Below are 115,343 nucleotides of genomic sequence, written 5' to 3'. Positions count from 1 at the left end.
TTGAACGTCCCGGATTTTTTTGAAAAGATCTGATGAATACACAAAATTGGTTACATCTTCATTATCGGTTTTAAAGATTTCTTGATTGGTGCCCTGCCAAACAAGTTTTCCGTGTTTCAGCAATACCACTTTTTCACCTATTTCCATAACAGAGTTCATATCGTGGGTTACAACCACGGTGGTTATATCGTATTCGTGGGTGATTTCCTGGATTAAGGTGTCAATTAATGTTGCCGTCTTTGGGTCAAGCCCAGAGTTTGGCTCATCGCAGAATAAAAACTTTGGTTTGTTTACAATAGCCCGTGCAATGGAAACCCTCTTTTGCATCCCTCCAGAGATTTCAGCAGGGAATTTCTTGTTTACGTTTTCAAGATTCACGCGTTTCAATACTTCATTTACCCTTTCAAGCATATCGGCTTTCTTTTGCTTGGTAAACATCCGCAGCGGAAACATTACATTTTCTTCAATATTCATGGAGTCAAATAGCGCCCCACCCTGAAAAAGCATCCCAATTTCTTCGCGAAGCTTGCGTTGTTCTTCGTCGTCCATATTTTGGATGGCCTTGTCTTCGTAATATATTCTCCCCTGTTCAGGTCTAAAGAGACCCAAAAGGCATTTAAGCAAAACGGTTTTTCCGCTACCGCTCTGTCCTATGATGAGGTTTGTTTTTCCCTTGTCAAACTCTGTGGTTATTCCTTTAAGGATTTCTTCGTCACCAAAACTCTTATGTACGTCTTCTACTTTTATCATGCGCTTAAAAGGAGTTGGGTTATAATATAGTTTGCGGCAATTATCAATACACTGGTCCACACAAAGGAGTTGGTACTTGCCTTGCCCACTTCCAGCGCACCACCTTTCATATAATACCCTTGCCACGAGGGCACTGTTGCCAGTATGAATGAAAAGACAAAGGTTTTGAAAAAAGCATAAAATAAGTGATAGGGTATAAAATCCTCCTGTAGCCCCGCGATAAAATCTGAAGAACTGGCGAACCCTCCATAGACCCCGGCTACCCATCCGCCCATTATCCCGAGAAACATTGAAAATACAATAACAAAAGGATAGAACATTAAGGCAACGATTTTTGGAAACACCAAATAATTAAGTGAATTGATACCCATAACCTCTAAAGCGTCAATCTGCTCTGTAACCCTCATCGAGCCAATACTTGAGGTGATAAACGAACCCACTTTTCCGGCCATAATTATTGAAATGAAGGTAGGTGCAAATTCCAAAACTACTGATTGGCGCGTTGCAAAACCTATCAGGCTTTTTGGAATCAAGGGATTATCCATATTCAACGCGGTTTGTATTGCAACTACACCGCCCACGAAAAAGGAAATAAAAGCAACAATCCCCAAAGAGCTAATTATTAAATCGTTTATTTCCTTAAAGATAAGATGCCGCAAAACCGATGTTTTGGTAAAACTGCCAAACACCCTTTTGAGCATTAAAAAATAGGAGCCAATATCTTGTAAGTACTTCATAAAAAAGATAGCTATGGCTAAAATACTAAAATTAGGGCACTGTAGATTGAAAAAGCTTTTTTTAGCTTTTATTTATCAAAAAGAGCCATCATTTTATGATAAATTTCGTTGCTCTCATATATTCCGTTGAATAAAGTAGCGCCGGGACCTTCAGCAAATACTGGAACCATTGTAGCGGAATGTCCGGGAGTAGAAAAACTAGGTTTAATTTTGTTGTAATCACTACCGTCAGAAGCAAGTGTAAATCCACCAGTTTCGTGGTCTGCGGTTACAATTATTAGTGTTTCGCCGTTTTGTTTGGCAAAATCCAAAGCAACACCTAAGGTTTTGTCAAAATCCAAAAGCTCACCAATTAAATAATCTGCATCGTTGTCGTGGCCGCCCCAATCTATCTGGCTTCCTTCAACTATTAAGAAAAAGCCTTTTTCGTTTTTTGAAAGTTTTTCCAAAGCCAGTTTTGTGGCGTTTGGTAAAAAATCGCCGCGGCCTTCGCTCATCTTCGGCATTCCATCTTCTGCTAGCAAAATGAGCTCTTTTTGTTCAACGGGTGCTTGCGGAAGTTGATCTGTTGTCACTTTATAACCGTTGGCTTTCATTTCGGCCAATAAATCCTTTCCGTCTTTTCTTTTGTTAAAGAATTTCAATCCCCCACCTGCAAAAAAGTTTACGCCGGAATTTGGAGCAAATTCGGTTATCTCCTCATACATTCTTCTGCTTTTTACGTGTGCATAAAAACTTGCAGGAGTAGCGTGCTGAATGGAAGATGTTGCAACAATGCCTGTAGATAGACCGCGTTTTGATAATTGTTCAACAATTGTGGGCATTGGTATTGTGTCTTTGTCAACACCAATTGCACCGTTATACGTTTTTACACCTGTAGAAAAAACCGTTGCGCCCGCTGCAGAGTCTGTTATCAAATCGCTAGCGGAAGAAGTTTTGCTTAAGCCAATTGTATGAAAACGTTCAAAGTTTGGATTGCCATCTTTGTAATAAATAGCGGTGGAAACTTCGCTTAGGCCCATGCCATCGCCTATCAAAAGGATAATATTTTTTGGTTTTTTTATTTCAGAAGAAATGGTTGATACCGTGTTATCCTTTACCTGAACGGAAACACAGGAGATAAAAAGTGTTGTGAAAATTAGAAAGGTTGTAAGGAAGAAAAATTTAAATTTCATCGGGGATTTTATTTGCAAAAATAGGAATTATAAAATGTTCGGATGTTAAAGAATGGTTGCTAAATGTAGAATTATCGCATTCCCAATTTTTCGAGAATTTTTTGCCAACGAAGTTTTCTAATAAATTCGCCTTCTTTTTCTGAGACAATAAAATTATGATTTGCTCTTTTCGCTTTGGAAAAGCCCTTCATCGTATTCACGAAAAACTGCAAACTATTTTTTTTGGAAGCCAGTTTTGCCGAAGCAATCAACGTAAGCCAAAAACCATAGCGCATTTTATAAAAAGCCTCGCCCTGTTTGTATTTTGAAGACTTTGAATAAACTTTCCCGGTGGGTTTTAAATGTTTTACGTGAAGCGAGGTATCTGTCTTTACTTTCCAACCGTGATATTGCGCCAGAAGTTCGTCCACAGTGTCCCAGCCTATGGATTTTTTTAAACCTCCAATATCTTCAAAGCATTTTTTGCGGTACAATTTTATGGGCCCGCGCACTTTTGTTTTTTCTGAAATGGCTTCAAACTCCCAACAGTTTTCTTTTTCTATGTAAAGGTTACCGCCGGCGATGCCGATTTTTTCATCGGAAGAAAAGAGCGCTAAAACATTTTCAAAATAATTTGGAGGCAAGACGATGTCTGCATCAAATTTTCCTATAAAATCAAAATCGACACCTAAAGTTTCAAAACCTTTGTAAAACGCATTAATAACTTTACTGCCAGGCTCATGAAATTTGTTAGAATGAAGGGAAACACTTTCAATAAACGAATAATTTTCTGAAAATTGATTGATTATTTTTTTTGTGCCGTCTGTAGAGGCATCGTTTACAACGATTACTTTTTTGGGAAGAACACTTTGATAAACAATAGATTGGAGCATCCCGCTAATAAAAGTTTCTTCGTTGTGGACAGGAATAATAATTACTATATTCATTATGTAAAAATATTATATATTTAGTGATATTATATAGATTAAAAATTTTCCTTATGCGTAGATTATTATTTATTACAGCTTTATTCTTCCTTAATTCAACTATCGCACAGATATATGATGTAGCAGTTTATGAAAAAATAGGTTTTGAAATAGGAGGTTTTGGTGAAGATTTAGATACAGAAGATTGGTTTGGTTATGCTGTGGAAGGAATTGGCGATTTAAATGGTGATGGGGTTAATGATGTAGCGGTATCTGCGATTAAAGATGATGATGGGGGTTTTAATCACGGAGCTGTTTATATATTGTTTTTGAATCTGGATGGTTCTGTTAATAGTTATCAAAAAATTAGTGATACTGAAGGTAATTTCGATGGACAGTTGGATGAATGGGATATATTTGGCACATCAATTTCATATTTAGGAGACTTAAATAATGATGGTTTAATAGAAATTGGAGTAGGTGCAGAATATGATGGAGATGGGGGCTATTGGCACGGAGCTGCTTGGATTTTATCCTTGAATGTTGATGGAGCAGTACATTCTTATACTAAAATTAGCGATACTGAAGGAAATTTTAATGCCCCGTTGGATGATGAAGATGTATTTGGGACAGATATTGAATCCATTGGAGATTTAGATGGTGATGGATTAAAAGATATTGCAGTTTCAGCCAGAAGAGATCCCGATGGGGGGTCAGATAGAGGTGCAGTTTATATTTTATTTTTGAATAGTGATTTATCCGTAAAAAATTATCAAAAAATAAGTGATACTCAAGGTGGTTTAAACGATGTTTTGGAGGCAGGTGATTATTTTGGAGGATCTGTTGCAAATATCGGAGATCTTAACGGTGATGGTATTATCGATTTAGCTGTTGGTGCTTATCGAGACGATGATGGAGGTGCAAACAGAGGGGCTGTCTACATTCTTTTTATGAATATAGATGGTACTGTTGGCAGCTTGCAAAAAATTAGTGATATTTCAGGAAATTTTGATACGGAATTTAATGATGAAATGTTTTTTGGAAAATCAATTGACTTGATGGGGGATTTAAATGGTGACGAACTTATAGAAATAGCAGTTGGTGCTCGAGGATATCAAAATGATGGCGCTTTTAATTTTGGCGCTTTTTATATCCTTAATTTAAATGTTGACGGTACAGTAAATAGCTATGTTAAATATACAGAAGGACTTCAACATTTTGATGGAGATATAGATGAGGAAGATTCATTTGGATTTAGTGTAAGTAATATTGGAAGATTAACTGAAAAAAATAGTATAGCTGTTGGAAGTTTTTCTGATGATGAAGGGGGCTTTGAAAAAGGAAGCGTATGGATTTTGCAGTTGGGTGAAATTCTATCCATTGAAGAGTTAGGGTCTGATTCAAACACTATTTTCCTATATCCCAATCCTTCAAGAAATTCCTTTAGCCTTAATGAAATTGAAGGTGTTTCCAACATTCAAATTTTTGACACGAATGGTCGAAAGATTGTAAGCTATAATAATTTGAGTGCAAATCTATTCGATGTTTCCTATTTACCAATCGGAGAATATATAGTAAGAATCTCTTGGGATGCTAAAAATTCAAGAAGCTTTAAGTTGATTAAACAATAGCTACAATTTCTCGGCATAAACCAAATAATATCTTGGTGTAATTCTACGAAGTATAGGGCGTATGCCAATTTTTTTTATGGGATTGGTGAATTTTTCACGCTTTATAATTCGCCAGCCAGCTTTTTCCAAAAGCCAGTCAAACTGCCAATCCTCAAACTCATGATAGTGGCGGTCCCACTCATCTGTTTTACTTTTGTAAGCCGAAGCAAACCAAAGTTTTAAAGGTACGGATGCTACCAGCTTTTTGGCTTGGATATCTTTTAAAACGTTAAAGGGTGATACCAAATGTTCAAAGATTTCAAAAGCTGTAACTACATCAAACTCTTCCGTTTTTACAACGCTCGTTTCCAAATCGAGATCTTCGCCTTTGGTGTTTGTAACGTCAAAACCTTCTTGTGTGAGAATTTCAGAGAAAGGGTTGGGCACGCCCAGATCGAGTATTTTTTCTTCTTTTGAAATAACATTCTTTAGAAAGCGAAGCGTGTGTTTGTATCTTTTCGTTGGAAATTTACCTTCGTACATTACACTTTATAAACTATCGCATTAATATTCATTCCCGCGCCAACACTTGCAAAAATAACCACATCTCCTTTTTGGATGGAGTGTCCTTCCAGCTCGCCATTCAATACCAGGTCATACAGTGTTGGTACAGTCGCCACACTACTGTTGCCCAGTTTATTGATACTCATGGGCATTATTTTTTCAGGAGCGGTCTTGTCGTAAAGTTTGTAAAAACGGTTTACGATGGCCTCGTCCATTTTTTCATTGGCTTGGTGGATGAAAATTTTTTTCACTTCGTCAATGTCAACCCCGCTTTGGTCCAAGCAGGTTTTCATGGCGTCGGGTACATTGTTCAGTGCAAATTCATAGATTTTTCTACCGTACATTTTAATATAGCGGCGGTTGTCTTTTTTCTCTAAATTGTTGCTTTCGCCAAAAAAGATAAAGTGTGCTTCCTCAAAAGCATAAGTGGCACTGAAATGCGAAAGAATTCCCCCGGATTCCTCACTAATTTCAACTATTGCGGCACCAGCACCATCACTATAAATCATAGAATCACGATCGTGTGGATCCACAACGCGCGAAAGTGCTTCTGCGCCAATAACCAAACATCTTTTAGCTATGCCAGCTTTTATAAAAGCATAAGCCTGTATCATGCCCTCTACCCAGCCGGGGCAGCCAAAAAGCACATCATACCCTACGCAGGTTGGGTTTTGTATTTTAAGGTTGTGCTTTACGCGGGTGGCAATACTAGGCACTGTATCACTCTGTACGGAGTCGTGCCTTACGTCACCATAATTATGGGCTACAATAATATAATCTAGTGTTTCCTTATCAATACCTGCATTTTTAATGGCGTTTTCTGCAGCAAAAGAGGCAATATCTGAAGTTGATAATGACTTCGGAATATAGCGTCTTTCGTGAATACCGGTAATGGCTTTGAACTTTTCAATGATTACTTCATTTTCATTGCCAAATCGGGTACCGTCCTCATTGTAAAAATGATGGTCGTCAAAATGTTCATTCTTCGCAATCTCGCTCGGAATGTAACTTCCTATGCCGGTTATCTTGACGCTCATATATTAAAAAAAGTTTTGTTAAAAATACGGAAAATTCAGTAATTCAGATTTCAGTCTTAATTTTCAGTAGCAGTATTCGGCCTCAATGTTACTAAACATATTTACTGAATACTGCAACTGCCAACCTCTTAAGCTTCCATATAGGCCTCAATTGGGTTACATGTACATATTAGGTTTCTATCACCATAAGCTTCATCTACTCTACGTATGGATGGCCAGAACTTATTGTCTGAAACATATTCCAGTGGAAATGCTGCTTCCTGTCTGCTATAAGGAAAATTCCAGTTATCGGCGGTCAACATTTCCAAGGTATGTGGTGAGTTTTTCAAAACATTGTTTGGTTCGTCTTTATCTGCGGCTTCAATTTCTTTTCTTATTGAAATCATTGCATCACAAAATTGATCCAAGGCCATTTTGCTCTCGCTTTCCGTAGGCTCAATCATCAATGTTCCCGCAATTGGGAAAGAAACGGTTGGCGCGTGGAAACCGTAGTCCATCAATCGTTTTGCGATATCTGTAACTTCTATTCCTTTTGCTTTGAACGGACGGCAATCCACAATCATTTCATGGGCAGCACGACCGCGTTCTCCTGCATAAAGAACTTCGTAATGGCCATTCAATCTCTCTTTGATGTAATTGGCATTCAAGATTGCATATTGTGTAGCTTTCTTTAATCCATTCACGCCAAGCATACAGATGTAAGCATAGCTAATCAAACATACCAACGAACTGCCATAGGGTGCCGCGGAAATTGCAGTAATGGCTCTATCTCCACCAGTTTTTATTACTGGGTTTGAAGGTAAAAATGGAACCAGTTGCGCCGCAACGCAAATAGGGCCAACACCAGGGCCGCCGCCACCGTGGGGAATAGCAAAGGTTTTATGGAGGTTTAAGTGGCAAACGTCTGCGCCAATAGCACCGGGATTTGTCAAGCCTACCTGTGCGTTCATGTTTGCACCGTCCATATAAACTTGTCCGCCGTTTTCGTGTATAATACTGGTTATTTCGCGAATTGCAGATTCATAAACTCCGTGTGTTGAAGGATACGTTACCATCAAACAGGAAAGATTGTCTTTATACTGTATTGCCTTTTCGCGAAGATCGTCCACGTCAATATTTCCTTCTTCCGTAGATTTTGTTACAACTACCTTCATTCCCGCCATAACTGCACTAGCGGGGTTTGTTCCGTGAGCTGAAGAAGGAATCAAGCAAATGTTTCTGTGGCTTTCCCCGCGCGATTCGTGATAGGCGCGAATTACCATCAAGCCTGCGTATTCGCCTTGTGCGCCACTGTTGGGTTGAAGCGAGGTTCCTGCAAAACCGGTTATTTCAGTAAGTTGTTTTTCTAGTTTTTTCAGAATAATTTGATAACCCTCAGCTTGTTCCACGGGAACGAATGGGTGCATATTGCCCCACATCGGGTCGCTCAACGGAAGCATTTCTGCGGCTGCATTTAATTTCATGGTGCAGGAACCCAACGAAATCATAGAGTGATTCAACGAAAGGTCTTTGCGTTCCAGTTTTTTGATGTAGCGCATCAAATCGGTTTCGCTGTGGTATTTGTTGAAAACTTCCTGCTGAAGAAACTCGGTTTTACGGGCAACTTCCTTTGGAATTTTATTGCCAGTTTCCAATTCAGTAATTTTTTGGAAATCTTTTTTAACCGCTTCTGAAAAGATTGAAACAATCTTGTTCAAATCCTTGACAGTGGTGGTTTCATTTATGGAAATGGAAACCGTTTCGTCATCGGGATAATAGAAATTCACCTCTTTTGCTTCGGCCAAAAACTTTATTTTGGTAGCATCGGTCTTTATGGTAATTGTGTCAAAATAAGTGTCGTTTACTTGCTCAAAACCTAACTTTTCCAATGCGTTTGCAAGCGTAGCAGCACCATTGTGAACTTTTCTCGCAATATATTTTAAACCTTCCGGGCCGTGGTAAACCGCGTACATTCCTGCCATAACCGCCAAAAGGACCTGTGCGGTACAAATATTTGAGGTTGCCTTGTCGCGCTTTATGTGCTGTTCTCTTGTTTGAAGCGCCATCCGTAAGGCACGGTTACCGTCGGTATCTTTTGTAACACCGATTATACGGCCCGGAATACTTCTTTTATATTCATCTTTTGTGGCAAAAAAAGCTGCGTGTGGGCCACCATAACCTAAAGGAATCCCGAATCGCTGGGTGGTTCCAACAACTACGTCAACACCGAAATGACCTGGAGATTCCAGCATCACCAAGCTTAAAATATCTGCAGCTACGGCAACTTTTATTTGGTTGTCATTCGCTTTTTGGATGAATTCTTTATAATTGTGAACCTTTCCAGTTTTGCTAGGATATTGAAGAATTACTCCAAAAAACTCTTCCGAAAAATCGAAATCTTCGTGATTGCCCACGACCAATTCAATTCCCAAAGGCTCCGAACGGGTTTGTAGCAAAGAAAGGGTTTGTGGCAATATCTCTTCAGAAACAAAAAACTTTGAGGCATTATTTTTTTTCTTTTCCTTTTCACGAACGTTGTACAAAAGCGCCATTGCTTCTGCAGCCGCCGTTGATTCGTCCAAAAGGGAGGCGTTAGCGAGTTCCATTCCTGTTAAATCACTAACCACGGTTTGGAAGTTCAGCAAGGCTTCAAGCCTGCCTTGGGCAATTTCGGCTTGGTAGGGCGTATAAGCCGTGTACCATCCCGGATTTTCCAAGATATTTCGTTGTATTACCGGAGGGGTGATGGATTGGTGATAACCCAACCCTATGTATGTTTTAAAAAGTTTATTTTTTGTGGAAAGTTCAGTAATATGCTCAAGATATTCCTGCTCGCTCATTGCCGTGTCCAGATCGAGTGCTTTTTTCAGCAAAATATCGTCTGGAACGGTTTCATAAATAAGTTGATCAATAGAGCTTACACCAATGGTTTTAAGCATTTCGGGAAGATCGTTTTCCCGGGGACCGATATGCCTTAAAGCAAAAGAATCTGTGTTCATTAATTTGCATTTGAAATTTAGGTGGCAAAATTACAATATTAAACGTGAAATAGCTCCCTTTTAAAGAGTTGAAAACTTAATTTTTTCAACTAATTAATAAGGTTATAAACACTTTGGTTACTTTTGATGGTATGAAGCTTTTCTCCCATATTTTTGCTTTTTATATTAACAGTAGCATTCACGTTGCTTTGGCAGTTGTGTCGCTTTTGGCAATCACCATTTTGGAATATGGCCTCACCATTTCTTGGGAACTGTGGAGCTTTGTTTTTTTAGGAAGTTTAACGGGTTATAACTTTGTGAAATATGCAAAAGTTGCTGGACTGCACCACCGAAGTTTAACAAACTCCCTAAAAACAATACAGGTTTTTTCCGCAATTAGCATTATTGCGCTTGCTTTTATTGCTTTTCGCCTGCCCATAAATGTTTTGTTGATAGCTGCTGCATTTGGGCTAGCCACTTTTTTTTATGCCGTTCCATTTGTTCGAAATAAAAACCTACGGAATTTTTCAGGAATTAAGATTTTTGTGGTGGCATTTGTATGGGCGGGAGTAACCGTGATTTTGCCTTTTGCAGCTTCTGAAGTGAAAATAGATTTGGATGTAGTGCTTACATTTTTTCAGCGCATTTTAATTGTAGTGGCGCTTATTCTTCCTTTTGAAATACGTGATATACCTTATGATGGGTTAAACCTTAAAACCCTTCCACAGCAAGTGGGGGTGAGAAATGCGAAATTATTGGGGCTGAGTGTACTTTTGATGTGCTTGGGATGTGAATTTTTTAAAAAGGACTTTGAGGTGGCCTACATTATAAGCCTCTTAATTTTCTGTGTAGTTTTAGGGTGGCTTTTGGTTATTTCAAAACCAGTGCAAAACCGATATTTTTCATCTTTTTGGGTGGAAGGGCTGCCAATTTTATGGTTACTCTTTTTTAAACTTTTTGAACAGCTTTAGGAGTTGTACCCATTTTCTATTTCGTCTTGAAGCCTTGTTTTTAGTCGCTCCTTTTCTTCTGGGGAAAGGGTTTTGATGTCTGCAGAGTGTATAGTCTTGGTAAGTTTGGTATTGCGTTTGGCGTATCCGCGGCACAATTTGCACATTAGCAAATGTATCTTCAGCATTAATTTATCAAATAGACCAGCTTCTTTGTACTGGGTTTTGTCGCAAACGTGTGCGGCATCGTCACATTTTAAAAAAAACTTCATATTTTTTAGTTAAACCAATTTTTTTCCAAGCACTCTGCCAACGACTTACGTGCTCGGTGTATTATTACCCAAAGGTTAGACGGCGTAATATTATATTCTTTACAAATGGCTTCGGTGTCAAAATTTTCAACAGTTTTCATCTTGAAAATACGTGCTTGTTTTTCAGGAAGCTGATCCAAGCATTCCAAAATTGCCAGTCCGAGTTCACGGTTTTCCATTTTGTCCTCAGCAGTTTTGTCAAAAGGATCGGCAGCATTTTCTTCCAGCCAGTCGCCTTCAGAGTCATCATCGCGGTATGAAATGTGTACCTCCGCCTTTCCTTTTTTGGAATTTAACTTTCGGTAATAATCAATGATTTTTCGTTTCAAAATAGAGATAAGCCAAGTGCGCTCCGAAGCTTCTCCCTTAAAATTGTTTTTTGATTTAAGTCCCGCCAAAAAAGTTTCTGAAATCAGATCCTGCGCCACAATATGGTCATTTACCCTTACAATTGTATAATTGTAAAGATAATCAGCATATTTATCAACCCAATGGTCTGGTTTCAGTAGTTCCAAAAAAATAATTTTTAGCCCATTTCAAAAATAGGGAAGTTTTACAAACATATACGAAATTACCTGCCTTTTAGTTTTTAGGTGGTTATGTGAAAATAGTTAAACTTTTATATTTCAAACCTAAGTCCCATAGATGTCTTATTTTTACAGAAATTAATTCTATATACTTCCCGATGAAAAAAATTACTACAGGAATTTTAATGTTCCTTTTATTTACGTTTACTGGCTTTGCTCAACATGGCAATGCTTTTTATGCCACAATGGATGCTGCCGATGCAATTACTTTTAAAACACTATATCCAGACGATATCGCCATTTTAGCAAGCAACGATAAGCAGGCAGCGGTGTTACTTTCTGAAGAAGTGGCGCATGCCATACACGATAATGTACGCACCCACGGTCCCGGTTATATATTCAGGGCTTCCGAAGAAAAAGCCGTTCAAGCCTTAAGCAAAGTTGCAAACCGTGGCCCGCAAATAGATTATAGCATTACCGAAGATACGTTTGTGAACGAATGCTTGGATCTTGTGAATGGTCAGAACATTGAAGATGATATTTTAGAGCTTCAAGCGTACGGAACCCGATACCATACTAAGTCACAAGCGGTACAAGCGGTTTTGGATCAACAGGCAAAATGGGACGCAATGATTCTGGCCGCAGGAAGAACCGATGTGCATACACGAATCTACAACCACGTAAATACCCAGATGCCTTCTGTAATTTTAACCTTTGATGGTGCGAATACGCCAGATGAATTTGTAATTATTGGTGGGCATATAGATTCCACGACCTTTGGCGATAAAAACAATGCACCGGGTGCAGATGATAATGCCTCGGGAATTGCTTCTCTAAATGAAATGGTGCGCGTGTTATTGGAAAAAAACTTTGTGCCTAATAGAAGTATAGAAGTAATGGCTTTTGCCGCCGAGGAAATTGGTCTTGTCGGTTCAGCTGAAATTGCAGAAGATTATGCTAATCAAGGGGTTAATGTCGCTGCATATGTACAGTTTGATATGACGGGCTACAATGGCTCCAATAGCGATATTTATATTACCACAGATTGGTATAACAGCAATTCGCTGAACACATATCTGACCGAATTGATGGACCATTACAACGCTTCGGGTGCACATAGTTTTACATACAACTATACTGAATGTGGTTACGGTTGTTCAGATCACGCCAGTTGGGCAGATAATGGTTATGATGCTGCCTTTCCTTTTGAAGCAGCTATGGGTGAAGATAATCCTAACATTCATAGCCCAGGAGATGTTTATTCGTTTTTTGGTGAACCAGACCACGCTGTAAAATTTACAAAATTGGGATTGGAGTTTTTGATTGAAGCTGCCAAACCTCAAATTCTATCCGTGGATGACTTCTCTGATAATGCTATCCGGGTTTTCGTGAAAGACAAAACATTAAACTATCGTTTGAACAATACAGTTTCAAACGTTAAGGAGGTAACTGTTTATAACGTAGCGGGACAAAGAATAATTTCTGAAGAAATGAACAATGAATCTGGAAATGTAACCCTTCAGCAATTTGCCAAAGGTTTTTATATTGCGCAGTTCACCTTGGAAAATGGCCATGCATTCACAAAGAAATTTATATTGAATTGATATCGCTGTAGGCAATAAGCTTTTATTGATATGCAAATTATGTAAGGCTTCAAAAGTTCTGAACTTTTGAAGCCTTAAATATTTATTGAAGCAATCCCGCCCGTTTTAAAAGTGCTTCGGGATCTGGCTTTTGCCCGCGAAATTTTATATAGAGCTCCATCGGGTCCATCGTGCCGCCCTGAGAAAGCACAAACCCTTTGAACCTGTCCGCCACTTTTTTGTTGAAGATACCTTCCTGCTTAAATAATGCGAAAGCATCGGCATCCAGCACCTCAGCCCATTTGTAGCTGTAATATCCAGCGGAATAACCGCCCTGAAATATATGCGAAAAGGAAGTGCTCATACAGTTTTCCTTCACATCGGGATACAATTGGGTGTCATCAAAAGCGGCGACTTCAAAGGCTTTTACGTCCTTGATTCCCGATGGGTCGCTGCCGTGCCAAGCCATGTCGAGCATTCCAAAACTCAATTGACGCAGCGTTGCCATTCCTTCTAAAAATGTAGCGGATTCCTTTATTTTTTCAACGTATTCCATCGGAATTACTTCACCCGTTTTGTAATGGGTGGCGAAAAGCTCCAACGTTTCTTTTTCATAACACCAATTTTCTAAAATCTGGCTGGGCAGTTCCACAAAATCCCAATAAACACTCGTTCCCGAAAGGCTGGGGTAGTGGGTGTTTGCGAGCATTCCGTGAAGCGCATGCCCAAACTCGTGGAACAAAGTTGTTACTTCATTAAAGGTAAGTAGCGAAGGTTTGCTCGCCGTAGGCTTCGTAAAATTGCAAACAATTGAAATATGCGGACGCTCATTTTTTCCGTCCCTTATTTGTTGTGGTTTATAGGAAGTCATCCAAGCTCCATTTCGCTTTCCTGCACGTGGATGAAAGTCTGCGTAAAAGATGGCGACCAACTCGCCTTCATCATCCTTTACTTCATAGGTTTTTACGTCTGCGTGATATTTGTCTATATTTTGTACTTCCTCAAAATGGAGCCCGTAAAGTTTTTCAGCCACTGTAAAAACGCCGTTGATAACGTTTTTCAATTCGAAATATGGCTTTAGCTTTTCATCATCGAGATTGAAGAGTTTCTGTTTCAATTTTTCGGAATAGTATGCGCCGTCCCATTTTTCCAAATGATCGATACCGTCAAGTTCTTTCGCGAAAGCCGTCAATTCATCAAACTCCTTTTGTGCGGCAGGTTTAGCTTTTTCAAGCAATTCATTCAAAAATGACTTTACTTTTTCGGGAGTTTCTGCCATTCGTTCTTCAAGTACGAAGTGGGCGTGGCTGTTATAGCCCAACAGATTTGCACGTTGATGACGAAGGTTTGCAATCTGCAAAACGTTTTGTTGGTTGTCCAATGCGTCATTGTGAAATCCTTTTGCACCAAAGGCAATCGCCAATTTTTTGCGAAGTTCTCGGTTGTCGGCATAGGTCATAAACGGCACATAGCTTGGGTAGTCCAAAGTGAAAACCCAACCTTCTTTTCCTTTTTCCTCGGCGGTTTGGGCAGCAGCTTCTATTACGCCTTCGGGCAGACCGGAGAGATCTTTTTCGTTTGTAATGTGAAGTTCAAACTTGTTTGTTTCCGCCAAAACATTTTCGCCAAAAGTCAATTTCAACTTTGAAAGATCGGTATCAATCTTTCGCAACTGTGTTTTTTTCTCTTCGGAAAGGTTGGCGCCGTTTCTGGAAAAAGCCTTGTATTTTTTGTCGAGCAGCATGTGTTGTTCTTCGGAAAGATTTAAGGAATACTTTTGGTTGTAAACCGTTTTGATTCTTTCAAACAAAGTCTCGTTCAGCAACATATCATTACTGAACCCCGTAAGCATAGGCGAAACTTCCTGTGCTATCTTTTGGATTTCGTCGTTGGTTTCGGCGCTATTTAGGTTGAAGAAAATGCTGGTTGCGCGATCTAATTGTTCGCCAGTATTTTCAAGGGCTTCGACTGTGTTTTTGAAAGTGGGCGCTTCAGAATTTGAAGTTATTTCATCAATTTCTGCTTTGGTTTCCGCAATCAATTTACTGATTGCCGGCAGGAAATGTTCGTTTTTTATTTTGGAAAATGGGGCAGTGTTGAAGGGTTGTAATAGCGGATTATTCATTGTATTTCGGGAAAATGTAGGCGCGGGATTAATCACGCGCCTACTGTATTATTGAAATTATTTTTTTAAATTTTCGGCGCCTTCCTCAACTTTGGCTTTAAGGCTTTCCTTATATGCGATAATTCTATCCAAAACAGCCTTATCGGAAGCGCCGATAATCTGTGCAGCCAGGATACCCGCATTTTTGGCACCATTCAACGCAACCGTGGCAACGGGAACGCCGCCTGGCATTTGGAGGATGGACAGGATGCTGTCCCAACCGTCAATGGAGTTGCTGGATTTTACGGGAACACCAATAACCGGCAATGGCGATAGCGAAGCAATCATCCCCGGAAGGTGTGCCGCCCCACCCGCGCCTGCGATTATCACTGAAATTCCGCGGGTGTGTGCGTTCTTTCCGTAATCAAAAAGTTTATCTGGGGTGCGGTGGGCGGAAACGATATCCACTTCCACTTCAATGTCGAATCCTTTTAAAATATCTAAAGCTTCCTGCATTACTGGCAGATCGCTGGTGCTTCCCATTATTATTGCTACTTTTTTCATAAAATTCCAAATTTTTTAAAATTTCCAAGCTCCTCATTCCAAACTTTGGAGTTTGGTCCCGATGGCTATCGGGATTGAGATTTAGTACTTATTCAGTAATAACCTCAATAGTCTTCTTTACCTCCTCCGCAATCTTGCGCGCTTGGTTTAGGTCTTTGTTTACTATGGTTACGTGCCCCATTTTTCTAAAGGGGCGGGTTTCCTTTTTGCCGTAAATATGGGGTGTTACGCCTTCCATTGCCAAAATGTTTTCTATGTTTTTATAGACTACTGGGCCCGTGTGGCCTTCGGCGCCCACTAAGTTAACCATAATGCCGCCAACTTTACTGTCGGTATTTCCCAAAGGTAAATCTAAAATAGCTCTTATTTGTTGCTCGAACTGGTTGGTGTAACTAGCTTCAATACTGTAATGCCCGCTGTTGTGGGGTCTTGGAGCTACTTCGTTTACCAATATTTCATCATCTTCGGTTTGGAACATTTCTACCGCCAAAAGACCTACATGTTTAAATGCTTCGGAAACTTTTGTTGCCATAGCCCTTGCTTTTTTTGCAACTGCTTCGTCTATACGAGCAGGGCAGATTACATATTCCACTTGGTTGGCTTCGGGGTGGAATTCCATTTCAACTACTGGATAGGTTTTTACTTCCCCGGAAGGATTTCTGGCTACAATTACTGCCAATTCATTTTTAAAGGGAATCAATTTTTCAGCAATGCAAGCGCCCTCAGAAAGCGGAATTACATCCTCCGCGCTATGAACAATACTAACGCCCTTCCCGTCATAACCGCCAGTACAGCTTTTCCAAACAAAAGGGAAATGTAGCTCTTTGCGAACAATTGCTTCGTTGAGCTTGTATTTGTCTTTAAAAACCTTAAAAGGCGAAGTGGAAATTTGATGTTCTTTATAAAATTGCTTTTGTATGCCTTTGTCTTGTATGTTTCTAAGTGTGGTGGCGCTGGGATACACTTTTACACCTTCGCCTTCCAGTTTTTCCAAGGCTTCCACATTTACACCTTCAATTTCGAATGTGAGCACATCTACCTTTTTTCCGAAGTTATAAACGGTTTCAAAATCCATCAAATCGCCTTGCTCAAAGTTATCAGCGGCTATGCGGCAAGGGGCTTCAGCACTTGGATCGAGGACGCTGGTGCGTATGTCCCATTTACGGGTTTCGTAGAGCATCATTTTGCCCAACTGTCCGCCGCCAAGGATGCCGAGGGTGAAGCTGGTGGAGAAGTAGTTCATAGCGGTTGTCTGTTTTCGGTTGTGGCTTTTCGCTTTTCGCGTTATAAGAATGCAAAGATAGTAAAATGGGGAGAGGTTAATATGTGAAAGAGAATCATAAAATGTTTTCTTTAGAATTATTCTTTTGTTAGATTGCAGTGTATAAAAAATAAGAAAATTCTTGTTAAAAAATGATTTTATACAGGACATGTACGGGGGAAGTACGGAGGAGATAGGGAAGAGGTACTGGGAAGGTATGGAAGAGGTTGAGGCTGGGTAGCGGCGTTTTAAAACTTTTCAAAACGATAATTTGATTTTGGGAGGGACGGGGATTAAAGTTTTGTGAGGGTGAAAAATCCTATTGAAAAAAATAAAAGTACCATAAACTAATTATTATAATAAACCTTGAATATAGAGGCTTTAAAAAAATTGATTACTCAGGAAACTGCCGTGGCGGTTTACTTTTCTTCACCCCATTGTGGGGTTTGTGAGGCGTTACGGCCCAAAGTGGAAGCGCTGTTTATAGAAAAATTTCCTGCTGTAAGATTTATTCACATTAAAATAGATAAATTGCTAGGAATATCTGGTGAGTTTGGAGTTTTTGCCGCCCCTACCTTGTTGGTGTTTTTTGAAGGAAAGGAGTTTTTGAGAAAAGTTAGGTTGATGGGGATTCAGGAACTTCAAGATAAAATTGAGCGTCCGTATAAAATGATTTTTTAAAATTTCCTTGGCATAAAATTTATTTAGAATAGCTTGGTCAAACTTTTTTATCAATTTACATTTAAACTTCTAAAAAAGGGCCTAAATGAAAAACCAAAAACAGGCATATATCTATGCGGGAATAGCGGTTCTATTATGGAGTACGGTGGCTACCAGTATGAAAATAGCATTGCAAAACTATAGCTTTTTGCAACTGTTGTTTTGGTCTTCGGCAACTGCTTTATTGACCTTGGGCATTTTGATGTTGGCGACCAAGAAGTATGTTAATCTGGCCAAACTCCCTGCGAGAGCTTTTCTGAAATCGGCTATTTACGGTGCCATTAATCCGTTTCTGTATTATATAGTTTTGTTTAAGGCCTATGAACTCTTGCCCGCCCAAGAAGCACAGGCACTGAATTATACTTGGCCCATAATGCTGAGTTTATTGGCTGTGCCTTTACTCAAACAAAAAATAGGTTTCAAAAATGTAGTAGCTATTGGCATTAGTTTTATAGGGGTGCTGATTATTGCCACTGGCGGGAACCTAATTAATTTATCATTTACCAATGCGCAGGGAGTGATTTTCGGGCTTGCTTCGGCCATTATCTGGGCTCTATTTTGGATTTTCAATATTAGGGATGAACGCGACGAACTCAGCAAACTTTTTCTTAACTTCTTTTTCGGTTTTATCTATATTCTCATAGCCTTGCTCTTCACTTCAGAAATTGTGTTTATTGACTTAAAATCTTGGGGAGGTGCAATATATGTAGGTTTCTTCGAGATGGGAATAACATTTGTTATTTGGTCCATAGCTCTCAAAAAATCAATCACCGCGGCCAAGGTGAGCAATCTTGTTTATTTAGTGCCTTTTTTATCATTGGTCGTAATTTATTTTGTGCTGGAAGAACCCATCGGGTTTCCAACAATTATTGGTCTTTTTCTAATAGTGGGTGGCCTGACTTTCGATAAGATAAGTTTTAGGCAATTGCGGTTCAGGAGTGGGGAGTAATTTTATTTTTTCTTGAAAAGAACTAAGCCCCATCGCTTACCATTCAATAAATAACAAGTTTTTTAGTCTTAAAATTTTAAAATTCTATAACGTCGCTTTCAGAGGGGTAGGTATTGTTTTCGGGTTCGGACATTGTGGGAACAAAGGGTGTCAATGGAGGTTCGTCCATATATCCCGGTGGAAGGGCGCCCAACTTCGTAAATTGTGAAAATTTGTACGGCAGGCTTTCAAAGTAAAGTCCATCAGCGTATTCCGTTATTTGTTTCCCTTCGGGGTTTGTGAGCACATGCATATGCAAATGCGGAGCGAAGGAGTTTCCTGAATTTCCCAAACGGCCCAGCTCTTGGCCTTTGGTTACCGTGTCTCCCGCTTCAACCAAAATGGAATTGGGAACCATATGGCAATAGGTGCCAATGGAGCCATCTTCATGCGCTATATAAACTACATTTCCGGTGACGTTTGAAGCGTCTATGGGGTAGTCAATTTCACCTGGGGTCATATTGTCTGGGATGTTGTTTTCCGTGAAAATGACCCTTCCACCTTCAGCGGCAAGAATGGGTAGATTATAGCAATACCAATCTTCCAATTGGCTGCCATCGTTTTGATAGGGAAGGCCATCTACCAGTTTTGCATAATCAATGGCGTAGCGTTGGGGGTTGTTTCCTATTAAATATCCTTGCTGGGTGGGATCAAAAACAGGTTCCGGATAGGGGAAAATGGCGCGGGTGTGGTAGGAGGTTGGGCCAGCCGCAGCTTCCGCCAACCAAATGCCTTGGGGTACAGGAAATGCAATGGTAATGGGGTCTGGGTATTCTTCTTCTATTTTTAGTGGGAAGGTATGTTGTTTTGCAATGCCTTCGGCATCTTCATACTGAAATAGATGCACCAACTCTTGCTTTTCCCAAGCCTGTGCGGGGTAGGGCAGCCAGATACTGGCTATATGCAAATCGTCCCTGGTGATGAAATTGGAATAGGATAATTGTAGATTGCCATTGTTAAAGATTTTTACCTTCTGAAGCGTGGGGACTTTTATATGCATTTCATATACTAACCAAGTGCCGCTAGTGTTTATTACTTTCACTGGTGGGGTGGGGAGGGCTACCAGCAGGTCGTATGGGTCATTTTGGGGATCGTTTTTGTTGCAGGCGGCGAGGAGGATTATGAATAGTGCTATTAATATGTTTTGGCTTTTGGGAAACATCTTGGTTGGTATTTTGTAATTGAAAATTTAAAGATAGGAATTTTTTTAAGGGGGGGGTAAATATCCCCTTAACCCTCCCTCGTCAAGCTCGGAGCAGGCTCTTCAAAAGAGGGCTGGATTGAGTGGTTATAGTTGTATAAGTGTGGTTTTGATAATTCCTTTGCTGGCGTCTAAAACAATAGTGGATAATTGTGTTTCTTCCTTAACCTTAAAATTAAAAGGCGGTGCCAATAGGTTTACGCCACTTTGTATTTTCAGTCTGTTGCCCTGGCCAGAGATGATGTCTTTGTTGGGAATAAAACTCCCTTGTGGGATGTGTTCCGTTAGGATTGCATATTTAAAAGCAGTGAGTTTGTTTACAATGCTTTGTATTTCGGCATTGGATAGATGCTGCAGCACTTGCCGAAGTATCGCGCAATCCGCAATGGGCAAATCAGCTTCTGCAATATCCAAACAATGGAATTCTAAATTGGGCGCTTTAAATTTTTCTGTATTACGCAGAATAAGGCTGGGCACTATATCTACGGCAATATATTTTTTAGCGTACTTAACCAATTCCTTCCCCACATTAAAATCGCCACAACCTAAATCGCATACTGTAAGCGGGTTTTTAAACGAACTTAAAAACGTGGTTACTGCGTCTAAATACGGATTTACTATTTCTGGATGGTGCGATCCCTCTCCTGAATAGAAATCTGCCTTGTTGCCTCCCCAAAGGTTCATTTCATAAATCTGTTCCATTGCGAGCTTTGTGGGCCAAGAGGTTTTTGGTTTTTTGGGATGGTTTTGTTTTTTGGGCATGGATTAAGAGAGTTTTAATGCTAACTATAGTATACTCAATGAACGCAAAATTATCCTTTAATTTCGGTAAAATTATTAGAGAACTTCGAAAAGAGAAAAACCTCCCGCTGGCGCGGGCATCCCGGTCGTGTCCTCCACGGGATAGAATAGAACACTCATACTACCTAGCCTTCAAATCAACAATTTCGTTTTTTGAGCTTTGGGCGCCTGCTTCTTAAAAATATATTATATTTAAAAATTGTCTGAAATATAAAATAAAACTATGCGCACACTTACCATAAAAGCATTTCTGCTTCTTGCTAGCCTTACTTTAGTTATTTCCTGCAAAACTGAAAAAACCAACAAAACATATACCGAAGCTGAGGTTGCGGCAGAATCCAAAAAATTAAATGATTTCTTCCAAAAAACCTTTGATGCCCGAGTAGATCTTTCACCAGAATTTCAAACCAGACTGGGAATTAAAAAAGACTATGGCAAGCTGGATGATATTTCGCCGGAAGCGAAAGCAAAAGAATTGGAAATGGACAAGGAACAACTGCAATGGATGACCGATTCTGTAAATGTTGCGGCACTCTCAAAAGAGGCCTTGTTAAGCTATAAACTATATAAGCAAAAACTTGAAAACGATATAGCCGATTATCAATACCGTTTACACAACTATCCCGTAAATCAGATGTTTGGCGCCCAATCTGGGTTGCCTTCCTTTTTGATAAATATGCACAGCATAGATGATGTAAAGGATGCCGAAGCCTATATCTCCAGATTAAATGCCTTCAACTCATACTTTGTGCAACTGGTCGAAAATTTAAAGGAACGGGAAGCCATAGGCGTAATGCCCCCAGTGTTTGTGTATGATAAAGTGATCCAGGATTCGGAAAACATATTGATAGGCCAGCCCTTTGATGCATCAGAAACCCAAAGCACTTTATTGGAAGACTTTATGAAAAAAGTAAGCAAGCTAGAGGTAGATGCCGAAACTAAATCCAATTTGGAAGCTGAGGCCAAAGAAGCCTTATTAACCTCTGTAAAACCTGCATACAATAGTTTGATTGCTTTTATGAAAGATCAAAAGGAAAGGGTAAATTCTGACCATGGTGCGTGGAAATTTCCCGACGGGGATTCGTTTTATAACAATGCCTTACAAAGAACCACTACAACCGAATTAACGGCCCAAGAAATCCACGATATCGGACTGCGTGAAGTTGCAAGAATCCACGGCGAAATGGACGCCATTCGCAAAGCCGTTGGTTTTGAAGGCAGTCTGCAGGACTTTTTTCAGTTTATGAAAACAGACCCACAATTTTATTACAGTGCAGACCAAGAAGGGAAAGAGGCTTATTTGGCAGAAGCCGTACACTTGATAGATAGTATGAAAACCAGACTGGACGAAATATTTATTTCGAAACCAAAAGCAGACCTTATCGTAAAAGCGGTGGAGCCTTTTAGGGAACAATCAGCTGGAAAGGCTTTTTATAATCGTCCCGCTGCAGACGGTTCCAGACCTGGAATTTACTACGCCAACCTATACGATATGGAATCCATGCCCACCTACCAAATGGAAGCTTTGGCCTATCACGAGGGTATTCCGGGCCATCATATGCAATTGGCAATTCAGCAGGAATTGGAAGAAATACCTATGTTCAGAAAGTTTGGGGGTTACACGGTCTATTCCGAAGGGTGGGGACTCTATTCTGAATTTATTCCAAAAGAGATGGGCTTTTACGCCGATCCGTATTCAGATTTCGGGCGTTTGGCAATGGAATTATGGAGAGCCTGTAGATTGGTGGTTGATACGGGAATTCACAATAAAAAATGGACGCGCGAAGAGGGTATTAAATATTACACCGATAATACACCCAATGCCGAGCTGGACGCCATCAAAATGGTTGAAAGGCATATAGTAATGCCAGGGCAGGCCACCGCGTATAAAATCGGGATGCTTAAGATTCTGGAATTGCGTAAAAAGGCAAAGGACGCTATGGGTGAAAAATTTGATATCCGTGAATTCCACGAAGTAGTACTTTCACATGGTGCCATTCCCTTGAATGTTTTGGAAGATTTTGTTGATGAGTATATTGCTTCTAAAAGTACCGAGATTTAAGTTGTATTAATAATGCTATTCCGGCCACTCTATAATTTCAGACTCTAAGATCTTGTAAGTAAACAAACTATAGCGTAGTTTTAAGTCTAATAAATCACGGAAAATTAACGCACCAACCTAAAACGCTTTGTTTATGCTATTCGTTAAAGAATTATCGAAACTTCAAAAAATCAACTATTACTATCTGTTAGCGGTAATGCTGCTATTGGCAACACAAGCCTGTAAGCAAAAAGCCGAGAAAACCTCTCAACAGACCGATTTGCCAGCGGAAGAATCATTTTCAGTAATTATTGGCGGCACAAATGTTGGCCATTTAAACGTTATCCGTTTGGGCGATACCGTTTTTACCGATTATGACTATAAAAACAACGGCCGTGGCCCAACGCTTAAGGAAACCGTAGTGCTCGATACCGATGGGTTTCCGGTGCAATGGGATATTGAAGGCAATACCACCTTTGGCAACGCCGTAAAGGAACAATTTAAACTGGATGGCCAAAATGCGACTTGGACCGATGCTACTGGAGACAACAGCGCCACGGTAACGGAGCCTTCGTTCTATGTAAATCAATCAGGCAGTCCGTATTCTATGCTTATAGCTGCGCGTTTGCTATTAAAGGCAAAAAACCAAAGCTTGTCAGCCCTACCGGCGGGACAGTTAAAACTGACGGAGCTAGAGACCATTGATTCAAATTCAGACGCTGGCCCGTTGAAACTGAAAACCTATGCTTTATCTGGGATTGGCCTTAATCCCAGATATTTTATTCTGGATGGAAAAGACCAGTTTTTCGCCATGATTTCGCCTAAGTTTATAATTATCCGCTCTGGTTATGAGAACGAGGAAAGAAGGATGCGCCTGCTTGCGGAAAAATATTCGGCACAGCGTTTTGAAGATTTACAAAAGCGTTTTGCGCATAGATATGATAAGAATATACGTATTCGCAACGTAAAAATATTCGATCCAAAAACTTTATCGCTTACCGATTTATCTTCCGTTTTAATTAGCGGCGATAAAATACAGAGCATTGATGCCGCAGATGCCACTGCCGGCGAAAATGAAGTGGAAATAGATGGCGCCGGAGGAACTTTGGTAGCTGGTCTCTACGATATGCATGGCCATATGGGCGAAAACGCCGCGCTACTGAATGTTGTTGCTGGGGTTACCTCGGTTCGCGATATGGGAAATAACAACGAGGTGCTTAATAGCCTGATGCAAAAAATAAAATCAGGCGTTTTAGCTGGGCCAAACATTACCCGCTTAGGATTTATTGAAGGGAAAAGCCCGTTTAGCAGTAACAATGGAATTCTGGTGGAAAGCGAAGCGGAAGCACTTGCCACTGTTCAAACCTATTCCGATATGGGATTTTACGGAATCAAATTATACAATAGTATGACCGGGGCGTGGGCGCCTGCCATAGTAAAGAAAGCCCACGAATTGAAGATGCCCGTAACCGGCCACGTGCCAGCCTTTTCCAATGCAAACGATATGCTGATGGCTGGTTTTGATGAAATGACCCACATCAACCAAATTATGTTGGGCTGGGTCCTGGAGCCAGGGGAAGATACCCGTAGCTTATTGCGATTAACAGCCTTGCAACGCTTGCCAGGTTTGGATTTAAACAGTGCACCAGTGCAGAAAACCTTGGATTTAATGGTGAAAAATAAAGTAGCTATGGACCCGACGCTTGCTATTCACGAGTTATTATTGCTTTCGCGCAACGGGGAAACGCAGATTGGTACTTTAGATTATATTGAAAATATGCCCGCCAGCGAACAACGCGATGCCAAAGAGGCCATGGTAAGTATTGCCAACGAAGCTGAGGACAAGGCTTACCGAGGGGCTTATGATAAAATCGTGAAAACCCTAAAACTTATGAAGGAACGTGGCATTTTAATTTTGCCAGGAACCGATCTGGGAGGCGCTTTCACTTTACACAGGGAACTGGAGCTATATCAACAATTGGGTTACACTCCAGCAGAATTGTTGAAATTGGGCAGCTACGATATGGCCCAATATCTTGGGCAAAAAGATAGGGGCGCCATTGAACCGGGAATGCTGGCCGATTTCTTTTTGATTCCAAATGACCCAACGAAAGACTTAAAGGCAATTAAAAAGATTGCAATGGTATCCAAGGGAGGCGTAATTTATTTTCCGAGTGAAATATATCCTGAGTTTGGGATAAAACCGTTTGTAGAGAAGCCTGAAGTTAAAAAGAATTAAAGAATATTATTATGAGAACTTTTAAAGAGAATTGGAAAACAAAAGTGCTGGTTTTTGCCTTGCTGATTGGACTTCCGCTACAGATGTGTACTCCGGGAGGTGGCGATGATTGCAATTGTGGCCCAATTACGGGAAAGTATTTCGATATAAATGGAATGGAACTGAAGAACTACAAAAAAGTAGGTGAGAATTCTTTAAGAATTATGCTGCCGAACGAGGCTGTGTCTTATGGTGACTATGCAGGCTTAACTGTTGATTACAGTGTTGACTTTATAAGCCAAAGACAATCAAGGTGGCCGAGTTTATCGTTTATTCCCAGTGCTTATGCCTGTTCGTGTATTTTTGATGGCGAGAGCGGTTCTAAGTTTGAGAAGCTTTCCAATCTTACTGTAATTACCCTTAATGATTTTGACGAAGCCCATAGGGCCAACGATACTATAAACGATTTGATTATAGTTAAAGGAATCTATTTTGAGGAAGATGCATATTTACAGGCCTATTTAGAAAATGATACCACGAATATTCGGGTTCCTGCCATTCAGCTATTGGTGGATAGAAAGCCAACGCTGAATGAAAACTATAAAGTAAAGATAAAGGTTGAACTCTCAACGGGAGAGGTTTATGAAAAAGTGAGCGAGACTATAAAGCTTCAATAAAAATACTAGGAAATTGGCTATGCCTCGGAAACCGCAATCGCCTGCGTGAATTATGGTTTTAAAAAAATAAATTTTGGAGAGATTGTTCGTATTGGTGAGGTGGCACATACAGAATCCAACAGGATTTCACGAAAAGTAGTGCTTATTAAAAGGAATTAATTTATCTATAGTGGAACGCTTCATAATTTTATTCGCTGCTCAGATCAGAGTGGGAAAATTCTAAAATGCCACAGTAATTAATTACAAATCATTAACTTAGTGCAGATTGAATAAATCAGTATTATGCAGTCTATCAAATTTCACTTTTCTTTTATAGCATTTTTCAGCATTGCTTTATTTGCGGGTTGCGAAGCCACATTGGCCCCTGCATACGATCAAGCCATAGTTGAAAAGGTAACCGAAAGCAGTGATTTGGCCATGCGCTTTTTCGCTGAGGTTGATGGAGGGACGGAGAGCGAAAGTTTTGCTCAGCGTGAAGCTGTGTACAATGTTTTAATCGGTGCTTTTGAATCGCTGAAATTGCAGGCCAAAGCCCGGCCCATTCCAGAAAATGTGGCGTTGGACAAAATAAACGAACTGCTTCAAGCAAAAGGAAGTAGCGCCATTTCGGGAGAATATCCCAGTGCCTTTGCTTTTGAAAAGATTGCCGAAACCTTCAAAAAAATGAAACAGACCGATCGGGAAAACGGTATAAAACCCTTGGCATTACAGGCTTTTAAAGGTCAGGTTGAAATTTTTTTGGATCAAGCAATAACGTATGAAAGTTTCTTAAAAAGATAAAGCTATGGCGGATAATGTTACTAATATAATCAATGAGATAAAGGATATTGCCTCGGGCATTTTGGAAAAGGACATTTCCACCGTGCGCGGGTTTAGTGAGCGACAGGTGGAGGCCATCGCCAAACAAACGGTAATTATCCAAAAGGGAGTGGCCAGCGGTGATATTGACGAAGACCTTCGGGAATTTTTCCTCGATGGGCTGGAGGCCATGGCACTCAATTTCGTAAACACCCTAAAGGGAATTTTGATGGTGACCTTGGAAAAACTTTGGAATGCCTTGGTAAATTTTCTTTATAAGGCGGTGGGGGTTGTTGTTTGAAATCCCAAATTCCAAATCCCAAATTCCAAATTCCAAACCCGCCTTTCGTGCCTCTGCCAGGCAGATCCCAAATCACCAAATTAACAATTCCCAAATCAACGAATCCCAAATCAACGAATCCCGAATTAACGAATCCCGAATTAACAAATCCCAAAGTAACGTTTCCCCAATTATAATTTCGTAAATTTGCACCTTCGTTTTTCATTTATAAAACCACACAGATGACTAATATAATTTTGTTCGGCCCTCCCGGCGCGGGAAAAGGAACGCAAGCCAATTTTTTAAAGGAAAAATACAATTTGGTTCACATCTCCACGGGCGACGTTTTTCGCTATAACATCAAGAATGAGACCGAGCTGGGCAATCTCGCCAAGTCTTTTATGGCAAAGGGGAAATTGGTTCCGGATGAAATTACCATCGATATGCTAAGCAATGAGGTTGATAAAAACCCAGATGCAAACGGGTTTATTTTTGACGGTTTCCCAAGAACCGAAGCACAGGCCGAAGCCCTTGAACATTTAATGGATGATAAGGACACCCAGATTGACGCCATGGTAGCTTTGGAAGTGGACGATGAAGTGTTGGTAAAACGCTTATTGGAGCGCGGCAAGACCAGCGGAAGAGCAGACGATGCCGATGAGAGCATCATCCGGAACCGCATCAAAGTTTACTACAATGAAACCGCCATCCTAAAGGATTATTACGAAAAGAGAGATAAATATTACGGTGTTGATGGTGTGGGAAGTATTGAAGAAATTACGGAACGTTTAAGTAAGGTTATAGACAGTTTATAGTTTATGGATTGGGGTTTCCAACAATAGACAATAAACAATAAACAATAAAAGGTGACTGAAGGCAATTTTGTAGATTACGTAAAAGTACATGTTACTTCCGGTAAGGGAGGGCAGGGCAGTAAGCACATGCGGCGGGAAAAATATATTCCCAAAGGTGGGCCCGATGGCGGCGATGGCGGCCGTGGAGGGCACGTAATCATTAAAGCCAACAAAAATCTTTGGACGCTTTACCATTTAAAATTCAAAAGACACTTTAAGGCCGAGCACGGCGAGCACGGCAGCAAGCAGACCAGTACCGGTGCCGATGGTGCCGATGTTTATATTGAAGTGCCGCTGGGGACAGTAGTGCGCGATAAGGAAACCGAGGAAATACTTTTTGAACTCACGGAAGACGGCGAAGAAAAAATAATAGCCAAAGGCGGTCGCGGTGGTTTGGGGAATGCCCATTTTAAAAGTGCGACCAACCAAACGCCCCGCTATTCGCAGCCCGGTGAGGAAGGCGAAGAAGTAGATATTATTCTTGAACTTAAGATTCTTGCCGATGTAGGTCTAGTAGGTTTCCCGAATGCAGGCAAATCAACGCTACTTTCTGTAATAACCGCAGCCAAACCGAAAATTGCCAATTACGAATTCACCACGCTAAAACCCAATTTGGGAATCGTGGAATACCGTGACTTCAAAACTTTTGTGGTTGCCGATATTCCAGGAATTATAGAAGGTGCCGCCGAAGGAAAGGGCATTGGGCATCGTTTTCTTCGCCATATAGAAAGAAACTCTACACTGCTGTTTTTGATTCCCGCCGATGCGCCGGATATTAAAGAACAATACGATATTCTAGTCGATGAATTGCGCCGTTACAACCCACAACTTCTGGACAAGGAACGTCTGGTAGCCATCAGCAAAAGTGATATGCTTGATGAGGAATTGAAGGCCGAGATGAAAAAGATTCTCGACAAACAGTTTAAAGGCATTCCGTATTTGTTTATTTCTTCCGTGGCGCAACAAGGGCTTACTGAGTTGAAAGATAAACTATGGGCGATGTTGAATTAAAACGGAATGTCTCCCTGAGCGCAGTGGAAGGCGTTTTCGTTTGTATGATTATTAAAAATAAAGCATTCTCAACTTTGCTAGACTATACATTAAATCTTTCTTGAAAATATCTTAAATAAATTTTCATACCTAGTTTTTTTCTTTTTTCTTGCCAAAAATATTTGGTATGAAAAAAGAATTATTCTACGTTTTGCTTTTGGTTTCTTTTATTGGGTTTGGGCAGTGTCCGAACGATGATATATATTTAACTACGCAAGCAGAAATTGATACTTTTTCTTCAAACTTTCCTAATTGTACACATCTAATTAAATCGTTGAACATTGAAGGAAGTGATATATCCAATCTTAACGGTTTATCACAAATTCAAGATGTTGATGAAGGAATTTTTATAGTCAATACAAATATTGAAAACTTTTCTGGTTTGGAGAATATCCAAAATTTAAGTAGCAGCCTTATTATTACGGAAAACAATTCCTTAGTCAATTTTGAAGGCCTTCAAAATCTTGAAACGATTACGGGTCAGTTTGCGATTGCATTAAATGGTCAAATAATAAATTTTACTGGATTAAACTCACTTTATTCCGTCGGAAATGGTTCTGATTTGGGAGTTCTAATCAATAGCAATGATAGCTTAGTTTCTTTAGATGGACTTGCAAATTTAACCCAGATATACGGAAGTTTTCGTGTTGAAAAAAATGATCTTTTAGAAAATTTTGGTGGATTGGTAAATCTGGAATCCATTTGTGGGTGGTTAGGTATCTTAGATAACGATATGCTTGAAACCTTGAACGGTTTGGAAAATTTATTATACTGTGAAGATTATATTTCAATTACAGGGAATGCTTCTCTTTCCTCAGTTTCCTCTTTAGTAAATTTAGATTCTTCCGCAATTATTGGTGTAATAGTTGAAGACAATCCACTCCTGTCATTTTGTTCCATAGCTCCAATTTGCGATGCCATTGTTAATCCAAATACAGATGTAATCATCAACTATAATCTCGCAGGCTGCAACTCCGTTCCCGAAGTAGAAGCCCAATGCAATCTATCAATAACCGAAGCAGATCCTTCAGAAAACCTTTCCTTCTTCCCAAACCCAGTGTCATCAATTCTTAATATTGAAACCCCAAAAAACATTTCCTTCAAAAAAGCCACCGTTTATTCCACATTGGGCAAACCAATTCTTGAAACCTCAGAAAACCGAATCAATTTTGAAACCCTTTCCGCAGGTATCTATTTCGTGGAAGTGATTTCCGATAAAGGAGTCGTAACGAAAAAGATTGTCAAGCAATAAGTAGCTGCCGCCTAAATAAAGTATCATTTCCCAGATGTCAATGCTGTGATTCTATTTCCCCAAAAAAGTAATTTGGCACAATAAGTTGCAAAATCCACTTTTCATAATCTGTTGATTATTAGCAAATTTACCTTCTTTTTCGGCTGTGAAAATTTATTTCACATCATAATCCAGTATTTCCCATAGTCAAATTTTGACGTTCACATCATTCCTGCCCATCGAGCGGCTTGTTCCTTTAATTTAGTGTCTGTAAAAATACCTGATCAGTGTTTACCAGTTTGAAGAACAAGTTATTAATCCTAAAAATTATCAGTTATGAAAACTTTTGTAATTTCCATTTTGTTAAGTTTGACCGCGGCGATACTCAGCGCCCAAGAGGTTACAGTGCTCGACGAGGCCAGACTTTTTTATGCACCGTTAAATGTAGCGGTAACCCAAGAGGGCGACAGTTATGTTTATAATATTAAAGAAAGCCAAGCGCGCCAGTTTGCGCGTGATCCCATCGGATTTATGAAAGCTAATTTTGACATTCAAAGCTTTATTGCCCATACCGCTAAAAAGAAATATCACGCCTATTTGGTAACGTTTAAAAGTACAAACGGTGCTTTGGAGGCAGATTTTGACAGCGAGGGCAATCTCCTCGAAACCCGTCAGCAATTCAAGAACGTGATTTTGCCGGCGCAGCTCAGAAACGAAGTGTACAACTCCTTCCAAGGCTACACCTTGACAAAGGCAAAATATACCGCCCGCACCAAAGGTGAAATTTTGGCCAATGCCACCTATAAAATCCGTCTTGAAAACGGAAAGGACAAACAGAACCTGAAAATAGATGCCAGAAGCAGTGGTGTTGGGCTTGCCGTTAATTGAAAGAAGTTGCTTTGCAATTTATGGGAAGACCGTCAGGGAACAACTCTACTGATGGTCTTTTTATAAGTTGATGGGTTTCTAAAATTTAATTTGGAACACAACCGAGCAATTTCATTTTGAATATCTTTACGTAACAGAACATCCTTTCACAACGATTATAAAAATAGCCTTCAATGATAAAAGTACTTGTAATTGACGACGAGGAGCTTGCCCGAAAAAGGGTGCTCTACCTGCTCCGGCAAGTACCGGATGTGGAAGTGCTGGGCGAATGTTCCAACGGAAAAAGCGCAATTGCAGAAATAGACCAAAAACGGCCCGACCTCATCTTTCTGGATATCAATATGAAGGATATGAACGGTTTTGAGGTTTTGCAAAAGATTAACCTCTCGCCAAAACCCATCGTCATCTTCGTTACGGCTTACGACAATTACGCCCTAAAGGCTTTTGATGTAGACGCCTTCGACTTTCTGCTGAAACCTTTTAAGGACGAACGTTTCTTTAGAACTATTGAAAAAGTACAGAAAATTTCAGCAAACGAAGCCGACCAAAACTTTGAGAAGCGCATAATTGAGCTGTTCAATCTGTACAAAACCAAATCGCAAAAAATGGAGGCTCTTGACAAGCTGCCGATAAAACAGGGAAACAAAACCATACTCCTTAACCCCGAAGATATAATGTACATCACTGCCTCGGGAAGTTATGCCGAAATTTTTGTTGAAAACAAAAAGTACGTGCTTCGGGAAAACTTGAGCAATCTCTGTGAGTCATTGGACAGCGGTAAATTTATTAGAATCCACAGATCCAGCATTGTCAATCTGCGACATATAAAGGAAATAGTACATTCAGAATTTTCGGAAATTGATGCCCGAATGAATGATAATACACTATTGCGCATCAGCAAGTCCTATAAAAAGGATTTTCTGGAAAAAGTAGGAATATGAATAAAAAATATATCATAAGCAGGAAATACATAGACCTGAAATTAGTACTTCTTTTGGCCGGCTTTTATGCGCTGTTTGATTTGATGCTGATTGCCAAAACCGCCTATATGCAGGTCTTCGGGATGGATAAGATGATGGTCTTTTCATGGTCCCAATTTTTAATAGACAACCTGCTTTTCGACTATATAATCGTGGTAAGTTTTATGACGTTGATCGCCATTAGCACCAAACGGTTTCTTCGAAAAAACTACTCGTGGACCAAAATCATTTCGACCCACATTTTATTTTCGCTATTGATAGGAATAGTGATTCGGCTGGTCGTTGACCTGTATTACATCCTTTTGGGCAGAACAACCTTTGCCGAATATGACTTTGAGCGCAGCATGTATAGGTTTATGTACGTAATAGATCTCAATTTTCTTATCTACTTTGCCATGGTCTTTATAATCTACACCTATTATTATGTGAAAGAGGTGAAAAAGGCTGAAAAAAAGCAGGGCAAATTGGAAGCCCAATTGGTAAATACGCGTATGAAAATGCTCTCCTCCCAATTGCAGCCGCATTTTCTTTTCAACACCTTAAACTCAATCGCCGTCCTTACCGATATTGACGCCGCCAAAGCAAAGGATACCATAGCCGATCTCAGCGATTTTTTAAGGGAAATACTTTATGACAATGACAGCAACCGCATTCCGTTGGAAAAGGAACTGCGCATTTTGGAATTCTATCTCAATATCATAAAAGTTAGGTTTTCCGATCATCTGAATATTTCGACAGAAATAGATGAATCCCTGCTTCCCAAATTGGTACCGGCACTTCTGCTGCAGCCCATTCTGGAAAACTCCATAAAACACGGCTATGATTTTAACCATACCGATTTGGAAATTCTCGTAAAAATTTACGCAGAAGGAAAAACCTTGATAATAAAGGTTGAAAATAATGGCGCTCCCGTTGAAGCGGGCCATAAATTATTGCTAAAACGGGGAATGGGTCTGGCCAATATCAATGACCGTTTAGAGAACCTTTATGGCAATAATTACTTTTTTGAGGTAAGGAATAAAAACACTGGTGCGGGGGTTGAAACCGTAATTCGAATTCCGTTAGAGAATTAACCGAAACCGTTTTAAAGTGCAAATCTGGGTTTTCTCTTAAAATGGTTTTTCAACTTTAACCTTTTCTAAAATCCAAGTCCTCGGTTTTTGCGTATTTTTATTGAAAAGAAAAATGCAATGAAGCTCCTTTCAATCTTAGTACTCTCCATATTCCTGGTTTCCTGCGGCGCAACCGTGGCAGTGGATTATGACAAACAGGTAGATTTTTCGAAATACACTTCCTATAATTATTTCCCGACTATAGACTCCGGTCTTAGCGAGCTCGACGATAACCGTATTATACAGATTACGGACAGCCTGCTGCAGCAACGTGGTTTTGTTAAAAATGAAACTCCCCAGCTGTTTATCAATTTTTATGCACACGAGAGCGTTTCCCGCTCGCGGAACACCATTGGTATTGGGGTTGGCGGTGGTGGCGGAAACGTGGGCGTTGGCGTTAGTGGCGGAATTCCCATTGGCGGAAATGTGGTAAACCAACAATTAACCATGGATTTTATAGATGTTGAAAAAGACGAGCTGGTTTGGCAGGCCGTAGCGGAAGGCGAAATGAGGGAACGTGCAACTCCGCAGCAGAAAGAGGCGTATTATGTTTCAGTTATACAGAAAATTTTAGCCAAATATCCACCGGGAAAAAAGTAAGCAGTGTTCAGTACACAGTAGTCAGTAGGCTCGCGATTTATCGCGTGCCCGAATGTTTAATTAATTAACGACCAATTTATTACCTAATAATATTTTTTTAAATTTTGAATCTTAAATTTTGAATTATATAAATTTCTTCAGAAAAGTAATAGTTCTTCTGTTATTGCTTCCCCTATTTGCAGTTGCCCAAACCAACTACCAACAGGCAGAGGAATACTTCAAACAGGAAAATTTCAGCAAGGCAAAACCTGTTTTTGAAAAGTATCTGAAGCAACATCCCGGCGATAAAAAAACCCGTGAATATCTGGGTGATATTGCGGGCTACCAAAAGGATTGGGACACGGCGATTTCCTATTATAAAAGCTTGGTAAACGAGGAGGAAAGTAACGCCAATTACCATTTTAAATACGGCGGCGCGTTGGGCTTCAAGGCATTGTCCGTTAGCCGAATTCGAGCGGTAAGCTATATTGGCGATATAAAACACCATTTGGAACGTGCCGCGGCACTCGACCCCAAGCATATTGAGACACGCTGGGCTTTGGTGGAATTCTACATTCAGTTGCCGGTAATTGTGGGCGGAAGTGAAAAAAAAGCAATTGCCTATGCCAATGAACTTGGAACCATTTCAAAAGTGGACGAATACCTCGCAAAAGGCTATATCGCCGAGTATTCCGGCAGACCGAAAGATGCGGAAAAGTATTACAAAAAAGCGATAGAAGTAGGCGGTTCGCCGCATACGTACGAAAAACTTGCGGGTCTTTATGAAAAGAACAACCAGCCGAAGGAAGCTTTGGAAACCACTTCAAAATCCTTAAAAATCCACAAGCGCAACCAACTCAATTACCAAATCGGCAAAATCTCGGCACAGTACAATCTGGAACCCGAATACGGCATAGAATGTCTCAGCGAATACTTGGCCAATTATTCCATAAAAGACGGCGTGCCCAAGGATTGGGCCTATTACCGATTGGCGCAGATTTATAAAAATCTCGGCAAAAAGCAAATCGCCCTTACGTGGATAAACAAGGCTTTAATTGACCGTAAAGATTTCAAAGAGGCTCAACAAGAAAAATCACTTATTCTTGCTCTTTAAAATTGAAAAAATTCCCCCTTTGAAGGGGGCAAGGGGGTTGTTTTAACTTTGTATCTTTACATCTAAACTCATAAACTCTTCAACTAAAAAATGAGAATCCACTTCATAGCCATAGGCGGCAGCGCGATGCACAATCTTGCATTGGCATTACATCAAAAAGGAGATACGGTAACCGGAAGCGACGACGAGGTTTTTGAGCCTTCAAAAAGTAGGTTGAAAAACAAAGGTCTGTTGCCCGAAAAAGAAGGATGGTTTCCCGAAAAATTATCTTCGGAAATTGATGCCGTTATCCTCGGAATGCACGCCAAAGCAGACAATCCCGAACTTTTAAGGGCGAAGGAATTAGGTTTAAAAATCTACAGCTATCCCGAATTTCTTTACGAACAGTCCAAAAACAAAACCCGCGTGGTTATTGGTGGTTCCCACGGAAAAACAACTATTACTTCCATGATTCTACACGTAATGAACTATCACGGAAAAGATGTGGATTATATGGTGGGCGCCCAATTGGAAGGTTTTGATACGATGGTGAAAATTACCGACGATAATGATTTTATGGTCATTGAAGGCGATGAATATCTTTCCTCGCCCATAGACCGTCGCCCAAAATTTCACCTTTACAAACCAAATATTGCCTTGCTGAGCGGCATTGCTTGGGACCACATCAACGTTTTTCCAACCTATGAAAACTATGTGGAACAGTTTGAAATTTTTCTGAAGGAAATAACCAACGGTGGCGCAATAATTTACAATGAAGAAGACGCCGAGGTAAAACGCGTTGTGGAAGCAGCGACAAATCCCATAAAAAAATATCCGTACCAAACTCCCGAATATTCCGTGGAAAACGGAACCACGGTTTTGGAAACTCCCGAAGGTCCGATGCCTGTTGAAATCTTCGGAAAACACAATTTAAACAATCTTGAGGGCGCCCGCTGGATTTGCCAATTGATGGGCGTGGATGCCGAGGATTTTTACGAAGCCATTGCAACCTTTAAAGGCGCCAGCAAACGTTTGGAAAAAATTGCCGAAACCAAAACCGCGGTGGCATATAAGGATTATGCACATTCGCCCAGTAAAGTAAAAGCAACTACCCAAGCCGTAAAAAACCAATACCCCGACAGAAAGCTAATAGCCTGTTTGGAACTGCACACCTACAGCAGCTTAAATCCCGAATTTTTAAAAGAATACAAAGGCACATTGGATGCTGCCGATAGTGCCGTGGTTTTTTATTCGCCACACGCAGTAATGATTAAACAGTTGGAAGAAATAAAAGGCGAACAAATTGATGAAGCTTTTGACCGACAGGATTTGGTGGTTTTTACAAATCCAGCAGATTTTAAAACCTATCTTTTTTCGCAGGAGTACGACGATACGTGTCTGCTTTTGATGAGCAGTGGGAATTATGGGGGATTGGATTTTGAGGAGGTAAAGGGATATGTTGAAAAGACTTAGGACCGCTGCGCTGTAAGACATAGGACTTAAGACGCTGTTAACAGGAATTTCGACTTACGCCCTTTGTCCTAAAGTCTTATGTCATTTTCTTGAAGTCTAATGTCATTTCTTATAAATTTCTTCAATAAATTTTGAAACGTCATTCTTTGAATTTCGCTTTAATTCCTCCTTCGCATTCTCAAAATCCTGCGGAATTTTATCCTGCGAAAGCTTAAATTTCCCTTCCCAATTAGTGATTTCGATTTCAAATGCTTGAATGTAATCTATCAAGCGCTCCATTCTCGGATCGTCTTTTTTAAGAATAAATCGTTGGGCCTCACCTTCCAGAAATTCAGTCATATCCACCATAGTTTGCTTTATTGCTTCTGGCTCATTTATAAGTTGAAGCCTTCCTGTAACGTGCACGATTATGTAATTCCACGTAGGCAATTGCGCGGTTTTGTAAATGCTTGGCGAAATATAAGTATCGGGACCTTTAAACACGACGGTAACTTCTGTGCAATCTTTTAAAGTTACCATTTGTGGATTGCTTCTGTCCAGGTGTGCTACCAGTTTTTTGGAAGTTTCATTGTAGATAAAAGGTATGTGCGTTACAAACGGTTCTCCATCCTTCGCAGTAACCAACATTCCCAACGGAAAATGTTTTAGTACCGAAATCATTTTTTCAATATCGTGGCTTTGGTGGTGCGGTGGGGGATACATTTTGATTTTAGATTGTCGATTTACGATTTTTGATTGCTGAAGTATTTTTATAATCGTAAATCTACAATCGTAAATCGTAAATATTGAATTATAGAAGGATTTTTTCCATTATGACCTAAGCTTTGGAAGTCAATGATTTAAAAAACACAAACCCAAACCCCAAAAAAAGCATCAAATGGAACGGGAATAGTCCGAAATCGCCACCTTGATCGCCCACAACGAAGGCGCTGTACATTCCGAAGGCAAAATAGAGCATCAAAACCCCTTCAATAATCACGTTTGGCGATATGTTTTTGGTGAGGTATTTATTGCCTTTCCAACCATCTTTCAGCGCTCCAATATTAAATTTCGGCGTACGGATAAATTCGCTTTTCTTCCCAAAATGGCCTTCCAAAACCGCAATGGAGTTGTGAAGCGAAAATCCCATCGCCACTGAGAAGAAGGTGAAAAACATAGCGGTATATTTCAGAAAATGCTTTAACCCGCCGCCATAAATACTTTTGTAGGTAAACCAATAGCAGATAAAAAAGATAAGCGTGCTTATCACGAAAAAGCTCATAACGTAGAAATAGAGCTTCAAATGCTCGTATTCGTTTTTGATATAAAGCATCGGGATACTCAAGATTGCCACTATCAAAATGTTCAAAAACATAGTGCTGTTCAGCAAATGCAGAAAACTGTGCAATTTGGTTTTAAGGGAAATATCCCTACTTTTAAAAACGCGCCAAGCCATTTTCTGAAAGTTTTCCGCACCGCCTTTGTTCCACCGGAATTGTTGCGAACGTGCCGCACTAATAACCACAGGAAGCTCCGCCGGCGTTTCTACTTCTTCCAAATATTTAAATTTCCAGTTTTTGAGTTGCGCGCGATAGCTGAGGTCGAGGTCTTCGGTTAGTGTGTCGCCTTCCCAATTGCCAGCATCGATGATGCATTCCTTTCGCCAAACCCCGGCCGTGCCGTTGAAATTTATAAAATGGCCCTTGCTGTTTCGGCCCACCTGTTCCAAAGTGAAATGCGCATCGAGTGCAAAAGCCTGTACGCGGGTGAGTATCGAATAATCTCGGTTTAAGTGCCCCCAACGGGTCTGTACTACGCCTATTTCGGGGTCTTTAAAATAAGGGATGGTATTTTTCAACCAGTTTTTCTTCGGTAGAAAATCGGCATCAAAAATCGCGATATATTCGCCTTTGGCAGTCTTTAAACCTTCCTTTAGGGCGCCAGCCTTAAAGCCTTCACGGGTTTTACGGGTTACGTGCTGAATGTCCAAACCCGTTTTTCGTAGTTGCTTTATGTGATTTGCGGTTTCTTCAAAAGACTCGTCGGTGCTGTCGTCCAGCACCTGTATTTCCAGTTTTTCCTTTGGGTAATCAATTTCAGAAATATTATCCAGCAGGCGCTGCATAACATACAGTTCATTATAAACGGGAAGTTGGATGGTTACGTAAGGAATTTCCGCATCATTTGAAAAATCGAAAGTCGGTGCGTTTTTGTGGTGCTTTCGGGCACTCAGGTAATTGAACAGCAAGTTGAGTTGCGCCAAAGCGTACATAAAAATGAGGAGCAGGGCAACGGAATAAACGGCAATGATTATTGATTCAAGAATCATTTTTTGAAACTGTATTTAAAGATCCAGCTTAGGATTTTTACGCCCGCAAAGATAGCACCTTTTACGGTACCCGAAACTTTTGAGGTGCCAATGCGGTTTTTGTATTTTACGGGTACTTCCACGTAGGTAAATTTCTTTTTTAACACTTTTAGCTGCATTTCCACGGTCCAGCCGTAGGTTTTGTCCTCCATATTTAGGGCGCGCAATTTTTCGTATTTAATGGCGCGAAAAGGCCCAAGATCCGTAAATTTTGAGTTGAAAAAAAGTTTCATCAACTTGGTTGCCAATGCGTTTCCGAAGCGTTGCGGAAAAGTCATCGAGCCAGCTTCACGCAATTCTTTTACACGTGCACCCACCACAAAATCTATGTCATCTTCTAAAATGGGGGCAACTATTTTTGTCAATTCCGAAGGGTAATCGCTGTAATCGCCATCGAGAAAAACAACTATATCCGGTCGTTGAGCGGAACCGAAATGTGAAATGTATTCCATCCCTTTCAAACAAGCATTGCCATAGCCAGCTTTGGGTTGAAAAAGTACTGTTGCACCTGCATTTTTGGCAATTTCCGAAGTATTGTCGGTAGAATTATTATTGACCACAATTATTTCTGAAACGATGTTTGGAATTTCAGCAATCACTTTCCCTATCGAGGCTTCTTCGTTAAAGGCGGGAATTATTACTTTAATAATTTTGATCATTAAAACGGGAAAATTTATGAATTGCGAATTTCAGAAAAATAAACTTTAAATTGTAGCTATTTAAGAATTCAAAAAATTAAAAATCTTGGAAAATTTCTGGCTCCATCTTGGCAATTGGGTTTTTATCGTTTTTCATACGGTGCTTATTGTATTTAATCTGTTTGGTTGGATTTTTCCGAAGACCCGAAAATTGCATCTTTTCACTTTGGCGCTTACCCTTTTTTCGTGGCTCGTACTGGGCATTTGGAAAGGTTTTGGGTATTGCTTTCTCACCGATTGGCATTACGACATCCTGCGCCAATTGGGAAAAACCAACCTTCCGAATAGTTATATAACCTTTTTGGTGGAAACCCCTTCGGGCTGGCGGCCGGATGCACAACTCGTGGAAATTTTGACCTTGGTTTTCACGTTGCTGGCCTTAATTTGTTCTCTTTGGGTAAATTTTTTTAAAAGAAAAAAGAACGATTTTTCCACTGACCTCTGAAACCGCGACTGCGACTGAAAACTAATTAATTATTCACATATTTCATCAAATCCACGTCATTTCCCAAAAGAATTTCGTTGGAATCAATTCGTTTTTCCAGTGGCCCGTTTTCAAGTTTCAAAACCCCGCGCGGACAAACTGCCGAGCAGATTCCGCAGCCCACACAGCTGGAACGCACAATATTTTCGCCCTTTTGGGCATAGGCGCGTACATCAATTCCCATTTCGCAATAGGTGGAACAATTGCCGCAACTGATACACTGGCCACCGTTTGTGGTAATTCTGAAACGCGAAAAAAGCCGTTGCTGAAAACCCAAAATGGCAGCCATCGGGCAACCGAAACGGCACCAAACACGACTTCCGAAGATTGGGTAAAATCCTACGCCAATCACCCCGCTAAAAACGGCGCCAATCAAGAAACCATAGCTTTGGCGAAGGGTTTCGGCTTCAAATAGAAACAAGGTTTTTCCTGAAAAATAGTGAAAACCGATCAACGAAATAATAATCACGAAGTAACCGATTGCCCCATAACGGGCGTCTTTTTGCAGTTCTTCCCTTTTAAAAATAAAGGTTCCCGCAAAAACGGCCGTTAGGATTACTGCCACGGAAATTAGGAATACGACTTTCGTCAACCAATATTTTGAACTGTCATCGCCCAAATAGCTGTGCACCACCGCCGTGGTCATTAAAACCACAAACACCAACACGCTGTGGATTACCCAGCGTTCCACCTTCCAGGCTATCTGCCGTTTGTCGCTCAAATGCCGAAACGGATCGCCGGCGGTTTCTGCCAATCCCCCGCAACCGCAAACCCAGGAGCAATACCAGCGTTTGCCATATTTATACGTTAAAATTGGCGTAATTATAAAAATGGAGGCGATTCCGAAAATCAATAATGCCAAGCCAATATCGCCGGCGGAAATAAATTGATCTACCCGGTATTGCTCAAAATTGTAGTAATTGAGCGGCCAAATATTTTTAAGGTCGTAATAGGGTAGGGAGAAGGAATCGCTGTTCAGCCTTTGCATCAGTTCCGGAATCAAGAACGCAAACCCCAACTGGAAGAACATTACGGAATAAGTTCGCAATTTTTCGTATTTATTGTGGCGGTATTTCAAAATGAATTTTATTCCGAAGGCCAAAATAGCGACGGTATAAAGTGTGCCGTACACAAACCACTGGCTAGCGGGGCCACCGTTCAAAAATTTGCTCAATGGGTCAAAAAGGGCTACCAACCCTTTGTTTTCGCCATCCTGAACCAGACCCAAATACTGCGGGAACCAATAGAGCACCACGTAATACAAAGTAAGGGTAATGCCCAAAACCCATGCCCAAAATCCTTTGGAAGTAAGCGACTTAAAATATACGCCGTCGTTTTTAATCCCTTCGTGTTTGTTGCCGTAAGCAGCAATGGAAAACCAAACCGTGCCGCCGCCAATGGCGATTAATGAGGCGGTAAGCCAAAGGGTTTTATTGGGAAAATTTATATTGAATAACGCCAAAAAAAGCACCGCCAAACCTATCAAACCGATGGCCGATGCAAGTTTTTGCTGGGTATTTATCGTTTTTGGCGGTTCGCCCGTAAGCGACATATTTCGTTGGACTGTACTCATAGATTATGCGTTTACGGGTTGGTTGAAAAATTTTGATTGAATCACCTTTTCATATTTTCTATAAAATTCAGGGTCGAAATTGGCTTGTTTTAAATTTTCAATTACATAATCAACGCTTCGCTTTTCATTTAGCCATTTGTCAAAAACCTCATGTTTCATCCGTATTCCGAAGGTGTTTATTCCCAGAAATTCATTTGAATTTTTATTGTATGAAATCGTTACGCAGCGAAGATCACTCGCACACTTCCAATGGAATTGGGCTTCGTAATCCTTTCGTTTACTTTCTGAAAAAACCCAACCATAGGCTTGGTATTCAATATCAAAAAACTTGGCGCTGTTAAACCAGTTACCTGGATTGTATTCAAAAGGTTTTCCGCAGATTGTCTGTGCCAAAGCCTCGCCCATCATCCGGCCAGTGTACCAAACCGCCTCTACTGGTGGGCGGTTGCCTATGGGTTCGCGTTGCTGTGCACAATCGCCAATGGCATATACGTCTTCAATGTTTGTTTCCAGTTTTCGGTTTACCAAAATACCTTTATCGGTTTCAATTTTTGAATGTTGAAGAAAGGAAATCTGTGGCTTTACACCCGTGGTAATTCCAACCACGCTACAGGGAATTTCCTCTCCATCCTTGGTTAAAACGGAGCGGACGTTGCCGCTACCATCGTCCAAAATTTTGTCGAGTTCTGAATTATGCCGAAGATCCACCCCGTGCGAAACAATATGCCGCGAAATCATTTCGGCATCCTGTTTTGGAAGGACGTTGCTCCAAAACCCATCTTCGCGCACGAGCATGGTTACTTCAATATCGCGGGTGCGGAGCATTTCGGCCATTTCAACGCCTATCAATCCGCCACCGACAATCACCGCCCGGGGACATTCTTTATTGTTTGGCGCATTTTTTTCAATTTTTTCCAAATCCTGTTTCGTAACCAATCCCTGTACGCCATTCAAATCCAAACCTTCCCAGCCAAAGGTATTTGTCACCGAACCTGAGGCAATAATGAGCTTGTCGTAGGTTAAGATGCCGCCGCCTTTAAAATAAAGCGTTTTGTTGTTGGTATCGACCGTTTCAACATAGGCTTTTTTAAGTTCCAGCCTGTTCTTTTCCCAAAACCAATGTTCATAGGGTTCAATATCGCGCCAGCGCATATGGCCCATATAAACGTACATCAAGGCAGTGCGGGAAAAAAAATGATTGGCTTCAGCGGAAATAATGGTTATTTTTTTATCGGAAAGTTTACGAATGTGTCGAGCGGCCGTTACACCTGCAATTCCGTTGCCTATAATGACGATGTGCTCCATACTTTTGGTGATTAGTTTCTTCAGTCGTTTATAAATTTACGCAATTACAATTGGGGCAGTTTCAAAACAGGTATTAATATTTCCCTAATTTCTGAAATAAAGCCTTAAATTCAACTTTTAATATTTCAAAATGATATTGCTTCATCGCTTAGTGCACGGTATTCTTCTTTTCGCTATTATAACTGGGTGCGCCCAAAAGAAGAATTCTTCCGAAGAAAAAATAATTCAAAATTCGACCATTTCCAAAATAAACGGTGTGAGCCTTGTGGCGGCTCCAGATTCACTTTCGCACAAAAATGTTGCTTCTTTAAAGGAAGTCAATGCCAATTATGTTACCGTAATGCCCTTCGGTTTTATAAGAAGTTTAAGCCATCCCGAAATAATCTACGACCAAGAACGCCAATGGTTTGGTGAAACGCGCCTAGGGGTAACACAATATGTTGAATTGCTTCACAATAACGAAATAGAGGTAATGATGAAACCCCAAATTTGGGTTTGGAATGGCGAATATACAGGCTATGTTGAAATGGCTTCGGAGGCAGATTGGCGCCAACTTGAGGAAACCTATAAAAATTTTATCCTCGATTTTGCGAAAATTGCCGAGGCAAAAAGTATTGAAATTTTCTGTATCGGTACCGAATTGGAAAAATTTATAGAGCACCGTCCCGATTATTGGCGCGAATTGATTGCGGAAGTAAAGAAGGTTTACAACGGAAAATTGACCTATGCCGCCAATTGGGACGAGTACAGTCGCGTACCGTTTTGGGATGCGCTGGATTATATTGGCGTGGATGCTTATTTCCCAGTTTCGGAGAGCGAAACTCCAACAGTGGAAGAGGCAATAGCAGGTTGGGGGCGATGGAAAAAAGAATTAAAAGATTTTTCAGAAAAGGAAAACAAAAAAATCCTCTTTGCGGAATACGGCTACCGAAGTGTCAATTTCAGCGGGAAAGAACCTTGGAAAAGCGATCGGGAAATGACCTCCGTGAATTTAGAGGCGCAAACAAATTTACTTGAAGGTCTCTACCAATCCATTTGGGATGAAAATTGGTTTGCGGGTGGTTTTCTGTGGAAATGGTTTGTTTTGAACGAAAAAGTGGGAGGGCCCGATGACAATCAGTTTACGCCACAAAACAAACCTGCCCTACGAGTGGTTTCAAAATTTTATTCAACCCAAAAAGAGTAACAATTTAGGCTATCTGTTCTTTTTCATTTCTTCCAAGTAATCCTTCGCGATGGACGTTTTTTGGGTTTCGGTAAAAACCTTTCCTGCCAATTGAAAGAAGCTGTGCTCCTCATCTTCCAAATGGTGCTCTACCTTTTCACATAGTTGTTTTGCGTACACAAGCCAGGCAGGAGAATCCATATCGGTTTCGTCCACTTTTTCCATGAGTTCGTCCATTTCGTGATGTTCGGCTATCCCGTGGCGGGCGTGCTCCTGCATCATATCGTTATGAATCAATGGCGAATAGAACGTGCGTTCCTCGGCGTCTGCGTGTATTTTTAATTCGTGCTTCAGTTTTTCCCACATTTCCTTTCTCCCTTTTGAATCGCCCGAAGTGGAGGTTACCAAACGGCAGAGTTCGCGTTGTTTGTCGTGGTCTTTTCTAATTGCTTCAAATATGTTCATAGCTTTGTTTTTGTTAGTTTTTCTTTACAATATCCTAAAAATTTTGGAAAGAAACCACTTTGAAAAATCGAAAGATTTTAAATCTGTTTAATTTTCAGCAACTTGATTGGAGAATTTTTCTTCTGAAATTTCTGTTGAATTCGCTTGCTTGATATGCTTCAAATAATACTGGTATAATTCATCGGCATCTGCGCCAAACCAGCGTTTCACATAAATTGCCCAAAAGTGGTACTGCAAGTTCCAAACGCCTTTTTGCCTGTAAAGACGCGCAGAGGTTGTGATGCATTTTTGGATTACCACAAACTTTTTCCGTTTATAAAGTTCGTTGATTAAAATATTGTCTTCGTAAATCGTGTAGGTTTCGTCGAAACCGCCAATTTCCTCAAAAAGTCTTTTGGTTATAAATTGGCTTTGGTCGCCGCCACGGCAGGCACGCCAATGGAATTGCGTAAGCCATCCGGCCAACTTTAGCCACCAATGGTCGCTGTCAAATTTCATTCGGAAACAGCCTGCGGGATTTCCTTTTTTTACTTCCGACAGAATGTATCTGTCAAAATTTTTCGGCGGAAAGGAATCGGCGTGCATAAAGTAAAACACCTCGCCGTTAGCCATTTGCGCACCTTTGTTCATTTGTTTGGCGCGGCCTTTGTCAGATTCTATAAATCTAACAGGTTTTAAAAACCTGTTGGGTTTAAAAGCAAGGATGATATTTTGGGTGCCATCGTTACTGCCGCCATCAACCACGATGATTTCAGCTTCATTTTCCCCAGAGAGATTTTCCGAAAGATAATTGAGTAATTCCGTAATGATTTCGGCCTCGTTTAAAACCGGTATGATGATGGAAAGCATTATTTGGTTTCAGGTTTCGGGTTTAGAAAAAATCGAACCGTTTCAAATATAATGTTATGATTAGACTCGCAATCTATTTGTCGCCTAAAAATTCTGTTTACTGCTACTGAAAACTGACTACTTATTTTTGTTCGTTCAATTCCCAGTTATAATTCTTGTAGCTCAAAGTCGCTCCGGGATTTATCTTTGTATTTGAATATTTATTGATAAACCCGATAACATCTTGTTTTCCATTCACTTTATAATCCTTTGCGTACCAGTCAAAAATGGAGGAAACCTTTGTGTTGCTTGCTGAAATATCGTTTTTGTTACTATTGATAAATTCTTTGGTAGCCCGTTCTAATTGTTCGTTGATTTTTGTAGCGGTGTAGGCCTCATCCAAGAGTTTTGGACACGAAATGGAAGCACAATTTATAGCGAAATGGATACGTGGCTCGTTCATTTTCCGAAGGATTCCGTTTTCAATTCCACCGAGGGATAGCATTTTATCGCCCACTGCCACACGGCCTTTGGTCCAAGCGCCATCAATATCTTTAATACTTTTTACGGGATAGTTTTCCACGATCAATTTTACGGTGGCTGCGTTGTAAAGATTGATGTAATACGCCAGCAATTCCTGCACGCTCCAATCATCAGTCGGGTTTTTTTCCGAAAGCATTTGCAGATATTCATCCAGCTTGGCCTCGTCCTTTTTAAAACCTTTGTAATTTACCATTCCTTGGCTGTTTACATATTTTTTCAGCAGTTTGTCCCATTGCGAATGGTCTATGTTTACGGCCGAATTGGCGGTGGTGGAAGTGAGTTCGTTTTTCACTTCTTTGGTAGGCTGGCCTTGGCTGCTAACGCCCGCGGCTGAAAGCAGATTGCAACTTTGCAAAAAGAAGGTGAGGAAGAATAGGGTGGCGAGATTTAATGCGGTTTTCATTTTTGTATGGCTTTATTTTAAAATAGTTACGAACTATTTCGACGTTTGGTTTTTATGGGATATAACTCCTGCGAGATAAATTTTGAAGGAAAATTTTCATCGCCATCAAAGCCTAACTCTATATCCCTGCCGTCGTGCGGAATATGATTTGTTTTGAAAAGATAGTCCCACACGCTTAAACTAATCCCGAAATTAACACCGTATTGCGCGTGTTTTGGCAAAACTTTAGCGTGATGCCAAATGTGCATTTTGGGATTGTTGAAAATATATTTTAAAAAACCATAATCCCAACCCAAATTGGCGTGGTTTAAATGCCCGATTGCGAGCGCCGAGAAATGGACAATTGCAACCGATTCCACATTAAAACCTCCAATGATGGCGAGCGGTATGTAAAGAATAGATTTGTAAACCACGGGTTCCATCCAGTGGTAGCGAAGATGCGCGGCAAACCCCATCTCTTTTACCGAATGGTGCAGCTTGTGAAAATTCCACAGAAAAGGGGAGTAGTGCAGCAGACGATGCGTGTTCCATTGCACAAAATCGGTAACGAGAAAGAATATTAAAAGCCCCAATCCGAAGGGAAGCGCATCCAAATCGAGAAGTTGGAAATCCAAAAGTTCCAATCCAACCATTCCCAAAAGATCGTTGAACAGTTCAGCCGTGGCATTTGAGAGAAAAATGAGCACGATTAAATTCAGCAGAAAAAAATTGAAAAACATATAAAAAGTGTCCAGCCAAAAGTCTTTTCGAAAAACTTTTTGGTTCTTCCGCCACGGAAAGAGCAACTCCAAAACCCAGACTATTAAAGAAACGAGTATCAATCCATAGAAATAGTTTTCCCAATGGAAATGCGTTATCTCGTTCCACAGATAGTTGAAGTAGCCGTGATACGAATCCTTGAATATCTTTAAGTATTTTTCCATTTATATTTCTGGGATAGACTTGTTGTCAGGGCTGGAATGCAATCTACAACCTTTTCATCAACTCCGTAAACAAAGTAATCATATCCGGTTCCGCTTTGGCGGCCATTGCGATTATTTCTTCAATATCCACGGGTTGTAGGTTGTCGGGATCGCATTCATCGGTTAGGATTGAAACGGCAGAAACGCGTAAGCCCAAATGATTGGCTACGATAACCTCAGGTACGGTGCTCATTCCCACGGCATCGGCACCTATTATTTTTAAATAGCGGTATTCCGCGCGGGTTTCCAATTGCGGCCCAACCACGCTGGCATAAACGCCTTTATGCAATTTTATATTTTTTTCGGAAGCTATCTGCTCCATTTTTTGGTTCATTTCAACATTGTAGGGCGCGCTCATATCCACAAAACGTTCGCCCATTTTCTCAACGCCGCGGAAGGCGAGGGGCGAGTCGCCTTGTAGATTGATATGGTCGTCAATCAACATTATTTCGCCTTTTTTGAAGTTGAGGTTTATAGCTCCCGAAGCGTTGCTCACCAGCAAATGTTTGATTCCCAAAAGGTGCATTACGCGCACAGGAAAGGTAACGTCGCGCAGCGAATAGCCTTCATAAACGTGAAATCGACCCTGCATCAACACTACTTTTTTTCCCTCCAAAGTGCCGTAAATCAATTTTCCTTTATGGAATTCCACGGTGGCAGTGGGAAAATTTGGAATGTGGTTGTAGCTTACCTCGGCTTCAATTACCACTTTTTCAATTAATTTTCCGAGGCCCGTGCCTAAAATAATTCCAACTTCGGGTGTATCGAAACCGCGCTGTTTTAGAAAATCTGCGGCTTCTTCAATGTATTTTAAAATGCTCATTTTATAAAAAGTTTTTGTCTAAGTAAGGAGGTAAAAATTGCTGAAAAGCATCAATCTCTTTAATGTCTTGATAATAATCCACATCATTCCGCTCTTCCAATAAAACGTATTTCTTTTGCCTTAAATCGGACAGCGTTTCTTCCAAAACCGTACTCGTGCCCCAATTTTTATTTTGAAATATTGTAGCGTTCAGCTCCTTCATTCCCAATAAATAATAGCCCCCATCGGTGGCAGGGCCTATTACCGTTTCAGTTGTCTGTAAAACTTCGAAGGCGTTTTCAATGTCACTTTGGCCCAGTTCGAAAATATCGCTTCCCACAATGAGAACTTTTTCGTAGCCCATTTCGAATAATTCTGAAAAAGCATTTTGCATCTTTTCGCCTAAATCGGTGCCGGTTTGCAGTTTTTTTCTGAAAATTTCAGGATCCCAAATATCATCGCGGTGGATATTTTCGGAATAAAACACGTATTTATCAACGTTTAAATTTTTGGTAATTGCTACGGTGTGCTTCAGCAGAAATTTATAGATTTCCAAAGCACTTTCATCGCCCACCGATTTCGCCAGCCGGGTCTTCACTTTACCAAGTTCTGGGTTTCGGGTGAAAATAATCAGTGCTTTTTTAGAGGTAGGAAAGTAGAAATCACGGGCCATTTCGTTATCGCTACTGGTTTCTTTGGAATTTAATAATGCCATTTTGTAGAGTTCTGCTGACGCGCCTTATGAAGCGCGTTAAAGTAAATTTGTTTCAATAAACAGGTTTTCCCGCGTTCAAATACTGGCTCCAATGCTTGGAAAAGGCGTGTACATTTTCAGTTTCCTTTCCCGCGGAATCGAAGACGGGGTAGCCCTTGTTTTTCCACTCAAAGATACCACCGTAGAGATTTTTAACCTTCGTAAATCCTGCTTTTTTTAATTTTTCGCCTATCTTTTCGGAACGGATTCCCACCGAACAATAAACAACTACGGGAATATTCTTGTTTAGATTTTGAAGTTGTTTTTCTTCAGAAGTAAAATCGTTGTAACCCACATTTATTGCAGATTTTATATGGCTTACCGCAAATTCTTCAGGTTCGCGGGCGTCCAGAATTGTTACGGCATCGTTCATTTGAAACATTCTCAATTCTTCCACTGAAATGTACGGTACGCTGCGGGTATTGTAGGCTTCGAGCAATTCGTCCACGTTTTTTTGGGCGAAACTGATTTTTGCCATTAGAAACAGCAGTATAAGAAGTGAAAATTGTTTCATGGAAGCATATTTACAATCGATCCTTTACTCCGCCACGGCGCCTTGGCAGCTGCTCCCGGCGCCCGCCGTACAACCATAGCAGTGCTGCGAAATAATTATTTTTCTATCGTTTAAAACATCCTCGTTGTATTCCGAAACATGTTGAATCTTGCTTGCCACCTTCAATTCCAGCATTTGGTTGAAATCGCAATCGTACAAATACCCATCCCAACTTATCGAAATGGTATTGCGGCACATCACGTTTTTTACCGCTGCGGGATTGTACGCTTCCACCAGGGAATACATATAATCCTCATAGTTTTCCGAAGCAATCAAATAATCCAAAAATCTGGAAATCGGCATGTTGGTAATAGCAAAAAGATTGTGGAAATGTATCCCGAAATCCTCAAGCAATGCTTTCTTAAAATCCTTTTCCATACTGGCCTGGTCGCCCGGAAGGAAGGCGCCGCTGGGGTTATACACCAAATCCAGCCGCAGGGTGCTGTCCGGCATTCCGTAACCTACCGCGTTCAATTCCTGCAAAGCCTTGATGGAAAGGTCGAAAACGCCTTCGCCTCTTTGTTTGTCGGTTTTGCCACGGGTCCAGTGCGGCATGCTGCTCACCACGTGCACGTTGTGTTTCTTAAAAAATTCGGGCAGGTCGTAATATTTTTTGTTGGCGCGAATGATTGTCAAATTACTTCTAACGATAAAATCCTGAATTCCGGCTTTGCTGGCTTCTTCTACAAACCAGCGAAAATTCGGGTTCATTTCCGGGGCGCCGCCAGTTAGGTCCAAGGTGTGGGCACCGGTGTTTTTAATTATTTCCAAGCATTGCAACATGGTTTCGCGCGTCATAATTTCCTTCCGGTCCGGCCCTGCATCTACGTGGCAGTGCTCGCAAACCTGATTGCACATATAGCCCACGTTAATTTGGAGAATCTCAAGCTTGTTGGGGCGCAATGGAAATTGGTCCGTCTGCTTTATTTTTTCCGAAAATGTAGGGAGCTCCCCGTTGGCAAAAATACCGTTGGAGAGTTTTTCGAGCTGTTTATTTGCAAGGGCATATTCGCTATCGCGTTTGTGAAGTGACTGTTGCTTTTTCTTTTTTTCTTTCAGCATAAATTTTTTCTGAATATTCGTATGTTTTTTCTGTGCGCGTGATGAATGGCGTGCCTACATTTCCAATTTATTTACCTTGTTCATCATCATCACCCCGTGTACCAAGCTGGCACCGCTTTTAATAGCTGCGCCTACGTGAACGGCCTCCATCATTTCTTCTTTGGTAATGCCGCGTTGCAAGCCATCCTTTGAATAGGCATCAATGCAATAGGGGCACATTTCGGTATGGGCCACTGCAAGTGCTATGAGTGATTTTTCACGGGCAGAGAGGGCGCCCTCTTCAAAAACTTTTCCATAATATTCAAAAAACTTTTCACCGAGCTCTTTGCTCCATTGTGTAATATTTCCGAATTTTTTTAAATCTGCAGGGTCATAATAATTCTGTGAGGCCATAGGAATGCTTTATTTATAAGTACGAAATTTTAGGGATTTTGGTTTTCAATAAAGGTAAATATAGGCAAGTAGTCTTTGATAAAGGAGCATGCTTACGAAAGTTTAACAATTTAATCGAAAGAATAAACAAAACCACTTTCCAGATTATACTGTGAGTTTGGGATACCATTCGCGGGGGTTTCATCATAAATAAATGTATAGGTAGTTTTAAAGGCAAAATTCTTGAATAAATCAATAAGCAATGAACTTTGGTTTGATAAGCGGTAATCACTAAAGTCTTTAAGTTTAGGTTGGTAGTAGGTAGTACTTACAAGGCTTATGGTTTCTGTTGGGTATAAACTAAAGGAAAGATAGGAGGTGCTCCGAAAATCACGTTGAAGTGGAGTTATACCATCGCTGAGCTCCTCTTGTTCATACATTATATGGGTTCCCAAATAGAACTTATACTTTTCTGAAGTTGTCAATTTAAAACGTGGTCCTATTCCAACCAAACCTCTAAAATCTATTTTTGAAACTTTGTTATACTGTGCTTGTGCAAAAACCTCCCAAGCTATTCGGGGATGAAATCTATAATTATATCGAAGATGGGTTATTCCCGCATTCTCAAATTTGTTGCCTTCAATATTTTTCAGTTCAATATCATTTTTTAATAGCACCAAATGTTTGTTCATTTTATACTGCAGATGGGTGCTGCTGCTAAAGGCGAAATAGTCATTCACATCGCGTTTCAGTGAAAAACCGAGACTTACCGAACCCGAAAAACCTGAAGTGTCTGTAACCTTTCGAAGCGATTCGGCATTTAGGATTTGCGATTGGGCGATAAATGAAAAACTGAGAAATAAAAGCGCAAGAAAATACTTCATTCTATTGTTCAATGATGGTTTACTGGTTTTAAAAATACTGAAAAGGTTTTATAATGAAGAATTTATTGGTCTTCCAAATATTCCTTTAAGACTACGGCCTGATTGTGTTTTTCATCTTTTGCGCCATAGAGGAGGGTGAGGCGTTTTTCTTTGGCTTTTTCCAACAGTTGTTCCACCAAATCGGAATGGTCTTTTAATTCTTTTTTATATTTTTTTGAAAACCCATCAAAACGTTCTTCTTTGTGGTCAAACCATTTCCGAAGTTCTTTTGAGGGAGCAATCTCCTTCATCCATTCGTCAAGTTTTGCGTCTTCCTTGCTTACACCCCGCGGCCAAACGCGGTCTACCAAAATCCTGGTACCGTCACGGTTTGCAGCTTTTTCGTATATGCGTTTTATTTGTATATCCATAGTGTTTTAAAATTCCAAATTCCAAAAAACAAATCCCATCCCGACAGCAATCGGGACCCAAATCCCGAATTAACGAATTAACGAATCCCGAATTAACGTCTCAAATTAACAAATCCCGATTTCCAAAAGAATCATTCCCCCCAATTTGCAATTTCTTCCGCAGACCAAAGTGCGGGGAAAAATTTGCGTTGTTGGTATTTTGGGTGCAAATATTTTTTCCATTCCGAGCCTCCCGTGGCGGTCTTGCTTTCACCCTTGCTGTTAAGGTAGTGCTGGGCAGTGTCCAAATGTACCATCGGCCAGGCCACATTATAAAAATGGTCAAACTGTTTTAGTCTATCCTTTAATTCTTCCGAAGGATTATCCATTTGGGCCACTCGTTCTTCCAAGGTTTTGCCCTTCACATTTTCTGCGAGCGCCTTAAAATCTGCTTCATATTTTTCAATGAAAAGCCTTAGCGTGAGTGTCATTTTACCCGTTTTGCGATCTAGGCCGGCGTCTTTCCAGTATATATGCTTAAAATAATCATCAAACGTCGGGTTTAGTGGCAACCTTTCCCTTCCTTCGGAATTGATTAAATTTTCAAGTCTTGTACTGTACAATTCCAAAATGCGGAATTGGGCACTCTGAAAGCCGCTGGCAGGGGTAAGGGTAGCGCGAAATGTGTTATAATCCTCGTAACTCATGCCATCTTTCATAATGTCGAAAGAAGTGATGAGCATTCGGGTATATCTTTTTAATCGGTCTAATTTTGTCAGCCAGATTTCTTCCGAAAGATTGTCGCCTTCAGAGAGTTGTTTTATTTCGTGGATCATCATTTTTAAGGTAAGTTCGGTCACCTGATGGTACATCACGAAGATTTCCTCATCCTTAAAATCGGTTCGTGTCTTTTGAAGAGAAAGCAAGGTGTCCACCTGAATATAGTCCCAATATGTTATGGGCTTTGCCTGCAGCAGCCCCTTGAGGTAGGTTTCGGGGTTTTCACCCAAACTTTTATATTTTTCTTCTATTGCTTTAATTAGTTCTGTATTGTCCATTTTGTGCATTTTGATAAAAATCCCTTAAAAATAAAGGTTATTTTCGGTTTTTCCGAAGTATTACAGATTCAGTTTTAAAGAAAAAGCCCTGCTGCAAAATGTGCAACAGGGCTTTTTAATTATTTATGTATTCTATTAATAGAAAGTAGCACGATTGTCCTCAATATCGGCTTTCTTTTTAAGTGCGTTATAAACTGCGCTTTGAGATGCTGGAGCGGCCTTAGAACTCAATTGATTTGCATAGTTTACATATGATTCCAATTTAGGCGCTGGGTTAAATGCAGTGGTTCTTATTTTATAAACACCATTTTTACCATCAATCAAACCTGTTGACTCACCTGGTTTAGTTCCAAAAGCCGTGCCCACAACTTTTGGTTCATTATTGGCGCCAACCATAGGATTAGCCATTGTAACGCCCGTACCATTCTGAACACTCAAGCCTTGGTTTTTGGCAATATCTTCAATTGTGTTTCCAGTGATGGACTCTCGTATTTTTTGAGCTTTTTTCTCGTTTAAAAGTATAGGCTTTACTGTGGCAGTAGCTTGAGCAACGCTCATTAAGCCTTTTTCATTTTTACGGGTAAGTTGGGCAATTATATATCCTTCAGGAACACTGAAACGTTTTATGTCTCCAACTTTAGTGTCTTCATCAAACGCCCAGTTGACAATAGGACGATTGGCGCCAATACCAGGAATGTTAGAATCCATTTTTCCAAGATTGTTTACTGGCTTCACTTCAAGATTCTGTGCTTGTGCCAATTCTGTAAAATCGCCATCTTTTAAAGCCACCTCAAACTTTGATGCTTTAAAAAACACATCGTCAGTTGTTTTTTTGGAAGGTTCAATGTTCTTTACAACAGTTGCAAGCTTAACAGCTTTTTTAGGTTCAGACTGTTTTCCTACTTCTACAATGTGAAAACCAAAATCAGTTTCTACCAAACCGATAGTTCCGGTTGAATTATTAAAAATAAATTTATCGAAGGGTGGTACCATTCTACCTGGTGTAGAGCTTCCAAGATCTCCCCCGTTTTGGCTAGAGCTGTCATCTGAAAATTCCGCTGCAAGCTCTGCAAACTTGGATTTGTCTTTTTTCACAACACTCAAAAGACTATCGGCCAATTTTTGAGCTTCTTCTTTTGTTCTTGTAATAGTTTCAGGTGCACGCATTGTGCCCACGTAGCGGATCAAAATATGTTTTGACTCTGCAGAATCAGGCATTTTCTTGGTTTCTAAAACTTTAGAAAGATAGAAAGAGTTTTCTACTTTGTAAGGGCCATAAATGTCGCCATCATTTAGGTTTATAAGCGTGTCTGCAACAGTAGCCGGTAATTGACTTTTGAACATCCAACTGTCGTAATAAGGTACATCAGAATTTGCATTTACATATTCTTCGTAATCTTTTGTATTTCTAAAACCAGGAATTGTATCGTTGATTTTTGTGTCTTGGTTGAATTCTACATTGTTATTCAACAAGGCAGCTGTTTCAGTTTTAGCTTCTGCAATATCAGCTTCCGATGGTTCTTCAGAAAAGAAAACATACTGAATGTCTGCCTGTGCATCAACTTCATAATCGCTTGGGTGCGCGGCAACGTATTTTTTTATTTCATCGTCTGAAACATTTACATCCTCATCGGCAATTTTGCTATATGGGATCATTACATAACTGAAATTCAAATTGTCATTCTGAAAATGGTATTCTTGCTCACCTTCAGCAACTGTGGTACGCAAACCTCCTTTTATCATATTGAAATAAGTACGCTGAAGTACACCTTCTGCCGTGTTTTGCTCAAAATCTAACCACTGTTGATACATTGCTGGTGATGAAGCTTTGATGCTTGCAATGTATTCCTGAATTTTACCATCATCGACCTGTCCAGCTTCGTTTAGAAAAGTGGGATTGTTTGCCAAAGAAGTTTTAAGAGCATCGTCTAACTGTGCTTTTTCAACAGAAAGGCCTGCTTTTTCATACTGTTCTTCCAAAATAACACGGCGAAGTTCTCTATCCCAAACCATATTCACAGCCTGTGAAGTGTTTGAGTTTGGGCCCATGTTGCGCTGGGTGGCATCTACCTCTTCCATAAAACTTTGTCTGGAAATGTCAGTGCCATTTATGGTGGCAATTGTATCCTGAACCTTTGTGCCGCCACCTTTGGTTAATACATCACTTAAGATAAAGGCGAAAAGCGCCAATGCAATAATAAGGATAAGAAATATCCCTCGTTTTCTAATACTGTTTAAGATTGCCATTTGATGTTCGTAATTTATATTGCTTCACTTTCGCATTTGCGAATAGGAAGGGTTTGGTTGTGATTTTCTTCTAGTTCCTAATAAATAACAAGGTTCTTAAAGAATTGTTTTTTTAATTATTTAGTGGGCGAAAATACCATTTTCCTACCATTAATAAAAAAGTATATTAAAAAAAGTGAGGATTAATTTAAAATCTAATCCTCGGAAAGGTTTTTTACTTCTACGAGTTCAATTTTGGTGCTCGAAACTTCAAGAATAGTGAATATATAATCTTCAATTTCAACAGTTTCGCCTTGCTCGGGGATTTCTTCTGTGAAGTTTACTATAAGGCCTCCCAGGGTTTCGTAATTTTCGCTCTCCTCTAGATTGAGCTTATAGGTTTCATTTAGGTAATCAACTTCCAAGCGTGCCGAGAATTTGTAATGTCCATCGCCCAGTTCTTCTTCAATAAGGGCAATGCTGTCGTGTTCGTCTTCAATATCGCCAAATAGTTCTTCAATAATATCTTCCACCGTGATAATACCGCTGGTTCCGCCATATTCGTCAATTACTACCGCAATGCTTTTTCTCTTTTTGCTAAGAATGCCCAATACGTCTTTAACCAGCATTGTTTCGGGAACAAAAACTACTGGCATCAATACCTTTTTTATACTGGCTGGTTTTTTGAAAAGCTCAAACGAATGCACATAGCCCAAAATATCATCGATATTTTCTTTGTAGACCAATATTTTTGAAAGCCCTGTTTCTGTGAAAATTTTAGCGAGTTCTTTAGGCGTAGTGTTGATATCTACGGCTACCACTTCCGTTCTCGGGATCATGGCCTCGCGCGATTTAACTTCGGAAAAGTCAAGCGCGTTTTGAAATATCTGTATTTCCGAATCCATTTCTTCTTTAGTTTCGGCAATCTCCATCTGTTCCGAAATATAATTTCCAAGTTCCAGTTTGCTAAAAGTCAACTGTACAGTATCGCCTTCAGATTTAAAAATTAATTTCAGTACCAAATCTGAAATCCATATAATGAATTCTGAAATAAGTGAAAAAAGGAAGTAGAAGAAATATGCGGGTACGGCAAAAATTTTAACTAAGCTGTTTGCGTAAATTTGAAAGAAAACCTTTGGCAGAAATTCTGCGGTAAGCAAAATGATAATTGTGGAAATTATGGTCTGAATAAGCAGTCCCGTGAACCCTGCAATGGGAATGTACTCCATTAAAAGATCACCCATAAAAAAACCGTAAACAACTAGGGCAATGTTGTTGCCCACAAGCATAGTTGCTATAAATTTTGAGGGGCGTTTAGTTATTTTTTTTAGAATGCCTGCCAGAAATGTGTTTTGTTTCTTTTCAATTTCAATATGAATTTTATTTGAAGAAACATATGCAATCTCCATACCCGAAAAGAAGGCGGATAGAAGTAGCATAGTTATTATAATTAGGATGCTGTAATCCATTTAGAAATTTAAATGTTCAATTGTTACGATTCAAAAGTGGATGGAATCCTGAAAGCTATTTGTTTCTTTCCTCCATTTTTTTTCGAAAATTTCTTTTGAAAAAAAACATGAATATTGCAAGAACTACAAAGAACAAAAACAGGTAGGCACGGTAAGGCTGGCTTTCCCAATTATTTATAGCTTCATAGGTAAAAAATGCTGCGATGATAAGATAGGCATATTCAAAAAAACGGTAAACTTTATTTAACATCTTCGGTTTTGGTTTTGTCCACTAATTGTACTCCTTGGTTTTTTCTGGATAGAAAGGTAGTGAAATCTTCACTGCTGTCAAACCCAACGGCTCCATCATTATAGGAACCGTCCTTAAATTTTATTTGATAGGGCTGGTCTGTAAAGACCCATTTATTTTTTTGATCCCAATAAAGCTGGTTGGCTTTTAAAACTACACTGTCTGAGGTAATAACCACTACATTGCTTCGTAGGTCGACCAATCCCGTTTCATCAAACTGAATTGCATAGTCTGCGGTTACAGTGTTTTTTTTACCGTCTTCATCCCAAAAATGGACTTCAATTCCGTTAGGAAATTCTTTATAGGGAAATTCAAGGTTTGAGTAATCCAGTAATTTTTTGGCTAACAGGTTGGTCACCAATTTCCCTGAGTCTGTGTATTTAAAATTGATGTTTTTACCTTCGGCAATGGGAGCCCCATCAGAAAGCCCCATTTTTTTTACATTTTGGTAATTGCTTTCACATGCAAAAAGCGTGATGGCCAATACCAGGACCATCACGCTTTTTAACATATTTATATAGGTGTGCATTCTTATAAGTTAGGAACTCTCACGCTTCCTCCAACCCAACAGTTGAACTTAACGGTTTTTCCAGCCATGCCTTCAGAAAAGATATCGCTAGCTTGTGGGGCACGAGCTCTATAAGAACTTGCTGCTGCTTTTGCATTACCTGCAATGGTTCCATCTACACGGGCTGCTTTATCCATCATATCTGCTGCAAGCCAGTACATAGCTCTTTTTTCAAATACCGTGGTACCACAGTTGTTTGCGCTATCGGCATACATAGTACCAATTTTGTAATAAGCCATACCAGCAGATGGTTTTACTTCCAGCATTTTGTTGTAGTAATTTCTTGCAGTTCCGTAGCTACCTTTTTTGCGGTAGTTTTCACCAATACTATAGTAAATAGATGCTTTCTTGCTTTTATCTGTTTGTAAATCGGCAGCTTGGTTAAAGTATTCCAGCGCAGTGCTAGCTTTGCCATCTTTTTCGGCAAGTTTTCCTAAATAATAGGCAGATTCTGCGGAAGGCTCCAAATTGTGCAATTCCTGGACGAGTTTAAAGAACAAAGGATCATCACAATCTTTAGCACTTAAACGGCCAGCTGCATTTTTAAGCCAGTTTACATCAGTCTTCTTATTTTCAAAATCTTTATTGTACAGTGGAATTAGGTTATCGCAATCTGCCAATTGGCCTAACTTTCCATTTACACTTCCTTCAACAGTTGCATATACCCCAAGATTGTTTTCATAAACATCTTTTGCGCGCTGCTCTTTATCGGTAAGTGCTGTTCCAGCTTCTTCTTTATCCATTAAAGGAGTAAGCTTAGACGCAAGACTGTTCTTTTCAGTATCAATTTTATCGATTACAACATCGTAAAGATTAAAAATATCCTGAAGATCTTTTTGACCCTCGTTGTGTAAATCTACAGCCAATGAGAAATAAGCGTATAGGCTTTTTCCACTTGTGAAATTTTCTGGGTCTTTTTTAAATGCTTCGTCAAATGCCTTAAACTGCTCAGCTTTTGAGCCTATGTTATTGTCATACTTAATTTGAGCAATTGTTGAAAGCACATCACCTTCTTTGGTTTGATCAGGAAAGTTTTGCAATCTCAGTTCCCAAGCTTGGATAAGATCGTTCACTTTGCTTTTGTCGCCTTTTTCTTCAACAAAATATTCAAACATTTTTACTCCATACTGATAGATGGCAATATGGTATCCTGGGCATTCCTTAATTAGTTTTTCGTAATGTGGAAGTGCGGCTTCGTAATTTTTTATTTTAGCGGGTTCTGTAAAATAAGAAAGGGATATTGCACAATCATCGGGAGCTTGAGCAAAAGAATTTCCAGAAAAGGAAAGCAGAAGGATGGTAAATAGTAAAATAAATTTTGTTTTCATGGTATTAGAATTATTGGTATTAATCATATAATCTTTTTTCGAACCAACGGTCATTTAGTGAGAAACTCAAGAATGTATTAAAAAAGTTTTCCTGTATCAATCCAAAGTCAGTGGTTCCGCGTCGGCCGATTTCAAAACCTACATTTGCGTTTGAGAATAGTCGGCCTACGGGCAAACCTAACCCAAAAGATATGCCAAACTCGTTTATGTCTTGTCCATTCACATTTAAGCCTGTTTGTTCATATCTAGCTCCCGCGCGGTAAACGACTCTTTTAAAGTAATTTCCAAAAGAATTATAATTTGGAATATAATATCCTCCCAATCGAAATTTAGAAGCATTTTCATAGGTAATGTTGTCAATGGTGAACGACCTATTTGTAAAATTACTTGTTTTTTGATTGGTATATTCCGCACCTAATGCCCAATGTTTTGGCTCACCAATGGCAGCTCCGATTGTAAATTGGGAAGGAAAGGTAAAATCTGTATCTGAAACGGTAATTTCTCTTTCATCAACCGTAAAAATACCAGCAGGAACAATAGATACCGTGCCAATTCTTCTGTAATTTTCTGAAGTAAAACTGGTTCCTGGTGTAAATGTTACAGAACCTGTAAATTCCAATTTTTCGGTAACCATTCTTTTATACATTGCCCCAAAATTGAAGCTAAATCCCAAAATGTCCGATCTGTTATAGGTACGAGTGCCATATTGAAGACTATCCTTTTGGGTGATGGCCGTATTTTCTATTTTCCCAAAATTGTAATTTGCATCTATACCTAAGCTCAATTCGGGTGTCACTTGATAGCCGAGTGAAAGATAAGCTCTGTTTAAGCCGCCGCTGCCTTCATATTGTGTAAGGCCATCTGGTAATTCGGAATAGAAATCATAGCCCACTGAAGTATAAGGAATAACTCCAAAACCCATTCCAAATTTTCCCATAGGAATTCCCATAGCAATATAATCTAGAGTGGTTGTGGAAACATTTTGGCTGTCTGTTTCATTTTTTTGTGTCGAAGCTTTATGGCTTCCACCTACAGAAAAGTTAACCAATCGCAAACTTGAATATGAGGCTGGATTTTGAAGATTAAGGTGGATGCTGTCCGAGAAAACCCCCAGACCTCCCATAGTTCTGTTTTCAACCGTTCCACGGAATTTTAAGGTACCAATACCATAATAGGAATATGGAGATGTGGTTCCTTCCTGGGCCACTGTTACACCTGCAATAAGTATAAATAAACCGACTATTATTTGTCTAAACATCAATGTTTGTTATATTCTAAAATATGGTTCAAGCCCTCCAATAAAAAATTTGAGTTGGCAAAGATGTCATTTTTTATGGTATCTCGCAAAAATTGTGCGTCTCCTCCTGTTAAAATAACTGTTAAATTCTCGTAATTATTTTTATAAGCTTCAATAAAGCCATCTATTTCGTACAAAACCCCGTTCACAACTCCAGCATGTATAGATGTTGCGGTGCTGTTTCCGGTTACTGCTTTTGGATTGTTTGCTTCCAATAACGGCAATTTATCGGTAAACGTATGCAATGATTTATAGCGCATAGACAGGCCAGGGGAAATTGCGCCTCCTAAATATTCGTTGTCAGAGTTCAAAAAATCGTAGGTAATACACGTGCCGGCATCAATCACCAAAACATTAGTGTCCTGATATTTATGTGCTGCCGCACTTACTAATGCAATGCGGTCTATGCCCAAAGTTTGGGGGGTGCCATATTTATTCTTAAATGGAACCTTGGTTTCATGATCTAGCAAGAGAACATTGCAGAGCTGCTCCAGTTTTGAAAGTTGGTGATCAGAAAGATTGGCAACCGAGGAAACAATACTATTGGTTATGGAGTTGAAATTTTCTGAAAATTCGGCAAGCGTGGGTAAAAAATCTGTCTTTACGCAGGTTTTTTTGTGTTTGAGAATTCCAGAATCAAACACAGCGAGCTTTACAAGTGTGTTCCCAACATCAATTACGAGGTTCATTTTTTTTAATAAGGCAATAAAAATACAATTACGTTAACGAAGTAATTGTTAAGGCTCTATTAAATTGAGCAAAGATTATCTGTTTATTTTTTTAATTATTGTTTTGCAAAAACGAAAATAGCTTTATATTTGCCGTCTCAATAATGGTGCCTTAGCTCAGTTGGTAGAGCAACGGACTGAAAATCCGTGTGTCCCTAGTTCGATTCTTGGAGGCACCACATTTAATCCCCGAACGGTTTCTGTTTGGGGATTTTTGTTTTATAACCTTTTATTAAGGAGCTGTTTTGAGAATCATCTCATCAAAAGGAATTACCGTTTTAAACCCCTTTTTTCTGAAATAATCCATATCAGAAACATCGCCCGTAACCAAAACAAAATCGCCGCCCCAAGCGCCCAGACTTTTAATAGTTCGGGGATAATCACTAAAAAGTTGTGATTTAATCGTTGGAAGATTTATAATTTCTGAAATAGTTTCCTCGTGTGCATCCATCAATTTTTCAAAATCTGAAAGCGAATCACAAGCCAACAGCTTATTGCTGATGTCTGAAATTCTTTGAATGTCTTTTTCTTTCACCAAAGCATTTCTGTAGTGCGCAATACCTTCTTTACTATCCTGCTTTTTGTTCAAATGCACAAAAAACAAAAAATCCGTAAAATCCAATGGCAACTTTATATTTCTGAAATGGGGTTTTCCGTGATTCAACTCGTATAAAATAGGAGTATTACTTTGGGCGGCGGCAATATCGTAACCGCTTCCGCCAAAGCTGTTGGCGAGCAAAGCGAAACCATCCACTTCTGCCCATTGTGCAATGTTGCTTATCAAGGTTGATGAGGTGCCCAGGCCCCAATTTCGTGGGAAGCCTAACTTTGTCTCCGCTAAAATTCCATCGCTATTTAACAGAAAATCTGGATTCAGCTTTTTGGCTTCGATAAGTATTTTTGAAAGGGTATTGGAAAGTTCATCCTGCTGATTTTTACTTCCAAAATTTTTTAGGTGGAAGAAATTCTCAAACCAAACCGTTCCTTTTTCATCGAAGCTTTTCCAATGAACCCCTTCTTTTTTTGAATCAGAAATCTCCAAGGATTGCCCGTACTTTGTTGGAATGGCCAAAGCTGTTGCACCGTCCAGCACCACGTACTCGCCGGTGAGCAATAATTTTCCGTTGCTGTGGAATTTCTGCATAACTACATTCTAAAGTTTTCCAAAAAAGAAACAACTGCGCTATGTGAAACTGCATTCTCTTTAAAATAATTTAAAGCCTCCTTTTTTTCTTCTTTTGTAGCCTGCAACTGGTTCAAAATATTCATCAAGTGCATTTTCATGTGCCCTTTTTGAATGCCTGTGGTAACCAATGACCTTACGGCCGCGAAGTTTTGCGCAAGGCCGGCAACAGCCATAATCTTCATCAACTCCTTGGCATTTGGTTTCTGGAGGATTTCAAAAGCGAGTTTTGTCAATGGGTGGAGTGATGTCAACCCGCCAACAGTTCCAACGGCCAACGGCAATTCAATCCAAAAAGTGAAAACATCATCCTCAATTTTTGCGTGCGTCAAACTGCCGTAATAGCTGTTCCGTGCGGCATAGGCGTGAACCCCGGCTTCCACCGCGCGAAAATCATTTCCCGTGGCCAAAACAATTGCGTCAACCCCGTTCATAATGCCCTTATTGTGGGTCACGGCACGGCGGCTTTCGGTTTTTGCGATGTCAATGGCACGAACAAATTTTTCTGCAAAATGCTTTCCCTCATAGTGTTTAGTAGTAAGTTCTTCCACTTTACAGCTCACTTCAGCTCGTGCCAAACATTCGGGAACGTAGTTGGAAAGAATACTCATTACAACTTCGGGATAAGTTTCCTTTTGCTGAAAAGGTTCAAAATGCTTCGCTTCTTCCTCAAAAGTATGCGCCATTTGCTCCAAACAACTGTTTATAAAATTGGCGCCCATCGCGTCTAAAGTTTCAAAAGTGGCGTGAATATAATAATAGCCTTCCAAAATATGCGATTTATCCAATAATGAAAGCTCCAAAAGACCGCCTCCACGGGCTTTCATGTTTTTTTCGATGGATTGGATGCTCGCGCGAAGTTTCGGTTTTACTGCCTCAAAAAATGCTTCCATATCTTTTACACTTCCGTAGAAATTGAAGTGGATCTGCCCGTTTTTCTCAGTGGAAATCACTTCAGCCTTAAAGCCGCCGCGTTCCAACCAAAATTTTGCGGCATTGCTCGCAGCGGCCACTACCGAGCTTTCCTCGGTAACCATTGGCAGTGCGAAAAGGGTTCCGTTGATCAGAAAATTGGGGGCAATGCCAAAGGGCAAATAATAATTGGAGATTGTGTTCTCAATAAAATCGTCGTGAAGCTGCTGCAGTTGGGCATCTTCATTCCAATATTTTTTTAGGATTTGCACGGCATCAGGATTGTTTTGCAGATAATTTTCTGCAAGCCAATCAATCTTTTCCTGCTTGGTTTTTTTTGAAAATCCAGAAACGGGTTGGTTCATTTACGTAAATATCATTTGGTTGCAAAGATAGTGAAGCCCCCTAGCCCCCGAAGGGGTAATTCCTAAAAAAATTGTTTTATTGACGATTATTGGCATTAAAAAAGGTTTTTAAGAACTAAAATCTGTTCTCAAAAACCTTTTTATTCAACTTAAAACGAAAATCAATCTATTTTAAGTTTCTTTAATTTGGGCGTCCTTGGTTGGTTTTGGGCGCACGTTAAACTTTTTTCGTTTCGGCCGTAATTTGCCGAAACTGCCAATGCTAATCTTGCCCCGTTTTGTTTTTTTGTCACCTTTGCCCATTACTTCTTATTTTGTTGTTTTTTGATGGTTTTCTCATCTATGTCAAACTCATTGGTCTTTTGATTGGTATTTCCCGTTGGGTTTGTGGGATGTTTTTGTTCTGTCTTTCTTTCAAATTTCTTTTCCATAATAGTTCTATTTTTCGTTTTTAATTGAACATATAAAATAGAAAAACCAAATCACAAATTCCCTTAAACCCTTGCTAAAGAATGGTTAAACCTTGCGGATAGCGCTTATAAATGCTGAAATTCCGGTTATTCCTTCTTCCGAAAGCATTTTTATAAAGGCACTGCCAATGATTGCCCCTTTGGCATGTTTTGTTGCTTGCTGAAATGTTTCGGAATTGTTTATTCCAAACCCAATAATCTGTGGATTTTTAAGTGAAAGCGAAGCAATCCTTTTAAAATAAGCTTCCTGTTCCTCCCCAAAACCTGAAGAGCTTCCGGTAACACTCGCGCTGCTCACCATATAAATAAAGCCTTCGGAAGCTGCGTCAATCTGCCGGATGCGTTCTTCGGAAGTCTGGGGCGTTATCAAAAAGATGTTTATAAGATTGTATTTTCTGAAAATTTCGGCATAATGTTCCTCATATTCCGCCAAAGGAAGATCGGGAAGAATCAAGCCGTCAATACCAATTTCAGCACATTTTTTACAGAAATTTTCCACCCCGAATTGAAGCACGGGATTGAAATATCCCATCAAAATCAACGGCATGGAAACCGTTTTTCGGATGTCTTTCAATTGCCGAAAAAGCAAATCGGTAGTCATGCCATTTTTTAAAGCCGTTTGCGAACTGGCTTGAATGGTATGCCCATCCGCCAAAGGGTCGCTAAAGGGCAAACCGATTTCCACAATATCGACTCCACTTTTTTCCAATTGCTGAAGTATTTCAACCGTGTCGTTTACTTTTGGATAGCCTGCGGTAAAATATATGGAAAGCAGTTTTTTGTCTTCTGAAAGTTTACTTTGAATTCTGTTCATAATATAGAAATAGCTCACAGGTTTTTGAAACCTGTGAGGTCTTAATTACAGGTTAAAATATTTAATGTACGTATCCAAATCTTTATCCCCGCGTCCGCTCAAATTCACTACAACCACATCATCTTTTTTGAATTTTCTGGTTTCAAAAATTGCCAGAGCATGGCTGCTTTCAATGGCAGGAATAATGCCTTCAAATTTGCAAAGTTCTAAACCTGCCTTCATTGCGTCGTCGTCGGTTATCGAAATAAATTCACCACGTCCGCTTGCAAAAAGATGGGCGTGCATTGGGCCTATGCCGGGATAATCCAAACCTGCCGAGATAGAGTAGGGCTCGGTAATTTGTCCGTCCGCGGTTTGCATCAACAGTGTTTTGCTTCCGTGGATAATCCCCACTTTTCCCAAAACCGAGGTTGCGGCGCTTTCGCCACTGTCAATTCCTTTTCCAGCAGCTTCCACAGCGATTATTCCAACTTCCGGTTCGTTCAAATAGTGATAAAAAGCCCCGGCAGCATTACTGCCGCCTCCTACGCAAGCCACGACAAAATCAGGGTTTTCGCATCCTTCCTTCTCTTTCAGTTGTGTTTTTATTTCTTCTGAAATCACGCTTTGAAACCGCGCCACCATATCGGGGTACGGATGCGGGCCAACCACGCTGCCGATAATATAATGTGTGTCCAAAGGATTGTTTATCCAATCGCGGATGGCTTCGTTTGTGGCGTCTTTCAGGGTTTTACTGCCGCTTGTTGCGGGAACCACTTTCGCGCCCAGCATTTTCATTCGGGCTACGTTTGGCGCTTGGCGTTTTATGTCGATTTCGCCCATAAAAACAATGCATTCCAAACCCATCAAAGCACACACCGTTGCGGTTGCTACGCCGTGTTGGCCCGCGCCAGTTTCCGCAATGATTCGTGTTTTGCCCAACCGTTTAGCCATTAAAATCTGGCCGATGGTGTTGTTCACTTTGTGCGCCCCCGTGTGGCAGAGGTCTTCGCGTTTTAAATAAATTTTAGTACTGTATTTTTCCGAAAGACGCTTTGCAAAATACAGTGGAGTAGGTCGCCCCACATAATCTTTCAGCAATTGTCGGAATTCCTTTTGAAAAGATTCCTCGGCCATAATTTTTAAATAATTCTGCCGAAGTTCCTCCACGTTTGGGTACAACATTTCGGGAATATACGCGCCGCCAAAATCGCCGTAGTACCCCTTTTCGTTTACGTTATAATTCCGAGACACAGCCGAAGGAATCTGTTTGTTTAATTTCATAAGTTTCTGTTTATACCTACAAGGTTTTTGAAACCTTGCAGGAGAACTGCATCCTTTAAACCAGGTGCAGTTTCAAATTTGCTGTTCACATCAATTGCGTGAATGGGAAGGTCTGTTTTTAGTATTTCTCTCAATGGATCAACTTCTTCCAAACCAATTCCACCACTAAGAATAAAAGGCTTTTTCGATGGATAATTTTTTAAAATTTCCCAATTAAAAGTATAACCGTTTCCGCCTTTTTCTTTTCCTTTTGTGTCAAAAAGAAACGCATCCACTTTATTTTCAAAAATTTTTATTTCGCTGAAATCGAATTCTTCGTCAACGCTAAAAGCCTTCCACACCAGTACATCGGGATAAAGCAAAGTGAGATAACCCTGCAAGTCGAGGACATATTCTTTCGTTTCGTTACCGTGAAGCTGGATTACGTCCAAAGAATATTTTTTGCACAAATCAATCACTTTTGAAATCTTTTCATCCACAAAAACCCCAACCTTTTTAATTCCGAGCGATAGCGAAGGAATTTCCCCTTCAAAATAACGCGGACTTTTTTCATAAAAAACAAAACCTAAATAATCGGGCTGAAGTTTTGTGACTTCAGTGATGTTGTGTTTCATTCCGCAAATCTTTAAAAGTGGTTTCATCTTAAATTTTGAATAAATTGTTTGGCCGTTTCGCCGGGATTTTCGGTTTTCATAAAATTTTCACCAATCAAAAACCCTTCAAAACCGTAGGTTCTCAACTCTTTTATTGTTTCCACATCGCTGATTCCGCTTTCGGAAATTTTTACGAAATCGGCCGGAATTTCTTCGGAAAGCTTTTTGCTGATGTCGATATTCACCTTGAAATTTTTCAAGTTCCGGTTGTTCACGCCAATCATATCCACATTCGGCAAAAGGGATTTTTGAAGATCTTCGAGATTGTGAACTTCCAATAAAACATCGAGTTTTAAGCTTTTCGCCAAAAACGAAAACTGTTTCAATTCTTCCGCCGAAAGGCAAGCCGCAATCAACAAAATAGCATCGGCACCGAAGGCTTTTGCCTCGTAAATCTGATAGGGGTCAATGATAAATTCCTTCCGGAGAATGGGAATGGAAACCGTTTTTTCGGCAACCAAAAGATCATCCAGCGAACCTCCAAAAAAGTTGGAATCCGTTAAAACCGAAATTCCTTTTGCCCCAGCATTTTCATATCCCGAAACCACTTCGGGCAACAAAACCTTGTCGTTAATCACCGATTTGCTGGGCGAACGGCGTTTGTGCTCGGCGATAATTCCCGTTGTGGAAATTCGCAAAGCCTCCGCCAATGATTTGGTTTCCTTTGCAAAAAGTGGAAATTTTTCGAGTAACCGCACTGGAATTGCTTCTTTTTTTGCGGCGACTTCTTTTTGTTTGTAGGCTGTTATGTTATCTAAAATTGTCATTTTTGAGTATTGAGTATTGAGTCGTGATTCAATCGGATATTTGCTGCAATTTCTTCAATGATTTCAAAGCTTTGCCAGAAGCCAAAGATTCTTTGGCTTTTTCAAATCCTTCTTTTATAGTGCAATTTTCAACTACTGAAATCGCCATTCCTGCATTGGCGCAAACCACGTTGTTTTGTGCTTGGGTACCTTTTCCGTTGAGAATATTCAAAAATATTTCAGCTGAAGCTTTTACCGTTTCGCCACTGAATATTTCAGATTCCTCAATCTGCTTCACTCCGAAATCTGCAGCATTCAAAATAGTTTCCGAAGCTTTTGAAATCACTTTTACTGGTCCCGTTAACGAAATTTCATCATAGCCATCCATTGCGTGCAGCACAGCGTAATTTTTCTCGCTTTTTTGATAGAGATAGCCGTACATCCGTGCCAATTCCAAATCGAAAACGCCGACCAATTGGTTTTTTGGAAAGGCTGGATTCACCATCGGCCCGAGCATATTAAAAAATGTTTTAACGCCCAGTTCCTTGCGGATTGGTGCAACATTTTTCATAGCAGGATGGAAGAGTGGCGCATGCAGAACGCAGATTCCCGCTTCGTCCAAACAACGCTTTAAAAAATCCTTTTCATTGCTGAATTTTATTCCCAACGCTTCCATCACATTACTACTTCCGCTAACGGATGAAACTCCGTAATTGCCGTGTTTTGTAACTTTTACTCCCGCACCAGCCGTAACAAATGAAGCCAATGTTGAAATATTAAACGTATTCTTTCCGTCACCGCCCGTACCGCATAAATCGATGGTGTTGTATTCGCTGAAATCTACCGCCAAACACAGGTCCAACAAAGCATCGCGAAAGCCTTCCAGTTCTTCCAAACTCACATTTCGCATCATATAAACCGTTAAAAAAGCGGCAATCTGACTTTGGTTGTATTTCCCTTCGGAAATGTTTACAAGAACAGTTCGTGCTTCAGTTTTGCTAAGTTTTTCTTGGTTTATTAATCTGTTTAAAATCTGCTTCATTTTTTAAGTCGATGAGTCGATAAGTTTATGTGTTTATAAGTTTAAAAGTTTATCGGTTTAGTTGCAATTCTGCGAACTGTGACTGAAAACTGAATACTTTTTCTCAACTTTCAATCCAATTTTTAATAATCTGTTTCCCCATAGGTGTCAGTACACTTTCGGGATGAAATTGTACGCCGCAAACATCATAAAGTTTGTGGCGAAGGGACATAATCTGCCCATTTTCATCGACTGAAGTTATTTCCAAAACCTCCGGAAAATCTTCCTTTGAAACCACCCAACTGTGGTAACGACCTATTTCAAATTCCTTTTCAATTCCTTTGAAAAGTGGTTCGTTTTCGGAAGTAATAATTGCTTTTGTAGCAACGCCGTGAAAAACTTTGCTCAAATTTTCCAACTTTCCACCGAAAACTTCACCAATTGCTTGTTGACCCAAGCACACGCCAAAAATTGGTTTTGATGTTGCATATTTTTGAATTACTTCTTTCAGCAAACCCGCTTCATCGGGAATTCCTGGGCCGGGAGAAAGTAGAATTTTATCGTAATTTTCTACTTCTTCCAAATAGAATTTATCGTTTCGTTTTACGGTTACCTCGCAATCCAATTCCTCTAAATAGTGGACCAGATTATAAACAAAACTGTCGTAGCTGTCGATGACTAATATTTTAATCCTCTTCCCCAGCCCTTCCCCCTGGGGGAAGGGAGCCTGATTTTTAATTTTATTTATTTCTTCTTTCATGAATTATTATTTTTTGCTCCCCTTTGGGGCTGGGGGACTTATATGTTTTCCGCCAATTCCAGTGCTTTTGTCAAAGCCCCCAATTTGTTATAAACTTCCTGTAATTCGTTTTCCTCATTGCTTTCCGAAACCACGCCCGCGCCAGCTTGATAATGCAATGTATGGTTTTTGCTCACAAAAGACCGAATGATAATAGCGTGGTTAAAATTGCCGCTGAAATCCATAAACCCGATGGCTCCGCCGTAAAATTCTCGACTTCGGTTTTCATATTTTTCCAGCAATTGCAGCGCTTTATGTTTTGGTGCGCCGCTCAAAGTTCCCGCGGGAAAAGTGTCTGCAACAATCTGCATTGTTGATGTTTCGGGGTTTTGCGTTGCCGTAACTTTGCTCACTAAATGAATTACGTGTGAAAAAAACTGAACCTCGCGATAGGTTTCCACTTTTACGTTCGTGCCGTGCCGGCTCAAATCGTTTCGTGCCAAATCAACTAGCATTACGTGTTCGCTGTTTTCCTTTTTGTCTTCGGAAAGTTTTTTGGCGAGCTCGGCATCCTGTTCGTCGTTTCCTGTTCGTTTAAAAGTTCCTGCGATGGGGTGAATTTCAGCCGCATTTTCTTTTACGACCAACTGCGCTTCGGGCGAACTGCCGAAGATTTTAAAATTTCCGTAATCAAAATAGAAAAGATAGGGTGAAGGATTAACGCTGCGCAAAGCCCTGTAAACGTTGAATTCATCACCCGTAAATTTCTGTGAAAACCGTTTGCTGGGCACAATTTGGAACACATCACCGCGCTGGCAATGTTCTTTGCATTTTCGCACCAGAGCTTTAAAATCTTCATCATTCAAATTTGTGGTGCGTTCGCCTTTTCTCGCAAAAGGATATTCCGCAAAACTCTTCGATTTTAATAGCTGTTCAATCTGCGGAATATTGTTTTCAGCTTCAAAACAGTGGGCAAAAATATACGCTTCGTTGTTGAAATGGTTTATCGCGATTATATTTTGGTAAACTGCATAAAACAAATCGGGCATTTCAAGATTTTCCTCTTTTTTTGAAAGCGAAATGTCTTCAAAATAACGCACTGCATCAAAAGCCATAAAACCGAAAAGACCGTTGTTGATGAATTTAAACTTACTTTCTTCCGAAGAAAAAGAGGAGGCAAATTCGTCTAAAATAGTTGGAACATTCGTTTTTTCTGAAATTTCAAGCGTTGTGCTTTTTCCATCAGGAAAATTTTGAAAAATGGTTTCGTTCTCCACTTTTATGGAAGCAATCGGGTTAAAGCAGATATAGCTAAAACTGTTGTCGTTAGCGTGATAATCGCTGCTTTCCAGCAAAAGGCTGTTCGGAAATTTATCGCGCAACCGCAAATACACCGAAACCGGCGTGAGCGTATCTGCCAACAGTTTTTTTGAATATGTTTTTAGCTGATATTTTTTATTTTCTATTTTCATTTTTTATTGCTTAATGCTTCGATGCCCACTAACGCAAGCATGAAAAAAGGCTTGTCGTGATTGACAAGCCTTTTCGTATATTTTATACTATAGGTGTTCCGCTCACGAGGTTTTCCGTAAGTTTTTCCACCACCAAGTATTTTGTGTAAATGTTTTCATTGTTTCGGGTTCAAATATAGAATTTTTTTTGAAGACAGTTTTCTTTTATTGAAAAATTTAAAATTTCTAATTCTGAAATGAAACTTTTTGGCACTAAATAAGTCTATTAATCTTACGTTAATGGTTTGCTTTAATCATTTCACTTTCAATATTTTTAGCAAATGAAATTACTTCCGCTTATACTTTTTGTTTTGATGTTTCAAAGCTGTTTGGATAAAAAATCTGAAACAACTTCTGAAGTTGCAATGAAAGAAGATCTTTCAATTAATAAAGAAGATTTCAATTCAAAAAAAGTTGTTTCCTTGAATTTCGAAGAACTTGAACGGCAGTATCTTCAAAAGAAAAACGATTCAATTTATGTAATTAACTTTTGGGCCACTTGGTGCAAACCCTGTATAAAAGAGCTTCCGGCTTTTGAAAAATTGGCTTCGGACTATTCCGATAAAAACGTGAAACTAGTGTTGGTTAGCCTTGATTTTCCGGACAAACTGGAGAGCCAAGTAATTCCTTTTATTAAAAAGAACAACATACAATCTGAAGTGGTGTTATTGGATGATTCTGACGCCAATAGTTGGATTCCAAAGGTTTCACCTCAATGGAGTGGTGCCATTCCCGCAACAATTATTTATAAAAAAGATAACCGAAAATTTTACGAACAATCATTTACTTTTGAAGAACTTGAAGCTGAATTAAAAACATTTCTATAAAAATTTAAATTATGAAAAATATACTTTCCAGCATATCATTTGCAGCCCTTGTATTGATTGCTTTTAGCAGTTGTAAAAACGAATCTACGGATAAAAGCTGGGACCTTGCCGTTAGCAAAATTGTCCAGCCCGAATTCACGGAAATTAACTCTGAAACCGAAACGAAAGGATATACTATCGGTGATGAAGCTACCGATTTTAAACTGAAGGATGTAAACGGAAAAATGGTCTCGCTTTCCGATTATAAAGATGCCAAAGGTTTTATTGTGATTTTTACGTGCAACACATGTCCGTATGCGGTAGCTAGTGAAGAAAGAATGGTTGCGTTGGACAAGGAATTTAAATCGAAAGGCTATCCTTTGATAGCAATTAACCCAAACAATCCGGAGGTTCAGCCAGATGATACGTATGAATTGATGCGAGAAAAAGCAAAAGAAGCTGGGTTTACTTTTCCGTATTTATATGACGAAAGCCAAACAATCTATGCAAAATACGGCGCCACAAAAACACCGCACGTTTATCTGCTTCAAAAGGAAGGCGGTAAAAATATTGTAAAATACATTGGTGCCATTGATGATAACGTTCGCAATGCTGCTGAAGTAAAGGAAAGATTTTTGGCGAATGCCGTAAATGAGCTTTTGGAAGGAAAAGAAGTTTCCGTAAAGGAAACAAAAGCTATAGGCTGTTCCGTTAAGCAATAGATCTCTAAAAAAAATATTCTTTAAAAACCGAAAACGTTTTGTTTCCGGTTTTTTTAATTTTAAACGTTTCACATTTATTATTTTTACTGAAAATTTTTAAAATGGCAGATTTGACACAACAACAGTGGAGCGAGCAATTGGAAAAGGACGAGAATTCGGTGATTTTGGACGTGCGTACCGATGCGGAATTTGAGGAAGGCTATATTCCGGGAGCTATCCAAATGGATATTTACAACGGAGCAGAATTTCTTCAGCGGGCAAGACAGCTTGACCCGCAAAAAAATTATTATGTGTATTGCCGTTCCGGTGGCAGAAGCGGACAAGCGTGTATGTTGCTCAATTCCATAGGTATTAAAAATGCCTTCAACCTTAAAGGCGGGATTATGGAATGGGAAGGTGAAACTATTAATTAAAATCTCAAAAAATGAAAAAGATATCAATACTTCTGCTTCTTTGCGGCGCCATTTTTTTTACGGCGTGCAAAGAGAAAACGATAGCACAGGAAGTACGTGTGCTAACTCCACAGGAATTTAAGGACTCAATTGAGAACAATCCTGAAATCCAACTATTGGATGTGCGTACTCCTGAGGAGTTTGCCGAAGGACATCTTGTAGATGCTGAAAATATTAATGTGATGGAATCAGAATTTCTAACCAAAGTTGAAAAGTTAGACCCCGAAAAGCCAGTGTATCTATATTGCAGAAGTGGAAGAAGAAGTGCCAAGGCATCTGCCCTTTTAAAAGAAGCCGGTTTTAAGGAAATTTATGACCTTCAGGGCGGTTTTTTAGAATGGGAAAGTAATGGTTATAAAGCTGAAAACTAGCTTTTAGTCTTAAATTTTTTAACGTAATCCAAAAGCACAAGTTAAACTGACGCTAAAGTCTTATTTTTTAAAATCTCCAAAGGCATACGCTTCGTATCTTCAATATACAAATTGATATGTTATGGAAGATAGAGATGAAATAATTCGAGAGAAAATGCAAAGGCTGATATCTAAAAGCTGTCAATTTGATAAACGTCCGAACGAGCAATTTCGCAATTTCCATAAAGCGTTTCTCAATTTCTTCTTCAGTTCAGTAGATGTAGATGTGAACTATGAAAACAAATTGATTTCTATCTGGAATTCCAAACCATTGACTACCGATCCGGTTAGGCTTTATGATTTAAACGAAGCAATTTCAGATAGGTTAGGCTACAACGATTTAGAGGAAACATTAATCGGTTGTCTTGAAGATGGTCAGCTTCAGCATAATTTTTATAGAAAAATGCTTCTCGAATATGGCGATTCCGTTAAAGATGGGGATATGCTGAGTGCTTGAAAATATTCTAGAATAACTAAAGAGTTTACCCATTCTGCTCATCTGCCGAAGGCCCATAACTTCCCGGCACCGGAATATTCAGCAATCTATAATAAACGCCCAGCTGCGCGCGGTGGTGGGTTACTTGGTTTAGCCCGTGCCTGATGGCGCCGTACTTGCTCCATTCCATAATTTTTTCACCGTTCATCCGAATGCTCCAGTTCAGTTTTAAATCTGCTTCTTTTGCGTTTTCCAAAGCTTGCATCCCGGCTTTGTGCTGTTTTTCCAACTGTTGCAACAAATCTTCTTTAGTGGCCATTTTCTCGGGATTATAGCCATCAGCAAAATCCAAATAATCGGTATTCAAAATAACCTGCGGCCAGCCAAAAATATCCACAATGTGCGTTGCTAAGTCCATAAGCTTCATACTTTTGGTATGCGGGGCATAATCGTTTTTGTTCTTTGGAAAATTATTCAGAAATTTTTGGGTGGTGTTATACTCTTCGGTAAGTTCGTCCTTTAAATTTTTTAACGTATCCATAATTTTTAAATGTTTCGGTTTCTAAAAACGTAATTCTACTTTGTACATCTAATTTACCATTTAAAAGCATTTTTTCAACAGGAAATTCCTTTAAATTTGCAGCCTAAAATTCCCTCAATTGGCAAAACAGATCACAGATACCATCGTAATGATTCGCCCGGTCGCGTTCCGTATGAACGAGCAGACGGCGGTCAATAATTTTTTTCAGGAAGACATCGCCCTTAAAAATGCTGAAATAAATACCAAAGCCCAGGCAGAGTTTGATGCCTTTGTGCAGAAATTGCGAGGTGTTGGCGTACATGTGATTGTAGAGAATGACGATTTGAGAATGGACACCCCCGATTCCATTTTCCCCAACAACTGGATCAGTTTTCACGAAAATGGCGACATAGGTCTCTACCCAATGTTTGCTGAAAACCGCCGTCGCGAAAGGCGTGAGGAAGTTTTGATTCGTTTGGAAAATGAAGGTTTTAAAATCAATAATATTTACGATTACACCCCTGCGGAAGATGAAGGCTTTTTTCTAGAAGGTACGGGAAGTCTGTTGCTCGACAGGGTAAACCATAAAGCGTATTGCGCACTTTCGCCACGTGCTGATGAAGAATTGCTTATTGAATTTTGCGAGGATTTTGAATATCTGCCAGTAATCTTCACTGCAAACCAAACCGTTGATGGCAAGCGGGTGCCCATTTACCACACCAATGTAATGATGTGCCTTGCCGAAGAATTTTGTGTTATCTGTTTGGACAGTATAGATGATGCCAAGGAAAAGAAAAATGTGGTGCAGCATTTGAAGACGGACGGGAAGGAGATTATCTCAATTACCGAAGCCCAAATGCATCATTTTGCGGGCAATATGCTCCAAGTACAGGGACGCGACAAAAAATATTTAGTAATGAGTGCGGCGGCGCATAGTAGTTTGACCGAAAATCAAATTGCGGCAATTGAGAAACATTGTGAAATCTTGAGCAGCGACCTTACTACCATTGAAACCTGCGGTGGCGGAAGCGCCCGCTGTATGATGGCCGAGGTTTTTCTGCCTAAGGCATAATTACGCCATGGTTTCTGTTTTTGCAATATTTCGGATCATTCCCCCAAAAATGAAATAGTGGAAGGGTAGCATCAAATACCAGTACAGTCTTCCCAACAAACCTTTCGGACGGAAGGTGGCGGTCTGTATCAATTCATTTTTATCGTTTATACAGAATTCCAGCCACGCCTCGCCGGGAAGTTTCATTTCGGCAAAAAGTAGGAGTCTTTTGCTTTCTCTGTCGGCGTAGAGCACACGCCAAAAATCCAACGCATCGCCGGTGTAAATTTGGTCTGGGTGAGTTCTTCCGCGTCTTAAACCAACGCCGCCCACAAGCCTATCCATAAATCCGCGAATTTTCCACAGTGAATTTCCGTAGTACCACCCGCGTTTTCCGCCAATGGCCCATATATTGTTTAACGCTCTTTCGGGATCATCAACATTCAATACTTTTTTATCTTTCAGGCAGCCGTATTTTGGCACTTGGATGTATTCTTTTAAATTTGAAATTCTTCCTGCCACCAAGGAATCTTTCCAACTGGAAATCACGAGATTTTGTTCAATCTTCAAAAAGGCTTTTTTGATTGCTTCTTCATATGAAATGGGCTGGATATTTAAAATTTCCTGCAGTTTATTATCCCTTGCCACCACTTCCATTTTCATACTGTCCACAAGATTTACAGCGAGTTTATATGAAGTTGAGGTTACAAAATAAAGCCAATACGAAGAAAGCCGTGGCGACATAACAGGAACCGAAATTATCCAAAGTTTTAGGCCACGGATTTTGGAATATTTCATCAACATTTCTTTATAGGTCAACACATCGGGACCACCGATATCGAAGGATTTGTCAAAACATTTTTCATTGTCCAAAACCCCCGATAGAAACGCAATCACGTCGCGAATGGCAATGGGTTGAATTTTAGTCTTTAACCATTTTGGAGCGATCATTATTGGCAGTTTTTCACACAAATCCCGAATAATTTCAAAAGAAGAACTGCCGCTATCAACAACAATTCCGGCGCGAAGCACGGTTAGATGATAGTTGCCCTTGTATAAAATTTCCTCTACCTTTTTTCGGGAAGAAAGGTGTTTTGAAAGTTCGTCCTGATTTATAATACCACTTAAATAGATGATCTGTTTCACAGTAGTGTAATCCATGTATTTATTGAAGTTTTCGGCTGAGCGGGCTTCAACTTCATCAAAATTTTTGGTGGAGCCGCTCATCGAGTGTATTAAATAATAAGCGGCATCAATATCTTTTGGGAATGATTCGGTGTTTACTTCTTCGGCAAAATCCACCTCCACGACGGTTATCTTTTTTGTTGTTTCGGGATCGAGCGGTAATCTATTTTTATCCCGAACGGCACAAATTATTTCGTGCCCGTTTTGCAAAAGTTCGGGAAGTAATCGCATACCAATGTATCCATTGGCGCCTGTGAGTAGAATTTTCAATTTAAAATATTTTGTTTAAAGATAATTTTTAATAATTAAACATTAGTTAAAAACCCGTTAAGTTATAGTTTGCCTTATTTTCCAAAACGGTATCTTTAAATCTTCAACCAAATAATCCAAAAACCATGAAAATCTTAAAAATCGTATTGCTAATTGTAGGGGTTGTTTTAATAATCTTCGGACTTTACAATGCTTTTGTGCCGCAACAGGTTTTGGATATAGGCCCTTTGGAAGTTAATGCCAAGGAAGGATTGACCAACCAAACGCTGGGGATGATTGGCATTGGGGTTTTGGCACTTATAGCCGGAGCATTGCTTAAAAACCGCCGCTAATTTTTAAGGGTTTATTGTTTTTAGAATAGAAATCACGGCAGCGCTGATGTATTCCACACCTATTGAAATTACAATAAATCCAACAATTCTTGAAATAGCATTGATGCCCGAAGCGCCCAAAAATTTGCTGATGTAATGCGAACTTCTCAAAATGATAAACGTCGCCAATCCAACTGCAAAAACGGCCATTACAATCCAAATTATCTCTACTGTTTTTTGATACTGCTGATTAAAAGTTATTAGTAGCGAAATGGAGCCAGGGCCCGCAAGCATAGGTATTGCCAGTGGAGTGAGCGAAAATTTTTCCCTTTTGTCTAAATCCTTTTGAACCCGTTTGTTCTTCATCCCTTTGTGCTTTGAAAAAGTTCCCGTCAACAGCGCAAAGCCAGAGGTTACTATTATCATCCCACCTGCAATGCGCAATGCATTCAAACTTATTCCGAAAAACGCTAAAAGATACGTTCCGGCGAAAAAGGAAATGATTAAAATTACCACCACGTTTATCGTGGTCAAAAGTGAAGTTTTGTTGCGTTCCTGAGTACTTTCATCGCTGGTCAACCCTACAAATACGGGTACGGTTCCCAATGGGTTTATTACCGAAAAAAGAGCAGCAAACACGTATAAAAAAATATCCATATTTTTTTCGGCAAAGGACGTTTGGTTTTTCTATTTGAAGATTACCAAAACTTTAAATGAAAGTTATTTGATGGCTTCGGAAAATTCAGAAAATAGAATACAGAATTAAGAATTCAAAAAAAGTATCTTTGCACTTTAAAATTTCAGTATGACATTTCAGCAAACATTGGAAACCCAAATTAAAGCCGCAGTGGAAAAACTGTACGGTGCAAAACTTGAATCGGTAGAATTACAGCCCACCCGCAAAGATTTTGAGGGCGACATCACCGCGGTTGTTTTCCCGATGTTGCGCGTAGTGAAAGGCAATCCGGTGCAGATTGGTGAGGCCATCGGCACCTATTTGGTTGAACATGTTTCAGAAATTGAAAAATTCAACGTTGTACAAGGCTTTTTAAATATCGTTTTGAGCGATTCGTATTATTTAAACTTTTTCAATTCAGTCGAAGATTTTTCTTCCTTCGGAAAAGTTCCGCAGGGAAAGGAAGCATTAATGGTGGAATATTCCTCGCCAAACACCAACAAGCCTTTGCACTTGGGGCACGTTCGGAATGTGCTACTTGGCTATTCCGTTGCCGAAATAGAAAAGGCGGCGGGAAAAAAAGTGTACAAGACCCAAATAATCAACGATCGTGGCATCCATATTTGTAAAAGTATGCTTGCGTGGGAAAAATTCGGAAATGGGGAAACACCGGATTTGACTGATTTGAAAGGGGATAAGCTCGTTGGGAATTACTACGTAAAATTTGACAAAGAATACAAAAAGCAGATTGAAACTTTAAAAGCTGAAGGAAAAACTGAGGAAGAGGCAAAAATGCAAGCACCACTAATTTTGGAAGCCCAGGAAATGCTCCGAAAGTGGGAGGCTGGCGATGAAGAAACCGTGGCCCTTTGGAATAAAATGAATGGCTGGGTGTACAGCGGTTTTGAAGAAACGTATAAAGCCGTTGGCGTAGATTTCGATTTTTATTATTACGAAAGCGACACCTATCTTTTGGGGAAAGATATTATTGAGGAAGGCATAAAAAAAGATGTCTTTTTTATGAAGGATGATGGTTCCGTTTGGTGCGATTTAACCGAGGAGGGACTGGATGAAAAACTTGTGCTGCGTAGCGACGGCACCGCGGTTTATATGACGCAGGACATAGGCACTGCCGTACAGCGTGTGAAAGACCATCCCGATGTGGGCGGAATGATTTATACCGTAGGTAACGAACAGGATTACCACTTTAAAGTGTTGTTTTTAATTCTGAAAAAACTCGGTTACAGTTGGGCTAAAAATCTGTTTCATTTAAGTTATGGAATGGTGGATCTGCCCTCCGGTAAAATGAAAAGCCGTGAAGGAACTGTGGTTGACGCAGATGATTTGATTGCGCAAATGACCGATACGGCGCGAACCATTTCTGAGGAACTTGGAAAGATCGACGATTTTTCAAAAGAAGAAAAGGAAGCACTTTACCGAATGATCGGTTTGGGCGCTTTAAAATATTATATTTTAAAAGTAGATCCTAAAAAACGGATTCTATTCAATCCTGAGGAAAGCGTTGATTTTCAAGGAAATACGGGGCCGTTTATTCAATATACCTATGCGCGGATTCAGTCTATTCTACGAAAAGCTGGAGAGGTCTCTCTCGAAGCCTCGGGAGCACTCGACCTGACATCTGTCGAAATGCATCCAAAGGAAAAAGAGCTCATAAAAATTATCCAGCAGTTCCCTGAAACCATTCAGTTGGCGGCGGAGAATTACAGCCCGGCTTTGATTGCTAACTATACTTATGATTTGGTAAAGGAATTCAACAGTTTTTACCAAAATGTGCCAATTCTCGCAACGGATAATGAAACTGAAAAAACATTTCGCGTAAAACTTTCAAAAGCCGTGGGGGAAGTTATAAAAAGTGCTTTCGCCCTCTTGGGAATTGACGTTCCAGAGCGTATGTAATTCTAAATTTCTTTAATCCAAATGGTAAATTTCCATAATGTCTTTGAGAACCTTATCAAAATCAATTTTTAAATCGATTAATTTTCCAGTACCCATATCCATAACCCAACCGTGCACCGTAAGATTTCTGCTGCGGTATGCAATTTGAACATCAGCGGTTTTAATAACGTTTACGCATTGTTCCTGCACGTTAAGTTCTACCAGCCTGCGGTATTTTTCTTCTTCGTCTTTTATATTATTCAACTCTTGCTTATGTAATCTATACACATCTCGAATATTTCGCAACCACGGATTTAAAATTCCCAAATCCTGACTTTGCATCGCCGCTTTTACACCGCCGCAGCCGTAATGGCCACAAACAATTATATGGTTTACCTTTAAATGGCTCACGGCATAATTGATGACGCTCATGGCGCTTAGGTCGAGATTTGAAACCATATTGGCAATATTCCGCAGTATAAAGGCTTCGCCGGGTTTGGCGCCCATTATTTCTTCTGCGGTAACACGGCTGTCGCTGCAGCCTATATAAAGCACCTCTGGATTTTGCCCTTCGGAAAGATTTTTAAAATAATTTGGGTCAAGCCCTAATTTCTCATTTACCCAATCTTGATTGTTTTTGAAAATTTGATCGATATTCATAGTTCACCTGAAGTTTTATTTCAGAATTTAAAGATAGGGAAAAGCCTTTGCGTCCACAATGCGGAGATAAAACTTTATTGATGAATGCGGTTGAACCCTCAAAACTTACATTACTTGTTTTGAATTTTCCATTCCTTTCAAAACGCGTAATCTTCCGGGGCCATTTTTTAAGGCAAGTTCGTATTGTTTTGCGGCCTCCTCATTTCTGTTTTGGGTAAGTAACCAATCTGCATAAAGTTCGTGGGTGGGTTTTTGGATGGATGGCGGACCATAACTGTAGCTTATGCTGTTTTCAATTTCGATGGATTTTATAAAATGCTCTTCGGCTAGTTTTGAATTATTATTCAACTCAGCGCGAAGTGCCATTAATTGATTCTGTCTAATTTCAGCTCCTTTTAAATCCATTTCCGTCGCTTCGTCGCGAGTAACGCCTGCACAAAGTTTGGCACTGCCCTCTGTAACAATAAACGATTCCCTTTTATGGTCTTGGTCCATAATGCTAAGTATGCTGTCCAGTTTTTGGGTATTGCCCTTTTTATACGCCTTCATTCCTTCCAAAAAATGATATTTTGAGCGGACGGAAATATTCAAGTCGGAAATGTCCACAGGAATATCAGCAATTTCATCTTCCCATTTATCGGTCTCGGTTAAATAGGTTCCTTTTAAAAATACCAAATATACCCGAGCATTTTTTGATGGGGTTTCGGTAGCATACTTTTTCATATCGAGCACCATTTTTTTTGCTTCTTCGTAATTTTCCTTTTGAAGATAGCCGTACTGCAACCAATGGAAGGCGTGATAACCACGGGCATCATTGCCTAAATTTTTCTCTTCCATTCTGTTAAGGCTTGCTTGGTAGGAAGCAATATTTGAAGAAATAACGTCATCCCACATCCCCATCGCAACATAAATATGTGAAGGCATGTGAAGCGCATGGCCTGCATCCGGTGCTACTTTTGAATAGGCGTTTGCGGCATCCAATGCAAGTGTAGCGTGGTCGGGATCGTCATACGAATGTATCAAATAATGAAGTGCGCCGGGATGGTTTGGGTTTTCATTTAAAATACCTTTTGCAATTTTAGCGCCTTTGCCGTAAACAACATCGTCCCTTCCTTCTTCAACAGAGCCCAAAAGCGACAAGGCATAAAACGCGGCGACTTCTTGATTGGCGGGATATTTTTTGTATAAACCTTCCATAAATTCGGAATAGGCAATATCGCGTTGCTTTTTTTCTGTTTTTGGTTGGTAGAGTATGTGTACGGATTCAATTAAATCCTTTTCAATTTCGGTTGTATTTTTTTCCAAATTAATACTGTCGAGTTTAGCCAAAACAGTTGTCGCTGCTTCATAATCCTGTTGCTGCCACAGGCTGTGGTTATAGGTCATTGCTTCACCCCAATAGGCCATCGGCATCTTTGGGTCTTCCTTTTGTGCTTCTATAAAAGCTTCGCGAGCGTCTTCATATTCAAAGGAATGCAATAACAGCAATCCTTTTTCAAAATTGGGCTGGGCACTTTCCTTTCCTGTGATTGTTATATTCACTACGCCCAGATTATCTTTTTTTGTTTCCTGTTGTTTACACGAAACTATGAGAAGCAACAATAAAATATAGGATATAAGTCTCATAATTAATAATTTGGATAATAGTTTAAAGATAACCATTTTTGAAACGATAAGCACTTTTTGTGCAAATGCTTAAAACACTGACTCATACCTTCACTAATTTTATGATACTACTTTCTTTTTAAAAAATTTAATTGCGAAAAATATAAGCGTTAATATACCTATAAATAGTCCGGTGCCAATCATTTCATTTGCCGAAAGACTTGATAAAAAGTATAAAATTATTGCAATAGCCAAAATGGGTACAGCCCAACCCCCTGGGATTTTAAATCCGCCTTCGAAATTTTTCTGCGATTTGCGCAGCTTAATTACTGATAGTGCTACTCCCAAATAAAGAATTAGCATAGAGCTACTGGCTATGACAGCCAATTGTTCAAAACTGCCAGAAACAGCCAGCATAAAACCGATAGTAGCATATATAATAATTGCTATGTAAGGCGTAGCAAATGATTTGTGAATTTCGGAAAGTGCCTTTATTGGGATGACTTTATCCCTTGCAAGTGCGTAAACTATTCTTGGACTATTAAGAATTGTTCCGCTCATATATCCAAACATAGAGATAACGGCACCTACAATTAAAAGCGTAAATCCAAGTGGTCCAAAAACTACTTTGGCAGTTTCAGCAAGTGGCGCCGCTGTAAAATTTGGTAAAGCATCCCCTAAAACACCTTGCGAAACAGTTTGAATTAACACATAGATAACCACAACTGTTGCAATACTTATTAAGATAGCTCTGGGAATTGTACGTTTTGGGTTTATAACTTCACCGCCAACTATAATTCCCGTTTCACAACCTTGAAAAGCAAAAAATAAAATAAGTGATGTTTCACTTAATGTTTTTATGCTAGGCATATTTTGAAAATACAAATTGCTTATAGAAACATCCTTAAAACCAATTGCGATCAGTAATAGCAAAGGTATTAGCTTAATAATGGTATTGAATTTAACTAAACCGATGCCTTGTTTTAAGCCAATAACATTTACGTAAACCAAACCATAAAAAAGTATAAATAAAAATAGAAATCGTGGCCATCCATTTTCAAAAACTGGGTATGCCGAAGCAACAACGTTTACTAAGGCATTGGATACGGCTGCATCTGCAAACAGATTGCTTCCAACGGCAAAAAAGCCGCCAATAAATCCTGCATAATCTCCAAAAGCTGTTTCAATGTAGGTGTAGGGGCCGCCGGTGTTTGTTACTTTACTGCCCGCTTCAGCGAAGCAAAGCATGACCATTGCCATTAACAAACCACAAAAAAGGTAAGCAATGATGCTGGATGCCCCCATATAACTAGCCACAATTGCAGGCAGTACAAAAATTCCAGAGCCGATGATAATGTTGACAATATTAGCTGATAAACCGAATACACCAACTCTTCTTTTTAATCCTTCTTCTTTTTGAATCATTTTTTGTTAGTTAGTTGAATTTTTTTACCACAGAGCGCACAGAGCGCACAGAGATTTCTTCGTGTTCTCTGTGTCTCTGTGGTGCTAATTTATTTTTTTCATTCGCATTGAAAACCCGAAACAAATTCCCGCAATGGATTTTCTTTTTTGAAATCAATCTTTTAATACCGGTGGCGCCACGACCGTTTGTTTCAAAATAACAAAGCTATCCACGGTCACCCGGTGTTTCTTAAAGTTTATAAGTTGAATAAGGATTATCATAATCACGGGCATAGCGGCTATAATGAGAAAGACGATTTCCCAAGTAAAATTTGTTTTCAAGACCCCGAGCATTGCAGCCCCGGCAGCGCGCCCCATATTTGAAAGCGCCATATAAAGTGTGAATTGGGTCGCGGCAACGGTTTTCCAGCAAAGGTGCATGGCCGATGCGAACACCGCAATACACAAAAACGTATATAGCGTGTAATAGGAAAGGATAAAGGCGTAAACAATTAAATTATTGCCCCATAGATTGGATAGGGATGCAAATACGGCTATAAGCAGGGTCAAGAAAAATAAATACAATGAAAGCATTTTGATTTTCCCAAAATAGTCCACCAGATAGCCCCCGATGAACATGCCCAAAAAGCCTCCAATTACCGTTGTAATGGAAAATACATTTGAAAAATACGAATTTGTCCACCCCAATTCCTGAATGCTGAAAATAGGCAGTAGCGTGTCAATAAGTCCGAACATTAAACCCACGGCAAAAACCCCGAGGCCAAACACCAAGCTCGATTTTAACCGAAGAACCTTGTAAAGGCATTTAAAAATGTGTTTCCAGCTTCGCAATTGTGTCTGCTTTGAATCTGGGGAAACTGCCCCGGCTGTCCAGGGCATTGTCTTTTCGCCGGGCCGTTCCTTAAAGTAAATCGGGAAAAGCATAATGGTTGCCACCGCAATGGAAAGGGAAGAGATAGCCGTTGGGAAACCAAACGTATTGATAAGCCAAGTACCGATAAGCAACGAGGCCGAAATGCCAATGGTTTTCGCCCCCCACATAAGGCCATTGGCCCGGGCCTGTTCGTTCTCGGGAATTACATCCACGGCCATCCCATCGGTTGCCACGTCCTGAAATGCGCCGAAAAAACTGATGAAAAAACCCGCAACCATTAAGGCGGAGAGATTGTTCAATGGATCTGGAATCAACCCGATACATAAAAAACTTATAATTAAACCAAGCTGCCCAAAAATGACCCACGGTCTTTTTCTGCCCATTGCCAACAGGGTGAAACGATCGATCAAAGGCGCAATCACAATTTTAAAGCTCCATGGAATCCCAACAACCCCCACATAGGCTGCGATTTCCATGGCCGACTTGCCGTTCATCGCCAACCAGGCGGGAATTGCAAAAAAGGTAATGCCTTCGGGAATTCCCTGGGCGATATAAAGTGCCGAAAAGGTAATATACCTGGTTAAGGCATTATCGGTTAAGATTCTGCCCAATCTTTTTTTTCTGATAATAGTTTCTTTTGCCATGATTTTAGGTTTTAAGGGGGAGGATTAAAATCCTCCTTTTTTATTGGCGACATGGGGAAACTGCCTTTTCTGCTTGAATTTTGTTTGATTTAAATTGTTAATGCCTACTCTTTTCAGTTTACGGCTTGCTCCGTTTTAGTTGAAAATTTAATTTTCCATCGCCTCGGCCACTTTCTCGGTATCCAAAAACTGCTGAAATGCGACAACCTTTCCATCCTTGAGTGTCCAAAGATGTGCAACTTGGGCGTAATAGGTCTTTCCGGTTTTCTTTACTTTGGCATCATAACGAAGCGTTGCCAGCACTTGATTGTTGTCCATATTGTGCAATTTGATGTCTTCCAGTTTAAAATATTCGTGGTCCGCGCCAAGCCTTGCGAAAACGCCATTTAATACCGCGTCTGGGCCAATGTATGGATTGCCATCTGCAAGGGAATTGCTTTCGGCTTCATTCCAAACTATTTTTGGGCCCATACCGGCAAGGACGGTTGGAATATCGCCAGCCCCAAAAGCTTTGTACATATTGTTGACCACGGTAATGTTGTTAGGGTCGGAAGCCAGACCCAGTTGCTGCATCATCACGTTCGGGTCCATAAAATCCTGCTCCTGCACAATGCGGCCGTCTTTCATTTTTACGAGGGTAACGCCTTCTACATCTACCATTTTTCCCGTTGGTGGAATGCCGAAGAAATTGCCAGTGTGTTGTCCTGTAAAACTCCAATGTTTTGCGATATTGTTGCCTTGGCCAAAAATGTCCTTCACGGTAAATTTTATATTGGAAAATCCGGTCAGGAAGTTTTGGTAATAATCCCGAAACGCTGCGATGCCTTCAAGATTTCCCGTATTGTTGAGCTGCACGACGTTGGGGTCGAAGTGTTTGTCGTTGATAAGTTCAATCTGACCTTTGTTGACGATATCGCTCCAAACCCGTTCGTACATTTTCAGGTCTTTTTCAATGTTGCTTTTTTGGGCAAATACTGTTGTAATGCTCAAAAAAGCGATGGCTAAAAGTAATTTTGACGTTTTCATATTTGTTTGTTTTATGACTTACTATATAATTTTTTTTGGGTTCCATTCCCGGAGGCTCTATCTCGCTTCCTTTTGGAATTTAGAATTTGAAATTTTAATAGCTCACGGAAATGCCCCGAGGTAATTTATTTATTGTTTCATTTCAACCCGAATAAGCTTGATGATTTCTGTTTTACTCAGGTTTTCGGCTTGATGTGGCGCTTCGGCATTTTTGAATATGGTTAGTGGAAACGTTGGTTGTTCGGGGAATTTTCGCGAATCGAGAATTACATTGCCTTGGGCGTCATAATCCACAAAATCTCCCGCACTTAGTATATAAAGCGTGCTTGGCCATTGATGATGGTGCAGCGGTTCCTTTTCGCCCGGTAAAAGTGTTACCTCCAAAACCCTCACCTTGTCGTTTTCCAATAAAATTTTATGGTTTTGGGGTGCGGCTACCACTGCGTCCAGCGCTGCGGGCCAATCGGCAGGATTTCCTGTATTATAGGCAAAAGTTGAAGCATCCAATTTTTATTGGCCAAATGAAGCTGCCGTTATTGCAAAGACAGCAATGATTAACGGGTAATTTCTAAGTGTTTTCATAATATGTTTTTTAGTATTCGTAAATCTATTTTTTGTATACTTCCATCTCAATCTCTATCATAAATTCCGGGAGTGCCAATTCCTTTACCCCAAGCCACGAGCCTGTGGGGAAATGGTTTTTATAGATTTCTGCTCTAAAGGCCGCCACTTCCAAAAACTTGGGCATGTTGGTAGTAAATACATTTTCCACGACCACATCGTCAAAAGTGCAGCCGTAATGCGCCAATACTTTTTCCAGATCGGCATAGCAGTTTTTCATTTGTTGTTCTATGTCGCCCACAGCGGTTGGGTTGCCTTCATCGTCCATACTTACCGCTCCGGAAATTTTTATGTCGTTGCCAATTTTTACGGCATGCGAGTAGCCATAGGCTTTTTCAACTTCGGGACGCAGCAGGAAATAGTCTGGGGTTTCATCTACCACAACGGTTTCCGTGGGTTCGGATTTTTCTACTGTTGTTTCAGTCTTGGTCTTTTGGTTACAGCTAGATAGCGAAATTGCTGCTACCAAAACGAGTGCTATTGTTGTAAGTTTTGTTGTTTTCATTTTATGAATCGTTTTTAATGGTTGTTTATCGTTATTGAACCACAAAGGGCACAATGTTTTTCACAGAGTACACAAAGAATTGCTTTGTGTGCTTTGTGTCTTCTTAGTGTTCTTTGTGGTTTCATTTAAACTTATTTTGAGTAAAAAATCTATTTCAATATCCCACGCCATATTTAATCTGCCGGCTATATTCTTCACCATCAAAACTGCCTTTGGATTCTTTTATCAAACCGTTTTCGTCCAATTGCCAAAGTTCAAAACCGCTTATGTTTACTTTTTTTCCGGTGCCGTTGGGGCCGGTGTTGGTTCCGGTTAAGGTCCAATGGAATTCTGTTCCTATGGGAGTTTTGACCAATTTGTCAAAAGCCACGACCATATCGTCAGGAAAATTTTCCATAAAGGCCTTGGCAGACTTTGCAATGGCGGTTCTTCCAACTGAGGGCGTGCTATTGTTTATGTTTAGCGAACAATTTTCGGCATAAAACAACGCCACAAAATCTGGGTTTTGGCTGCACCAAGCCTGGGCGTAGCTTTTGGCGAAAACGATTGGGTCATAAATTCTTTCAGTTTCCGGAATAAGGGTTGAGGTGAACGAAATATTGATAAACTTCCAAGCCCCGTTTTCCTTTAGCAATGTGAAATAATCGATGTTGTGCAAAAGCGGCACTCCAAAAGCATGTAATACGGCATCGGCTTTTACGAATGCCAATTGCCCCTCGCTTACACGTATTGTGTATTCTTTTACGGGTTCAAAATAAGGCCGGTTTGTTCTAATTTTCCCCGCTTCAAAATAGTCGCGCATCAACATGGTTTCAGTAGTCCATTTGCCGTCCCTTAATCTTTTGGTTGCGAGACTTGCATTGTCGGCCATCATTTTTTCCATTTTGTCGAGCTGGTAGTTGCCTGCTACAATCAGAAATTGTTCGATTGTTGCCTTTACGTCTGCTTCGTCTTTGGCATAAACTTTTTCTGAACTAGTTAGATGCTTTTGACTACCCATTTTATCCAAGTTTTTGTGGTTTTTTATTTCCGTAGAAACCATTCCTGTAATTGCAGATTCGGCACTCCCATGCGGGTCTGCGCCTTGGGCGTTTATTGCGAAACCCACAAATAACAAAAACAGGATTTGTATTATAATTTTCATTATTTCTTAATTTTCATTTACAACTTCGATGATTATACCTACAAGGACCCCCGCTGAAGGGCGGGGAACACCTTGTAGGAAATTCATCTTCTTAGGGTGTTGCCGGGATCATCTTCAGTTTCAGTTTCGATTTCGATTTCGATTTCGATTTCAGTAAATAATATTCTCCAAAATCCTTCCCAGATTGCTTTCGGCCATCGGGACCTTGCGGTCTGCGGCAAAGATTTGCTGGATTTCCCTTTTCAACTCGCACAGTTCCAGTTCAGAGTATTGGTGCCGTTCCAGTGCGTCCTGTATTTTTTCAAGACTTTCATCTTCGTCATCATTCTGAAATTCCCGGTACATTTTTTCGAACATTTCTTCAGAAGTTTTCTTTTTTATCAGGGCTATTTCTTCCTCGGTTTCCAATTTATCTGCTTTGGCGCAGAGCATCAGAATGTATGTTTTCAGCTCTGCTTTGCTCCATTGGGTTTCGTAAGTTTTCATACTATTGTTTTATACAATTTCTTAGCGTACTCTGCGCCTCTGCGGTGGGTACATTTTACCGCAAACCTGCCTGCCGTTACCGTCTGGTAGGCAGGGGCGCAAAGGGCGCAAAGTGTTGTTAGTTTCTAGCAGCGGCTTTTACGTCGCCACTAATGCCACTTAATTCCGGGACATACATCCAAATTTCGGTCTCGCCGCCATTGGTCACGTCCATCCAGTCCTTTAAAAACTGGTCCCAACTTCCGGTGCCGTTCATTTCATCGTATTTTTTGGCGATGCTGTGGTCTTCGCCCAGCCATGCCGATTTGTCAAAAAATGAAATGACCGCCAGATCCTTTCCTTCCTTGGTACTGGGGAATTCGTTGGTGTAAATACCAAAGGTTTCATTAGGCGATTTTGCGGCGTACACATCGTGGACTTTTTTAACCAAGGCCATTGCCTCTTTGTATTTACCGCGTTTAATATCCCACATATCCACGGCCATGTTCTTAATGGTGAAGTCCTTTGGAAAGCGCGACATGTCTGCATTGAATTTCCAATATGAACTCTCGAATCCGCTACCAGGCATGAGGTATGGACTTACGTTGTCGCGCCAATCGGCATCGTGGCCTTCTTTTTGTGCGGGGCCATGGTCCATGGAGCTCCATGGGAATGGGCCCATAACCCAAACGTAGCGACCGGTTCTGGGTCCATTGGAAATCCAATACACGCGAACTCCATGGGGTCCGTCGCCGTGGTATTTTTTGTTGTGCGCGGTAATCCCTCTTTCAAATTGGCTTATCTGTGTGGGATTTGGCGTTAACACGTCATTTTCGAATACGGCGTATTCGGTGCTGTTTTGCGATAGTGCCAAAAAAGGCAGTAAAAGCAGTGTAAAAAGTAATTTTCTCATGATTTTAAATTTGTGTTTCCACGATAGGCGGAAACGGGTTAAAATTGAATTGTTTCTCTTTATAAACCGGGGAGTTTCTTTTGACTTAAGACTTTAGGACGTAGGACGAATTTGCAATGCTTGTCATTTCCGCAATATTTCCAACTTCGTTTTCAGCTTCATCTTTCGATTTCGATTTCGATTTCGATTTCGATTTCGATTTCGATTTCGATTTCGCCTCGATTTCGCTCTAATCCAACAATTTCGGGTTGTAATAGGCGGTTTCACTGGTTATCTTACCATCCTCATTAAAATACATTTGGTAGTGGATGGGGACCGTGATTGCTTTTTTGTCCGATTTGCGCATAAAGTTGATGTTCCACCAGGACTGCACTACGTGGGCATCACCCATTTCGTAATGTAAATAATCGGGATAGCCCACCACATCAATACTGGCTACGTCAAATTTGTCCAGTATCTGCTTGTCTATGGCTTTCTGCTCTGCCAGCGAAATGCTCTTGAAATCGGGTGAACTGGAATCGACAAACCGGGCGTCTTTATCATAAAAACTGTATGCCTTGTCCCAGTCGTTGTTCTCGATGGCGTACATCATTTTCCTCACTGTATTTATAAAATCGTGGTGGTTGTAGATGGTGCCGTTTTTCCTGTCGGAAAAACTGGAGCGTATTTCATCAATTACCCCGTCGTTTTTGTATGTGATGAGCCTGCTTATTTTATTGTTTTTGGTAAGTGTATAAAGCCGGTGCGAAGCGGCATCAATCTTCACGCCAGTGGTTTTGTGGACGCCCTTTATTAAATCCCAGGTCTGTACCCACACATCGCCATCCGGATTGTCCTTTTTATACTCTATGGCATCTGGGTAGGAGCCGGGAAATGTCTCAATGGCATAGTAGTCCAAATTATCGTGGTAAAGCATTTGGTTGTCCAGAAAGGCTTCCTTATCCATCCCCTTGTCGTTGGCATTGTCTGAAGTACCGTTATAGGCCTTGAAATCATCCGTCAGGTAACTCGCCATTTTGGCTCTGTCGCCCGCAGCTGATGCTTTGGTAAAATCATTTACTACATCAATTGCCGGATGCTCAATATAGACCGTTCCGTTCTTTTTCTGTGCTGTTGCAATGAAAGCTATGAGCAGCATTGCCGATAGAATTGTTGTTTTCATTTTTATGTATTTATTTGGTTAATATTCGGTTTTATATTGTTGGTTTATAGCTCATTAATGGGTTTTCATAAATAACTCAATAACTCAATAACTCCTTTCTTTTTACGATTTCGAATAACTGTTTAAAGTCTCTTGAACTGGTCTGAAATTCACGCCCAGATCGTGCCTTGCCAATTGGTTTTTGTAAATTATGTTTCCTTTGCTTTTCGGTTCTTTATGGTTCAGCATTAAGCTCATATCGCTCACTGGATAGCTTTCGCTGCTCAGCAAATAGTTTTTGCCGTGCAGGCCGGAAATTGTTGCGGCTTTAAAAATGGCTTCCGCTACATCGTTAACATCTACTACGGCCATTTCGGCATTGGTATCATACAGCATTTGCACAAATGGATTGGGGGCAATTTTGTTCTTAAAGAGAAACTGCATTCCAGTGGAAGTAGAATCTTCCCTATTTGACAGAGATTTCCCCATAACCCCAACCGGCGAAACCGAAGTAATTTCAAAAGAAAGATTTGGGTTTTTCGTTATAAAGTTTTCCACCGTTTGGTTGGCCATAAACTTGGCCTGTGCATACGGATGGCTTTCGACGCTTATGTATTTTTTATCGGTTTCATCATAGGTGTCTGTGGCGGTCTTGCCGTATGCCGGTAATGGAAAGTTGGTGTTATAGGCTGCCACCGAGGCTATGAAAACCACTTTTTGTATTAAAGGCGCAACCTTAATGGCTTCCAAAAAGTTTTCGGTGCCCTTGATGGTGGGGTCAAAGAGCTCTTTTTGCGGATCGTTTACATCCAGTTGAAAGGGCGTGCCGCCGTGGATTACAATTTCGCAATCGCTCACAAAATCTTTCAACACTTCCAAGTCCTCCACCTTCAGCCCGCTGATGTTGAGGTTGTCGGAATTTTCCAAACTGAAGAGATGTTGGTACTTTTCGCTCTTTTTTATGTCGGTTACAGATACTTTTACGGTGTATCCTTCTTCCAGAAATTTCTTGGTGGTGTAACTTCCTATAAAGCCAGAGCCTCCTATGATACCTACTGTTTTCATAATTTTGGTTTTAAATTAGACCTAACGGGTTAACTACATCCTCACTTGTAATGCCCGTTAGGCCTGGGTAATTACTGTTCGCCCGCTACTTCAGGGGTAGTGGCGCCGTCCATTTCACTTGCTTCGGCGGAACTATTATCGGCCTCTTGCTGAGCCTGCATATCCAGCATAATTTTTGATAGGTCCCAATAGCCAAATTCCTTTACGATTTTGCCATCTACAAATTGGGCCGTAATATGTGTAGGAATGGTGTATGTCTTGTTGGTGGCCGCGAGTGTGCCTTTCCAAAGGCCCCAGAAGTTTACATAGGTTTTGCCCTTGTCGGTCACTACCATTTCATATTCAGATTCATCGCCTACATATTTCCAGTCTGAAAAGATAGTTGCGTCTTCTTTGTGCATTGCCATTAGTTGGGCCAGTGTTTTTCCATCTTCTTCAACTACATTGTACATTATCTTGGCCGTATCTGCGTAGTGGCTAGCCAATGCTTCCCAATCGCGGTTTTCATAAGCTGCAATACCTTCTTTAAATGAATTTATTTCAGGCGATTGTTGGGTGTAGCGCTTTTCCTGTTGTTGGCAAGCTGCCATGGAAAGGACTATTGCAAGTCCTAAAAAGAGTAGTTTTTTCATGTGTTCTCAGAATTATTTATCTATTGGTTATTATTTTTTATCGCGAGCTTCTGTTTTTGCAACTTGTTTTTCAGTTGCATTGAATCACTTCTCTTTTCATCAGCCAGAGAAAATCTGGACGTTTCGTTGGTACGGAACACATCAGGAATAAGAGGTTTCTCCACTTTGTCCAGCTTTCTCGCTGCAAAGGGCACATAGTCTATGGGAACGACCGGGAGGGGACTGTTATTAAAGTTTTCGATAGTCCGGTACCAGTCCGGTCCCAGATATTCCGCCCCACCCTTTTTGTGTATTTGGGCCGTGGCCTGAAAACCAATTAATAATGGGAAACAGAAAATAATAATGGTGCTAAGTGTTTTCATAATTCTATTTATTTATGGTTTATACCAAAGGAATTGAATAAACTATCTGAAAACAAGTGAGTTAGGATGAAAAGCGGTTGGGGTTGTCCGAAGGGATAATATTTGTTCCCGAAGAATAAAAAATGGACTGAACCTATTGCATAGACCCTATTTGAAGATAATAACGTAAATTTTGAATTTTAAAGTATAGGTTATCAGGATGTTATAGAAGATGTATGCGTTGCCCGAATAAGACTTGCCTGCGTTTAAATAGTTTGCAACCGTTTAAGGAGCTCCGTGCGCATCGCCCTGCTCATCGGGATGGCTTTTTTGGCTATAACTACATGGGTGCCAGCCACTTCGTCTATTCGGGAAAGATTGATAATATAGGAGCGGTGTATTCTGAGGAAGTGTTGTTGGGGAAGTTTCTCATCAATATCCTTGAGGGTCATCACCAAGAGATATTCCCTGCCCTCCGAAAATATGCGGCAATAATTGCGATCTGCCTCAATATAGAGAATATTCTTGATGTCTATTTTCAGCATCCTTTCGTTATGGCGCACAAAAATTCTGTCGTTCAGAATAAAGTCGGTATCGTTTCCGGTGGCGGCCGTTGGCCCATTGCCGTTTTCTGAAACTTTTTCCAACAAAATCCTGTCAACGGTCAATTCAATGGCGCGCTGCAGGTCAAGTTTTTTAAAGGGTTTTGAAATAAAGGCATAGGGATGCGTTTCCTTGGCGCGGTTAAAATGTGCCTCGTCGGCATTTGCCGTTAAATAAATAATTGGGATAGGGTGTATCTTGTGGATTGCTTGTGCCGTTTCAATACCGTCCAAATCGCCCTTGAGCCGAATATCCAACAATATAATATCGGGCCTGTTAATCTGAATATGCGAAATGGCTTCGTCCCCCTGTGGAAGTATGCCCGTTATCTCATAGCCCAACTCGCTTAACTGCAGTGAAATATTGGCGGCAATTACCATTTCGTCCTCTACAATCAATATTTTTACGGCTTTGTCCATCAAGCAATTTTAAAGTTCTTAAAGTTGAAGAAAACCGTGGTGCCATTAATGTGTTCTTCGGTTATGGTGCCGTTAAGTTGTTGTGTGAGCAACTGGATTAGCTGTGTGCCAAAACCTGTGCCCTTGGGCTTTGAGCCTTCAGTCTTCCCGATGCCATTGTCTGAGACCTTTAGAAAGAGTCGCTCGTTTTCCTGTTTTAAACTGATGTTTATCTTTCCTTTTTCCCCTTCCGGAAAAGCGTATTTTAAGGCGTTGGTCAAAAGTTCATTTACAATAAGTCCAATGGGAACCGCGGTGTCCACGTCCAGGTTGAGATTGTCCATGGCGCATTCTATTTTCACCTTTTCCTCGGCATTGAAAGTGTCCAAAACACCTTCGCTTAAATTCATAAAATAATCCTTCATTTCTATACTGCCCAAATTTTCACCCTGATACAGCTTTTGGTGGATAATACCCATACTCTGTACGCGGTTCTGGCTGGCGAGCATGGCTTCCTTGCTTGCCCCGTCCTCCAGTTTTGCCGATTGTAGGGCAATGAGGCTTTTCACCATTTCCAGATTGTTCTTTACACGGTGGTGAATTTCTTTCAACAGCAGTTCGTTTTGTTTGTTCTTTGCATCCAGTTCGGCATTTAACGTGGCCAACGATTTTCGCTTCTTGCGAATATTTCTCAGTGTAAAAAACATTCCAAATAGTATAATTGCAAGCATTCCGGCCAAGACAATATAAAGGGTTTGGGTCTTTCGCTGTTGTGCAATCTTGGCCTCTTTGTCCATGATTTCCATATCCTTTTGGGCCGTTTCATATTTTACTTGCAACTCGCTGTCCTTACGCGCAATGATGGTGTTGAGGTATTCCGTATGGCCTTGTTCGTATAATTCATGATATTCCAAGGCATTTTTATAGTCGCCCAATTCACTGTAAATGTTGGAAACGTGCTTATAGTTTTCCCAAAGATTTTTGGTGTTGCCTATGCGTTTCATAATTTCAATCGCGCGCAGATTGTAGGGTAGGGCCTCGGCGTATTTTCCCTGCAAAATATATACGTGCCCGATGTTTGCGGTGGGCGGCATCATATAGCGTTCCAGCCCTATGGCTTTCGCGCCCTCGTAGCAGCGGTTGTAATCGGCAATGGCTTCCTCGTAACGCTCCATATATTTATAGATATTTCCGCGGCCGTTGTAACACGCCAATAGCGGTGGCCCGGTTTCGCCCATCTTTTTATATGTGTTGATGGCGGTATTCATGCTCGCCAAACTTTCGTCCAGATTTCCCAAAAACAATTGGTTTTCGGCAAGCCGGCGATAGGAGAGCGCCAAGTCTTCCTCATACCCGTTTTTCTCCTGGATTGCAATTGCTTTTTGGCAGTATTCCGCCCCTTCGGCATAGCTGTCCGAATAATAAAGTAGGTCGCAAATTTTTGTGTAGCATTGCCCAATGCCGCGCTGGTCGCCTGTTTTTTCGTAGAGTGCCAATGCTTTGTAAACGGCTTCGGACCCCTTGTCGTATTCGGCCGTGCCGCTGTAATTCATAACCAACAGGAGATAGGTGTCTGCCAGCTTTTTGGTCATTTTCTGTTTTTCGTAAACCGAAATGGCCTTCTTCAAATAAACGATGGAAGAATCCAGCACGGTATGGTCCTCGTGCCATTTCGCCAACCCGATATAGGCCTCGCCAAGAGCCTGGAAATCCTTGTTTTTTTGGGAAAGCTGAATGGTTTTTTTGAAATTTTTGTACTGCTGAAGCGTATCTTCAACCCCCGGAATTGCTTCCCGAGCGGAATTTTTAAGCGTGTCTTCTTTTGTTTTGGAAGGAGTTTGGGGAAGACTGCTCCACGAAACGCACGCTAATACTACAAAGAGTAATAGTCGTTTCATTTTGGTTGTGATGGGTTGTTTGTTGATTTTAAATGTACGACTATTTTTTTGGAAATAGAAAATACCGAATAAAAATTCAAAATAGCGTACGAGCCAAAGCGTCTTAAAATCAATATTTTATAATATTTCAGGCCAACAGCCACCTTGCATTTAATACGAAACTTCCCTTTGGAATTTTTTTCCGAAGGGAAGTTTGCAATACAAGCAAATAGAATTAGCGCTTAGCCTGCATTTGACGCGGGCGTACTTAATTTGGCCAGAATAAAGGCGCTAATGGCCATCACGATGTCGCGTACGGCAACATCGGGGTGGTGCCATGTAAAAATGAGGCTGAGCGCAATAAGTAGCAGCCAGAGTGAAACGATATAGGCGCCTATCTGGGTGCGGATGGCTACGATTATACCTGCCACAATCTCGATTATACCAACTATTTTCATAAAGGTTTCGCCGCTAAAGGGAAGCATTTCCAAAGTAGCGGGAGCCAGATAGGTATCCCACTGCGCCAAAATGTTGAAGAATTTGTCCAAGCCCGCAACTATGGGCACGATGATGAACACCGCTTTTAGGAGGTTCTGGATTTTGTTGATTTCCAAAGTTTTTGTTACTGTTGCCATGATTAAATGAATTTTTTGGTTCTATAGGTTTGATGCCATGGACGGGTCGCGGTTACAAAATTTGTAACTTTAGGCAGCTTATGGCATCAAAAGGGAAAGAACATAGTATGAAAGCAAACCATCTCGAATCATTTACCTTGACTAAATTGCCCGATTCCACTATTGTTGAAAGGGTTTTGCAAGGGGAGAAGGAACTATTTGAAATTTTATTGCGACGGTATAACCAGCGGCTGTTTAGGGTGGTTCGTAGTTACATCCATTCAGAAGATGACGTTAAGGATATTATGCAGGATGCCTATGTTAAGGCCTATACCAAGTTGGAACAATTCAACTATGAAGCCTCATTTTCTACCTGGCTCATTCGGATTGCCATAAATGAAGCCTTGCAGCAAATACGAAAGAACAAAAGACAAACCAATAATTACGGAAAAACGGAACGCTTAGACAACGTTTTCCATTTGCCAGATCCAAACCAGATGAACCCAGAAAAGCATACCATTAGAACCCAGACCCACCATTTGATTGAAGAGGCGGTGGACAGGTTGCCAGAAAAGTACCGCGTTGTATTTGTTATGCACCAAGTAGAGGGACTTTCCAATCCGGAAATTGCGACCTGTCTAAAATTAAGCGACAGCAATGTAAAGGTGCGCCTGCATCGGGCCAAGAAATTACTGAAGGAAGAATTATATAAAAATACCCACGATGCCTCTATCTATGAATTTGGAAACCAAAAATGCGATTTGATGGTGGAAATGGTGATGGTAAAAATCCAGAATATTTAAGGGGCTTTCCAAAATAAGGAAAGCCGCGATATAGTGCGGCTTTCTCAAATCTTTCAAAATTTCCTATCTTTTCAAAACTTTTAGACTGCTTGTTCTGCCTTCACTTAAAACATGGACTATGTACAAGCCGTTGGCCAGGTGCGCGGCCTTTATCTGGCACAGTTCATTTTCATTTTCATAAGTTCCCAAAAGTTGGCCATTTAGGTTGAAAAGTTGAACAGTATCCAATTTTCCCTTGGAAGCGCGGATCTCGAAATTCTGGGTGTGCTCATTGTAAAAACCGATTAGGGATTCGTCAATCAATTGATGGTCATTGGTTCCCAAAAACACATCGTCAAACTTTAGCATCACTCCGCCAGAGCCGCAGATTAGGCCAGAGCCATTTTCGAAAAATGCAATTTCGTACAATTGGTTTTGGCCGTTGCCCACAAATATTTGGTTCCAATTGGCACCGTTGTCTTCAGAAAAATAAATATCGGTATCAGTTCCCCCAGCCATCAATTGGTCCCCTTTATACGCCAAGGCGTAAAAATGGTGGTAGCCAGTGGCAAAATCGCTCCAGGTACTGCCTCCGTCGTGGGTGGTTTTGAGCAAGCCATCTTCCCCAGCTATTACTCCGTTATCGGCATCCTTAAAATGGAGCGACAGAAAATAATTCTGGATAACTCCTGAATAGATCTGTGTCCACGTATTGCCCCCGTCAGTAGCTTTTGCGATGCGTTCATCGGCACCTACGGAATACAGTGTAGTCTGGTCTGCATATCCCACGTTAATTCCCCCTGCATCCATTACATCGGTCGCGGCGGTCCAGGTATCGCCTCCGTCTGTTGTGAGGTATATTGCAAAAAAGGGAGCGTCATTTAACTGCGCCGAGACAAAGCCAATGTTTTCATCGTAAAAGGAAAGGTTGTTGTAAAGATAAACGTCGGTACCCACGGTCATAGGCGTCCAAGTGGCGCCGGCGTCCTCGGTTTTCATAAATAGGTCGTATCCAGCCACAAAACCTTTGGTTTCACTTACAAACTCAATCTTTTCAAAACTCGGCGAAGTACCGCTGGTGGGATAGATGGTGGTCCAGGTCTCGCCGCCATCAACGGTTTTTATAATAATTCCCTCGGTATCAAAAGTAAATTTGGAGCCTGCGGCGTATGCTATATCGTTCTGACCTTCGGGAATGGCAAGGTCGTAAAGTATAAAATCGGTTCCGGTGGTTTTGTACTCAAAATTTTGTGCCTTGGAGGCAAAAATGGCTCCCAGACAAACTGAAAAAATTAGGATTGCTTTTTTAACTGAATGTGTAGAATTTTTCATGGTTTTCATATAAGGTTTATTTCCAGCAAATATAGTTCCTGCCCGTACGGCGAGAAAACATTTAAAGGTTTTGGGTTTCTGTAATTCGTGAAATTTAAAAGGTTTTTATAAGAGAAATAAAAGAAAAGTCACCGTGGAGAAAATTAGCCGTACCTTCGCCACTTATTAAAACCGTCTTCTTAGTTTTAATGGTTCTTAAAAAGACCGAAATCTAAAAGCGCCGCGATATACTATCTCCAAGCGCAGCGGTCACAAATAATCAAAATCATATAATACTCATTTTTTTGGTCTCAAGTCTTAGGTCATTCAATCTTAAGTCTTATGTCTAAAATCTAATATCTAAAAAATGTCATTTAAATCCCTTGGGCTGTCCGATGCCCTGCTGAAAGCAATCAGCAAAAAAGGATATGAAACGCCTTCGGCAATTCAACAAAAAGCAATCCCTTTAATCTTGGAACGCAAGGACGTACTCGCTTCCGCCCAAACCGGTAGCGGGAAGACCGCGGGCTTTGCACTGCCCATGCTCCAAATATTAAACGGCGAACCCGCATTGAGAAAACGCCCCGTTCGCGCCTTGATACTCACCCCCACCCGCGAACTCGCCGCACAGGTGCAGGATGAGTTTAGGGAATACAGCGAATTTACGGACCTCCGCTCCACCGTTATTTTCGGCGGCGTGGGCGCCAATCCCCAAATTCGAGCACTTCGAAATGGTGTGGATATTTTGGTGGCGACCCCGGGGCGATTGCTCGATTTGGAAAACCAAAATGCGCTCTCCCTTTCAAAAGTTGAAATCCTCGTTTTGGACGAAGCCGACAGAATGCTCGATATGGGCTTTCTACGCGATATTAAAAAGATACTCGCCCTTTTGCCTTCAAAAAGACAGAATTTATTGTTTTCAGCAACCTTTTCAAAGGAAATAAAAAAGCTGGCCAATGAGTTTTTGCAACATCCCGTTTTGGTGGAAGCAACACCGGAAAATACCACGGTTGAAAAAATAGACCAAACCGTTTATAGGGTCGATAAAGCCCAAAAAACAGATTTGATCATAAAGCTTATTTCTGAAGGCAATTGGCAACAGGTTTTGGTTTTTACACGCACCAAACACGGCGCAAACCGTTTGAGCGAAAAACTTGAAAAATCGAAGATTACTTCTGCCGCCATTCACGGCAATAAAAGCCAAGGCGCGCGTACCAGAGCATTGTCCGGATTTAAGGAAGGGAAAGTACGCGTTCTGGTTGCAACCGATATTGCAGCCCGTGGCCTTGATATTCCGTTGTTGCCGCACGTTATCAATTTTGAATTGCCAAACGTTTCCGAAGATTACGTTCACCGTATTGGCCGTACCGGAAGGGCAGGCGCCAGTGGTGAAGCGCTTTCTTTGGTAAGTCTCGATGAGGTTGGCTATTTAAAGGATATTGAAAAGTTGATAGGCGAGCGCCTTCAGCCCAAAACTCTCCCCAACTTTCAACCCACAGAAACCATGGCCGACGTAAAAGAAGCAGAGGAAGAAAAGAAACGACAAAAGGCACAGCGCCATAGCCGTGGACGGAATGCCGGCACTAAAGTGAATACCCATTCTAAAAAGAACAGCAATAGAAATAGGGGGAAGAGGTAACCGGTGCTAAAAACTGTACGATACCAAAACATAATCCAAGATACCGCCTCACAAACCTAAAGCATTCTTTTCAACGATTGACAATACCGACCTTCCAAGCCTAAATAAAAGGTACGCCCTTTAAAGCAGCTTGTCCAGCATCGATTTCTAAGAAATTATAGGGTGGTGCCAAGGTGTTGTGCACAGAACTGGCATGAGCTGTGTAGTTTCCGATGTTGTTTCAAATGGGTGCTTTGGCAGAGACATATTCCTTTAGTTTTTTGGCGATGGGTTGGCTGTGGCCATTGTGGCTATGTATGGTTTGTAGCGTTGGATTTTCTTTTATCGAATATTGAAGTTATGAAAACCTTTTTTATTCAGAAGGTCAATCCCACTTCATTTTCTGTAACCGTACCGCATTTAAGATTGCTAATAAGGCCACACCAACATCGGCAAAAACTGCTTCCCACATTGTTGCTAAACCGCCTGCGCCTAAAATCAGTACAATAACCTTTACGCCAAAGGCCAAGCCTATGTTTTGCCAAACTATTTTACGTGTCGAACGACCTATTTTAATTGCTCTCACAATTTTCGAAGGTTGGTCGGTCTGAATAATTACATCTGCGGTCTCAATCGCCACATCACTTCCTAAACCACCCATAGCAATTCCAACATCACTTGCTGCCAAAACTGGTGCATCGTTAATTCCATCGCCAATGAATGCAATTTTGTTTTTTGGATTTTTCTTTAGAATTTCAACTTCATTCAATTTGTACTCGGGCAATAATCCGCCCTTGGCTTGCTTGATATTTAATTCGGAAGCGACCTTTTGGGTTATTGAATCCTTATCGCCCGAAAGCATCATAATGTTTTCAATTCCTACTTTTTGTAAATTGATTATTGTTTCCTTTGCATCGTCTTTCAATTCATCTGCAATTACTACATAGCCTGCAAACTTATTATCTATGGCTACCATAACAATCGATTCTACAATATTTTCCGTTTCCGATAAAACTTCAATATTGTTGGCTGTCATCAACGCTTTATTTCCAACCAAAACAATCTTATTATTTACACTTCCTTTTAAGCCTTTACCGGCAATTTCTGAAACTTCCGTAGCGTAGTAATCGGAACCTTCTGCTTTGTATTCTAAAATAGCTTTTGCGATTGGGTGTGTTGATTGTTCCTCCATCGCCATTAGATATTTCATAAATTCGGTTTCATTCCAACCGATAGCCTTAACTTCTTTAATTTTGAAAACACCTTTGGTAATAGTGCCGGTTTTGTCCATTACCAACATATTTATTTTGGTCATCGCATCGAGAAAAGAAGCTCCTTTAAATAGAATTCCATTCTTGGAAGCAGCTCCTAATCCGCCAAAATACCCCAACGGAATAGAGATAACCAATGCACAAGGACACGATATAACCAAAAATATCAATGCCCGGTACAACCAATCCCTAAAAACGTAATCGTCTACAAAAAAGTAAGGTAAAAAGGTAACTCCTATTGCCAAAAACACAACAATTGGAGTATAAATACGTGCCAACTTTCTAATAAATAATTCAGTTTTTGATTTCCGGGCGGTTGCATTCTGTACCATATCAAGAATTCGGGCAATTGAACTATCCTTAAATTCTTTGGTTGTTTCAATTTCAATTACTCCACCCATATTGATACTTCCGGCAAAGACTTTTTCGCCTTTTGCAATAGTTTCTGGTTTGCTTTCGCCAGTTAAAGCCGCGCCGTTGAATGACCCTTTTTCCGATAGCAAAATACCGTCCAAAGGTATTTTTTCGCCAACACGAACTTGGACTTTTTCACCTATTTCAACCGTTTCAGGATTTACGGAAATATAGTCCCCATTCCGATACACCGAAGCTTCATTTGGTCTTACGTCAAGTAAGGCTTTAATATTGGTCTTTGCTCGGTTAACCGCTGCATTTTGGAACAATTCTCCCACTGCATAAAATAACATGACTGCAACCCCCTCGGGATATTCGCCAATGATGAATGCACCAATTGTGGCTATTGACATTAGGAAAAACTCCGTAAAAACATCGCCTTTTTTAATGCTATTCAGACCTTCCCTTAAAACAGGAAATCCAACAGGCAAATAGGCAATTGTGTACCAAATAATGCGTAGCCAATCCGTAAAAAAAATAGTATTAAAATAGTCTAATGCAATGCCAATAATCAACATCACAAAACTAATTATTGCTGGAATGTAGGCTTTGAAATTACTGCGTTGACCACTATGGTCGTGACCATCGTCGTGGCTATGTGCTGCTTCTGAACTTGATCTTAAATCTCTTAAATTGAGTTTCTTTTTCTTCATTTATAATTTAAGTTTGCTAATGAAATTTGGAAAGAAGCAGTTCCTTTATTTTTTAAACGCAAATCTTTTGCATTTTATATGATGTTATTTTCCTAAAGCCTACCGAAGGACTACGACTTTCTAAATATAAAATAAAAAAGTAGTCTTAAATCAAAAGATTTGGCGAGCCCACCTGCCAAAGGCACGACAGGCAGGCTCGCAAATAGGCCAAAACATTGGGTTTGGCACTTGCTTGCCCTATTTTTTCTAGCATCTATGAAAAAGCAGCGAGTCTCGTATCTTTAAAGTTCACCAAAACAATAAGATATGAAATTAGAACCCACTGCCCAACCAAATTTATACATTGGCATCGACATTCACAAGCGTAGCTGGAAAGTTCATTGCGCCACCGATCTGTTTGGCGGCAAGTCATTCGCTATGCCCCCAAAGCCTGAAGTATTATACGAGTATGTAGCCAAACATTTTCCCGACCATCAGGTTACTACAGCTTATGAAGCAGGTTGTTGCGGCTATTACGCCCACCGTAGTTTTGAGGCATACGGCTGGCATTCCCTAGTAGTGAACCCTGCCGACATCCACCGCAAGGGAAAAGAACGTTTTACCAAGACCGATAAAATAGATGCCCAATTGATAAGTAGAGAGCTTAAGGATGGCAGACTTGAGAGTATTCACGTTCCCCATGTGGAGCGGGAGCAATTGCGCAGTCTTTTCAGAAGAAGGAACGATCTGGTCAAGGATTACAGGCGTATCAAGAGCCTTATAAAAATGCAGTTGCTGTATTTTGGCATTGCTATTCCGAGGAGTTTGACAATGACCATTGGAGCCACAAGTTCCGCGGTTGGGTGGACGAAGTAGTCTTTGCATATCCATCGGCGCGCGAGACGCTGGACAGCAGGATGCGGAGCTTCAGGTTCATAGACCAGGAGCTGCGCGATGTCTCCACAAAGATGCGTGCCTACTGTCGAAGGCATTACAAGAAGGATTATTATCTTTTAAAAGTATTCCGGGAATAGGCGGTATTGTGGCCTGTGGGATTATATGCGAGCTTGGCGATCTGCGACGCTTTAACAGCATAAAACATCTTGCGGGCTATGTTGGGCTGGCTCCGGGCATCCACCAGAGTGGCGACAACCAAAAGAGCACGGGCATTACAATGCGCGCCCATAGATTGATGCGAAGTTATTTTATAGAAGCGTCCTGGCAGGCCATCAGGACAGACCCCATAATGCAGGCCTATTACCGCAGGCATTTGGGCAAGAACGTCAAATCAATAATAATCAAGGTGGCCCGTAAATTATTGAACAGGACCTTGGCTGTCATAAAAACAGAAACTCCTTATGCAATAGGAGTAATAGAATAATAAAATAAACAGATAACAAAGCTCACAAAGAAGTATTAAAAGCCTGTATCACAAAATAATGTAGGTGGCTGGATAAAATTTAGACCACATCTTTTTAGCAAGTGACCAGGTTTATTATAACTTATAATCATACAGATGCCGGTGACCGCGCTTGGACGATGGATCACATATAGGATGCGGAGCAAGTTATATGGTATTGAAATAGTGATAATCCTATCGGAATTATCAACATTCCAACACCCCAAAATCATCATTATGAGATAATTAAAATAAAAATATTATTTTTGAAGAACGGGATTAGTGCTTTTCATAGGATACAGTGTTGGCAAACGTTATTTCTTCACAAGCTTGTATTAATTGTTTCTGTTATTACTTATTCATCTGTCCTAATTTTTCAACTTTATTCAACCATTTTGCTCTAAATTCTTCTGTAGAAAGACGTATAGGTCCAATGGCTGTAATTCGCACTTTTTTTATGCCAATATAATGTAATGTTCCTTTTTTCATCGCATTGTGGCTAGGACTTCTGTAAACCAATTTGTAAAACCAAGTTGGTTGATCCATTGTGCAAATTATTCTGGCAGATTTACCTGTTAGGCATTTATCAGAAAACAATGAATTTTCTCTTTTTTTAAATGCAAATCCTGGAAGTAAAATCCGGTCTAAAAAACCTTTCATTATTGCTGGTACAGAGCTCCACCAAACAGGATAAACCCAAACTATATGGTCTGCCCATTTTATTTTATCCTGTGCATCTAGTAAATCGGGTTCTAATTCGGTTCGTTTTCTGTAGCCAAATTCTAGGTTTGGGTTGAAGGTTAATTCTCGGATATTAATTTCTTTTATTTCAGCATTTGATTTTTCAGCACCTTTTTTATAGGCTTCTGAAAGTCCAAAACTAAAGCTTTCCTTGTCAGGATGCCCATTTATAATGAGTATTTTCTTCATCTATTTTAGAAATATTTTTTGATTTTTGATTCAAATTGTGTTCCTGATAAATTTTCTATTTTGAAGAATTTATAGAGGATAAAAGTGGTAGGAACGGTTAAAAAGAAGCTGCAAATTGCAAAAGTGGCAATGCTACAGAGCACAGCTAAGATTTGTGAACCAAGTTCTCCCATATAATTTTCTGTGATGAAAAAAAGATAGGTAGCTTCTGAATAGTCGTAAAAGCGAACGGTGGTTTCGTAGATTAACCAAGCAGGATAAAACCATTTTCTAATAGATACCCACCATTTTCCCCAAATTGATGTTAGTTGTGTATTTTGTTCTCCCATTTGTAATTATTTATTGCAAAGGTCAAACTAAAGGAAGCGGTATCATTTGATATAGATCAAATTCGGTTTTTGGGGTTTCTTATTCTACTCAAAGTTTCAAGCGTAATGCCTAAATAAGAAGCAATATGAGTAAGCGGAATTCTGTTTGTTATGTCAGGATAAATGGCTAAAAGGTGTTTGTATCGTTCCTCGGCTTTATTGAACTGAATGGTATACAATCTTTCGCACAAACCTAACATAGTTTCGGTTACTACTTTGCTTATAAAACGTTCAAAATCGTGATATTTATCAGTAAGTATATCAACAGTATCTTTTGAAAACTCAATTACTGTTGAATCTTCAATGAACTCAACATAATGAGGACTCGGCTCTTTGCTGAAAAAACTCACTACTGAAGCCATAATCTGATTTTCAAAAGTAAACCAGTCAGAAATGTCCTTTCCGTCTTTTAGATAATAGGCTCTAGAACAACCTTGCACAATTAGATATCCTTTTTTAGAAAATTGTCCTTCACGAACCACAATTTCCCCTTTTTTAAACGTGCTAATTTTTGAATTGGCAATAAATTCCTCTTGGCATTCAATGGATATTGGTGAATAAGTTTCTCCAATTTCATTTAAGATTTTTTCAATATTCATTTTTTATGGACTACAATTCTTTGGTTTGGAACAGAGGTTCGTTTTAATGTTTGCCAACGGTTTGTGTATGAGCAGTAGCGGCTTTTGCGAGTTGGCTTTGCACGAGCTATTGCTTATACACCTTGTGCCTGTTGCACAACCACCTCTTCAAATATAGCAAAAGGCTTGTATAAAATTGAGAAGTTTATTAATTTCATGCCTATGCAAGGCAAGAAAAACTATCAGGAAAAACTCTTCACAAGCTTTAAGCTAAGTGATAGGGTTTCAAAAGAAAATTTTTACCGACGGCTAAAAGAAGTTCTAGACCTGGACTTTCTTTACCCGCTCACCAATAAGTTCTATGGACAAAGTGGGCAAAAAAGCATAGACCCCGTGGTCTTTTTAGGGAAAGAAAGTAACCTTCCGCAAGCAGAAACTTGAAAAAGGCACATTAAAGGATAATTATTTTACAAAACGAAGTGATTGCAAGGGATGTCCCATCAAAGAAAGCTGTATAGGTAAAAGCCACGAAAAGCGGATCAATATCACTGCTTACCGGGAAGAATATGAACGCAACATAGCGAGAATAAAAAGCCCCACTGGTCGGTATCTAAAAAGCAAACGGCAAAGCACCGTGGAGCCTGTCTTTGGAACCCTCAAGGAGTTTATGGGGCTTCGCAAGGTCAATACCATTGGCATTAAACAGGCCAACAAGTGCATGCACCTCTCGGCGATGGCCTACAACCTCAAGAAATACCTCAAGTTTATCCAAAAACGCGCAAAGAGCGGGGCGGAAAGCCTTGTTTTATATTTTTTGCCAAAAATAGTGCTTCAGAATGTAGCATGGCTTTTTTTAAAAGCACCAAATTTGGCTCATTCTCAAGTCCAATCAAAAAAACAAAGCCGCTTAAAACGGCTTATATTGGTTCGGACTTAAAAAATTAAGGGGTTGTGCAACGGTTACCGCTGTTAGCAGCTGCTCTTTTTTTCTGTTATGGTTTAAACTTCTCAAATGTTTGACCGTTAAACTTATATGCTCCGTTCTCGTGTGTTCCAAGCCAAAGGTCACCATTGTTGTCTTTGTAAATGCTAAATAGCGTAATGTCTTGTGAGTTATCTTGAACGGCATAATGAGTAATTTTCGTCCCGTCGTATTTCCAAACACCACTTCGGTAAGTTACAAACCATAAATTATTATTGTTGTCTTTTACTGTTGATAGATACTCATTTAGGCCACTTGTATTTTTTTCATCTAAACTACCTATGCTTTCGTGTCTTGTATAAAACGTATCGCTATTTAATGTTAGGTGGTCATAAATACTATAACGGTTTTCGGTATTGAACCAAAAGTCACCATTTTTATCTTCCGTAATTGAGCGCACTCCGTTTGCTCCTTCGTTACGAAATTCGGTCACATCTTCTTCGGTTATCCAATCAAACGATTCTCCATCATATCGGCAAACACCAACAGGGTTTGTACCAAACCAAATATTTCCTTTTATGTCTTTATAAATACTGTAAACTCCAAAAGGATTGGGTAGACTTGGTGGCTCAGGCAACTGCAATTTATGTAAAGTTGTACCGTCATACCGATAAACGTAATTTTCTAAATCGTACGTATGTTTAAACCATAAATCTGTCGATTTAAGTTGCCAATCATTGCTGGGGATTGGAGCTAATGTTGTAAATGTATTTCCGTCAAACTTAACAATGGTCGGCTTTGGATAAAAGCTGGTGAAGTATATATCACCAGATTCATCTTGTTGTATTTCATCAACTCTATTGTTTGGCAAACCGTGCATTGTTGTGTAATTTATCAATTTCTTTCCATCATATCTATAAACTCCTGTTTCCCAACTTCCAAACCAATAAACATTTTTCTTGTCTTGGTAAACAACCATTATACTGCTTCCAAGTTCCATTACAGTGTCGCCATTTATAAATGGGTTCGAGTTATTTTTCTTATCAGTTGTCTGGCCATTGCACGAAGTCAACAGAGTTAAAGTGCTCAGAAATAAAAGTATGTTTGGTTTCATTGTCGTTCTGTTTAATCTTTGCAAGGTCGTTTCAGAGTTGCTGCTAACGGTTTGTGTGTATGACTTGTGACGGTTTTTGCGCGCCAACCTTTTGGTTAAACCGAAAGATAATAAATGCAATATGTTTGGTTTTAGCACTACAGCCGCCATAAGTTATACACGCATTTACCAGCAGTGCTTTATCTTTATTGTGCAAAAAACTTTTCAGCATTCTCGTAATAAATTTTCCTCTTTTGTGCTTCATTGAGAAAATCCAATCGCTCAATGGCATCTATTGTCGCTTTAATATCGGCATTATCCGACCCAAACATCAATCGGTCCTCAAGACCTGCATCTATCAACTCCTTCATTGCTACTGCAAATTCTTCTGGAGGAATGATTCTCGGATTGTTCAACACGGAAATATCCGCGTACAGTTGCGGATACGTTTTCATCATCTCCATAAACTCGCTGGCATAGGGTCCACCGCTATGCATCAGCCAAACCTTTAGCTTCGGAAATTGCTGTAATGCTTCTTTCAGCAAAAGAGGATTGCCCAATTCCTCTTTAAAGTTCGGGCTGCCATGGCCCGGCCCTGCTGAGCCTGTGTGAATACCTACAGGTAATCCATACTTTTCTGCCAATGCATAATATGGATACATAAGGCTGTCGGACATGGAAATACCATAGTATTGCGTAAGCACTTCTCCTAAGAAATCAATTTTCTCTTTTTGTATTTGTTGTTCCACCCAGTTTATATCGGGCCATTCTTTGCCGTCTTCAAAACATTGTTGCAGGCTGTAGGGGACTTTGCCATTGGGACAGGGTACGAACAAACCGTGCAATACTTTTAATTTTTCATTGCCTTGATAGGTTTGCTGCTGTGCCCAGGAAGTACTTACTGCCACTAAGTACACACCGCTTTTTTCAAGGCTGCTGAGTTGTTTTGCAGGATCAATATCGCCGTGCAGGTGCACGTCAATAATTTTTTGAGCATTTACTTGAAAACAGATTAGGGTTAATCCAATAAGTAAAGTAATGATTTTCATATTGTTCGTTTTGAATTGCTGGTAACGGTTCGGGGCTTTGCGTTCGGGCGGGTTTCGGAGCACAAAGTTTCAATTTATTACTAAAGTTTATTAGAAGCACAAAGCTCCAAGTTTGCACGTCAGCCCGCCTGACGCAAAACCCGTGTTATAGGGCGTTTTTCTTCTTCGCTGTCAGTATTGTGTGAATGTCGAATTCTGTTTCTGATGTTTTATACTTCATTTTAAAAATTTCTATTTCGTCAAATTTTGTCCTAATGAGCTGGGCTTTTAAGTTGTCCAAATTATGAAAGTTAAAGTAAACTCTTCCACCGCTACCAACTTTAAAATCCGATTTGTCTGGGTCGCCCTCTACAAAACTTAAATATATCAAGCCGTTATCGTTTAATAAGTCGTAAGAGTTAGAAATCAGTTCATTGCTTTCGATATGCGACAAATAAGGCAAACAAAAACCACAAATAATTCCGTCATATTTTGTGTCAAGATTGTTGATTTGTCGGCTGTCCATAACCGCAAAGTGTGCTGTCGGATTATTCAATTTTGCAAGTTCAATCATATTTGGTGCAATGTCAATTCCCAAAATATCAAAGTCGGGTCTTTTGGATAAAAGATATTTAGTGATATTTCCGGGTCCGCAACCGATTTCCAATAGTTTTGCTTTTGGTTTGTCAATGGAAGTACAGATATAATCATAAGTGTCGTTATACAAGTCCAAGTCCATAAACTTGTCTTGGTATATAGAAGCAACGTTGTTCCAAGTGTCAAATGTTTCTCTGTATCTGTCCATTGTGTGGTCGTTCTAAAATGCCCTATAACATGTGAATATACGCATGTTTTTAAACTGTTATTGCTGTTATCCCGCACATGTGCGCAAGTTATTGATTCCAAATATAAATTTAAAAGTAAAGCTTTTGCAGTACGGAAAACCGTAATAAGAAGCAAATTAAGTGGGGAGAAATCAAATATAGGGAAAAAAGCTTTAAGCCGTAGGCCTGCTCCTGCATGTAAGTGGATTTATAAATAGGGAGGGTTGAACGAGTCTTTAGCAGTTGAAGAACAATCTGGATGGAACGCGATGCAATCCAGCGAGGAACGCAATGCAATCGCGCACCAGCGAGGGGCAAAGAGCGGGGCGGAAAGCCTTGTTCTGTGTTTTTTTGCCAAAAACAGTGCTCCAGAATGTAGCATGGCATTTTTTAAGAGCACCAAATCTGGTTCCTATTCAAGCCTGACCAAAAAAGCAAGGCCGCTTAAAACGGCTTATATTGGTTCCGGTCTAAAAAAATTAAGGGGTTGTGCAACGGTTACTATTGTTGGCGGTAGTTTTTATATTTTCTTTTCGTATAGATTATAATTGGATAAGGGCAATTCTTTGATTCCCATTTTTTCAAATCCTATTTTTTCATAATATTGGCAAAGCTTTGGATTTTTAGAGTCTGCATCAAGTCTTAAATACTTACAATTATCAGTTTTAGCAGTTGTTTCAATCTTTTGAAGTATTTTAGTTCCGAGTCCTTTCCCATTATAATCTTCTTTAATTACTAAGGAATGGACGTATTTTGCCTTTTCTTTTTGTTTTCCCCAATAAAGTAAGTCTTCATCAAGAATTCTAACCATACCTATATTTTTTCCGTTTAGCTCCTTGATGAAAAAAAATTCATTATTTAGAATGCCTTCTTCTACCCATTCTATTTTTTCTTTAGGTGGATTTTTCCAATATTGCCAATGGTCAATATTCATTTTGTTAATTTTTTCAGCTGCTTCTTTGAATAATTCCAAGACTTTGTCTTTATCTTTTTTCTCTATTTTTCTAAAATTAAATTCCATTATTACATTCTGTTTTTAAATTACCGCCAACGGTTTCGGGCTTTGCGTTCGGGCGGGTTTCGGAGCACAAAGTTTCAATTTATTACTAAAGTTCATTAGAAGCACAAAGCTCCAAGTTTGCACGTCAGCCCGCCTGACGCAAAACCCTTGTTAGCGGTAGTTTTTCTTTTCGGCAATTTCATCTTTAATTCTTTGTCTAATGTCAATTTTTGCACCTGTAAAGACAAATATTCCTGTCCCAAACTCTCTTGCATATTGGTTAGTTATTGAGTCTGCAAAAGTTGAATTTTGAAAAAAAGGAGATGTTTCTTTAAGTTCAGAATCTGTTTGATTTACTTCTTTAATTCTGATTAAGTTCAAATAGCTTTTAGTAAGGTCAAACCATTCTATATAGTCAGCGTTGAATGAAACTGCCTTTATTTTTTGTCGTGTATAATAATTTATTGCTCCTGCCTGTCCATAGTTGTCGCAAAGAATTAGTGTCTTTTCTTTATTCGGTATTTTTGAGTATATGCTATCAACTTTCAAGGCTAATTCTTTCCAACCAAGCATATCTGCAAAATCCTGTGGTATTAAATGGTCTTTGCCATCTTCCCAACGTAACAAACCCAACTTTTTATATTTTTCTGAATGCTGAACAATGTATTCTGGGCTTTTATTCGGAAACGCAACATTATAAATTGGAATAAATAATAGTATGGGTACAGCAATTGCAACTGGTTGTAAATATTTTCTCCAACCGTCTTTTAAAATGTCTGCAATATAAACAGAACCAAAAGCAATATAAATTGGGTAAATACCAATGGCATAATAGTCTTTTGCCTTAAAATAAATAAAAGCAATTAAAGTAAAGATGAAAGAGAAAAAGAATAGTCTATACTTGTTGAAAGGCTTGTAAAAAAGCAAAGCATAAAATGATGCAAAAATTACTATTAGTGAACCCATAAAAAAGAGCAACTGATTCTTCAAAAAATCAAATCGATTTACATTTACTAATTGAGTTTCTGCCAATTCTTTTAAATGGTGAAAGACTGGGAAATTATTATTGTATTGCCAAACAAGATTAGGCAAGATTAAAACCAAGCCTACTAAAATGGCAAAATACAAAGTAGGTTTTAAAAATATTTTCCTATGCTCAGTAATCAACAATGAAGGTACAAGTCCGATTAATAGAAAAGCAATGTTATACTTATTTAAAAAGCCGATTGCAAATGCTATTGCTGCTAAATACAGCCACTTTGTATCATCCGTTTTGATATATTTCAGCAATATAAAGTATAAAACAGTCCAACTTAATACGTCAAAAGAATTGGGTTGGTACAAAGTATTTAGTCGCAAAAGTGCAGAAAATAAAACACAAGTTGCACCTAAAATCAATGCAAACAGATTTCCATTTAATTCTTCTATGGCTTTCCAAACAACATAAATTGTCAATGCCCCATACAAGGCAGGAAGGAACTTAATCCAAAAAAATGAATTGCCAAGTATTTGAATAAAATATGATGTCCAAGAAGTTAAGGGTGGAACCGAAAGATAACCCCAAGCCAAGTGATTTGCTTGGTCAAGATGCAAATATTCGTCTCGGTGCAGTTCATAGTCACTACTAAATAGAAAGTATTGCAGGAAGAATTTAAGTCCAATGAAACCTATTAAAATTATCGTTTTTCTTCTCATTGAGAGGTGTCTATTAAAATTACCACCAACGGTTTGCGTGTATGAGAAGTAGCGGATTAAAAAGAACTTCACTTTCAGTTTAGCACTGAATTTTGTTAAAAGTACTGCCCTTTGATTTAGCACTGAACACGCTATTTCTTATACACGCTGTTGGCAACTGGCTTCATTCTAGTTTTCTTTTGTTTATGGGTTTGTTTACTTCATCTGCAAAATCAGGATTTGTTTGTATACGTTTTCTTAACTTTTTATGAATAGAATTTAAGGTAGCATCTTTTCTATATGTCTTTGGCAAATGCTTCATTAAGGTTTTGTAATGTGTATCTAAAATTGCAAGTATATCAAGGTTTGATAACTTTGATTTATCAACTAATTCTTTAAACCTATCAAAATCAATAAATGAATCGGAAGCAAGTATAGACGAAACCAAAAAAAGTTGAAATTCTAAATTGAAGACTTTTTCATCTGTTGTTTCAGTATCCAAAAGGTTTATGTTTTCATCAAAGTATTCTGACATTGGTTCTTTTAAAGTAATTGACCAATTATTATGTTTAAACCATCCTCCAAAAATTTGCATTAAGCCATAAGTCGAAAAATTTTGCCAAAAAATTAGGTCTTTTCTGTCAGGAGTTGCTTCTGTATTGGAAACAAGTTTTAAAATCTCACTTGTATTTTCCAATCCTCTTTGAATACCCTTTTTTCTTTGTTCAATTGGAGTGTTATATAATGCTTGAAGTAATCTTCCTAGACCTCCTGTATTCGATATGTATTCAGCAAGACTTTTAGGCTTACTATTTTCAAGAACTTCTTCAAGAAACTTGGGTGAATCTTTAGCCATACCTGCGTAAAATATTGCTACATTTTGCCACCATAAATTATTGAACTTATCAATAAATAATTTTCTGTCAGATTGTCTATGATGGAAAATTTCATATGCAGTAAAATACTCCTGAAATGATTGGTGTTTGAAAGATATTTCACCTTTATCATTGATAAATAGAAGGCCAATTTGGTCAAGAATTTCCTCAAGCACTTGACTTATATCAAACTTTTGTCCTCTTTCAGTTGAATACTTTAAAATCAAATCTTTTAATTCATTTTTTGAAATACTTGATTTTAAATTAGTGTGTAAATCCTTAGCGACATAGCATAAAATTCTATGTTTTATGCCAACTTCAATAAGTTCAGTTGTTTCAGTTGAAGTTGTTTTTCCAATTAAAAGATTTACAAATAATTCATATAAGTCAGTGATTGTTGCAGGTATTTCAATTTCTTTTTCGTCAAACAACATTGTGATTAATGCAATTGTCAAAGGTGTTTTTGGAAGTTTTTCAAGAATTTCAGAGTCTTTAAGCGACTTCAAAAGTGATTTTGATTTAATCAGGTCTTCACTAAAATAATTGCTTAAAAATAATTCAATCTGTTGTCTATTCAAGTCATTGACTTCCATATACCTAAATCCAATCGCTTCTGAATTATGAAATAAGTAATCAGAAGGTCTAGAGGAGCAAATTACTTTTATGTTTGGAAATTTTTCATTGAAGTCTGCTACTGACTGTAAAGCCTTTTCTTTTGATTCTTTTTTTGCTAATTCATCAAGTGCGTCAATAAATACAGCACAATTCTCTGTTATTATAATTCCTTTTGAATCAATTCCTAAATCAACATTCCAATCTTTATTAAAATAACACTCTATTGCAAATTCTAAATCAAAGTTAGCTTGTTCTATTTCTTTAAAGGTGAGAATTATAGGATAAAAATCCTGATTGTTCCTTAGTGAATTTTGTGTAATTATTTCATTTGAAAGAGTTTTAAAAAGTGTAGACTTGCCACACCCTGGTTCTCCAATGATTAATGAATTATGCGGTAGGTTGATAATGGTGTCTGCCTTTTTGCTAATCCATTTTATTGAACCATCTTCATTGGTAATTCTTTCTGATAGCTTTGGTTCAATCATATTATTCAAAAGCTTCTCAACTTTTTTATTATCAATGCTTAAAGACTTTATGGTGTTGTCGGTTTTAATCCTTTCTTGAAGTCTTTCAATATATTTTTTGTATTGCTTTGAACCTCTTACCCAAAATTTAGGGTAATATTTATCAATGAAGTATATTAACTTTTCTCCATCCCAAAAATCAATATTTGCTCTTTCATCATTATTGCTATCAAAAATTTTGTCTTTTGCTCCTGATGAAAAATGTTCGTTAGTTATAATTTTTACTTTATTAATTGGGATTTTTTTTGTTTGTTCTAAGGATTTGTAAGGGTATTTAAAACATTCGAAAACCTGATCTTCTATTTCTCTTACAACTCCTGTTGAACCTGATACTTTACCCTTTTTTACAACAAATGCAAACCAATCCTTTTTACCTTCTATTTCATCCAAATATGAACAAACTAAGTCTTTTCCAAATTCAGGTTTATTACCCTTTTCGTGGGTCACTTTTACGTCAGAAAACCCCATTTCAGGAAGTAATTCTTCAAGTATCGTATGTATTTCTGTTTCTTTCTTTATAGAAGTTAAGAAATTAAGTTTTTCCTGTTTACTCTTCATTTGTTGTTTTCATTTTTAGCTTGTTGCCAACATGTGTATATACGCATGTTTTTAAACTATTATTGCTGTTATCCCGCACATGTGCGCAAGTTATTGATTCCAAATATAAATTAAATTTAAAAGTAAAGCTTTTGCAGTACGGAAAACCGTAATAAGAAGCAAATTAAGTGGGGAGAAATCAAATATAGGGAAAAAAGCTTTAAGCCGTGGGCCTGCTCCTGCATGTAAGTGAATTTATAAATAGGGAGGATTGAACGAGTCTTTAGCAGTTGAAGAACAATCTGGATGGAACGCGATGCAATCCAGCGAGGAACGCAATGCAATCGCGCTCCAGCGAGGGGCAAAGAGCGGGGCGGAAAGCCTTTTTTTGTATTTTTTGCCAAAAACAGTGCTCCAGAATGTAGCATGGCATTTTTTAAGAGCACCAAATCTGGTTCCTATTCAAGCCTGACCAAAAAAGCAAGGCCGCTTAAAACGGCTTATATTGGTTCAGGTCTAAAAAAATTAAGGGGTTGTGCAACGGTTACCATCTTAAGTTTGATTTTAATTAAAACAGTTAACTTTAAATATTAAATCAGAAAGAACAAAAGAGCGGAGTAAGGTTAAGGTTACCAGTGGAACTTTTGATTCCGTCAACATTGATAATCCCCGCTCTTTTCTACTTTAATTTCGTTCAGATCTTTGAGGCCCTGACCTCGTTTTTAAGTTGGTGAAACCAGAGTAGACTGTCCTTTCGTCATTTGTTTTTCTATGAATAAATATAGCAAAATTTACGGAGTGGACATCAGTAAGGATGTCTTTGATGTGGTGTGCTCTGATGATGCCCATCATCAGTTCGATAATACCCCGAAGGGTTTCAGTTCTTTTTTAAAGGCTATTGCCCAGGGCTCGCTCGTGGTGATGGAGGCCACCGGATATTATCACTATCGACTGGCACAGTATCTTTTTAAGCACGGCGTTGTCGTTTCGGTAGTAAACCCATTATCGGTAAAGCGTTTCATCCAGATGAAGCTTGCCAAGGTAAAGACCGACAAGAGCGATGCAAAGGCCATCTGTGAATATGCCCTTGTGAACGAGGTTCCGCTTTACAGCGCCCTTACGGATGTACAGGCCGAGTGTCTGCAGCTTTTTAGGTTACTGGACAGCTATCTGAAGAAGCGCACCGCCACCAAGAACAAGCTGCACGGGGAGGAAACTTTGGGCATTCCCTCCAAGTTTGTCCATCAATCCCTCAAGCGTGACCTCAAGCATTTGGACAAGGAGGTAAAGGCACTGGAGGAAAGGTTGCTTTTATTGGTAAAGCAGGACCAACAACACCAACTTACATTGTTGAAGGGAATTCCAGGCCTGGGTACCAAAACGGCCCTCTTCCTCATTGTTATAACAGATGG

Annotated in this window: 116 protein-coding genes, 1 tRNA gene and 2 pseudogenes (1 of these 119 running past the window's edge); 39 read left to right on the top strand and 80 right to left on the bottom strand. The window is 39.9% G+C overall.

Translation table 11 applies throughout. The features are described 5' to 3' along the window. From LS48_RS07915 to LS48_RS07900, 4 genes are all read right to left on the bottom strand, one after another. Positions 1 to 750, bottom strand: partial view of an ABC transporter ATP-binding protein gene (locus tag LS48_RS07915; protein ID WP_062621750.1) — the 5' portion only. It extends 15 nt beyond the left edge of the window; the window shows 750 of its 765 coding nt (coding positions 1-750); it begins with the start codon at positions 748 to 750; its stop codon lies beyond the left edge, outside the window. Then, positions 747 to 1,487 carry an MlaE family ABC transporter permease gene (locus LS48_RS07910; protein WP_062621748.1) on the bottom strand — a complete coding sequence of 247 codons (741 nt, stop codon included), beginning with the start codon at positions 1,485 to 1,487 and terminating at the stop codon, positions 747 to 749. Before LS48_RS07910 ends, LS48_RS07915 begins: the two co-directional genes overlap by 4 nt. 68 nt (positions 1,488 to 1,555) lie before the next feature. Continuing rightward, the gene (locus tag LS48_RS07905; protein WP_062621746.1) at positions 1,556 to 2,662 is read right to left on the bottom strand and encodes an alkaline phosphatase; all 1,107 of its coding nucleotides are present in this window, start codon (positions 2,660 to 2,662) and stop codon (positions 1,556 to 1,558) included. A gap of 71 nt (positions 2,663 to 2,733) precedes the next feature. Beyond that, positions 2,734 to 3,588 carry a glycosyltransferase family 2 protein gene (locus LS48_RS07900; protein ID WP_062621744.1) on the bottom strand — a complete coding sequence of 285 codons (855 nt, stop codon included), beginning with the start codon at positions 3,586 to 3,588 and terminating at the stop codon, positions 2,734 to 2,736. Positions 3,589 to 3,641: 53 nt separating this feature from the next. Between LS48_RS07900 and LS48_RS07895 the strand changes: the two genes are divergently transcribed. Next, positions 3,642 to 5,198: a T9SS type A sorting domain-containing protein gene (locus tag LS48_RS07895; RefSeq protein WP_062621742.1), complete on the top strand. Its 1,557-nt coding sequence runs from the start codon at positions 3,642 to 3,644 to the stop codon at positions 5,196 to 5,198. On the opposite strand, the gene LS48_RS07890 is transcribed toward LS48_RS07895, so the two are convergent. The 3 genes from LS48_RS07890 to gcvP all read right to left on the bottom strand — a co-directional run bounded on the left by LS48_RS07890 (position 5,199) and on the right by gcvP (position 9,756). Then, complete coding sequence (locus LS48_RS07890; protein ID WP_062621739.1) at positions 5,199 to 5,720, bottom strand: class I SAM-dependent methyltransferase; 522 nt, start codon at positions 5,718 to 5,720, stop codon at positions 5,199 to 5,201. It lies immediately after the preceding gene. Further along, positions 5,720 to 6,778 carry a 3-oxoacyl-ACP synthase III family protein gene (locus LS48_RS07885; RefSeq protein ID WP_062621737.1) on the bottom strand — a complete coding sequence of 353 codons (1,059 nt, stop codon included), beginning with the start codon at positions 6,776 to 6,778 and terminating at the stop codon, positions 5,720 to 5,722. The genes LS48_RS07890 and LS48_RS07885 overlap by 1 nt, the downstream gene beginning before the upstream one ends. Before the next feature lie 128 nt (positions 6,779 to 6,906). Next, the gene (gene gcvP / locus LS48_RS07880; RefSeq protein ID WP_062621735.1) at positions 6,907 to 9,756 is read right to left on the bottom strand and encodes an aminomethyl-transferring glycine dehydrogenase; all 2,850 of its coding nucleotides are present in this window, start codon (positions 9,754 to 9,756) and stop codon (positions 6,907 to 6,909) included. Positions 9,757 to 9,887: 131 nt separating this feature from the next. On the opposite strand from gcvP, the gene LS48_RS07875 reads away from it, so the two are divergent. After that, positions 9,888 to 10,706 (top strand): UbiA prenyltransferase family protein, encoded by an 819-nt coding sequence (locus tag LS48_RS07875; RefSeq protein WP_076692442.1) that lies wholly within the window; start codon positions 9,888 to 9,890, stop codon positions 10,704 to 10,706. Here LS48_RS07875 and LS48_RS07870 read toward each other — a convergent pair. Together LS48_RS07870 and LS48_RS07865 are read right to left on the bottom strand one after the other, a co-directional pair. Continuing rightward, positions 10,703 to 10,957, bottom strand: coding sequence for a hypothetical protein (locus LS48_RS07870; RefSeq protein WP_062621731.1), 255 nt, complete (start codon positions 10,955 to 10,957; stop codon positions 10,703 to 10,705). The genes LS48_RS07875 and LS48_RS07870 overlap by 4 nt on opposite strands. A gap of 5 nt (positions 10,958 to 10,962) precedes the next feature. Continuing rightward, complete coding sequence (locus tag LS48_RS07865; RefSeq protein WP_078056396.1) at positions 10,963 to 11,511, bottom strand: sigma-70 family RNA polymerase sigma factor; 549 nt, start codon at positions 11,509 to 11,511, stop codon at positions 10,963 to 10,965. A gap of 170 nt (positions 11,512 to 11,681) precedes the next feature. Between LS48_RS07865 and LS48_RS07860 the strand changes: the two genes are divergently transcribed. Further along, positions 11,682 to 13,127: a M20/M25/M40 family metallo-hydrolase gene (locus LS48_RS07860; RefSeq protein WP_062621726.1), complete on the top strand. Its 1,446-nt coding sequence runs from the start codon at positions 11,682 to 11,684 to the stop codon at positions 13,125 to 13,127. An 82-nt stretch (positions 13,128 to 13,209) separates the two neighbouring features. Here the strand turns inward: LS48_RS07860 and LS48_RS07855 are convergent, their stop codons facing one another. The 3 genes from LS48_RS07855 to purK all read right to left on the bottom strand — a co-directional run bounded on the left by LS48_RS07855 (position 13,210) and on the right by purK (position 17,017). Beyond that, positions 13,210 to 15,231: a M3 family metallopeptidase gene (locus LS48_RS07855; RefSeq protein ID WP_062621724.1), complete on the bottom strand. Its 2,022-nt coding sequence runs from the start codon at positions 15,229 to 15,231 to the stop codon at positions 13,210 to 13,212. A gap of 57 nt (positions 15,232 to 15,288) precedes the next feature. Next, a complete protein-coding gene (purE, locus tag LS48_RS07850) occupies positions 15,289 to 15,774 on the bottom strand; it encodes a 5-(carboxyamino)imidazole ribonucleotide mutase (protein WP_062621722.1) in 486 nt (161 codons plus the stop codon). 88 nt (positions 15,775 to 15,862) lie between these two features. Then, positions 15,863 to 17,017, bottom strand: coding sequence for a 5-(carboxyamino)imidazole ribonucleotide synthase (gene purK / locus LS48_RS07845; RefSeq protein WP_062622115.1), 1,155 nt, complete (start codon positions 17,015 to 17,017; stop codon positions 15,863 to 15,865). Between the two features lie 384 nt (positions 17,018 to 17,401). On the opposite strand from purK, the gene LS48_RS07840 reads away from it, so the two are divergent. After that, complete coding sequence (locus LS48_RS07840) at positions 17,402 to 17,716, top strand: thioredoxin family protein (protein WP_062621720.1); 315 nt, start codon at positions 17,402 to 17,404, stop codon at positions 17,714 to 17,716. Positions 17,717 to 17,801: 85 nt separating this feature from the next. Next, positions 17,802 to 18,704, top strand: a complete 903-nt coding sequence (locus tag LS48_RS07835) for a DMT family transporter (protein WP_062621717.1) — start codon at positions 17,802 to 17,804, stop codon at positions 18,702 to 18,704. Positions 18,705 to 18,780: 76 nt separating this feature from the next. On the opposite strand, the gene LS48_RS07830 is transcribed toward LS48_RS07835, so the two are convergent. Together LS48_RS07830 and LS48_RS07825 are read right to left on the bottom strand one after the other, a co-directional pair. Then, complete coding sequence (locus LS48_RS07830) at positions 18,781 to 19,905, bottom strand: M23 family metallopeptidase (RefSeq protein WP_062621714.1); 1,125 nt, start codon at positions 19,903 to 19,905, stop codon at positions 18,781 to 18,783. Positions 19,906 to 20,031: 126 nt separating this feature from the next. Next, on the bottom strand, positions 20,032 to 20,706 hold the full coding sequence (locus LS48_RS07825; RefSeq protein ID WP_062621711.1) for a class I SAM-dependent methyltransferase: 675 nt from the start codon (positions 20,704 to 20,706) through the stop codon (positions 20,032 to 20,034). Between the two features lie 262 nt (positions 20,707 to 20,968). On the opposite strand from LS48_RS07825, the gene LS48_RS07820 reads away from it, so the two are divergent. From LS48_RS07820 to LS48_RS07800, 5 genes are all read left to right on the top strand, one after another. Further along, positions 20,969 to 22,807, top strand: a complete 1,839-nt coding sequence (locus LS48_RS07820) for a DUF885 domain-containing protein (RefSeq protein ID WP_062621709.1) — start codon at positions 20,969 to 20,971, stop codon at positions 22,805 to 22,807. A 133-nt stretch (positions 22,808 to 22,940) separates the two neighbouring features. Then, a complete protein-coding gene (locus tag LS48_RS07815) occupies positions 22,941 to 25,025 on the top strand; it encodes an amidohydrolase family protein (RefSeq protein WP_062621707.1) in 2,085 nt (694 codons plus the stop codon). 11 nt (positions 25,026 to 25,036) lie between these two features. Then, a complete protein-coding gene (locus LS48_RS07810; protein ID WP_062621705.1) occupies positions 25,037 to 25,681 on the top strand; it encodes a hypothetical protein in 645 nt (214 codons plus the stop codon). Positions 25,682 to 25,963: 282 nt separating this feature from the next. Further along, the gene (locus tag LS48_RS07805; RefSeq protein WP_062621703.1) at positions 25,964 to 26,461 is read left to right on the top strand and encodes a hypothetical protein; all 498 of its coding nucleotides are present in this window, start codon (positions 25,964 to 25,966) and stop codon (positions 26,459 to 26,461) included. Between the two features lie 4 nt (positions 26,462 to 26,465). Next, entirely contained in the window at positions 26,466 to 26,780 is a 315-nt protein-coding gene (locus LS48_RS07800) for a hypothetical protein (RefSeq protein WP_045081773.1), read from the top strand. Here the strand turns inward: LS48_RS07800 and LS48_RS15690 are convergent. Further along, the gene (locus LS48_RS15690; RefSeq protein ID WP_076692429.1) at positions 26,677 to 26,985 is read right to left on the bottom strand and encodes a pentapeptide repeat-containing protein; all 309 of its coding nucleotides are present in this window, start codon (positions 26,983 to 26,985) and stop codon (positions 26,677 to 26,679) included. The genes LS48_RS07800 and LS48_RS15690 overlap by 104 nt on opposite strands. 1 nt (position 26,986) lies before the next feature. Here LS48_RS15690 and LS48_RS07790 point away from each other — a divergent pair. The 9 genes and pseudogenes from LS48_RS07790 to LS48_RS07750 all read left to right on the top strand — a co-directional run. After that, positions 26,987 to 27,574, top strand: a pseudogene (locus LS48_RS07790) (adenylate kinase); the annotation flags it as partial. A gap of 51 nt (positions 27,575 to 27,625) precedes the next feature. Next, on the top strand, positions 27,626 to 28,624 hold the full coding sequence (gene obgE, locus LS48_RS07785; RefSeq protein WP_045081770.1) for a GTPase ObgE: 999 nt from the start codon (positions 27,626 to 27,628) through the stop codon (positions 28,622 to 28,624). A gap of 166 nt (positions 28,625 to 28,790) precedes the next feature. Next, entirely contained in the window at positions 28,791 to 29,915 is a 1,125-nt protein-coding gene (locus LS48_RS07780; RefSeq protein ID WP_131807707.1) for a T9SS type A sorting domain-containing protein, read from the top strand. A gap of 315 nt (positions 29,916 to 30,230) precedes the next feature. Next, complete coding sequence (locus tag LS48_RS07775; protein ID WP_062621697.1) at positions 30,231 to 30,782, top strand: PepSY-like domain-containing protein; 552 nt, start codon at positions 30,231 to 30,233, stop codon at positions 30,780 to 30,782. Positions 30,783 to 30,955: 173 nt separating this feature from the next. Beyond that, positions 30,956 to 31,723: a LytR/AlgR family response regulator transcription factor gene (locus LS48_RS07770; RefSeq protein WP_235811018.1), complete on the top strand. Its 768-nt coding sequence runs from the start codon at positions 30,956 to 30,958 to the stop codon at positions 31,721 to 31,723. Then, the gene (locus LS48_RS07765; RefSeq protein ID WP_062621695.1) at positions 31,720 to 32,835 is read left to right on the top strand and encodes a sensor histidine kinase; all 1,116 of its coding nucleotides are present in this window, start codon (positions 31,720 to 31,722) and stop codon (positions 32,833 to 32,835) included. Before LS48_RS07770 ends, LS48_RS07765 begins: the two co-directional genes overlap by 4 nt. Before the next feature lie 117 nt (positions 32,836 to 32,952). Then, positions 32,953 to 33,474 (top strand): DUF4136 domain-containing protein, encoded by a 522-nt coding sequence (locus tag LS48_RS07760; RefSeq protein WP_076692441.1) that lies wholly within the window; start codon positions 32,953 to 32,955, stop codon positions 33,472 to 33,474. A gap of 118 nt (positions 33,475 to 33,592) precedes the next feature. Further along, the gene (locus tag LS48_RS07755) at positions 33,593 to 34,567 is read left to right on the top strand and encodes a tetratricopeptide repeat protein (protein ID WP_235811017.1); all 975 of its coding nucleotides are present in this window, start codon (positions 33,593 to 33,595) and stop codon (positions 34,565 to 34,567) included. A 90-nt stretch (positions 34,568 to 34,657) separates the two neighbouring features. Beyond that, positions 34,658 to 36,019, top strand: a complete 1,362-nt coding sequence (locus LS48_RS07750; RefSeq protein WP_062621691.1) for a UDP-N-acetylmuramate--L-alanine ligase — start codon at positions 34,658 to 34,660, stop codon at positions 36,017 to 36,019. A gap of 102 nt (positions 36,020 to 36,121) precedes the next feature. Here LS48_RS07750 and LS48_RS07745 read toward each other — a convergent pair whose 3' ends face one another. The 3 genes from LS48_RS07745 to LS48_RS07735 all read right to left on the bottom strand — a co-directional run bounded on the left by LS48_RS07745 (position 36,122) and on the right by LS48_RS07735 (position 39,025). Next, the gene (locus LS48_RS07745; protein WP_062621689.1) at positions 36,122 to 36,721 is read right to left on the bottom strand and encodes an FMN-binding negative transcriptional regulator; all 600 of its coding nucleotides are present in this window, start codon (positions 36,719 to 36,721) and stop codon (positions 36,122 to 36,124) included. 115 nt (positions 36,722 to 36,836) lie between these two features. After that, complete coding sequence (locus LS48_RS07740) at positions 36,837 to 38,327, bottom strand: cellulose synthase family protein (protein WP_062621686.1); 1,491 nt, start codon at positions 38,325 to 38,327, stop codon at positions 36,837 to 36,839. Next, on the bottom strand, positions 38,324 to 39,025 hold the full coding sequence (locus tag LS48_RS07735) for a glycosyltransferase family 2 protein (RefSeq protein ID WP_062621684.1): 702 nt from the start codon (positions 39,023 to 39,025) through the stop codon (positions 38,324 to 38,326). The genes LS48_RS07740 and LS48_RS07735 overlap by 4 nt, the downstream gene beginning before the upstream one ends. Positions 39,026 to 39,110: 85 nt before the next feature. Between LS48_RS07735 and LS48_RS07730 the strand changes: the two genes are divergently transcribed. Next, positions 39,111 to 39,509, top strand: a complete 399-nt coding sequence (locus tag LS48_RS07730) for a DUF2784 domain-containing protein (protein ID WP_062621682.1) — start codon at positions 39,111 to 39,113, stop codon at positions 39,507 to 39,509. A 25-nt stretch (positions 39,510 to 39,534) separates the two neighbouring features. Here LS48_RS07730 and LS48_RS07725 read toward each other — a convergent pair whose 3' ends face one another. Both LS48_RS07725 and LS48_RS07720 read right to left on the bottom strand, forming a co-directional pair. Further along, a complete protein-coding gene (locus LS48_RS07725) occupies positions 39,535 to 41,121 on the bottom strand; it encodes a 4Fe-4S binding protein (protein ID WP_062621680.1) in 1,587 nt (528 codons plus the stop codon). Positions 41,122 to 41,124: 3 nt separating this feature from the next. Beyond that, positions 41,125 to 42,426 carry an NAD(P)/FAD-dependent oxidoreductase gene (locus tag LS48_RS07720; RefSeq protein ID WP_062621678.1) on the bottom strand — a complete coding sequence of 434 codons (1,302 nt, stop codon included), beginning with the start codon at positions 42,424 to 42,426 and terminating at the stop codon, positions 41,125 to 41,127. A gap of 130 nt (positions 42,427 to 42,556) precedes the next feature. On the opposite strand from LS48_RS07720, the gene LS48_RS07715 reads away from it, so the two are divergent. Then, a complete protein-coding gene (locus tag LS48_RS07715; protein ID WP_078056395.1) occupies positions 42,557 to 43,612 on the top strand; it encodes a glycoside hydrolase family 113 in 1,056 nt (351 codons plus the stop codon). Positions 43,613 to 43,621: 9 nt separating this feature from the next. Here the strand turns inward: LS48_RS07715 and LS48_RS07710 are convergent, their stop codons facing one another. The 18 genes from LS48_RS07710 to LS48_RS07620 all read right to left on the bottom strand — a co-directional run bounded on the left by LS48_RS07710 (position 43,622) and on the right by LS48_RS07620 (position 60,532). Further along, on the bottom strand, positions 43,622 to 44,056 hold the full coding sequence (locus tag LS48_RS07710) for a hemerythrin domain-containing protein (RefSeq protein ID WP_062621676.1): 435 nt from the start codon (positions 44,054 to 44,056) through the stop codon (positions 43,622 to 43,624). Positions 44,057 to 44,143: 87 nt separating this feature from the next. Then, on the bottom strand, positions 44,144 to 44,905 hold the full coding sequence (locus tag LS48_RS07705) for a TIGR04283 family arsenosugar biosynthesis glycosyltransferase (protein ID WP_062621674.1): 762 nt from the start codon (positions 44,903 to 44,905) through the stop codon (positions 44,144 to 44,146). 121 nt (positions 44,906 to 45,026) lie between these two features. Continuing rightward, the gene (locus LS48_RS07700) at positions 45,027 to 45,830 is read right to left on the bottom strand and encodes a DUF547 domain-containing protein (RefSeq protein WP_062621672.1); all 804 of its coding nucleotides are present in this window, start codon (positions 45,828 to 45,830) and stop codon (positions 45,027 to 45,029) included. Between the two features lie 26 nt (positions 45,831 to 45,856). Then, on the bottom strand, positions 45,857 to 46,753 hold the full coding sequence (locus LS48_RS07695; protein WP_062621670.1) for a sterol desaturase family protein: 897 nt from the start codon (positions 46,751 to 46,753) through the stop codon (positions 45,857 to 45,859). Between the two features lie 43 nt (positions 46,754 to 46,796). Beyond that, positions 46,797 to 47,615 carry a purine-nucleoside phosphorylase gene (locus LS48_RS07690; protein WP_078056394.1) on the bottom strand — a complete coding sequence of 273 codons (819 nt, stop codon included), beginning with the start codon at positions 47,613 to 47,615 and terminating at the stop codon, positions 46,797 to 46,799. 1 nt (position 47,616) lies between these two features. Next, positions 47,617 to 48,309, bottom strand: coding sequence for a TIGR04282 family arsenosugar biosynthesis glycosyltransferase (locus LS48_RS07685; protein WP_078056393.1), 693 nt, complete (start codon positions 48,307 to 48,309; stop codon positions 47,617 to 47,619). A gap of 52 nt (positions 48,310 to 48,361) precedes the next feature. Beyond that, on the bottom strand, positions 48,362 to 48,862 hold the full coding sequence (locus LS48_RS07680; RefSeq protein WP_062621668.1) for a rhodanese-like domain-containing protein: 501 nt from the start codon (positions 48,860 to 48,862) through the stop codon (positions 48,362 to 48,364). 24 nt (positions 48,863 to 48,886) lie between these two features. Then, on the bottom strand, positions 48,887 to 49,963 hold the full coding sequence (arsS, locus tag LS48_RS07675) for an arsenosugar biosynthesis radical SAM (seleno)protein ArsS (protein WP_062621667.1): 1,077 nt from the start codon (positions 49,961 to 49,963) through the stop codon (positions 48,887 to 48,889). A gap of 54 nt (positions 49,964 to 50,017) precedes the next feature. Continuing rightward, entirely contained in the window at positions 50,018 to 50,356 is a 339-nt protein-coding gene (locus LS48_RS07670; RefSeq protein WP_062621666.1) for an arsenosugar biosynthesis-associated peroxidase-like protein, read from the bottom strand. A 110-nt stretch (positions 50,357 to 50,466) separates the two neighbouring features. Next, positions 50,467 to 51,219, bottom strand: a complete 753-nt coding sequence (locus tag LS48_RS07665) for a DUF481 domain-containing protein (protein ID WP_062621665.1) — start codon at positions 51,217 to 51,219, stop codon at positions 50,467 to 50,469. 62 nt (positions 51,220 to 51,281) lie between these two features. Continuing rightward, on the bottom strand, positions 51,282 to 51,629 hold the full coding sequence (locus tag LS48_RS07660; RefSeq protein WP_062621664.1) for a DUF488 domain-containing protein: 348 nt from the start codon (positions 51,627 to 51,629) through the stop codon (positions 51,282 to 51,284). A 131-nt stretch (positions 51,630 to 51,760) separates the two neighbouring features. Next, positions 51,761 to 52,666: a tryptophan 2,3-dioxygenase family protein gene (locus LS48_RS07655; protein WP_062622102.1), complete on the bottom strand. Its 906-nt coding sequence runs from the start codon at positions 52,664 to 52,666 to the stop codon at positions 51,761 to 51,763. 135 nt (positions 52,667 to 52,801) lie between these two features. Then, positions 52,802 to 54,913 (bottom strand): peptidylprolyl isomerase, encoded by a 2,112-nt coding sequence (locus LS48_RS07650; protein WP_062621663.1) that lies wholly within the window; start codon positions 54,911 to 54,913, stop codon positions 52,802 to 52,804. A gap of 194 nt (positions 54,914 to 55,107) precedes the next feature. Continuing rightward, positions 55,108 to 56,361 carry a hemolysin family protein gene (locus LS48_RS07645; RefSeq protein WP_062621662.1) on the bottom strand — a complete coding sequence of 418 codons (1,254 nt, stop codon included), beginning with the start codon at positions 56,359 to 56,361 and terminating at the stop codon, positions 55,108 to 55,110. Between the two features lie 239 nt (positions 56,362 to 56,600). After that, the gene (gene lptC / locus LS48_RS07635) at positions 56,601 to 57,179 is read right to left on the bottom strand and encodes an LPS export ABC transporter periplasmic protein LptC (protein WP_062621658.1); all 579 of its coding nucleotides are present in this window, start codon (positions 57,177 to 57,179) and stop codon (positions 56,601 to 56,603) included. A 2-nt stretch (positions 57,180 to 57,181) separates the two neighbouring features. Next, complete coding sequence (locus LS48_RS07630; RefSeq protein WP_062622100.1) at positions 57,182 to 58,546, bottom strand: tetratricopeptide repeat protein; 1,365 nt, start codon at positions 58,544 to 58,546, stop codon at positions 57,182 to 57,184. A gap of 19 nt (positions 58,547 to 58,565) precedes the next feature. Next, positions 58,566 to 59,804: a BamG family beta-barrel-assembly machinery protein gene (gene bamG, locus LS48_RS07625; protein WP_062621648.1), complete on the bottom strand. Its 1,239-nt coding sequence runs from the start codon at positions 59,802 to 59,804 to the stop codon at positions 58,566 to 58,568. Then, on the bottom strand, positions 59,804 to 60,532 hold the full coding sequence (locus tag LS48_RS07620) for a type III pantothenate kinase (RefSeq protein ID WP_062621646.1): 729 nt from the start codon (positions 60,530 to 60,532) through the stop codon (positions 59,804 to 59,806). Before LS48_RS07620 ends, bamG begins: the two co-directional genes overlap by 1 nt. Before the next feature lie 145 nt (positions 60,533 to 60,677). On the opposite strand from LS48_RS07620, the gene LS48_RS07615 reads away from it, so the two are divergent. Beyond that, positions 60,678 to 60,750 (top strand) — tRNA-Phe (locus LS48_RS07615). Between the two features lie 53 nt (positions 60,751 to 60,803). On the opposite strand, the gene LS48_RS07610 is transcribed toward LS48_RS07615, so the two are convergent. The 11 genes from LS48_RS07610 to LS48_RS07570 all read right to left on the bottom strand — a co-directional run bounded on the left by LS48_RS07610 (position 60,804) and on the right by LS48_RS07570 (position 70,209). After that, entirely contained in the window at positions 60,804 to 61,715 is a 912-nt protein-coding gene (locus LS48_RS07610) for a GYDIA family GHMP kinase (RefSeq protein ID WP_062621645.1), read from the bottom strand. A gap of 2 nt (positions 61,716 to 61,717) precedes the next feature. Beyond that, positions 61,718 to 63,031 carry a hydroxymethylglutaryl-CoA reductase, degradative gene (locus LS48_RS07605; RefSeq protein WP_062621644.1) on the bottom strand — a complete coding sequence of 438 codons (1,314 nt, stop codon included), beginning with the start codon at positions 63,029 to 63,031 and terminating at the stop codon, positions 61,718 to 61,720. A 171-nt stretch (positions 63,032 to 63,202) separates the two neighbouring features. After that, positions 63,203 to 63,334, bottom strand: a complete 132-nt coding sequence (locus LS48_RS14885; protein WP_076692428.1) for a 30S ribosomal protein THX — start codon at positions 63,332 to 63,334, stop codon at positions 63,203 to 63,205. After that, positions 63,334 to 63,462 (bottom strand): hypothetical protein, encoded by a 129-nt coding sequence (locus tag LS48_RS15640; protein ID WP_262480966.1) that lies wholly within the window; start codon positions 63,460 to 63,462, stop codon positions 63,334 to 63,336. The genes LS48_RS14885 and LS48_RS15640 overlap by 1 nt, the downstream gene beginning before the upstream one ends. A gap of 85 nt (positions 63,463 to 63,547) precedes the next feature. Then, positions 63,548 to 64,315 carry a tryptophan synthase subunit alpha gene (trpA, locus tag LS48_RS07600; protein WP_062621643.1) on the bottom strand — a complete coding sequence of 256 codons (768 nt, stop codon included), beginning with the start codon at positions 64,313 to 64,315 and terminating at the stop codon, positions 63,548 to 63,550. A 45-nt stretch (positions 64,316 to 64,360) separates the two neighbouring features. After that, positions 64,361 to 65,578 carry a tryptophan synthase subunit beta gene (gene trpB, locus LS48_RS07595; RefSeq protein WP_062621642.1) on the bottom strand — a complete coding sequence of 406 codons (1,218 nt, stop codon included), beginning with the start codon at positions 65,576 to 65,578 and terminating at the stop codon, positions 64,361 to 64,363. After that, the gene (locus LS48_RS07590) at positions 65,575 to 66,219 is read right to left on the bottom strand and encodes a phosphoribosylanthranilate isomerase (RefSeq protein WP_062621638.1); all 645 of its coding nucleotides are present in this window, start codon (positions 66,217 to 66,219) and stop codon (positions 65,575 to 65,577) included. The genes trpB and LS48_RS07590 overlap by 4 nt, the downstream gene beginning before the upstream one ends. Continuing rightward, complete coding sequence (trpC, locus tag LS48_RS07585) at positions 66,216 to 66,998, bottom strand: indole-3-glycerol phosphate synthase TrpC (protein ID WP_062621636.1); 783 nt, start codon at positions 66,996 to 66,998, stop codon at positions 66,216 to 66,218. Before trpC ends, LS48_RS07590 begins: the two co-directional genes overlap by 4 nt. Before the next feature lie 28 nt (positions 66,999 to 67,026). Continuing rightward, positions 67,027 to 68,019, bottom strand: a complete 993-nt coding sequence (gene trpD / locus LS48_RS07580; protein WP_062621634.1) for an anthranilate phosphoribosyltransferase — start codon at positions 68,017 to 68,019, stop codon at positions 67,027 to 67,029. A gap of 103 nt (positions 68,020 to 68,122) precedes the next feature. After that, on the bottom strand, positions 68,123 to 68,689 hold the full coding sequence (locus tag LS48_RS07575; RefSeq protein WP_062622098.1) for an anthranilate synthase component II: 567 nt from the start codon (positions 68,687 to 68,689) through the stop codon (positions 68,123 to 68,125). Positions 68,690 to 68,796: 107 nt separating this feature from the next. After that, positions 68,797 to 70,209 (bottom strand): anthranilate synthase component I family protein, encoded by a 1,413-nt coding sequence (locus LS48_RS07570; protein WP_062621631.1) that lies wholly within the window; start codon positions 70,207 to 70,209, stop codon positions 68,797 to 68,799. A 320-nt stretch (positions 70,210 to 70,529) separates the two neighbouring features. On the opposite strand from LS48_RS07570, the gene LS48_RS07565 reads away from it, so the two are divergent. The 5 genes from LS48_RS07565 (at position 70,530) to LS48_RS07545 (ending at position 73,095) form a co-directional block, all read left to right on the top strand. After that, a complete protein-coding gene (locus LS48_RS07565) occupies positions 70,530 to 71,075 on the top strand; it encodes a TlpA disulfide reductase family protein (protein WP_062621630.1) in 546 nt (181 codons plus the stop codon). 11 nt (positions 71,076 to 71,086) lie between these two features. Further along, a complete protein-coding gene (locus tag LS48_RS07560; protein WP_078056392.1) occupies positions 71,087 to 71,776 on the top strand; it encodes a thioredoxin family protein in 690 nt (229 codons plus the stop codon). Between the two features lie 101 nt (positions 71,777 to 71,877). Then, positions 71,878 to 72,189: a rhodanese-like domain-containing protein gene (locus LS48_RS07555; RefSeq protein ID WP_062622094.1), complete on the top strand. Its 312-nt coding sequence runs from the start codon at positions 71,878 to 71,880 to the stop codon at positions 72,187 to 72,189. 11 nt (positions 72,190 to 72,200) lie between these two features. Further along, on the top strand, positions 72,201 to 72,599 hold the full coding sequence (locus tag LS48_RS07550) for a rhodanese-like domain-containing protein (protein WP_062621629.1): 399 nt from the start codon (positions 72,201 to 72,203) through the stop codon (positions 72,597 to 72,599). A gap of 121 nt (positions 72,600 to 72,720) precedes the next feature. Continuing rightward, positions 72,721 to 73,095: a hypothetical protein gene (locus LS48_RS07545; protein ID WP_062621627.1), complete on the top strand. Its 375-nt coding sequence runs from the start codon at positions 72,721 to 72,723 to the stop codon at positions 73,093 to 73,095. Between the two features lie 25 nt (positions 73,096 to 73,120). Here LS48_RS07545 and LS48_RS07540 read toward each other — a convergent pair whose 3' ends face one another. After that, a complete protein-coding gene (locus tag LS48_RS07540; protein WP_062621625.1) occupies positions 73,121 to 73,615 on the bottom strand; it encodes a DinB family protein in 495 nt (164 codons plus the stop codon). 148 nt (positions 73,616 to 73,763) lie between these two features. Here LS48_RS07540 and ctlX point away from each other — a divergent pair, with 148 nt between their 5' ends. After that, a complete protein-coding gene (gene ctlX / locus LS48_RS07535) occupies positions 73,764 to 74,666 on the top strand; it encodes a citrulline utilization hydrolase CtlX (RefSeq protein ID WP_076692439.1) in 903 nt (300 codons plus the stop codon). Here ctlX and LS48_RS07530 read toward each other — a convergent pair whose 3' ends face one another. Continuing rightward, positions 74,667 to 76,100, bottom strand: a complete 1,434-nt coding sequence (locus LS48_RS07530; RefSeq protein ID WP_062621617.1) for an SDR family oxidoreductase — start codon at positions 76,098 to 76,100, stop codon at positions 74,667 to 74,669. 125 nt (positions 76,101 to 76,225) lie between these two features. On the opposite strand from LS48_RS07530, the gene LS48_RS07525 reads away from it, so the two are divergent. After that, on the top strand, positions 76,226 to 76,432 hold the full coding sequence (locus LS48_RS07525; protein WP_045081041.1) for a hypothetical protein: 207 nt from the start codon (positions 76,226 to 76,228) through the stop codon (positions 76,430 to 76,432). Positions 76,433 to 76,435: 3 nt separating this feature from the next. Here the strand turns inward: LS48_RS07525 and LS48_RS07520 are convergent, their stop codons facing one another. Beyond that, positions 76,436 to 77,068 (bottom strand): MarC family NAAT transporter, encoded by a 633-nt coding sequence (locus tag LS48_RS07520; RefSeq protein ID WP_045081042.1) that lies wholly within the window; start codon positions 77,066 to 77,068, stop codon positions 76,436 to 76,438. 148 nt (positions 77,069 to 77,216) lie between these two features. Between LS48_RS07520 and argS the strand changes: the two genes are divergently transcribed. Next, a complete protein-coding gene (gene argS, locus LS48_RS07515) occupies positions 77,217 to 79,004 on the top strand; it encodes an arginine--tRNA ligase (protein ID WP_062621612.1) in 1,788 nt (595 codons plus the stop codon). A gap of 12 nt (positions 79,005 to 79,016) precedes the next feature. Here argS and LS48_RS07510 read toward each other — a convergent pair whose 3' ends face one another. The 17 genes from LS48_RS07510 to LS48_RS07430 form a co-directional block, all read right to left on the bottom strand. Further along, the gene (locus tag LS48_RS07510) at positions 79,017 to 79,643 is read right to left on the bottom strand and encodes a carbonic anhydrase (protein ID WP_062621608.1); all 627 of its coding nucleotides are present in this window, start codon (positions 79,641 to 79,643) and stop codon (positions 79,017 to 79,019) included. Positions 79,644 to 79,748: 105 nt separating this feature from the next. Next, positions 79,749 to 81,269, bottom strand: a complete 1,521-nt coding sequence (locus LS48_RS07505; protein WP_062621605.1) for a tetratricopeptide repeat protein — start codon at positions 81,267 to 81,269, stop codon at positions 79,749 to 79,751. 99 nt (positions 81,270 to 81,368) lie between these two features. Continuing rightward, positions 81,369 to 82,673: an APC family permease gene (locus LS48_RS07500; RefSeq protein WP_062621603.1), complete on the bottom strand. Its 1,305-nt coding sequence runs from the start codon at positions 82,671 to 82,673 to the stop codon at positions 81,369 to 81,371. Between the two features lie 153 nt (positions 82,674 to 82,826). Beyond that, on the bottom strand, positions 82,827 to 84,191 hold the full coding sequence (locus LS48_RS07495; RefSeq protein WP_045081053.1) for an MFS transporter: 1,365 nt from the start codon (positions 84,189 to 84,191) through the stop codon (positions 82,827 to 82,829). 147 nt (positions 84,192 to 84,338) lie between these two features. Further along, a complete protein-coding gene (locus tag LS48_RS14880) occupies positions 84,339 to 85,217 on the bottom strand; it encodes an ester cyclase (RefSeq protein WP_117590217.1) in 879 nt (292 codons plus the stop codon). A gap of 129 nt (positions 85,218 to 85,346) precedes the next feature. Further along, positions 85,347 to 85,724, bottom strand: a complete 378-nt coding sequence (locus LS48_RS07485; protein WP_062621599.1) for a cupin domain-containing protein — start codon at positions 85,722 to 85,724, stop codon at positions 85,347 to 85,349. A 100-nt stretch (positions 85,725 to 85,824) separates the two neighbouring features. Then, positions 85,825 to 86,343: a RidA family protein gene (locus LS48_RS07480; RefSeq protein ID WP_062622088.1), complete on the bottom strand. Its 519-nt coding sequence runs from the start codon at positions 86,341 to 86,343 to the stop codon at positions 85,825 to 85,827. Positions 86,344 to 86,497: 154 nt separating this feature from the next. Beyond that, a complete protein-coding gene (locus LS48_RS07475; protein ID WP_204376468.1) occupies positions 86,498 to 87,487 on the bottom strand; it encodes an ester cyclase in 990 nt (329 codons plus the stop codon). Positions 87,488 to 87,637: 150 nt separating this feature from the next. Beyond that, positions 87,638 to 87,973, bottom strand: coding sequence for a hypothetical protein (locus LS48_RS07470; protein WP_062621597.1), 336 nt, complete (start codon positions 87,971 to 87,973; stop codon positions 87,638 to 87,640). Positions 87,974 to 88,091: 118 nt separating this feature from the next. Beyond that, positions 88,092 to 88,865 (bottom strand): hypothetical protein, encoded by a 774-nt coding sequence (locus LS48_RS07465; protein WP_235811016.1) that lies wholly within the window; start codon positions 88,863 to 88,865, stop codon positions 88,092 to 88,094. A 229-nt stretch (positions 88,866 to 89,094) separates the two neighbouring features. Then, positions 89,095 to 90,027, bottom strand: coding sequence for a hypothetical protein (locus tag LS48_RS07460; RefSeq protein ID WP_062621595.1), 933 nt, complete (start codon positions 90,025 to 90,027; stop codon positions 89,095 to 89,097). A gap of 102 nt (positions 90,028 to 90,129) precedes the next feature. Beyond that, a complete protein-coding gene (locus LS48_RS07455) occupies positions 90,130 to 91,071 on the bottom strand; it encodes an NAD-dependent epimerase/dehydratase family protein (RefSeq protein ID WP_062621593.1) in 942 nt (313 codons plus the stop codon). A 71-nt stretch (positions 91,072 to 91,142) separates the two neighbouring features. Beyond that, on the bottom strand, positions 91,143 to 91,703 hold the full coding sequence (locus LS48_RS07450; RefSeq protein WP_062621591.1) for an ester cyclase: 561 nt from the start codon (positions 91,701 to 91,703) through the stop codon (positions 91,143 to 91,145). A 20-nt stretch (positions 91,704 to 91,723) separates the two neighbouring features. After that, a complete protein-coding gene (locus tag LS48_RS07445; RefSeq protein WP_062621590.1) occupies positions 91,724 to 92,065 on the bottom strand; it encodes a hypothetical protein in 342 nt (113 codons plus the stop codon). Between the two features lie 245 nt (positions 92,066 to 92,310). Beyond that, positions 92,311 to 93,066, bottom strand: coding sequence for a LytR/AlgR family response regulator transcription factor (locus tag LS48_RS07440; RefSeq protein ID WP_062621588.1), 756 nt, complete (start codon positions 93,064 to 93,066; stop codon positions 92,311 to 92,313). After that, positions 93,066 to 94,943 carry a tetratricopeptide repeat-containing sensor histidine kinase gene (locus LS48_RS07435; RefSeq protein ID WP_062621586.1) on the bottom strand — a complete coding sequence of 626 codons (1,878 nt, stop codon included), beginning with the start codon at positions 94,941 to 94,943 and terminating at the stop codon, positions 93,066 to 93,068. Before LS48_RS07435 ends, LS48_RS07440 begins: the two co-directional genes overlap by 1 nt. A gap of 221 nt (positions 94,944 to 95,164) precedes the next feature. After that, positions 95,165 to 95,557: a hypothetical protein gene (locus LS48_RS07430; protein ID WP_062621584.1), complete on the bottom strand. Its 393-nt coding sequence runs from the start codon at positions 95,555 to 95,557 to the stop codon at positions 95,165 to 95,167. A gap of 107 nt (positions 95,558 to 95,664) precedes the next feature. Between LS48_RS07430 and LS48_RS07425 the strand changes: the two genes are divergently transcribed. Continuing rightward, positions 95,665 to 96,339 carry an RNA polymerase sigma factor gene (locus LS48_RS07425; protein WP_045081132.1) on the top strand — a complete coding sequence of 225 codons (675 nt, stop codon included), beginning with the start codon at positions 95,665 to 95,667 and terminating at the stop codon, positions 96,337 to 96,339. Positions 96,340 to 96,402: 63 nt separating this feature from the next. On the opposite strand, the gene LS48_RS07420 is transcribed toward LS48_RS07425, so the two are convergent. Beyond that, entirely contained in the window at positions 96,403 to 97,650 is a 1,248-nt protein-coding gene (locus LS48_RS07420) for a YCF48-related protein (protein WP_204376467.1), read from the bottom strand. A gap of 346 nt (positions 97,651 to 97,996) precedes the next feature. Between LS48_RS07420 and LS48_RS07415 the strand changes: the two genes are divergently transcribed. Next, the gene (locus tag LS48_RS07415) at positions 97,997 to 99,268 is read left to right on the top strand and encodes a DEAD/DEAH box helicase (RefSeq protein ID WP_045081063.1); all 1,272 of its coding nucleotides are present in this window, start codon (positions 97,997 to 97,999) and stop codon (positions 99,266 to 99,268) included. Between the two features lie 364 nt (positions 99,269 to 99,632). On the opposite strand, the gene LS48_RS07410 is transcribed toward LS48_RS07415, so the two are convergent. Continuing rightward, positions 99,633 to 101,585 (bottom strand): heavy metal translocating P-type ATPase, encoded by a 1,953-nt coding sequence (locus tag LS48_RS07410; RefSeq protein WP_062621580.1) that lies wholly within the window; start codon positions 101,583 to 101,585, stop codon positions 99,633 to 99,635. 306 nt (positions 101,586 to 101,891) lie between these two features. Between LS48_RS07410 and LS48_RS15090 the strand changes: the two genes are divergently transcribed. Next, the gene (locus tag LS48_RS15090; protein ID WP_062621578.1) at positions 101,892 to 102,440 is read left to right on the top strand and encodes an IS110 family transposase; all 549 of its coding nucleotides are present in this window, start codon (positions 101,892 to 101,894) and stop codon (positions 102,438 to 102,440) included. Next, positions 102,403 to 102,945: a transposase gene (locus LS48_RS15085; RefSeq protein WP_078056391.1), complete on the top strand. Its 543-nt coding sequence runs from the start codon at positions 102,403 to 102,405 to the stop codon at positions 102,943 to 102,945. Before LS48_RS15090 ends, LS48_RS15085 begins: the two co-directional genes overlap by 38 nt. A gap of 369 nt (positions 102,946 to 103,314) precedes the next feature. On the opposite strand, the gene LS48_RS07395 is transcribed toward LS48_RS15085, so the two are convergent. The 3 genes from LS48_RS07395 to LS48_RS07385 are packed head-to-tail and all read right to left on the bottom strand — an operon-like array spanning position 103,315 to position 104,860. Beyond that, entirely contained in the window at positions 103,315 to 103,893 is a 579-nt protein-coding gene (locus LS48_RS07395) for an NAD(P)H-dependent oxidoreductase (protein WP_062621574.1), read from the bottom strand. A 5-nt stretch (positions 103,894 to 103,898) separates the two neighbouring features. Next, positions 103,899 to 104,222, bottom strand: a complete 324-nt coding sequence (locus tag LS48_RS07390; protein ID WP_045081069.1) for a hypothetical protein — start codon at positions 104,220 to 104,222, stop codon at positions 103,899 to 103,901. A gap of 56 nt (positions 104,223 to 104,278) precedes the next feature. Continuing rightward, positions 104,279 to 104,860, bottom strand: coding sequence for a Crp/Fnr family transcriptional regulator (locus tag LS48_RS07385; protein WP_062621572.1), 582 nt, complete (start codon positions 104,858 to 104,860; stop codon positions 104,279 to 104,281). Positions 104,861 to 105,055: 195 nt separating this feature from the next. Here LS48_RS07385 and LS48_RS07380 point away from each other — a divergent pair, with 195 nt between their 5' ends. Next, positions 105,056 to 105,280: a transposase gene (locus LS48_RS07380; protein WP_045081071.1), complete on the top strand. Its 225-nt coding sequence runs from the start codon at positions 105,056 to 105,058 to the stop codon at positions 105,278 to 105,280. After that, positions 105,246 to 105,641, top strand: a pseudogene (locus LS48_RS15185) (transposase); the annotation flags it as partial. The gene LS48_RS07380 and the pseudogene LS48_RS15185, both read left to right, overlap by 35 nt. A gap of 190 nt (positions 105,642 to 105,831) precedes the next feature. On the opposite strand, the gene LS48_RS07375 reads toward LS48_RS15185, so the two are convergent. The 3 genes from LS48_RS07375 to LS48_RS07365 form a co-directional block, all read right to left on the bottom strand. After that, positions 105,832 to 106,875: a ligand-binding sensor domain-containing protein gene (locus LS48_RS07375; RefSeq protein WP_157881724.1), complete on the bottom strand. Its 1,044-nt coding sequence runs from the start codon at positions 106,873 to 106,875 to the stop codon at positions 105,832 to 105,834. A gap of 185 nt (positions 106,876 to 107,060) precedes the next feature. Next, positions 107,061 to 107,903 carry an amidohydrolase family protein gene (locus tag LS48_RS07370; RefSeq protein ID WP_062622085.1) on the bottom strand — a complete coding sequence of 281 codons (843 nt, stop codon included), beginning with the start codon at positions 107,901 to 107,903 and terminating at the stop codon, positions 107,061 to 107,063. Between the two features lie 145 nt (positions 107,904 to 108,048). Next, entirely contained in the window at positions 108,049 to 108,687 is a 639-nt protein-coding gene (locus LS48_RS07365) for a class I SAM-dependent methyltransferase (RefSeq protein ID WP_062621561.1), read from the bottom strand. A gap of 243 nt (positions 108,688 to 108,930) precedes the next feature. Here LS48_RS07365 and LS48_RS07360 point away from each other — a divergent pair, with 243 nt between their 5' ends. Then, positions 108,931 to 109,254 carry a hypothetical protein gene (locus LS48_RS07360; protein WP_131807706.1) on the top strand — a complete coding sequence of 108 codons (324 nt, stop codon included), beginning with the start codon at positions 108,931 to 108,933 and terminating at the stop codon, positions 109,252 to 109,254. Here LS48_RS07360 and LS48_RS07355 read toward each other — a convergent pair. The 3 genes from LS48_RS07355 to LS48_RS07345 form a co-directional block, all read right to left on the bottom strand. Next, positions 109,227 to 109,727, bottom strand: coding sequence for a GNAT family N-acetyltransferase (locus LS48_RS07355; protein ID WP_062621557.1), 501 nt, complete (start codon positions 109,725 to 109,727; stop codon positions 109,227 to 109,229). The genes LS48_RS07360 and LS48_RS07355 overlap by 28 nt on opposite strands. A 150-nt stretch (positions 109,728 to 109,877) precedes the next feature. Continuing rightward, positions 109,878 to 111,401 (bottom strand): glycosyltransferase family 39 protein, encoded by a 1,524-nt coding sequence (locus tag LS48_RS07350; RefSeq protein WP_062621555.1) that lies wholly within the window; start codon positions 111,399 to 111,401, stop codon positions 109,878 to 109,880. 163 nt (positions 111,402 to 111,564) lie between these two features. After that, the gene (locus LS48_RS07345; RefSeq protein ID WP_062621553.1) at positions 111,565 to 113,952 is read right to left on the bottom strand and encodes an NACHT domain-containing protein; all 2,388 of its coding nucleotides are present in this window, start codon (positions 113,950 to 113,952) and stop codon (positions 111,565 to 111,567) included. Positions 113,953 to 114,237: 285 nt separating this feature from the next. On the opposite strand from LS48_RS07345, the gene LS48_RS07340 reads away from it, so the two are divergent. Both LS48_RS07340 and LS48_RS07335 read left to right on the top strand, forming a co-directional pair. After that, positions 114,238 to 114,525, top strand: a complete 288-nt coding sequence (locus tag LS48_RS07340) for a hypothetical protein (protein WP_062621551.1) — start codon at positions 114,238 to 114,240, stop codon at positions 114,523 to 114,525. 177 nt (positions 114,526 to 114,702) lie between these two features. Beyond that, positions 114,703 to 115,343: IS110 family transposase (locus LS48_RS07335; protein WP_062621549.1), on the top strand; the 641-nt coding region annotated here is incomplete at its 3' end.

This window comes from Aequorivita aquimaris, from assembly GCF_001573155.1.
GTDB lineage: Bacteria > Bacteroidota > Bacteroidia > Flavobacteriales > Flavobacteriaceae > Aequorivita > Aequorivita aquimaris.
The sequence above is the reverse complement of the archived record's forward strand: the minus strand, read 5'-3'. Positions and strand labels throughout refer to the sequence as shown.

Coding starts and splice junctions, on each gene's coding strand:
- LS48_RS07800 (WP_045081773.1), top strand. CDS start 26,466: ATGGCGGATAATGTTACTAATATAATCAATGAGATAAAGGATATTGCC.
- LS48_RS07525 (WP_045081041.1), top strand. CDS start 76,226: ATGAAAATCTTAAAAATCGTATTGCTAATTGTAGGGGTTGTTTTAATA.
- LS48_RS07355 (WP_062621557.1), bottom strand. CDS start 109,727: ATGGAATTTAATTTTAGAAAAATAGAGAAAAAAGATAAAGACAAAGTC.
- LS48_RS07770 (WP_235811018.1), top strand. CDS start 30,956: ATGATAAAAGTACTTGTAATTGACGACGAGGAGCTTGCCCGAAAAAGG.
- LS48_RS07695 (WP_062621670.1), bottom strand. CDS start 46,753: ATGGAAAAATACTTAAAGATATTCAAGGATTCGTATCACGGCTACTTC.
- LS48_RS07540 (WP_062621625.1), bottom strand. CDS start 73,615: ATGGATACGTTAAAAAATTTAAAGGACGAACTTACCGAAGAGTATAAC.
- LS48_RS07660 (WP_062621664.1), bottom strand. CDS start 51,629: ATGGATATACAAATAAAACGCATATACGAAAAAGCTGCAAACCGTGAC.
- bamG (WP_062621648.1), bottom strand. CDS start 59,804: ATGTTTAGACAAATAATAGTCGGTTTATTTATACTTATTGCAGGTGTA.
- LS48_RS07740 (WP_062621686.1), bottom strand. CDS start 38,327: ATGATTCTTGAATCAATAATCATTGCCGTTTATTCCGTTGCCCTGCTC.
- gcvP (WP_062621735.1), bottom strand. CDS start 9,756: ATGAACACAGATTCTTTTGCTTTAAGGCATATCGGTCCCCGGGAAAAC.
- LS48_RS07475 (WP_204376468.1), bottom strand. CDS start 87,487: ATGAAAATTATAATACAAATCCTGTTTTTGTTATTTGTGGGTTTCGCA.
- LS48_RS07855 (WP_062621724.1), bottom strand. CDS start 15,231: ATGAATAATCCGCTATTACAACCCTTCAACACTGCCCCATTTTCCAAA.
- ctlX (WP_076692439.1), top strand. CDS start 73,764: ATGATTCGCCCGGTCGCGTTCCGTATGAACGAGCAGACGGCGGTCAAT.
- LS48_RS07350 (WP_062621555.1), bottom strand. CDS start 111,401: ATGAGAAGAAAAACGATAATTTTAATAGGTTTCATTGGACTTAAATTC.
- LS48_RS07550 (WP_062621629.1), top strand. CDS start 72,201: ATGAAAAAGATATCAATACTTCTGCTTCTTTGCGGCGCCATTTTTTTT.
- LS48_RS07390 (WP_045081069.1), bottom strand. CDS start 104,222: ATGGGAGAACAAAATACACAACTAACATCAATTTGGGGAAAATGGTGG.
- LS48_RS07665 (WP_062621665.1), bottom strand. CDS start 51,219: ATGAAGTATTTTCTTGCGCTTTTATTTCTCAGTTTTTCATTTATCGCC.
- LS48_RS07495 (WP_045081053.1), bottom strand. CDS start 84,191: ATGGCAAAAGAAACTATTATCAGAAAAAAAAGATTGGGCAGAATCTTA.
- LS48_RS07425 (WP_045081132.1), top strand. CDS start 95,665: ATGAAAGCAAACCATCTCGAATCATTTACCTTGACTAAATTGCCCGAT.
- LS48_RS07760 (WP_076692441.1), top strand. CDS start 32,953: ATGAAGCTCCTTTCAATCTTAGTACTCTCCATATTCCTGGTTTCCTGC.
- LS48_RS07895 (WP_062621742.1), top strand. CDS start 3,642: ATGCGTAGATTATTATTTATTACAGCTTTATTCTTCCTTAATTCAACT.
- LS48_RS07510 (WP_062621608.1), bottom strand. CDS start 79,643: ATGAATATCGATCAAATTTTCAAAAACAATCAAGATTGGGTAAATGAG.
- LS48_RS07890 (WP_062621739.1), bottom strand. CDS start 5,720: ATGTACGAAGGTAAATTTCCAACGAAAAGATACAAACACACGCTTCGC.
- LS48_RS07555 (WP_062622094.1), top strand. CDS start 71,878: ATGGCAGATTTGACACAACAACAGTGGAGCGAGCAATTGGAAAAGGAC.
- LS48_RS15640 (WP_262480966.1), bottom strand. CDS start 63,462: ATGGAAAAGAAATTTGAAAGAAAGACAGAACAAAAACATCCCACAAAC.
- LS48_RS07435 (WP_062621586.1), bottom strand. CDS start 94,943: ATGAAACGACTATTACTCTTTGTAGTATTAGCGTGCGTTTCGTGGAGC.
- LS48_RS07470 (WP_062621597.1), bottom strand. CDS start 87,973: ATGAAAACTTACGAAACCCAATGGAGCAAAGCAGAGCTGAAAACATAC.
- LS48_RS07605 (WP_062621644.1), bottom strand. CDS start 63,031: ATGAACCAACCCGTTTCTGGATTTTCAAAAAAAACCAAGCAGGAAAAG.
- LS48_RS07545 (WP_062621627.1), top strand. CDS start 72,721: ATGGAAGATAGAGATGAAATAATTCGAGAGAAAATGCAAAGGCTGATA.
- LS48_RS07820 (WP_062621709.1), top strand. CDS start 20,969: ATGCGCACACTTACCATAAAAGCATTTCTGCTTCTTGCTAGCCTTACT.
- LS48_RS07370 (WP_062622085.1), bottom strand. CDS start 107,903: ATGAAAATCATTACTTTACTTATTGGATTAACCCTAATCTGTTTTCAA.
- LS48_RS07505 (WP_062621605.1), bottom strand. CDS start 81,269: ATGAGACTTATATCCTATATTTTATTGTTGCTTCTCATAGTTTCGTGT.
- LS48_RS07875 (WP_076692442.1), top strand. CDS start 9,888: ATGAAGCTTTTCTCCCATATTTTTGCTTTTTATATTAACAGTAGCATT.
- LS48_RS07905 (WP_062621746.1), bottom strand. CDS start 2,662: ATGAAATTTAAATTTTTCTTCCTTACAACCTTTCTAATTTTCACAACA.
- LS48_RS07380 (WP_045081071.1), top strand. CDS start 105,056: ATGCCTATGCAAGGCAAGAAAAACTATCAGGAAAAACTCTTCACAAGC.
- LS48_RS07745 (WP_062621689.1), bottom strand. CDS start 36,721: ATGTATCCCCCACCGCACCACCAAAGCCACGATATTGAAAAAATGATT.
- LS48_RS07810 (WP_062621705.1), top strand. CDS start 25,037: ATGAGAACTTTTAAAGAGAATTGGAAAACAAAAGTGCTGGTTTTTGCC.
- LS48_RS07420 (WP_204376467.1), bottom strand. CDS start 97,650: ATGAAAAATTCTACACATTCAGTTAAAAAAGCAATCCTAATTTTTTCA.
- LS48_RS07860 (WP_062621726.1), top strand. CDS start 11,682: ATGAAAAAAATTACTACAGGAATTTTAATGTTCCTTTTATTTACGTTT.
- LS48_RS07590 (WP_062621638.1), bottom strand. CDS start 66,219: ATGAAACCACTTTTAAAGATTTGCGGAATGAAACACAACATCACTGAA.
- trpA (WP_062621643.1), bottom strand. CDS start 64,315: ATGAACAGAATTCAAAGTAAACTTTCAGAAGACAAAAAACTGCTTTCC.
- LS48_RS07450 (WP_062621591.1), bottom strand. CDS start 91,703: ATGAAAAAACTACTCTTTTTAGGACTTGCAATAGTCCTTTCCATGGCA.
- lptC (WP_062621658.1), bottom strand. CDS start 57,179: ATGCACACCTATATAAATATGTTAAAAAGCGTGATGGTCCTGGTATTG.
- LS48_RS07825 (WP_062621711.1), bottom strand. CDS start 20,706: ATGCCCAAAAAACAAAACCATCCCAAAAAACCAAAAACCTCTTGGCCC.
- LS48_RS15090 (WP_062621578.1), top strand. CDS start 101,892: ATGAAATTAGAACCCACTGCCCAACCAAATTTATACATTGGCATCGAC.
- LS48_RS07805 (WP_062621703.1), top strand. CDS start 25,964: ATGCAGTCTATCAAATTTCACTTTTCTTTTATAGCATTTTTCAGCATT.
- LS48_RS07415 (WP_045081063.1), top strand. CDS start 97,997: ATGTCATTTAAATCCCTTGGGCTGTCCGATGCCCTGCTGAAAGCAATC.
- LS48_RS07430 (WP_062621584.1), bottom strand. CDS start 95,557: ATGGCAACAGTAACAAAAACTTTGGAAATCAACAAAATCCAGAACCTC.
- LS48_RS07735 (WP_062621684.1), bottom strand. CDS start 39,025: ATGATCAAAATTATTAAAGTAATAATTCCCGCCTTTAACGAAGAAGCC.
- LS48_RS07445 (WP_062621590.1), bottom strand. CDS start 92,065: ATGAAAACACTTAGCACCATTATTATTTTCTGTTTCCCATTATTAATT.
- LS48_RS07750 (WP_062621691.1), top strand. CDS start 34,658: ATGAGAATCCACTTCATAGCCATAGGCGGCAGCGCGATGCACAATCTT.
- LS48_RS07385 (WP_062621572.1), bottom strand. CDS start 104,860: ATGAATATTGAAAAAATCTTAAATGAAATTGGAGAAACTTATTCACCA.
- LS48_RS07670 (WP_062621666.1), bottom strand. CDS start 50,356: ATGGCCTCACAGAATTATTATGACCCTGCAGATTTAAAAAAATTCGGA.
- LS48_RS07780 (WP_131807707.1), top strand. CDS start 28,791: ATGAAAAAAGAATTATTCTACGTTTTGCTTTTGGTTTCTTTTATTGGG.
- trpD (WP_062621634.1), bottom strand. CDS start 68,019: ATGAAGCAGATTTTAAACAGATTAATAAACCAAGAAAAACTTAGCAAA.
- LS48_RS07885 (WP_062621737.1), bottom strand. CDS start 6,778: ATGAGCGTCAAGATAACCGGCATAGGAAGTTACATTCCGAGCGAGATT.
- purK (WP_062622115.1), bottom strand. CDS start 17,017: ATGAACTACTTCTCCACCAGCTTCACCCTCGGCATCCTTGGCGGCGGA.
- LS48_RS07685 (WP_078056393.1), bottom strand. CDS start 48,309: ATGGCATTATTAAATTCCAAAGAAACCAGTAGCGATAACGAAATGGCC.
- LS48_RS07365 (WP_062621561.1), bottom strand. CDS start 108,687: ATGGACAGATACAGAGAAACATTTGACACTTGGAACAACGTTGCTTCT.
- LS48_RS07705 (WP_062621674.1), bottom strand. CDS start 44,905: ATGCTTTCCATCATCATACCGGTTTTAAACGAGGCCGAAATCATTACG.
- LS48_RS07645 (WP_062621662.1), bottom strand. CDS start 56,361: ATGGATTACAGCATCCTAATTATAATAACTATGCTACTTCTATCCGCC.
- LS48_RS07560 (WP_078056392.1), top strand. CDS start 71,087: ATGAAAAATATACTTTCCAGCATATCATTTGCAGCCCTTGTATTGATT.
- LS48_RS07680 (WP_062621668.1), bottom strand. CDS start 48,862: ATGAAACAATTTTCACTTCTTATACTGCTGTTTCTAATGGCAAAAATC.
- LS48_RS07765 (WP_062621695.1), top strand. CDS start 31,720: ATGAATAAAAAATATATCATAAGCAGGAAATACATAGACCTGAAATTA.
- LS48_RS07620 (WP_062621646.1), bottom strand. CDS start 60,532: ATGAACCTCGTAATTGATGTTGGGAACACACTTGTAAAGCTCGCTGTG.
- LS48_RS07655 (WP_062622102.1), bottom strand. CDS start 52,666: ATGGACAATACAGAACTAATTAAAGCAATAGAAGAAAAATATAAAAGT.
- LS48_RS07410 (WP_062621580.1), bottom strand. CDS start 101,585: ATGAAGAAAAAGAAACTCAATTTAAGAGATTTAAGATCAAGTTCAGAA.
- LS48_RS07815 (WP_062621707.1), top strand. CDS start 22,941: ATGCTATTCGTTAAAGAATTATCGAAACTTCAAAAAATCAACTATTAC.
- LS48_RS07455 (WP_062621593.1), bottom strand. CDS start 91,071: ATGAAAACAGTAGGTATCATAGGAGGCTCTGGCTTTATAGGAAGTTAC.
- LS48_RS14885 (WP_076692428.1), bottom strand. CDS start 63,334: ATGGGCAAAGGTGACAAAAAAACAAAACGGGGCAAGATTAGCATTGGC.
- LS48_RS07375 (WP_157881724.1), bottom strand. CDS start 106,875: ATGAAACCAAACATACTTTTATTTCTGAGCACTTTAACTCTGTTGACT.
- LS48_RS07610 (WP_062621645.1), bottom strand. CDS start 61,715: ATGCAGAAATTCCACAGCAACGGAAAATTATTGCTCACCGGCGAGTAC.
- LS48_RS07570 (WP_062621631.1), bottom strand. CDS start 70,209: ATGAAAATAGAAAATAAAAAATATCAGCTAAAAACATATTCAAAAAAA.
- LS48_RS07465 (WP_235811016.1), bottom strand. CDS start 88,865: ATGAGAAAATTACTTTTTACACTGCTTTTACTGCCTTTTTTGGCACTA.
- LS48_RS07725 (WP_062621680.1), bottom strand. CDS start 41,121: ATGAGTACAGTCCAACGAAATATGTCGCTTACGGGCGAACCGCCAAAA.
- LS48_RS07460 (WP_062621595.1), bottom strand. CDS start 90,027: ATGAAAACAACAATTCTATCGGCAATGCTGCTCATAGCTTTCATTGCA.
- LS48_RS07480 (WP_062622088.1), bottom strand. CDS start 86,343: ATGAAAACAACAAAACTTACAACAATAGCACTCGTTTTGGTAGCAGCA.
- LS48_RS07720 (WP_062621678.1), bottom strand. CDS start 42,426: ATGGAGCACATCGTCATTATAGGCAACGGAATTGCAGGTGTAACGGCC.
- LS48_RS07870 (WP_062621731.1), bottom strand. CDS start 10,957: ATGAAGTTTTTTTTAAAATGTGACGATGCCGCACACGTTTGCGACAAA.
- LS48_RS07835 (WP_062621717.1), top strand. CDS start 17,802: ATGAAAAACCAAAAACAGGCATATATCTATGCGGGAATAGCGGTTCTA.
- LS48_RS07910 (WP_062621748.1), bottom strand. CDS start 1,487: ATGAAGTACTTACAAGATATTGGCTCCTATTTTTTAATGCTCAAAAGG.
- argS (WP_062621612.1), top strand. CDS start 77,217: ATGACATTTCAGCAAACATTGGAAACCCAAATTAAAGCCGCAGTGGAA.
- purE (WP_062621722.1), bottom strand. CDS start 15,774: ATGAAAAAAGTAGCAATAATAATGGGAAGCACCAGCGATCTGCCAGTA.
- LS48_RS07690 (WP_078056394.1), bottom strand. CDS start 47,615: ATGAGCATTTTAAAATACATTGAAGAAGCCGCAGATTTTCTAAAACAG.
- LS48_RS15690 (WP_076692429.1), bottom strand. CDS start 26,985: ATGAAAAACGAAGGTGCAAATTTACGAAATTATAATTGGGGAAACGTT.
- LS48_RS07710 (WP_062621676.1), bottom strand. CDS start 44,056: ATGAACATATTTGAAGCAATTAGAAAAGACCACGACAAACAACGCGAA.
- arsS (WP_062621667.1), bottom strand. CDS start 49,963: ATGCTGAAAGAAAAAAAGAAAAAGCAACAGTCACTTCACAAACGCGAT.
- trpB (WP_062621642.1), bottom strand. CDS start 65,578: ATGAAATTAAACAAACAGATTCCTTCGGCTGTGTCTCGGAATTATAAC.
- LS48_RS07395 (WP_062621574.1), bottom strand. CDS start 103,893: ATGAAGAAAATACTCATTATAAATGGGCATCCTGACAAGGAAAGCTTT.
- LS48_RS07715 (WP_078056395.1), top strand. CDS start 42,557: ATGATATTGCTTCATCGCTTAGTGCACGGTATTCTTCTTTTCGCTATT.
- LS48_RS07900 (WP_062621744.1), bottom strand. CDS start 3,588: ATGAATATAGTAATTATTATTCCTGTCCACAACGAAGAAACTTTTATT.
- LS48_RS07500 (WP_062621603.1), bottom strand. CDS start 82,673: ATGATTCAAAAAGAAGAAGGATTAAAAAGAAGAGTTGGTGTATTCGGT.
- LS48_RS07520 (WP_045081042.1), bottom strand. CDS start 77,068: ATGGATATTTTTTTATACGTGTTTGCTGCTCTTTTTTCGGTAATAAAC.
- LS48_RS07565 (WP_062621630.1), top strand. CDS start 70,530: ATGAAATTACTTCCGCTTATACTTTTTGTTTTGATGTTTCAAAGCTGT.
- LS48_RS07630 (WP_062622100.1), bottom strand. CDS start 58,546: ATGAAAACAAAATTTATTTTACTATTTACCATCCTTCTGCTTTCCTTT.
- LS48_RS14880 (WP_117590217.1), bottom strand. CDS start 85,217: ATGAAAACGTCAAAATTACTTTTAGCCATCGCTTTTTTGAGCATTACA.
- trpC (WP_062621636.1), bottom strand. CDS start 66,998: ATGACAATTTTAGATAACATAACAGCCTACAAACAAAAAGAAGTCGCC.
- LS48_RS07830 (WP_062621714.1), bottom strand. CDS start 19,905: ATGTTTCCCAAAAGCCAAAACATATTAATAGCACTATTCATAATCCTC.
- LS48_RS07340 (WP_062621551.1), top strand. CDS start 114,238: ATGGAACGCGATGCAATCCAGCGAGGAACGCAATGCAATCGCGCTCCA.
- LS48_RS07700 (WP_062621672.1), bottom strand. CDS start 45,830: ATGAAAACCGCATTAAATCTCGCCACCCTATTCTTCCTCACCTTCTTT.
- LS48_RS07650 (WP_062621663.1), bottom strand. CDS start 54,913: ATGGCAATCTTAAACAGTATTAGAAAACGAGGGATATTTCTTATCCTT.
- LS48_RS07440 (WP_062621588.1), bottom strand. CDS start 93,066: ATGGACAAAGCCGTAAAAATATTGATTGTAGAGGACGAAATGGTAATT.
- LS48_RS07775 (WP_062621697.1), top strand. CDS start 30,231: ATGAAAACTTTTGTAATTTCCATTTTGTTAAGTTTGACCGCGGCGATA.
- LS48_RS07345 (WP_062621553.1), bottom strand. CDS start 113,952: ATGAAGAGTAAACAGGAAAAACTTAATTTCTTAACTTCTATAAAGAAA.